This window comes from Dyadobacter jejuensis (assembly GCF_003149085.1).
Classification (GTDB): domain Bacteria; phylum Bacteroidota; class Bacteroidia; order Cytophagales; family Spirosomataceae; genus Dyadobacter; species Dyadobacter jejuensis.
Window position 1 is genome coordinate 441,508 of record NZ_QGDT01000002.1, and the last position, 115,343, is coordinate 556,850.

The following is a 115,343-nucleotide window of genomic DNA, read 5'->3' on the forward strand; positions in this document are numbered from 1 at the left end:
ATAGTCGTCAAAACTTTGCCGCCATATAAGCTTACCGGTAAAAGGATCGAGGCAGTAAATATCAAATGCTCCTGCATAATACAATTTATTGTTTTCGATCAAGATGGGATTGGCAGAACCCATGGTGTATCTATCCAGACTGTCTACACGCCACATAATTTCCTTTTTAGAAATATTAAATGCCACCATATCTGCTCGATTATGTGAATCAATTTGGCTGTATTTCCTGATTTGAAAGGTAGCTATAGTATCATTTTCATGCATATATAGCACAGGAGGGTCAAATAGGCCAATGAAATTATTGTCTTCAAGTTCTGTATACAATAATCTTTCTTTCCCCGTATCTATATCGACCTCAAACAGATATCTTCTATGGACAGAGCCCCCGCTCCTTGAGGAAATATATACCTTATTTCCAAAACCACTTAAAAAAGAATTGACATTACCTTTATTTTCGACGCCTGCAAACTTGTTTTCCCATATTAAGTCACCCTGATAGGTGTAACTATACAAAGTTCTTCCGTCGGAATAAATGAACTTATTCTTCAAAAGAAGAAAGTCACTAAATGACGGAAAGCCGTAAAAAACCCATTTACCATTGGGTACATCAGGCCTTATCTCCCAAAGTTCGTGAATATTGTTCCCGTCAAACTCAAAAAATCCAGCTTTTACCTCCTTGTCATAATCGCTTACATATTTGTAAATGTAATGGCCATTTTCAGAAAAGAAACGTGCTGCCCCATAAGACGAATCCTTGGAGATAATTTTCTGCCATACCACTTTTAATGTAGTGTCGCACAAGGGATTGGTCCATTCATAGGTCGGATATAACGGCAAGTCAAAATCATTTTTGCAGCTGAAAAGTGCAGCTGCAAAAATGATGATGGTGTTCATTTTTATGGAATGAAACATGGCTAATTGGAGTCTAGTTTAAAAAAAGGATCATACAGGCCATCAAACAATTCTCTGGATCTATACTTTAGCTCCGGCAAATTCCTTTCCTTGATTTATTACCTGACCTTAGTTTGCGGATGCAATTCTCAGAAATCTCTAATTTGATTTACTAATCATACCCCGGAAGCTTGAGGCACTGAACAAAAAACTTATCGCAGATATAAAGCAAATTGGTTTCGGGGTTAATAACGAAACTATATAAACCAAAGCCCGCTCTGTTGTCTATACATTGATTAGGAGCCTTGGCCTTCCATTTTAGCAAACCAGTACGGCTGTCGAGGCATTCAAGGGTTCCTTTACCAGAGCTTGACATAATAAGGTCGCCTTTATATAACTCAATCTGCAAGCTACCGGTACCAACTCCTCTGTTTTCCCAAATTATTGCACCTGTTTCCTTATCCAGTAGGGCGATTTCCTCGTGTTCGGACTTTGTTACTAAACCGTTTTCCAATAGCAACATACTTGTATGATTAAATTCATAATGATAATTATCGAAAGCCTGCCTCCAGATCAGCTTTCCTGAGACGGCATCAAGACAGTAAATATCAAAGGCTCCAGCATAATACATTTTATTGTTCTCGATCAGAATCGGGTTGGCAGAACCCCTAGCGTACCTGTCCAGACTATCTTTTCGCCACAGAATTTTGTTTTTAGAAATATTAAATGCCACCAAATCCGATCTATTATGTGCATCTACCTGGCTGTAAGTTCTGATTTGAAAAGTGGCGATGGTATCACTTTCGATTATATACGTAGTCGGTGGATCAAATGTACCAATCATATTATTCTCCATTGGTTCTGTATATAATAATCTTTCAAGCCCCGTTTCGATATCAATCTCAAACAAATATCTTTTATGATTAGAACCATTCCTTTGTGACGCCATATACACTTTATTTCCAAAGCCACTTATAGAGGAGTTACCATTGCCTTTGTTTTCAACTCCACCAAATTTGTTTTTCCAAATCAAATCACCTTGAAACGAGTAACAATATACCGTTGCCACGTCTGTATAAATGAACTTATTTTGCAAAAGAACAAAGTCTCTAAATGATGAGTACAATTTAAAAACCCGTTTGTCATTTGGAATATCTGGCTCTATCTTCCAGAGTTCGCGAATGTTGTTATCATCAAACTCAAAAAAACCACCTTTAATTTTCTTATCATAATCTCCAGTATATTGGTAAATGTACCGGCCATTGTCAGATAAGAAACGCGCCTCACCATAACTTGAGTCTTTTGAAATTATTTTCTGCCATACTACCTTTAAAGTAGTGTCACATACAGGTTTTGACCATTCGTAAGGCGGAAGAGGCTTAATATCATAACCCTTATTGCAGCCAATAAAAGCGGCTGCAATGATAATGAGAAGGTCAATTTTCAATAGCATGCACATGATTAATAAGTAATTTCAAAAAATTGACTAAAAGTACCTCTAAACAACAAATCGGATTGCGTTTTTAACTCCGGCGAATTCCTCTCCTGCATGTGTGAATTATTAGTTAGTTCTACCTGATTGTTTAGACTAACACCAGGGAACGCCTTTTGCGATTCTACCAACACTACGCCATCGGAGGGTTTTATGGGATTATCTGTGGTAGTTACCGTGTAGGTGTTGGTTAAAGTATAACCCGAAATCTCAGGACACGGCTGAGCAGACGAGGTATATGGATATCCTTCGCCAATAGGCGTATAGTAGCAGGTGTTGGTAGTAGTTGTGGTAAAGGTAGCCGATCCGATAACCTCCAGCCATTTGCTATTAATGTTTTGAAGAAAATTTATAGCATCTTCCAATGCAGCAATTCTATCCAGGTAAGGCTGCCTCCCAACACACCCAAAAAAAGGAAATGTATTGTACCAAGAGCAATGACTGGAAAGTGCGTTCATCTCACTTTGGCGTGCCGCCTGATAATCCATCAGGATATTTTGTCCATCTGTAACGCCTTGACTATCATTTGAAGCGCCAAATGTTGATTCCGAATTTGGGTCGTTCCTGAAATAATGCAGCACCCGCCAAAACACATCACTTGGGTCTTTAACGCCGTAAAAAGCAACCTTTTGGATATTTGATGTATTGTTTTGATGAAATGTGTTTAAGGCATTTAATTCAGAAGAACCAACCATATACGAATTGGCAACCTCAGATTTGAAATGCCCTGCAACAATGTCCACTACACTAAAACGATCAGCATCATTAGGTACCACAAAATTACAAAGTGAATTGGAGAAATTCTCGCTGAGTCGTTTTGCGATAGGCCATAGTAATCCTTTTAAAAGTGGTGTTTGTCCTAATACACCCTGAATTTCAACTTTTAAGAGCTTATTGCAAGTACTATTTGCCAAAGGGAAAAGCTTGGAATCCCTGTTGTTAATAATTTGAGCTCCACCGTGAGACGAGCCAATGGTAACAATCCCTCCAAATGTCCTGGTGTTTCCACTATTTTGTATCAATTGATCTACTTTCCTCGAAACGATACCTCCTTGGCTGTGTGCAATAATAAAGCTATTGGCTCCATAGCTAGCTGCGTTTGGCTTTGTGAAAATTTGTTCTTTCACTCGATCGGCACATGCCTGCAAGCTATATTGCTGCCCATCCGAATAGATTATATCGCTGAACACATTGGCTTTTCGGGATGGATAACCCGGTGCACCATAACTAATAGCACCTGCAAAATCAGTAAATGAAAAACTATTACCACCTAAACCATGGACAAAGTACAGGTTTTTGGTATACTGGGCATTCACATTGGTGGAAAATCCAGCAATTGAAAAAAATATGACAAAGTATATTGAATTTTTCATGAGTTTATTTTTTAATAAATTGTTGACTAATAGTACCTGTAGAATGACTTAGAATCACTGAATAGACTCCTGGAGTCAACTTACTTATATCTAGTTTTATGACACCGTTCTCCTGTCCCAAAATCACAGTGGATACATTTAAACCAAAAGAATTTACGATATTAATACCGCCGATTTTTAGGCTACCAGCATATTGTGCAGTAATCTCGGTAACACCTGGGTTCGGGTATAAAGTCAAATCTTTGACTGTTGGCTCCCCATCATTAAGCTTTTCAGGTTCGCTGGCTGTGTTTTCTTCAAAGACTCTTTTGCCATCCAATTCATAATTCTCGTAGCGGATGTACTTGGTTAGATAAATATTGGCGTATGAAGAATGTTCTGTTTTAAGCCTTTCGAACATTTTCAATGCCTTTGGTTCATTTTTGGTTATTTGCCGTAAATATGTATCCTCACTTTTTATCTCATGATTTTTTGAGTCAATTACCCTTATTTTAACGACATTATTGTTTCTGCTAATTTCGGTTTCTTCTGTTGATCCAAAATCCAAATAAGTACCGTCTACATTAGTTTTGATTGGTCTTTTTATGACAACATTTCCATCTGGTAATTTCTTAAAAGAGGCATTTTGGGCTTTTGCTTCCAAACTGATCAGCTCAGGGTCAGGAAGATTAAAAAAATCTAATTGATTTCCGTTGTTCCTGATATTTTTATCTATTTGTTTCTTGATCTCTTCTGGGTGTTGCCTTTCAAATATCAATTCACCCTTAGAATTGTAAATTTTAGTACCATCATTATCTGTAATAATTTTTTTGGAATCTGGGTACCAAGATTCAGTTGAGTTTGCCACAAGGTACTCTTTCGTTTCACGAAAATAATCGCCATCTATTGCTTTTGTAATTTTATACACCTCCCTGGTCGGTCTCATTCCAATAAGATCCTGTGAATTCACGTTTTTTAGAAGGTCTTTATTACTCACTTCGTATTGTGTGTCCTCAATTACTGTATACGTCATCACTTTTTGAGCAACGATGGGTATGGACAGTAACATGGAGATAAAAACAACCGAACCTAAGAGAACAGCTGTTTTCGGGGGTAGCGAAATTATTGTTTTCATAGTGATGTGTTTATTTTTCAACGTAAATACATTACTAAAATAATTAAACAACCAATCAAACCCAAATTATTCCACTACTATTTTACCAAATAATTGTACAATTTTGACACACTAAATTAGTAACTCTAATTCACATTAAAAGGGTTGCACCCATCCAAATTCTAGCCCGACACTCAGAGGTGGTCAATAGGCCCCCGTTTTCCTCAATTGAAGGGAATAGTAACGACATTAACGAAGGCATCTAAATACCCCACTTACCCGATCTTGAGGCCTCAGCTTCGGGCAGAGGATACTCCCAGGCCTACGACTACTTAAAAAAAATATCCCCTCATTTCTGATCCACTGGTGCCTCTCGAGCAGAATATTTCCTGTTCTGCTTTTCACAATGATTCTTTTTCACCAATTTTAAAAAATGGTTAGAATATTCTATAAGGATGGACGGATGGTACGCAAAGAGGATAACCTCCGTGCCCTGGGACAGGTCAAAAATCTGTTATGGGTCGATCTGCAATCCCCCAGTATGGAGGAAGAGGAATGGGTGGAAAGTCAATGTGAAATCAGCTTTCAAACCCCACAAGAAATCGTAGAGATTGAAAGCAGCTCCCGTTTTTTCGAACAAAACGATACCATCAACGCCAATTCCAATTTCCTAAGAATAGACAAAGACAGTTATGAGACCTATCCGGTTTCTTTTCTGCTACATCAAGGCGTGTTGTTTACCTACCGCCGTGGCGACTCTCAAACCTTCGCCGACACCGTAAAGAAAATGAAGGTAAGTCCCCACACCTTTCAGTCGGGGGTCGATTTTATGCTGATGCTCCTAGAAACCCGCATAGAAGCCGATGCCGATTCGCTGGAAGCTATTTCGAAAGATATTTCCACCATTAGTAAATCCCTGGCCCATGAACAAAAGGCCCGCCAGGAGGTGTTGATCCGGATCAGTGGGCTACAGGAAATTACGATGATGCTCCGAGAAACGAGTATCGATAAGCAAAGGGTATTGTCGGGAGTGTTGCGCAGCCTAAATTTCCCCGAAAACAGGAAGGAGCATCTAAGAATTATATTAAAGGACATCAACTCCCTTTTGGAATATACCACCTTCAATTTCGAAAGGCTCGAGTATCTTCAAAACACGTTTATGGGTCTTATTAACCTGGAACAAAGCCAGGTGATCAAAATTTTTACGGTAGTGACCATTATCTTTATGCCACCGACGCTCATCGCCGGTATTTTTGGCATGAACTACCAGCGCCTGCCCACTTCTAATTCGCCCTATGGGTTCTGGATCTCCCTGTTGCTCATGATAGGATCTTCACTTACCGTGCTCTGGTTCTTTAGACGAAAACGATGGATATAGCGGGTCGGTAAAACCTTACACCCTTCCTAAAAAGCGCATCAATCGGGCCTACTCCCTCACTCACTAAGGTGGATATATTCGCACTGGTTGGGCTTACCATGGCCTATTATTCCGACTTTATCTTACAGACTCTTCGTCCCAAAAAACTGATCAGCAACTGAAGGTTGGATTAAAAATTATGCATCAACAATAGATATTCTAATTATTCAATTTTATCTTGCATATCTATTATCTTCTTAAAACACGTTTAATTCCGCTAGCTAAGTAATCAATCGTTGTGAAAGCTACTCCCGATCCTGCCATTGACACTTCTTTAATATAAATAACTAATATATCTATTTTGAAGGCCCCTAGATCGACAGGCTCTGTACGGTTTATCGTACGGTGACAATTAATGTGTCACTTTCAAAAAGCTTATTTACTCCAAGAAATAGTTATTCAGCATGACTAACCACTTCCTCAAAAAAATGATCCATCCTAAATTATCCATCAAAAAGGGCCTGTACCAGTTATGGGCCCGGCTAATCCCCTCACGTCAACTGGCCGCTTGTTGCTGGATAGGCTTGCTGGCTTCACTGCCAGGATACAGCCAACAAGCCCCAGAAAGCCCCCCAAATATCATCTTCATAATTGCCGATGATGTGAATTGGGATGATATAGGAGCCTATGGCAACAAAAAAGTCAAGACCCCCCACCTCGACCAACTGGCGAGTGGGGGAATGATTTTCAATAATATGTTCCTTACTGCCAGTTCGTGTAGCCCTAGCCGCACCAGCATTCTGACGGGTAGATATCCCCATAATACAGGAGCCGCCGAGCTCCATACCCCCCTCCCCGAGCACCTGACCTTTTTCCCCGAGCGCTTAAAAGAAAATGGTTACTTCACCGCTCTGGCAGGAAAATGGCACGAAGGCCCCGCTACGCGTAGGGCATACGATACGCTGTTGGTCAACAAAAAAGCCAACGGAGAAGGTGGTGAAGGCCAATGGCTCAACCTACTCCAGAACCGTCCAAAACAAAAACCCTTTTTCTTCTGGTTCTCCTCCTTCGATGCCCACAGGCCATGGTCCAGCCAGACAGAGGGCTACCAGCACCGGTACGACAAGGACATTGAAGTCCCTGAAAACCTGTTAGACTCGGAGGCAACGCGAAAGGACCTCGCCCTTTATTATAATGAAATAGGCCGTCTGGATCATTATGTAGGCCAGATCGTGCAGGAGCTGGAAAAGCAGGGGATAACAGAAAACACCCTCATCGTTTTTATGTCGGACAATGGCCGGCCGTTCCCGGGAAGCAAAACGCGCTTATACGACACGGGCCTAAAAACCCCCTTTATCGTCAAATGGCCACGGATGGTTAAAACGGGCCAGTCCTGCCAGAGCCTGGTGAGCAGCGTCGACCTAGCCGCTACCTTCCTCGACCTAGCCTCCATAGCCAAGCCCACTACCGTGCAGGGTGTTAGTTTCAAAAAACTGCTCACCAACCCATCGGCCGACTTTAGAGACTATGCCTTTGGCGAGCATAATTGGCACGACTACTCGGCCTACGAACGGTCGGTCAGGACGAAGGAGGGCTACTTGTATCTGATCAATAAAAGGCCAACATTGACCAATGGTGGACCCATAGATGCCAACCAGAGCCCTGCCGCAAACGACCTGAAAAGCGCTAACAACCTCAACGCCTATCAAAAGGATGTTTTTCTGCAACCCAGAGCCACCGAAGAATTCTTCGATGGCTCTAAGGACCCCTTGAACAAGATCAACCTAATCGGCAAAAAAGAGTATCGGACTCAAATCGATCGCTTAAGGTCTGTAATGAAACAATGGCAAATGGAAACAGGCGATACCGTACCCGACCAACTCACCCCAGACTGGTACGATCGGGAGACGGGCAAGCCCCTACCTGCCAAAGGAACTAGGGGCCAAATGCCCGGAGCTGCCCTGAACGCTTCAAAAATAAATCAACCCGGCCCATTTTAAATAAATTTCGACCCATGAAATTATACACTTTAGTAGGTATCTGCACCCTTATTTTAGCTCTCAGTCAATGCAAACCCCAGGAGGAAAAACCCAATATTCTCTGGATAGTCAGTGAGGACAACAGCCCTTTGCTTGGGTGCTACGGCGACTCCTTCGCGACGACCCCAGTCCTCGATCACCTGGCTCAGGAGGGCGTACTGTATTCCAATGCCTTTGCCACCGCACCGGTATGTGCTCCCTCGCGCTCCACGCTGATCACCGGGATGTACCCCCCGTCCTTAGGTACCGAAAATATGCGTAGTACCTATCCCATTCCGGACTATGTGAAATTTTATCCTAAATACCTGAAAGAGGCAGGATATTACACCACCAATAATTCAAAAAAAGATTATAACACCACCGATCAACCAGAGGCATGGGACGAGTCTGGTCCTGAGGCTACCTATCTGAATCGCCCAGCAGACCAGCCTTTCTTTGCGATTTTCAATTTGGGTGTCAGCCACGAAAGCTCGGTACATGAGTCTATTGCCGACGACCAACTAAAGCATGACCCCAAACGCGTCCCCATTCCACCGTACCACCCCCGAACTCCCGAAATGGAACATGATTGGGCCCAGTATTACGACAAAGTCCAAAATATGGATACCCAAGTTGGGGAAATATTGGAGGAACTCACCAAACAAGGTCTGGACGAAAACACCATCGTATTCTATTATAGCGACCATGGAGGCGTACTAGGTAGAAGTAAGAGATTTATGTACGAATCGGGATTAAAAATTCCGTTGATCGTCCGATTCCCCAAAAAATATGCCCATCTGGCTCCAGATAAGCCTGGTAGCAAGACCGATCGAATCGTTACTTTCCTGGATTTCGCCCCTACCCTTCTCAGCCTGGTAGGAGTTCAAATTCCTGATTATATGCAAGGGACGGCGTTTTTAGGGAAGCAAGCCGGTACACCCCGCGAATACGCTCATGCGTTTCGGGGGAGAATGGACGAACGCATCGATTTATCGCGCTCGGTGCGTAATAAGCAATATAGATATATCCGGAATTATATGCCTCATAAAATTTATGGTCAATACCTCGAATATCTATGGAAGGCCCCTTCTTTGGGCTCATGTAAAAGAGAATATGATGCTGGTCGACTGAACGATATTCAAAGCAAATTTTGGCAAACCAAACCCGCTGAAGAGCTCTTTGATATCGAGAAAGATCCGCATAATGTGCATAATCTGGCAGAAGATCCTGAATATGCGGAGGTCCTGAATACGATGCGCCAGGCCAACCACGACTGGGTCATCGAGAGCAACGACATCGGGTTTATGCCAGAAGGTATGCTCTCCAAAATCTCGGAACAATCGGCCCCTATGGACTACAAACAAAAGGGTAATTATGATATAAAACGCGTGCTCGAAACGGCAGAAATGGCTTCGTCTCAGAAAGCGGAGCAAATAGATGAAATCGTAAAACGACTCAGCGATCCGGATCCCGTAGTACGCTATTGGGCCGTAATAGGCACTATTGTCCTCAATAAGCAAGCTTCTAAGGCCAAAGAACCTTTAAAACAATTATTACAGGATCAAGAGATAACCGTGCGGATTGCCGCTGCCGAGTCCTTATACCAGCAGGGAGAGAAGGCGGTAGTTTACCCCGTGCTCAAAGAGGCCCTGACAAGCCCTATTTCGATGGTGCGGGTACAAGCGCTGAATGTATTGGAACTAATGGGCGAAGAGGCTAAGCCCGTTTTAAAGGATATTGAAGCACTTTTAAAAGGCAATCAAAAGGACTCTGATTACGATATGAGAGCCGCCAATAGGATAATAGGCCTGCTGAAATAAAAAATGACCGATTCATGGCCCAAACGCGTGTGTGTGCTTACTCCCAAGGAGTAGGCACCCCATGCCATTGGGTATTATGTCTAAAACCCTCTTTATGGAGGATCACCCCTAGGAACCTATTTATAAGGATTTTAGCTGGACCGATCGACGAACTATTTAGGCTCCACGGTATTGCTCCTATCCATTATTTCAGGATCCTATAATTCCTAAATTCAAAGAGTCGACGTCCTGTTTTCTTTTCAAACCAGTACAGCAAGGCATTTTTGAGTTTAAACTTCTTGCGGCTGATATCCAGCTCCACCTTCCAGTTCTGCCGCTCGATCCTTTCCTTCATGACGCTGGGATGAGTTCCTTCAAACTCCTTTAGAGAATCGAAGGCCCCATAGTCGAAGACATCATCGGACTGCAGCTCCTTTTCCCATGCTTCACCTTCCTTCCAGAACCTGCTGACATTTTTTATTTTGGTCTTCATCTGTACGGGACTCTTCACCCAGCCATAATGGTAGATCGCCGCCCCGCAGTGTTTCACGTTCAGTTTCTCCTTACCGCGCCGAAACCCTTGGGCATCCCTATAGGCCGATATCTTAGAATCCTTAGGCGTTTTCTCATTTCTAATAATGCGTATCTCCCGGCGGTACCACTTGCGGCTATCGCCATAATGACCGTAGGTTCCATAAAAATGCAGGTAGTCGAACAGCAGTCCTTCCACACGCTCATCGGCAACATATTGCGCGCAGGCTTGCCTAATTTGCTCATGGTATTGTTCGTGAACTGCCTCGTCGGCCTGGATATAAAACGCCCAGTCGGCCTCAGGGTCGATCTGCGCCAAGACCTTGTCGGTTTCTACCGCCAGCACTTGCCCCCCTTTGCGCAGGCTCATGTCCCACTCCGACTCTACGATACGAATTTTGTCGGAAGCTATTCCTTGGATCAAACTCATGGTATCATCATCACTTTTACCGACGCTGACCAGCATCTCATCGACAACAGGCAAAATGGACTGTATGGCCTCTACGATGGGGTAGTCGTTTAGGATGGCATTGCGAATGATGGTAAAACCAGAAATCTTCAAAATATAGGCATTTAGTGGACCGAATGGGGCAAAGTTACTGTTTTTTAAACATAACAACAGGGCTCCTTTCAGTTTCCATAGAATTGGCCAATTCTACTTGAAATTACGCGGTAAAGGGCGTAGATTTGTCGCCCTTTCTATAGGAATGGCCTATCGGCTTACTGCCCAAAAACGGGCTATCACTCACCGATAAATTCAACAAAAAGCTATGACTCAAAATATTAATAAAAAACTATTGCCCGAACCATTGCTGCAGGAAGATCCCATGCGGTTTGTATTATTCCCCATCAAGCATAACGACATCTGGGAAATGTACAAGCGCCATGAGGCTTCGTTTTGGACGGCCGAAGAGATCGACCTTTCTCAAGATCAAAAAGATTGGGAGAATCTTAACGATGGAGAGCGTCATTTTATCTCTCATGTGCTGGCTTTTTTCGCAGCATCGGACGGCATCGTCAATGAAAATTTGGCCGTTAATTTCCTTAGCGAAGTGCAATACGCCGAAGCCAAATGTTTCTATGGCTTTCAGATCGCCATGGAAAACATCCACTCTGAGACTTATTCGCTGCTGATCGACACGTACATCAAGGATAACGTCGAGAAAGACCGGTTGCTACGTGCCATGGACACGATTCCTTGCGTTCAAAAGAAAGCAGAATGGGCACTTAAATGGATTAACAGCCCCGTTTTCGCCGAAAGAATTATCGCCTTTGCCGCAGTAGAAGGGATTTTCTTTTCAGGATCTTTCTGCTCTATTTATTGGCTCAAAAAGAGAGGGCTCATGCCAGGACTGTCGTTTTCAAATGAGCTAATCTCCCGCGACGAAGGTCTGCATTGCGAATTTGCCTGCTTGCTTTATACCCGCCATATCGTCAATCAGCTGGACCCTGAGCGTGTTAAGGAGATCATGACCGATGCCGTTAAGATAGAACAAGAGTTCGTTACCGACGCCCTGCCCGTATCGTTGATAGGGATGAACGCCGCATTAATGAACCAATACATCGAATACATTGCCGACTTTTGGCTGGAACGCCTGGGCTGTGAAAAGGTTTATGGCTCATCGAACCCCTTCGACTTTATGGAACTTATTTCCTTACCCGGAAAAACCAACTTCTTCGAAAAAAGGGTAGGTGAATACCAAAAAGCCGGTGTGATGAGTGGGGTGAAAGACAAAGAATCGGGTGGACATAAAATATCTTTTGAAGAGGACTTCTGATCTTACAAGGAGCGTCGTAGGCCAAGCCCTATGACGCTCCAAAGATATCTTCCAAAATTTTCCACACCAGTTCCGACTCATAGCCCTTGCCAATGGCAAAACGGGCCAGTTTTTGTTTGAGCTTGAATCGATCGGTCTCGCGTAGTTCTAATTGTTTCTTTTTCTTGGCCAGCATGCTTCCCAGCTCTTCGGCATAGGCCTGGTCTTCTATTTCGTTCATCCCCTGCCCTATACTGTACTCACTGAGGCCCCTGCGCTGCAGCTCCTGTCGTATTTTACGTCGTCCCCAGCCCTTTACTCGGAATTTCCCTCCGGCATAGGACTTCGCAAATCGCTCCTCATTTAAATAATTCTGTGAGATGAGCTCGGCAATCAGCTCATCCGCTTCCTCACCCCACACATTCCACTGCCGGAGCCGCTGCCTTACCTCCTCATGAGTTCGCTCTTGATAAGCACAATACATGGCCGCTTTCTGCAAAATAAGCCTGTCCATAATAGTCGTCCAACGTTAATAATTCTTAAAATCATTGCAAGAATAAGGAAATAATCTATCCAAAACCTATATTTTTGGTTTGTAATGTATACCGTTCACCCCGCCAGACGAATAGACCATGACTTTTAAACGAAGAACCTTTTTGAAATCCGTACCCGCTTTGACAGGCCTTGGGCTCATGTCCGACGTCTACGCCGAATCGCCTACCACCGCCAAAAATATACTCCGGGTTATCATTGCCTCTGATGGGCATTATGGCCAACCTAATACTGAATTTCAGGAGTTCCATGATGATCTAATTGGCTGGATCAACCGAGAGAAACTACAAAAAGGAGTCGACTTTACCATATTCAATGGGGATTTGGTTCACGATGACCCTACCTTGCTCTACGACCTAAAGACTACCCTAGGCAAGCTTCAAGTCCCCTACTATGTTACCAGAGGCAACCACGACAAGGTAGCCCAGGATGTATGGAAGAGTACTTGGGGGTATAATACCAACCATAGCTTTGTAAAAGGCCGTTACGCCTTTATATTGGGGGATACCTCCAACGAAAAAGGGGAATATCTGTGCACGGATCCCGAATGGCTTAAAAGTGAAGTCGCCAAGCATTCCGATAAAAAAGGGATCTTTGTCTTCTTGCACATTACGCCCGTAAAATGGACCAACCACGGAATTATTTGTCAGGAGATCACCGATCTTCTTGAAAACACACCGAATGTCAAAGCCATTTTTCACGGGCACGATCACGACCAGGACGGCACGAAGATGCTTGGAAAAAAGCCTTATTTCTTCGATGGCCACTTCGGAGGGAGCTGGGGTACCAGCTATAAAGGGTATCGCGTCCTAGAGATTTTCGAAGATGATACCTGGACCTGCTACCAATACAACCCTACAGCGGCTCCCATTTTGAATAGCTTTTCTGGAAAAAGCTAATCGATCACACCCATATTACGAAAAAGTCGATGGCTAGTGAATATACTTACCATCGACTTTTTCTTAGATGCTCCCTATATATTAGGCAATGCGTATCAAATGGTTTTTCTTCCCTTTGGATATCAAAATGAAGCGTCCTTGTAACAGTGATTCGTCTGAAAGGGCTTGGTCGGCTTGTTGCACCTTCTCCTTATTGACGCTCACGGCATTCTGCTGGATCGCCCGGCGCGCCTCTCCTTTTGAACTGTATATCTCCCCAGCGGTAACCGTCGACACCAAGTCGAGCACAGAAGCACAAGCTTCCCAATCGGCCCGGGAGATGGTGGACTGAGGCACCCCGTCGAAAATAGTATCGAACTCGTCTAATTCTATCCGTTGCAGGGTCGCCAAGGTAGCCTTTCCAAAGAGCACTTCGGAGGCCTTGATCACCAACTGATAGGCTTTTTCTGAATGTATGCGGATGGTAAGCTCTTCGGCAAGGGCCTTTTGCATGGCCCGTAGATGTGGCGCCTCGGCATGCTCTGCTTCCAAAGCCTCTATTTCTTCCTTGCTCTTCAGGGAAAATACGCGTAACAATCTAGGACAATCGGTATCACTCTGCCCTATCCAGAACTGGTAAAATTCGTAAGGGGTAGTACGGGAGGCATCCAACCATATATTACCGCCTTCGCTCTTTCCAAACTTGGAGCCATCCGACTTGGTAATAAGCGGTGTGGTGAGGGCATAGGCTTTAAAATACCCTTCCTCATCGCCTTCCTTCCGGCGGATTATTTCAGTACCGGTGGTGATATTCCCCCACTGGTCCGACCCGCCCATCTGTAGGCGTACATTATGATGCTTATATAAATGATAAAAATCGTAACCCTGCAATAACTGGTAGGAGAACTCGGTAAAAGAGATTCCTGTTTCCAGCCTTTTCTTTACGGAGTCCTTAGACATCATATAATTAACACTCAAATACTTACCTGCTTCTCTAAGGAACTGCAGGAAGCCCATCTCTTTAAACCAGTCGTAATTATTGACCATTTGCGCCGAGTTGGCGCCACAGTCGAAGTCCAGGAATTGTTCCAGTTGTTTTTTGATCCCCGCTTGGTTGAGTCGGAGGGTATCTTCATCGAGAAAAGATCTTTCGGAGGCCTTGAAAGAGGGGTCGCCGATCATCCCGGTGGCACCACCCACTAGCGCTACGGGCTTATGGCCTGCTCTTTGCAAATGCACCAGCAACATCACCGTGGCCAGGTTACCAATATGCAACGAATCGGCCGTGGGATCGAAGCCTATATAACCCGTTGTCATTTCCTTTTGAAGTTGTTCATCGGTGCCGGGCATCATGTCGTGCAACATCCCTCTCCAGCGTAGCTCTTCTATAAAATTCGGCTTCATGCGTAACTATATGGTTGTATTTCAAAAATCGAAACGCAAAGGTAAGCCATATTCATAAAGTACGCCCATGCCCATCCCGGAAAAAACATAGAATCGACAACCGAATATCACCGGATACCCTGCCTAGCTCCTGCTGGTTGCCAGCCTGGTCGGTCACCATGAAGAGGGTTTAGGCTTCTTTGGCCCATAACAGAGAGGAATCTCCATAGCTCAAAAATCGATATCCATGCTCTAGCGCCTCGGCATATAAGTCGCGCCACGACTCCCCAATGAGGGCGGCTATCAACAATAACAGGGTGGATCCTGGCTGATGAAAATTCGTCACCAACCCCTTACATAGCTGAAAACGATAGCCAGGAAAAATAAAGATTTCGGTCTCACCTACTATTTCCTCAACTCCTTGCGCCTGCATCCAGCTGAGTATGGCCTCAAGGGCCTGCTCCGCGGAAGGCAACTCTTCCTCAAGAAGGGCGTATGGATACAGCTTTTCGATCATAAAGACCGTGGTCTCCTTTCTGAACAACTTCACACCAAACCAATAGAGGCTTTCTAATGAACGCATCGAAGTGGTACCCACCGGGACGATACACCCGGTATGGTCGAGCAAATCTTGGATGGTTTGTCGAGTAAAAACCACCTGTTCCGAATGCATTCGGTGTTCGGTGACGGTATCTACCTTAATAGGCTGAAAGGTACCCGCTCCCACATGCAAGGTCAGATGGGTTTTGTGAATGGTATTTTGTTCCAAAGCCTTTAGGACTGGCTCCGTAAAATGCAGGCCAGCAGTAGGTGCCGCCACGGCCCCATCCTGCCGTGCATATACGGTTTGATAGGCAAGGGTGTCGCTGGCTTCCGATTTGCGGTGCAGGTAAGGAGGCAGGGGGATTTCACCAAGCGCACGCACAATATCCAGAAATACATGCTCACTATCCCATTGCAAGCGTACCAAGTTGTTCTCATAATCGGCATAATCCGCTACGAGCCGGATGCGTTCTCCATCGATCAGTACTTGGGTTTCTAAGGTATCTTGGGCTTTCCAGCGTTTCTTGTTGCCAATCATACAAGCCCATACACAGCCCCCCTTCACCAGCATGGCCTCATTGATGATGCGGGAAGGAAATTCTGGATGCAACAGCAACAATTCGATGGTAGCGCCCGTAGGCTTCCTAAAATAGGCCCTCGCCGGGATTACCTTGGTATCGTTAAATACCAGCAGCGTTTCTGCGGGTAACTGGCCAGGCAAGCTCGTAAATTGCAGATGCGATATCTGCCGCTGGTTATAGACCAACAACTTAGATTGATCCCTTTCGGCCAATGGATACTTGGCCACCCGTTCGTCGGGCAGGTCATACACATAATCCGACAACCTAATGCGCTCTGCCCTTTCGAGCCATTTCTCCTTCATTCCCATTAAATCGTTTCGTCGGGCACCGTAGCCTTAAGCATCCTTAGTGGAAGCAAGAAAACAAGGAGCATCAAAGCGACACTTAAATAAAACACCCAAGAAAAATCAAATACATCGAGCTTATATTGTTCCGAATTGATGGTGGCTACGGCCATGAGTGAGACCCCCGTGATGGTGTTGATGGCCCCCATTAAGGCATTTAGCCAATTCGCCACCAGCTCGTTCAACACCGGCCGATTCTGCGCCCAGGCCTTACGGTTGGGAATAGGCAAATACGCTGCATCAATAAAAGGGATTTGCTTGGTCAAGCGGGAAATCAATACATTATTGACAAGAAATATCCCCATGACGATATAAAAGATACTTTCCTTGCCGATGTATAACTCGGCTACACCCGTATTAGAAAAATCGACGGCTACCATTTCGGGAAAAACCGAATAGGTCCATAACAAAGAACCTACCAAAAAAACAATGGACATCCATCGCCAAACCTTAAAACCAAATGTTGTTATTTTCATGACTTACGTAGCCTGTTCAGGCATTGCTGTTTCTGCATTCTAAATTTGGCGCAAAATTAGGCCTCAACAGTTCCAAAACCTAATGGTTTACAGATCGATTGTTAAAACAATATTTTTAATGTCTATTTTCCATCCTATGCCAAAGTGCGGCAACCCGATGGTCCAATCACTCCCCGGCAGCCTCCCTGCCCCATAGCGGCTCAAGCACTACCCCATATCCCCTTGCCAGGAGTCTGGCGCCTATTGCCTATATTTGAACCTAAAATAATTGCTTTAGCACCAAAATTAAGCGTATTTATCCCCGTACCACCATTTGAATCTTTTTAGCTTAGTATGAAAATATATACCAAAACCGGAGACCAGGGAACAACTTCCTTAATAGGGGGCACCCGATTGAGCAAGGCCCATATCCGAATAGAAGCCTATGGAACCGTCGACGAACTAAATGCCTATATAGGACTGCTCCGCGACCAACCCGTAAATGAAAAGCGAAAAGAACTGCTGAAAGAAATCCAAGACCGCCTCTTCACGATTGGCTCCCACCTGGCCTCAGAACCCGACCAACAAAAGAAGGTCCTTCCCGACTTGTTGGAGGACGACCTCGTATTACTAGAGAAGGAAATGGACCTGATCGATAGCCAAGTCCCAAAGCTGCGCGCTTTTGTGCTTCCAGGTGGCCATAGCTCGGTATCCTTTGGCCACGTGGCCCGAACGGTTTGCCGGCGGGCAGAGCGGGCAGTAATTTTACTAAAACAGCAAGAAGAGGTTGCCGAAATTGTCATACGCTATCTCAACCGCCTTTCCGACTTCCTATTTATGCTTTGTCGCAGCATGACCCACGAGCTTGGGTCCGAAGAAGTGCAATGGAAACCACGAATAGCATAAAAAAATAATTGCCATACTAAACATCTATTATATATCATTTTAAATTTTTAACTTGCCATACTATTTTATAAGATAGTATCGATGGATGTTTAAGTCTAGAATTATTCCCAGATTTTTCATCATCCTAACAACCTATACCATTAAAACTCAGGCCATATGACAGCCGACACCTTGCAAATAGACATACAGCAGACGACAACATCTCGTTTGCAACAAGTAGATTTTTCCAACCTTGTTTTTGGACGTGACATTTCGGACCATATGTACATCGCCGAATACCGGGACGGTCAATGGCAAAATATGCGCATAGTCCCCTACGGCGACCTTGCCCTAAGTCCAGCCACCGCTGCCTTACATTATGGGCAGGCCATCTTCGAAGGGATGAAAGCCTATAAAAACGATTCAGGAGAAGTACTTCTCTTCCGGGCGATCGACAACTGGAAAAGACTCAACAAATCGGCCGAAAGAATGTGTATGCCTACCATTCCTGAGGAGGTTTTTATGAATGGACTTACCGAACTGATCAAATTAGATGCAGGCTGGGTACCTAATACGCCAGGTTGTTCCCTATACATTAGGCCATATATGTTTGCCACCGACCCCTACATCGGTGTAAAACCATCTGAGAGCTATTATTTTATTATTTTCACCAGCCCAGTAGGTACCTATTATGCCAAGCCGCCAAGGGTGAAGATAGAAACACGCTACATTCGGGCGGCTGAAGGCGGTGTAGGTGGCACCAAATGTGCCGGTAATTATGGGGGTTCTTTATATCCTGCCAAGCTAGCACAACAGGAAGGCTACGACCAACTGATATGGACCGACGCCCGCGAGCATGCCTATATAGAAGAATCAGGAACGATGAATATCATGTTTATGATGGATGGTAAGCTCGTTACTCCGGCCGTATCCGAAACGACCCTCGATGGCATCACCCGCCGGAGCATCATTGCTGTGGCTAAGCACTGGGGCATAGAGGTAGAGGAAAGAAGAGTGACCGTAAAAGAAGTGGTAGAAGCACTCAAAAATGGCACCCTGGAATCGGCTTTTGGAGCCGGTACAGCAGTGGTCATTTCGCCATTTGCCACCATCGCCTACGAAGGAGTGGACTATGCACTTCCCGAAGTTACGGACGAGTCCTTTGTTACCAAAGTTAAAAACTTCGTTACAGACATACGGGTAGGTAATACCCCTGACATATTCGGTTGGACGTTAAAAGTCTAGACCTTTCTGATGGATTGTTAGCCCCTTTCTTTTTTGGAGAGGGGCTTTTTTGGTTCCATACCCCTCCTGCAGTCTATTTATTTAGGCGTTATTTTATTTTTATCTTAATTTTGACCATTCATCGAATCTCAACTTAGCAATTCATGTCTCTAACATTCCCTACCCATACCGCCAAAGAAACTGTATTTGAAGGCGTCCAAAAATTTATCGACGAACAGGGCTTCACCGTAGTAGCCAAAGATCATAGTCGCCCATGGGGAGGCTTTTTCGTGTTGGATGAGGCCCAAGCTCCATCCTTTATCAAGACCTTCTTCCCACACCTTTCCTTAGAAGACTTTGCTGGGTATGAAAAACTAAGTCCCAAAATACTGGTTGTTGCACCCAACAAAAGACTCTCATGGCAATACCACCACCGCCGTGCCGAAATATGGAAGGTCATTGGTGGAAATGCGGGGATCGTCATTAGCGATACCGACGAGGAAACCCCTCTACAACAGCTCCCGATTGGTACCGTTATCGATCTTAAAAAAGGGGAGCGCCACCGTCTGGTTGGCGTAGACGTATGGGGTATCGTAGCCGAAATCTGGCAACATACCGACCCCAGCCACCCATCCGACGAGGACGATATCGTAAGGGTACAAGATGACTTCGGTCGTTGATCATCGCCCCCCCCACTGTTACCAACGAATAGAAGCAGTCCGGTAGATTTGGCTGCCTCTATTCGTTCTTTTTTAGCTAGTATAATCGATTGACAAGCACCCATTGGTACCAAACCTTATGATTACCATCAAGCGGACTCATAGCGAAGACCCCGATTTCCCTTTCCTTACCAACCTGCTCGACCAAGCCCTATGCGACCTGTACAATACCCGCCAGGAAGACTATGCCGACTATAACCGCATTACGGACTTACCCACCGTGGTACTGGCTTACGACGGCACTGAGCCCATAGGCTGTGGTTGTTTTAAAATCCATGATTCCGAAAATATAGAAATAAAAAGGATGTATGTTCTCCCCCAATACAGGGGACGGGGTCTTGCCCGTACTTTATTGAAAGAACTGGAACAATGGGCACTGAGCCTGGGATATAAGCGCTCCATTTTGGAAACCGGAAAAAAACAGACTGAAGCCATAGCGCTGTATACCCACTTGGGCTATGAGCCTATAGCCGGCTACAACGCCTACGATGCCCTCGAGATCAGTACCTGCTTCGCCAAATCGCTAATATAGGCTTTTCCGCACCTACCTGATGCGACTCCCCCCCCCGTCTACGCTATACCATCCAGCTTGTCGGGTAGGCCATCGCAAGCGATGCGTTCATCGAGTACATTCAGATATTGCTAATTGATGCCCGCCGCCAAGCCCGATACATCGGCGCTTGAATAGGTGCCCCACACCTTGTTTCCCGCTTCTAACTACTGTTTGGCAAGCTTTTTGCCAATTCCTGATGAAGCCCCAATGACCAAATAATTTTTCAAGGATCAATATTGTTAATGGTAGAGAATTTTGGAAAGACTACATTTGGCCCATCTATGAGCCAGACTCCTCTTTATCCAACAAAATCATGCCTAGAAAGCGTACTCAGTAAGGCCTTATTTTCAACCATTCACCGTAAATTCTATGGGCGACCTATCAGAAAAAAACGAATATATGATGAGCGTCTACCGCTCTTTGGTAGTCATCGCCATTTTGATTGGCGGTATTTATGTAGGTCAGGATATCATTGTCCCCCTTGCTCTGGCCTTTCTTTTGGCGGTATTACTACGGCCAGTCGAAGCATTTTTTATTAGGCTAGGCCTTCCCAAGGTATTGGCTATCAGCCTCGCGGTGTTTTTGGCCGCCCTCTTATTGGCGGGCCTCATTTTCCTGCTATCCATTCAGATCGCCGATTTCTCTAACCAGTGGCCCAAGCTCAAAAAAAATATAAATGAGGCCTATAACGATGGACGCCGCTGGGTGCGCCGCGAATATCGGCTCAGCTTCTGGCAACAAGACCAGTACATCAAAAAAGCCCAAACCCAGACGATAGAAAACCTTCAGAAATCGGAAGCACTAGGATCTATCACAGGCTCTCTCAGTACCTTGGTTTTATTGCCTATCTATGTTTTCTTAATGCTCTACTACCGAAGCATGTTCATTCGGTTCTCTATTGTGCTATTTACCGACAAACACAAATGTAAGGTGCTGGAGATTTTGGGACAGATCAAGACGATCGTCCAGAGCTATATGGTAGGCCTGCTGCTGGAAACCGCAGCCGTGGCCACCCTCAACTCCATTGGCCTATTGCTGCTCAATGTACAATATGCCATCCTGCTAGGGGTAATGGCCGCCATACTCAACTTGGTACCCTATATAGGAGGACTCGTCGCTACAGCCCTAGCCGTACTCGTTACTTTTATGAATCATCCCGACGGACTAACCGTCCTGGGAGTCGTAGGGGTATTTGTGCTGGTACAGCTCATCGACAACAACTTCTTAGTACCCATGATCGTGGGATCAAAAGTAAGAATCAACGCCTTAGCCTCGATCGTCGGCGTATTGGTTGGGGGTGCTATGGCTGGCTTGTCGGGTATGTTTCTTTCTATACCGGCCATTGCCATACTCAAAGCCATCTGCGACCGCGTCGACCACCTGCACGCATGGGGAATCTTGCTAGGAGACGAGTCGCCAGACGACAACTATAAAAAACTAAAAAAGAGCCTCGAAAGCGATCAGCTTAGTGAGACTCCCTAGCTTTTAGGAAAACTGAAATTGTGAATTTTTATGGAGGTTATAATGCATCATAACCTCCATAAAAATATCCCGGCACCATATCGCTTACTGCTGGGTATGAACCTGCGCCTTCAAATCGTGAAGTAGGCTAAACAATCCAAAAAACGTGCGATTGATATAAATAAAATGCTTGGAGCCCCTGTTCATATTCATCTTCCGCAATTCGGCGTCATTGGCATATTTCTCCCCGATCTCGGCGAGCTTATTGAAAAAACTTTCATCCGAAAAATCAAAAGATTCCCGTTGAAAGGGCTGAGTAAGCAGGGATAATATTTGATAAAAAAGCTCCGAAAAATAGGCCCTTTGGGCAGGCGTATCGCTATCCAAAAGAATTTCTAACTCGGTAAGTTTCTGATGGTATATTTCAGTATTATTTAGTTTCTCAGGATCTACCAACTCAAAGTATGGCTTGTAGAAGTCCTCAGGAATTTGTTTCATACACCCAAAATCTATGGCGATAAGATTGGCCTGCTCATCGACCAAAAAATTTCCCGGATGCGGATCGGCATGTACCTTACGTAAAACATGAACCTGGTGCATATAAAAATCCCATAATGCCTGACCTATCTTATTGGCCACATCCTGAGATGGAATAGAACGGCAGAATTCAGACAAATGCTTTCCATCCATCCAGTCCATAGAAATGACGCGCTCACAAGAAAACTCCGGATAATAAGTCGGAAACTTCAGATGGGGAATATGGGCACAGGACTTAGCCACTTCGGCACTCTGCGCTATTTCTAGATAATAATCGGTTTCTTCTACCAGTTTCGACTCTACTTCGTTAAAATATTTCTCGGAGTCCTTGGCCTGAATATTGAACATTCTCATGGCAATAGGCTTCACCATGGCCAAGTCGGACCCTATGCTTTCGGCTACACCAGGGTACTGAATCTTAACGGCCAGGGCTTTCCCGTCTTTGGTAGCCCGGTGCACCTGCCCTATGCTGGCCGCGTTAATGGCATTGGCATCGAAGGTATCGAAAAGTTCCTTTGGTGACTTTCCGAAGTACCGTCGAAAGGTTTTCTCCACCAGGGGGGCCGACAAGGGAGGAACCGAAAACTGAGAAAGGGAAAATTTCTCTACATAAGCCTGAGGCAGAAAATTCTTCTCCATACTCAGCATCTGTGCCAATTTCAAAGCACTCCCTTTTAAGTTTTTCAGGCCATCATATATATCACCGGCATTGGCGTTATTCAAATTTTCGAGGGCGGTATCGGGGCTGGTGATCTTTTGCCCATAGTATTTCAAATAATTCCCTCCAATTTTAACCCCTGTAGAAAGGATTTTGGAGGCTCTTTGTATTTTGGAAGTCGGTATTCTGTCAATGGTTTCCATACTCACCTGATCTTTTCTTTGAACAAAAATTTACCAAGATCGATCACACTCTCTAGAGGAGTGACATCGAATAGGTCGAAGGTGACCCTGATAGACTTTTCAATGAATAGGTCCGTTTTTTCAAAAGCAGGAGATTGGTCGTCCAACCAGAACTTCAGCGTTACCATCAGCTGCACCCAGGCACCCTCATTGAGTGCGTCCTGTTGTATCTTTTTCACTCTTTCATTCTTGGACTCGAGGTACCCTTCACTAATTAAGGCGATAAAGCCTTTGAATTCTGAACGTAGCTCCTTAAGCTTCATCAACCCATCCAGCCTATTTTTCTCTCCATTCAAGGCAAATACTACATAACTCCGGTTAGCGGTTAAAATCTCGAAGAAGGTATAATAATAGGTAAGGAGCTTCTCCCTGAAGCCCATGGTAGCCAACGCCTCGCCATCGGCCATCAGTCCCATAGCCATTTGGTGAAACCGTAAAAAGACCTGTCTTTCAATAGCCTCCAAAGAGGCATAAAAAGAATAAAACTCCTTTTCTGCAAATCCATTCAGTTTTGCAAATTGATACACAGACTCAGGCTTCTTACCGTTATCGAGACAGTAAGTCATAAATAAATTGGAAATATGCTCAGCCGACAATGGTTGTGCCGTCTTTACTTCTTTTGTCCTTGTTGCCATAAGTATAATTGGTTAATCAACGATTTTAGAACTTCAAATTGAGCTCAACTCCTATTCAGTTGCATAGAGTAGCATGAATTTAGAACAACAATTTCGTTGAAATCATTGGCGATAGCTAAAAAAAATTATTATCGTTCCCTGGGCAAACTTCCCTGTCCGCTACCGGAGGCTATCCTGAAACTTTTGCAACCGAATCCCTCAAGATATCGGTAGCCATGTGCAACTCAGGGAGATTAAAATTCCCGAAACCTAGCCGTATGCCACTTACCTGGCCCGATTGAAATAGCAGGGTTTGGGGCAAATGCAACTTACTTTCGGCACATGCTCGGCTCAACTTTAGTAGGTTAAGATCCCTACGCCATTCCGTCCACACTGCCAGGCCTCCCGGTGGCTTTTGAAAGGTAAGATATTCCTCAAATTCCTGGGCAAGCCTCATACATAAGGCGTCACGCCTTTCCTGGTATATTTTCTGGGCTTTTTTAAGGTGCCGTTGAAATTCTCCTTCCCGGATCATCTCGGCCAGGGCCTGCTCCATGACCATATCACCTTGCCGATCCACAATCCTTCGCAACTTCCCTATCTCCGCTATGAGGTTCTCGGGAGCCACTATATAGCCCGTCCGAAGCCCGGGTGCCAAAGCCTTGCAAAAAGAGCCAATATAAACCACCATCCCGGACCGATCGGCACTGGCCAAGGGCAACACCGGACTGCTATGGTAATGGTAATCATAGTCATAGTCGTCCTCCAAAATAACGAAGCCATACTCCACGGAAAGCTGGATGAGCGCCTGCCGTCTTTCGGCGCTCAGCGTTACCGTGGTGGGGTAGTGATGATGTGGGGTAATATAGAGCATTCGGATTCGGCCACCCCGACAAAGGTCGCGAATAGCCTCTAGGGACACCCCCTGCTCGTCGACCGGCACCACACTAAGCTGGGCACCAGCCTTTTGGAAAATCATATTGGCCACATAATAACTCAAGCTCCCCACCACTACCCGGTCGCCGGGCTCCAGCAGGGTGGTGGAGGCCAGGTATAGGCCCATCTGGATGCCGCGGGTAGTAAGAATATTCTCTACGCCCACATGAAGTCCCCGGGTATCGTTTAGATAATTGGCCAAATGCTGCCGAAAGAAGGTATTGCCCTCCACATGCGAGTAGCCCAAATACCCCCTGCTATTTCCTCGGCGAAGGATTCCCGCATAGTTTTTAGATAACCGATCCATGGGAGCCAGCCGTACGTCGGGGAGGCCATCGGTAAACTCTAATTCATACCGAGATAGGGATACGGGCCGATCTAGCAGCATACTCCGCCTAAAACCAAACCCTGCTTCTTTGGGATAGCGCAACAACTCGGCAGAGTCGAATGCTACGGGCTGGTCGGCAGGGCCAGCATGTACCGAATGGACGAAGGTCCCCCTATTGGCCGAGACCGTCACCCAGCCCTGTGCTTCTAACTCCGCTATGGCGGCGATGGCCGTTTTCCTATGCACCCCCAACCCCAGGGCCAGCTGCCGGCTCCCCGGCAGGCGTACCCCATGGCGCAGCACTCCCCGCTGTATGGCGTTGATCATCTGTTTGGCTATCTGAAGGTACACCGGGCTCGACAGGCTCCGATCTATTTTGATAAGATTATTAAGGGCTACTTCAACCGGACTACTCATGATATAACAACTGGATTACTTGAACGGACCGGAAAGATAATACTTTTGCCGACCATAAGATATTTCCTTGCCGGCAAACCATAGGAATCCACCTTTATTAGCAGTCAATCACTTATTAGAATGAAAACAGTATATACCATTTTATGGACCGCCCTACTCGGGATCGCCCCCATTTTCACGCAGGCCCAGGAAATAGCCCTCGACCCGGTGACCATTACGGCCGGGCTAATTGAGAAACGAGCTTCCGAAACAGGGCGCAACATCGCCGTCATCAAAGGATCCTATTTTAAACATCTGCCTGTCAATAGCATCGATGAGCTACTCCGGTACATCCCCGGACTCGAAATACAATCTCGGGGGCCCATGGGATCGCAAAGCGACATCGTCATGCGGGGAGGAACCTTCCAGCAAGTCTTGGTCATAATGGACGGGATTAGGCTAAACGACCCCAATACGGGTCATTTTAACAGTTATATTCCGATTACCCCTTCGGAAATCGACCGAATAGAGGTATTAAAAGGAGCCTCTTCGGCCATCTATGGCTCAGAGGCCGTAGGGGGGGTGGTTCAGGTGATTAGCAAAACCTTTGCCGCCAGACTAACAGACCGACTCGCCGACGGGCCCGAAAAAAGCCCCCCTACCTTCGCACTCGACGGGAGCGTGGCCCTAGGAGAATACGGCCTTCGCAACGTAAATGCAGGCGGTTTCTTACAAACCGACCGGCTAGCCTTGTCGGCGGGCCTGCTATCCAATAATGCTGCGGGGGTATTGCAACGGGGTGCTAGAGGGTATTTCCATAACCATACCGCATCTGTATCGGGACAATACGCTATTTCGGAGAAATGGAAGCTTGCGGCCCGCTCCGCCTATGACTCCCGAGACTTTGCGGCGCAGAATTTCTATACCGTCTTCGCTTCCGATACCGCCCAAGAGCGGGTGAGCAGTGTATGGAACCAGGTAAGGGTGAGCCACCAAATGGAGCGCTCAAGCCTCACCATCGATGCCGGATACAAGCATGTCAAGGATCATTATCGCTACAACCCCCAGTCGACGGCCAATGAAAGTGTTTCCACGTTATGGCAGGGACTCGTTCTATGGCAAAATGAACTTTCCGAAAACCTGAGCTTGGTAACCGGCCTCAACTATCAGAACAAAGCAATCGCCTCCAACGACAGAGGCCATCATAACCTCCACCAACTAGCTCCACTCGCCACTTTAACGGCCCGACTCACCCAACACCTTACCGTGAGTCCTGCACTTCGGCTCGACTGGCGGCAGTATTTAGGCGCCGAACTAGTACCCCAACTCAATGTTTCCTATAAACGCGCCGCCTGGCAGTTCCGTGCCAGCGCGGGAAAAACCATTCGGGATGCCGATTTTACGGAACGTTATAATAATTATGGCAAATCGCTCGTAACTGGAGGCAATGTTGGAAACCCTAACTTAAGCGCCGAACGCTCCTTTAGCTACGAGGCTGGCGCCGATTGGTTCGTTGGAAACAGTCTGAAACTATCGGGCACCTATTTCCAAAGGGCTCAAAATAACCTCATAGACTACATTGCAACCGCCTATGCCGATATGCCGCGACAAGAAAACCTATCCAGTACGGGGACCTTTGGCTTGGCCAGCAATATTGCCAAAGTTAACATTACAGGATGGGAGCTAGACGCACAATGGAACCAGCCTATTTCCGAAAATCAACAACTCCGGATTACCACTGGACTCAGCTGGCTTCGTAGTCAAAGCAGTAGCAGTATTCCCTCATTTTACGTATCGTCCCACGCTAAGTTTTTAGGAAATTTTTCTGTATTATATAGCCATAAAAATTTGAATCTAGCCATCAATGGTTTATACAAACAACGGGAACCCCGTGAGGCATTAGCTATAGCTTCCACCCTCTCTGAAAGCTATTTCGTATTAAATTCTAAGATCGATTGTAACCTTCCAGTAAAAAATTTGAAAGTTTTTTTTGAGATCAACAACCTTTTAAATCGTACCTATAGCGACCTTTTAGGAGCCTCTATGCCTGGCCGCTGGCTGGCGGCTGGAATAAAATTCAATATGAACCGACCATAGCCCTGCATTTAATTAACCTATACAGTCTATAGGCTAAAAAAAATACAAATTTAACGTATAACAATAAGCGTCATAAGCATTCAGTTACAGAGACTGAGGCTTCTGACGTTTTTTTTGCGTCCCCCTCTTCCCATGAACTTTCTAAAGACCATATTGAAATATTTCGCACTATACGACCAACTAATACTCAAATAAGTATCAACAGTTCTCGGCAATAGAATATTTTCTGATAAGTATACTAAAACTTCGAAATCGTTTACATAGAATTATGTTACAATTCTGCTAACCAAAAATAGTACAAATTGTAAACCACCCCCAAAACCATAAAATTATAGTCGAAAAATTATCTGAAATATAGAAGAAATACTATTATATAACAAAAATAGTTAACATAAAGTTACATTAACTGTGATTTTCGTCTCTTAATTTTATACTTTTATGCTATAACTTTACTATATTTTTAAAAATATTAAAAAATATAGTTTTAGAGAAACGTAGAATAATTCCGTAATCTCTCGTAAAATATTCTTTGAATAGAATATGTATCTATTTACTTTTGATCAAATTACGGTCACTCTTGTAGTTGTAGTTCTGCACATCCATTAAAAAAATACTCGAATAGCCGTAAGAAACAGTAGGTTAAATTAAGTGATAAAAAACCAACCATTCTATTCAAAAGTCTTGATACTTGGTCGCACACCTTGGTATCAAATTTTCAAAAATCAAACCCAATTCACCATGAAACACCTATTCACAACTATTTTACTAGCACGACCCACCGGAAAGCCCTGGCTAGGTGTGCTACTCGCCGCCTTGCTGGCCTTTCCTATGACGGCCGCCCTCGCTCAAAGCGGTAACGCCCCGGCCAATACCTTTGCTCCGCTTACCTCTGCTACCCATAGCAATTTGTCGGTAACAGATTTAAATGTTTCCAATCAAGGTCGACTTATTGATAATAGCACCTCAAATTATGCAACAACAAGTAGTGGATTAGGAGCTTACGGGAGGGTTCGAGTAACAGACAATAGCGCCACAGGAACCAATGTGTATCCTGCCGGAACCTACGCTGGATTTGCAGTTGGTACTGGATTCAGCTTGTTTGGCGAGGCGATCATTAGAACATATTTGAACGGCACTGAACAAGATGAAGTAAATGGCAATAATATACTTGATCTAGGGAATGTCGGTGGCCTCAAAAAAATTGGTATTATTACAACCAAGCCCTTCGATGCAATAGAGTACGCATATAGTGGACTGCTTTCAGGTGCAACTTACATCTATTATGCCGAAGTCAAACGCTTTGTAGCGGGTGAAGACTTGGAATGCAACGAACCCACGGCGCTTGCTCTACCAGCCTACCCCATGGAAGTTGAAACCTATTTATCACCCTTATGTCTTGCTTGTTCGTTTACAGATACAGAGTATGCCATAGACAATGACCCCAATACTGCCGCGGTACTAACGAATACCGTTGCTGTGTTGGCCTCGGCCTCCATGACCATATCCGACCAAGTAAGCACCTATCCGGCCAATACCTTTGCAGGCTTTGACATAGAAACGAACTCACTCCTGTCCATCGACGTACTGAGTGGAATTCAGATATCGCTTCTAAAAGACGGGACCACCGTCCAAACCAGTCCGGCCAATCTCGTATTAGCAGGGGTAGGAAGTACCTTGGTGACCGACCCCGCCAGACAACGCATCGGGATCGTATCCAATGTTGAATTCGACGCTGTAAAAATCAACTTTAACCTTCCCGTCAGCGTCAGTCTTGGCTCTGTTAAGATTTACGGACTCGTAGTCGAAAAGCTTTGTTTAGCCGATCTTGCTTGTAATCAAACCTATGACTGGAGTGGACCTAAGTTCCCTACCATCATCAACAGCCAAGCCACCGGTGTTACGGGTCTGGTATCGGTTGGTGGTACAGTGGCCGATCCCTATCATGTTATCAATGGCAACAACACCGAATATGCCACCCTATCCGCGACTGCAGGAGTAGGTGGAGCAGTTACCTTGGCCGTTCAAGATCCAATAGGAACTTACCCCATCGGAACCACAGCCGGATTTGCCATAGATATTCCTACTGGCATACTGAAGCTGAACCTTCTAGACAACCTGACCTTATCTACCTATTTGGACGGAGCCTTACAAGAAACAATAAACAGTTCGCAAGTACTGGAGCTTACACTGCTGGGCAACCTTATCGGTGGCACTCCTAACGATCCGTATACCATCGGTTTTGTGGCCCAAAAATCCTTCGACGAGGTACGTATCTCGATAAATTCCCTCGTGTCGGTTCTTAATTCGGTACGAGTTTATTCGGCATTTATTGATACCCGCAACATTGTGGGAGCGGGCTTCAATTGCTTAAATCCTGCACCCGACTTCAACGTGACTTATCCTGACGTTGCTACGACGGGCGATGTGAGTACTAACGATAAAAATTCCGATCCGGTAACTTATGGCACGCCTGTTGCCGATGCCGGTAACCCTTCAGGAGCCAGCTTAACCATGAACTCGAACGGCACCTATACCTTCGAAACAACCACTCCAGGGGTTTACAATTATGAAGTGCCTATTTGTTTGGATGGACAGTCTTCGGGATGTGCTACTGAAAGTTTGCAGATAACGGCCCTCGACAAAAACAGCACGGCTAACCTTCCCGTTGCCAATCCAGACTATGCCCATATGAAAGGGGCTGATGCCACTCCTGGCTCGGTAATCGTAGACGTGACCTCCAATGATGGAGTTGGAAACTTTGGCGGCAGCCTAGGCACGGCCACCATCCCTTCGGCTCCTGCCAACGGTACTGCCACCATCGACGGCAACGGTAACCTTGTATTTACGCCTACCCCGGGTTTCTATGGCCGTGCAACCGTAACCTATCAGGTATGCGAGTCTCCCTCTGGACTATGCGCAACATCCGACTTGGTTGTAAACGTACTTATACCTGCCGCTTCCAACACCGTATCGGCTTCCGACGACTATGCTAGTGTCGCCATGGGTAATACCTTAACCAAAACGGCAGCAACCGGGGTAATCTCCAACGATTACGATACCAATGGTGCCACTCCAACCGTGACGCCACAGAACACTAACTTACCGGGAGTAGGAACCTTAGATTTGCTTGCAGACGGAAGCTATACTTTCACTCCGGTAGCTGGATATACTGGCCCAGCCAATTTCCCTTATACCGTATGTGATGCAAATTCTAATTGTACCTCGGCCACCCTATATATCTTAGTAACGGCTGTGCCGAACCTAACGGCCGCACAGTTCTTATCGGGATCGCAGTTAAAAGCGGACAATTCGAATTCAATCGACTATGTTGTCGCGATTAGTAACGTAGGCTCCGCCACCACCAACGGAACCATCACCTTTAAGGTCAGCAAATTCGACGCAGGATCGGGTGTTGAAATAGCTCAGTCTACCGGATCTGGTGTTACCATTTTCGGTACAGCCTATACCCTTAGCAATGCCGATTTCGACGTAACCTCCAACAGCACAGAGTTTATCTTTACATCGAAAAGCGGCATCAATATCCAAGGGCTTGGCATCAAATATATTGGATTTACCATCACACGTACAGGAGGTACGGCAGGGACCATCTTCAACACCGTTACCATCACCAATGGCTCGGGAGGCGGAGAAGTTGAATCTGCCAATAATGTCATCTCCAACCCGGTAACCAAACTTTAATCTTAAACTGAACACATTATGAAAAAGGCACTCATATCCTTTTGTATATTGGCTGGAATAACCCCCAGCTTCGCCCAATCTGTCGACTTGGAGTTAGGTTCCGTTTCGACATCACCCTCCAGTATTTTAGCTGGCACAGATGGCGATATCGTGATGAACTTCCTCCAAAACGGACCCAACGATTTACCCATTGGGGGAGCACATATTACCGTTTCGATAGATACTCAGTTCATGACTTTCAAATTGCCCGCCACGGTATCTGACAATTGCGGAAACATCTGGACGATCCAAGACGGAGGGGCTACTGCCAGCTCGGGCCAGTTGCTCCTCAGCAACAGTTCTGCAGTCACCAATGGTGCCGACTGTGCTATCAGCCTCCCCATCCAGGGAGTAACGGCCGGAAACGGAGTCGTTACCGTAGCGTCTACCATCTTAGCGCCGGGAGTTTCGGACAATAACGGACTAAACCAAGGTACTTCGGAGGCATTGGAAATCACCACGCCCCTACCTGTAACCCTAAGCAAGTTTGAGGTAGAGCAAGAAGGCAACGTAGCTCAACTCCAGTGGGAAACCACCGAAGAGAGCAACAGCGATTTCTTCCAGGTTCAGCGCAGTGCGGACGCAAGAAACTGGAACATCCTTACCAATGTGGACGCTGCCGGCAATAGCAGGGCTACTACCCTCTACCGCCATACCGATTCGAATCCTCTAGCAGGTGACAATTTCTATAGACTCAAGATGGTTGACCGCGACGGCACCTTCTCTTTTAGCCGGATTAGGACGGTGTCCTTCGCAGAAGGCATCGAGCGGATAACCCTAGCGCCTAACCCTGTTTCGGAGTCACTGAATATCAGCATGACCGACTGGAGTAAGGTACAGCAGCTGGAGATATTTGACCTGAACGGCCGCCCCGTGTACCGTTCTTCCAATCCCAATGCCGAACCTATTTCGGTAAAAGGACTCTCTACCGGCATGTATGTGCTACGTATTGCGAAATCGGACGGAAATGCGAGTGTTCACAAATTCGTTGTGAATCACTAAGTAATTCCTAACCATAGAAGCGACTCCCCGTGCATCAACGAGGAGTCGCTTCTTTTTTACCCTAAAAGGCCAAATATTAAATGGCTGCGACCTGCAAAACCACCTTCCCAATATGTGTGCTGGACTCTAGCAAATCGTGCGCTTGCAATGCCTGCTGTAAAGGAAAAGTTTTATAAATAACCGGCCTAAACTCGCCGGATAGAATAATGGGCCAGACCCGTTCATAAATTTCTTTAGCAAGATTCGACTTAAAAGCATGTGAACGCCCTCGTAAGGTACTTCCAGAAATATGCAGTCGTTTGCGCATGACCAACCCAAAATCAACCTCCACTTTACTGCCCTTCATGGTGTTGATCAACACCAGACGCCCTTCCTCATGAAGGATCCGCAGATTTTTGGGAACATAATCCCCACCCACCATATCCAGTATCAGATCGACCCCCTCGGAGGCCAAAATTTTTTCAAAATCCTCTTGCCTATAATCTATACACCGTTCCGCTCCGAGCGACTCGCAAGCCGCACATTTCGATGCACTGCCTGCTGTAGCATACACCCGCGCCCCCAAGGCCTTGGCCAGCTGAATGGCCGTTATGCCTATGCCACTGCTGCCACCATGTACCAACAGCCGCTCACCGGACTTCAATCGCCCCCGTTGAAACACATTATGCCAGACCGTAAAAACGGTTTCGGGCAGGGTGGCAGCTTCTACAAAACTCCATCCTTCAGGAATTGGCAAACAATGGATAGCCTCGGCCAACACATGAGAGGCATAGCCCCCACCCGAAACTAAGGCACACACCTTATCGCCCATTCGATCGGCCGCCACTCCCTCACCGGTACTAGTTATTACCCCGGCTACTTCTAACCCCGGCACATCGGCAGGAGCCCAAGAGGGAGGCGGGTAATGCCCCTTCCGCTGGTATACATCGGGACGGTTGACACCAGCAGCTGCCACCCGGATGAGCACTTGCCCTGGCCCAGGAGTGGGCAGTGGGCGGGAGAGCAGTGTAAAACTACTAGAATTACCTTCCCCCGAAATGGCCATCACCTGCATGGTGAAGCTATCATCGACTCGTTTGCTTGCTTCCATAGTCCTAACGCATATATATTTCCTTGCCAAAGGGTGCAAAGCACAGGCGCATGAGCTTAAAATGTTGCTGAGCGAAAGGCAACCCAATGATGGTAATCGCCAGCAGAATCCCAAAAAACAGGTGCGTAAGGGCTATCCAAAAACCCGCTACGACTATCCAAATGACGTTGAATACCAGAGACAGACAGCCGCTGGCCTGTGGCGCCTCCCTGACTTGTTGCCCAAAAGGCAACAAAGTAAAAAGGCCGATCTTAAAACATTGTAGCCCAAAGGGTATACCCACGATGGTCAGGCACAAGATAAGCCCTCCCACCATATACTCTACGAAGACGGCAAAGCCTCCAAAAATTAACCAAAGAATATTTCCAATCAGATTCATTTTTTTTAGTTTAAAATTAATAATTCAAGGGTGCTCAATTTTTAAACCTTCATAAAACTCCTTGCCCGACAATTCCCTAAGCTCTCCTGGAAGCAGCTCACTTAAGGTAAGGTCCTCGATCCCCACTCTGATAAGCCGGATACAGGGATGCCCTGCGGCCCGGACCATTTTACGTATTTGGCGAAACTTACCTTCTGTATTACCTATCAGCAGCCAAGTGGCCTTTCCATATACTTTTTCATGGACAAACCCAGCGTAGTAAGCCGTAGGATCCGCTACCCTTTCTACTAGGCATGGGACGGTTCGGTATATGGAAGGCCCTTCCACCAGTATCTCTATCCCATTTCTGAGAAGATTGAGGGTTTCCTCCGACACCTCTCCTTTTACCAACACCATGTATTTCCTTTGGTGGCTTATAGGGCCTTGAAACAATAGCCTGGTAATGCGCTGGTCGGTCGTAAGCAACAGCAGGCCTTCGGAGTCGGCATCGAGCCGACCAATGGCATGGGTGCCCTCTGGAAAAGCAAAGTCCAAGTCGCCCAAAAGACCTACTGCATCTGGACTTTTAAACTGTGATACCATGTTACGGGGTTTGTTTATAATAAAATAACGAAACCCGCTTTCCGCCACCATATTGCTAGTACTCATGGCTTGAAATTTAGAATATTTTTTCCCAAATCCCCACTGATTACCTGTGATTACTTTTTTGGATGGTCTTGTTGGTAATGCAATCCGAGCATATCCTCGCCAAAATCGTTATCCAAATCCCTGACCACGGTGTGAATATGATTGGCGTCGTTTTGGGTATTATCGAACTCAATTAAAAAACCGGGGCCATGAATCCGGTAATAATGCCCATGGCCTGGCCCCATGGCTGGGGCGAGGTCGCCCATCCAGGCAAAATAAATATGCTCTAACCCTTGGCTCCTCAGTTGCTCCCATCGGTGGCTGGCCAAGGTGATAGGGTATCTATTTAGATAAACCTGAATAAGCCCTTCAAACTTCTTTCTTTGAGTAGCATCCAATTCCTGATAAGAAATCCCTTCGAAATTTTCCAATAAGGCCTTACGACTATTGCCTGTCAGAATATCATATGGGGCTTTATCGGAAAGTATGGATTTTTTACGCTGCTCTTCCGACAGCATCCCCAGGAGCTCAAAAGCGAACATTTGCTCTTGACGGAGTACATTCCTATTTTTCTGAGGTACATCCGCCAGCACAGTCCCCGGGTTACTTCCCATAAATCCGGGTGTAAACGAGATCTGGCCTTTATAAAATGAAAAATGTAGAGAAAGATGGTGCCCCTCTACCCTCCAACCCCATGGCGCGGCCCCGGGCTCGGCCCCGGGCTCCCCAAAGATGATAAAGGAATAGTTGTCGGGGTCTCTCCGCAGGTCGTTCGGAGGGCGGCTTTCTACTACCCGCAACACGTTTTCGAGGTCCATAATCTGTTGAACCTTTAGCAAGCCCTCCGTACTGAGCATGGTACGCACCAGGGCCATGGCTTTTTCTCTTTGTAGGTCCGTCATTTCTTTTAGAGGGAGCCCTTTCCGATCGCGGGGCACAAAATGCCAATCGAACCGCTGCGCATCATCGAAAGGAAATAATGCCTTGTTCCGACCTTCGTCCCCTAGTGATGTCATAAAATCTTGTGCCTTCTGTTGCATTTGTAGCGTCAATGCCTGCTGGTCTGCGGGGCTCTGTTGTGCTTGAGAGGCTGGAACCGGAAGCAGGAAACACATTATCGCCCACCATGCTATTCTTGGTATATATTTGTTCATGACCTTACGATTTAATTTATAAGTGCTATGAAGAAAAAGCAGAGAAAATCAATAAATACCCATTCTCAGTCAAAAATCGCCCCCAGCTTTGAATGATCCTAAATAAGCATTTGCAGCGCCAACAGCCCATCCATTGGCTATATTTGCGGTTAAAAATACGACCATGTCAAAAGTAAAACTAACAGTCAACAACAACGGATCACTAAAAGTAGATGGTGATTTCGAGATAGTGGATCCTCAGGGAAACACCTACAACCTTCAGGGCCGCACCATAGTATCCATATGCCGCTGTGGACTTTCGGCCAACAAGCCTTTCTGCGATGGCTCCCATAAGGGCCACTTCGAGCATAATGCTGTGGCGTTCGATTTGCCACCAAAAAAGGTATAATTCGAAAAGCACTAAAAGGAACCCAGGGATATGCTAAATATCGCTGGGTTTTCGTTTAACGAAAAGGACCGTTACATTAACATGCTCCACACCTAGGCGTTTTACCTAAGTGTCAGACGTACCCTACCTCGTTTTCATGTATTCCAAAACCTCCCGCATACTCTGGCCCCTATCGGTGTGCTTAGTCCTGCTGCTATCCAGCTGCTCTATCGTTACCACCCGTAGAAACAAAAACATCGTTTATCAGGCAGCTACCACCAAGAGTCCTGAGCTCAAACTCGATGTATATACCGACCCATTTTTCAAAGGCCCCAAACCCGTTTGGTTATTTATTCACGGGGGAAATTGGAATTCTGGCAGGAAAGAGCAATACCGCTTAATGGGACGGAATATAGCGGCCAAAGGAATGGTGGCCGTCATCATCGATTATACCCTAAGCCCCGCTGCCAATTACAAACAGATGGCTCAGGAAGCGGCCCGTTCGGTAGCATGGACCCAGGAGCACATAGCCCAATACGAGGGCAATCCTCAACAGATATATGTTTCGGGGCATTCGGCAGGAGGCCATCTAGCCTCACTCATTTCCATAGACGATCGTTATTTTGACTCCTTGGGCATGGCCAACCCGATCAAAGGCACCTTACTAATCGATGCTGCCGGGCTAGATATGCATGGTTACTTAAAAAACGACCCACCCAAGCCAGGAAGAACCTATGCCAATACCTTTGGCCTTCAGGAGCGTGGCTGGAAGGACGCCTCCCCCCTCTATCACCTCCACCGCGACATGCCTCCGATGATCCTTTTGATGGGGGGCAAAACCTATCCATCGATCATTGCCGGTACGGAATCGTTTCGGGAAGGGCTGGAGGCCTTTGCTCCAGAAACCCCTTTCGTATTGCAAAAAAGCAAGAAGCACATCCCTATGATTCTCCAGTTTTTCAATCCACTCAATAGGCAGTATCGGAAGTTACATCACTTTATTTCGGATACGAACCAACGGCGCTCAGCGGTCAAAAGCGAATAAGGTAGCGTCCTTATTGTCGATTCCACGGATCTGGTCAGAAATGATTTGCGCAGCCAAAATACTAAACAGAATCCCATTGCCTCCAAAACCCAGGGCGAAATACGTATTCGGATGCTCCTGAACGGAACCGATATAGGGCAAGCCATCCTTGGTCTCGGCAAAGGTTCCACACCAGCTATAATCGGTGGTAAAGGGTAAGTCGGGAAAAAATTTCCGAGCGTTCTTTTCAAGTTCACGGCTTTTTCGGGCCATTAATTTATCTCTTTTGACGGCACTGCTGAACGTTTCGTCTTTCCCCCCGATAAGCATCCGCTGGTCGGCAGTGGTTCGCATATAAAGATAGGGCCTGGCGCTCTCCCATACGAGGGCGTTTTCGTACCACAACGGATTTTCAAGAGGCATGGGTTTGCTTACGATGGCGTAGGATGCGTGTAGCCGCACCACACGCTGGGAAAGGTAGTTTTGAGATTCATAACCACAGGCAATCACCAACTTCTGGGTTTTTATTTCTTGGTCGTTGTCCAATACGAGTTTCACTCCTTTCTTATGATGCTCAATCTGCTGTACCTTAACCGTATCATACACTTTGGCCCCTTTGGATACACAGTATTGAAACAAGGCATGGGTGAGCTGATAGACATCCACCTGGGCGGCATCGTCCGATAAAATCGCAGCCGTATGCGGAAGGTGAGGAAAATGGTCTTTCAATTCTTTTTTATCCCACCAGTCAACGCGGATTCCCATTTTTTTTCGGGCATCATATTCCCTTTTTAGATCTGCCTCATCTTTTTTAAAACTTGCATAGTACAAGCTCTTCTTTAATTCGAAGTCCACCTCCCCCCCAAGTTTTTGTACGATCGCCTGTACTTTCCCAATGGCCTCTATGCATAAGGCATAGCTCCGTTCAGCCTTTTCGACCCCCATAATGTCTATTAGGTCCACCAGCATGGTATCGATCTCGTATTGTAGCAAGGCGGTACTTCCAGAGGTACTCCCCATACCGATATGGCGCTTTTCGAGTACGGTCACCGGAATGCCTTGTTCCGTAAGGTAATACGTCATGAGCGCACCGGTAATTCCCCCTCCCATTACCACTACTTCTTGTGGGGCCACTTCCCCTGGCGCGGGATAGGCAAAGGAAAATCCATTCTTATAAAGCCACCAAGGTTGGCCACTGAGCAGGTCCATAGTATTTATTGAGTGCGTAAAGTACAAGATATCCTCAGCCTGGTTAAAAAGCCGTGCCAAAGGCTCCCCCTGAACCAATGTCTATCTATTACTCACTTCGAAAACCCGCTCATGGGTAAGCATAAATATCCTTCTATCTCGTATTTTGGCTATCCGATGTCCTCCGGTAAACACCCCGAAGCTTGGCAATATGGCTTGGTAGGGGTCTACCACGAAACAGGGGGAACTAAAATGTTGACGACCCCGGCCTACTATTAAAAATACTGGATGAATATGCCCACAAAAAACAAATTGGTCCTGATTCCACTCCGTCTTCGGAAAATGGGTAAAAACAAAAGGCCCTACCACATATTCGGCTTCATAAACCTCCAAGTTGGCCTGTTCATAAAAACTACGGTCGAAGGAGTCGTGATTGCCCTTGACCATCACCATCTGAGTGGACCGGAAGGTCTCACGCCATACCAAGAACGCTTCCCATTCGCTGTTATGCTTGCTATGAAAGAGATCTCCCAAAAAAATAATGCGCCTAGCCTTCGTCCTGGTGAGCAGATGGGTAAGTCGTTTAAAATTATCTTCCGCTGCCAATGGAGGCACGGCAATTCCTTCCTTTCTAAAATGAGCGATTTTCCCTAGATGCAAGTCGCCTATCAATAGCGTATGGGTATCCTCCCAGAAAATAGCCTTATCGACCAAAAGGGTGAAATCATTATCGTGTATTCTAATTTTCATGGCTGTATTGTTGGAGCATCTTATCGATACGATCCTCCAGTTTTTCTGAAGTTAACTGCTCCCTCAGTCGATCGACCATAATGGGGAAAGCCAAAGGGGTCGGCTTGGCGATTTTCATAATGCGGATCTGTTGGGCGGCAATTCGGGTAAGTGCTACCCGCATGCGCTGCTCCTCCACTTGGTAGGTAAGCACCTCCTGATAAGCTTGTTGAATGAGAAGATTACGGTCTTCATATTTCGACATCACCGTAAACAATAAGGAGGCAGAGGCTTGTAGATGCCGGGCTTTTTGATACTTGCCAGGATACCCTTGAAACATGAGGCCCGAAATAGCGGCGATTTCTCGAAACTTCCTACGCGCCATCTCCGTAGCATTGACACTTTGGTAGATATCGTCCACCAAATGATCGGTCGAAAAAAGGGCATGCTCTTCTAAAAGAGCCGCTACGTCCACATATTGGTCACTCAATAGCTCGAACCCGTAGTCGTTCATGGCCACCGTAAAGGTAATAGGACTAAGCCTGCTGAGTCGGTAGGCCAACAGGATTGCCATTCCTTCGTGCACCAAACGCCCTTCGAAAGGGTAAATAAAGATATGATATCCTTCCCTAGTCTCACCTTGCTCTATGAGCAAGGTATTGGCATCGGGTATCAGCGAGCGGCGAGCCTGAAGCTCTAGCAAGGGCGCTAGCTTAGTAAATTCTTTTTCCTTGGACGGATTAGCCTGCGCTTCGGCTAGTCGCTGGCGAATAAAGGCCGATAGCTGCGACGACAGCGGCATGCGTCCTCCTGCCCAGCGTACCAGCATCCCTTTTTTTGCTGTGGCCTTTTTTACCATAACCGTCATTTCGTGGAGTCGTAGAAACTCCACCGACATCCCCCCGAAGAAGAACACATCGCCAGGCTTAAGACGGGTTACGAAGGACTCCTCCACCTGGCCCAGATAACGCCCCTGTTGGAGCTTTACCTTTAGCGACGATTCGGAAACGATGGTTCCCATACTCAACCGATGTCGAAGAGCGACTTTCCTGCTTAAAACCTGATATACTCCGTCCACGAGCTCCACTTTTTTGTATTCGTCATAAACCTGTAAGGAGGAGCTCCCCGTGCTGACATAGCCTATTAGCCATTCCCATTCGGTACGACTCATCAACTGATACGCAAAAGTCCGTTTTACCTCTTCATATAAAGTACGCTCCTGGAAGCCATCGCCTACCGCCAGGGTGAGCATCCACTGGGCCAGCACATCGTAGGCCTGCATAACCGGCGGGCGGTCCTCCAGCACATTGCGCTCTACCCCATCGCGTAGGGAGACCGCCTCTATCAGCTCCAGGGCGTTGGTAGGGCAAAAATAAATGGTACTCGTGGCGCCAGGCTGATGGCCACTACGTCCTGCCCGTTGAACAAAACGGGCAATGCTCTTCGGGCTCCCCACCTGAACGACGGCCTCTACGGGACGGAAGTCGACCCCTAAGTCCAGACTCGACGTACAGATCACCAGCTTCAGACGCTCCTGATGCAAGGCGTCCTCCACCCAGTCCCTTATCTCCCGGTCGAGCGAGCCATGATGAAGCGCCATAATCCCCGCAAATTCGGGGTAACGTTCCAGAATAGTCCGGTACCATATTTCTGTTTGGGAACGGGTATTGGTAAATACCAGCGTGGTACGGTGCTGCTGTACGACCTCAACCACCTGATCGACCAGCTTGATCCCCATATATCCACTCCAAGGCAAGGTTTCTATTTTTTGAGGAAGTATGGTTCGTACCTTCAGGCGTTTCTTATGGCTGGCTTTTATCAGGACGGTGTCTTCCAAATTTGCCTGCGGCCCTATCAACACCTGCCGTGCCTGGTCAAGATTGCCAATCGTAGCCGAAATTCCCCAGGTCTGTAGCAGGGGGTTGATCGCCCTGAGGCGGCTTAGGGCAAGCTCCATCTGTGTTCCCCGCTTGGTACCCATCAGTTCATGCCATTCGTCGATCACCACGGTATGCACATTTTTGAAGGTGGTGGACGCGTTCTTTTGAGAAAACAGCTGATGCAAACTTTCCGGAGTAATAATGAGGGTATCGGGCATTCGTTTTTTCTGCCTTAGCCTATCCTGGGAGTGGGTATCGCCCGTTCGGATACCTACTTCCCACTGAAGGTTCATTTCTAGACATGCCAGCTCCATATTGCGATGAAGGTCCTTGGACAAGGCGCGAAGCGGGGTAACCCACAGTACCTGAAGGCCTTTCCTCGTCTTAGGGGCATTGATATGTCGGATCAGAATCGGCAACCACAAGGCATAGGTCTTGCCGCTGCCAGTAGGGGCATTTACCATCCCACTAGCACCAGCCAAATAAGCGGCGGCAGCCTTCTTTTGAAAACTAGCCCATACCCAATTTTTGGACTCCAACCACTGGTCTACCACTCGATGCCCCCGACTCTTCCCCAACGCAAATACAGATTAAATTTTAGTACTATTCATATTGATGTTTGCCTACGCTCCATCCGTCTTTAGCCAATAGGGCTTCACCCGACGCCACAGCCCCGGGCTCCATTTCGGTACCCATAGAATCGTTCCAGCGGTTCAAAAACCCAAACAGGGCGATCACCCCGAGCATCTCCACAATTTCTCCTTCGTCCCAATATTGACGCAGGTTGGTGGCAATGGCGTCGTCGACCCCGTTGGGTACGGAGGCGCTAGCAATGGCAAAGTCGAGGGCGGCCTTTTCGGCCTCCGTAAAGGCCGAGCTGGACTGATAGCTCCACACCTGATCGAGCTGGTCTTGGGAAGCCCCGTAGCGCTCGGCAGCCCGAATGGTATGCGCCTGGCAATACCTACAGCCGGTAACATGGCTGGTAACATAGCCGATAAGCCTTTTTAGCGCACTGGTAACACGCCCCTGATTTTCCATTACGGCCTTGTTCATTTCAATAAAGGCATAGGCGATCCTGGGACGGATATGCATGGTTTTTACACTATTAGGACAAAATCCCAAGGTTTCGTCATAGAAGGCTATTAATTCTTGCAAGTCCTGGTCCTCGGAGTCGGACTTAGGAAACACGAGTGGTCTTTTCATCTGTATTGGTTTCTATATTTTAATTTCAGCCTATCATCTCTAGGCCTCTTTTTCTAGGAGTTCCGTTTCAAACACCACCTTACTCTCCAAGGTTTTATGAACGGGACATTTGGAAGCAATTTCCATTAAACGTTGGCGCTGTTGCTCATCCAAATCTCCGACAAATTTGAGCTTTTTAGTGATATGATCCATAAACCCTTTTCCTTTTTGGTCTGGATCGAGGTCTTGCTCATGTTTTTTGTCGTGGGTAACATATACATACAGCTCCTCCAACGGCCATTCTTTGCGCTGAGCATAGAGCTTCACCGTCATAGCACTACAGGCTGCTAAGCCAGCCACCAGTAGGTCGTAGGGAGAAGGCCCAAAGTCGTCGCCCCCCACCGAAGCGGGCTCATCGGCTACTAGCGTGTGATGGGCCGTTTGAATGGTGGTGGTAAAGTTATTTTCCTTGAGGTTCAAATGTGCTACCAGCTGTTCTCCTACCGGATCGAGCATTTGATTTTTTTGTTGTGGGATATAACGATCCACCCACATGCCGATCATATCTCCCACATAAGTGCTATCTTTTTTATCACTTAAAAGGTGGTCAGCTCCATCCAAAGAAACGAAGCTTTTGGGGTGGTGGGCCAATTGGTATATCTGATGAGCATTCTCAATGCCTACCGTTAAGTCCATAGGAGCGTGAAAAATCAACAAAGGTTTGCGCAAGGAGCCGATCACCTGATCCATATCCGATTGCTCGAGTTCTTTGATAAACCCGCCGTTAATCTTAAACGGGCGGCCGCCAATGCGCACTTCCGCTTCCTGCTCGTCGGAAAGGTCGGTCACCTGATCGATAAATAGGTGCTTTACATGGTCGGCTCGGGCTGGTGCACCAATAGTAGCGACCGCCTGTATATCGGCCAGTTGGCTGGCTGCCACCAACACCGCGGCTCCTCCGAGTGAATGCCCCACCAGCAACTTAGGGGCTCCGTAATGCTCCTTCATGTATTGGTGAACGTCGATTAGGTCACTCACGTTGGCTGAAAAATGACTATCGGCAAAGCTACCCGCACTCTTTCCTAAGCCTGTAAAGTCGAAGCGAAGTACCCCAAATCCATGATTGGCCAGCGACCGGCTGATGTTCCTAACAGCATTTAGGTTGCTATTACAGGTAAAACAGTGGGCAAAAATGGCAAAATGATTGGGCTTTTGGTTGGCAGGAAGTTCTAAATAGGCATTTAAGCTATGCCCATTCCTATTCTTTATTTCGATATTTTCACTTTTCATATTTAGTATGTTTAATCACGTAAACGCATTTGGAGTAACTGTCGTAACAAAAGTCCCATTCCTTACATTTACCAAGATAGCTTAATTGTTAAAGCTACCGAATTTACTACAATTATTGAACCATTCTTTGATAAACCCCTTTACGTATGCCACATAAAAAAGCCCCATTCCAATTACTGAAACAGGGCATGATAAATTCTATATTCTTTTACTCAAACCGATTTTGGGCATGGTGTAATACCCCATGAGAACTTATGGCCACTGCAGCAAATAAGGCGATTACGGCCAACACAAAAACCAAATTGATACCCCAGCGAGACCAATTGAGCCTCCTCGAACTAAAGGTGACACTATACTTGTCGATCCACAGCCCGATCACGATTAGATTCAAGAAATAGAGATATTGCTCTATTCGGTCGGTACTCAGAAAGGCACCGGTAATCAGTAAACTGAGCACTGCATAAAGGCCTAATTGACCTAGTAAAAACCTTTTGATGTCCTGCAGTTCGACTGAAATGACCAACGCCTTATTTCTGATATAAAAATAATACAGCCAAAAGCCCGAAGAGAGCAGTACCAACAACAAAGCCCCCATTTGGACATTTCCTGCCAAGGCCTCTATATTGGAAGAGGGCGCGAGCTCGGTAACCATTTTGGTCACCCGTTCGCTCCCGAACGACTGCTCCCAAACGATAAAGGGAATAGCCAGGGTTAATAGCACCAAAGGGGTGAGCAATTTCTTTTTTGACACGACCGCATCGGATTGAGGCCAATCGGTAGTGAAGGTACCATACGCCATGCCCAGTCCACCGAAGAAGCCTATAGCGTACTCCATCACATTCCAGAAGTTAAATGGAATTCCAGACTCCCGGCTAATTACCTGAATAAAATTGCCAAAGGCGAAGCCAAAGCCAGCGCCGAGTCCAGAGAAAATAGCCACACGGATGGCCCCTGTATGACCATGACGGAACATATACCAGAACAAGGCGACCGTCATGCCGAAGCAGGCCGCCCATGCTTCGGAGCGAGGGGGGGTCATCTTCCAGCCCATTTGTTCTACGATAAAATAATAAAAGATAACGGCCCCGACCGTCATTTCTACGATTACCTGTGGCCAGTCGACCCGCTTATCTGCCCGGTCCGACAACACCAACCCGAACATCCCCCCACCGAGCAGTCCGAATAGGCCGCCGATTACAAACAGCATTCCCAAGCCATAATACGCATTGACGAAGGACGAAGAGTGTCCGTAGCCCACTACCATGCCATAGCTGATAATGCCCCCGACGCCCCATCCAACGGCCGAAGCCAAAGAGAGTTGTAAGGCTTTGGCATACCAGTCGGCACGCCTTGCTAGGAGTACAATGGCCAAAGCGCCGATGCCTCCAGCCCAGGCGGCCCCTTGTTCGTGGCCAAACTGCCCTCTAATGGCCCAGGCAGTAGCTAGGCACATACTGGCTAGGACCAGCGCTACTAATTGTTGTCGATTCATCGAATATCAGGATAAGGGTTTGAGTTAGTTGATACGCTAAATCATGATTACGAAGCACTTCCTAAAATAGGCTATTGATAATACGCTCCCCTAAAGGGTCGAGCCCCTAAAATCCACTAGAAGAAGCCCCCCCAATTCATAGGCGTGGCAATAGCCCAATAGCGACGGGTTTGCGTATTATAACAAAACTTTACTATTACATTCTTTTCTCCATGATGGACACAAAACTGGCCTTTTACGGCGGCACCAAAGAAGTACAAGCACCATTTAACTGGCCGGTATTCGACCAACGGGAAGTAGACGCCGTAGCCGAAGTAGTACGTAGCGGACAATGGGGCAATCCCGACTGTGGCGACTTGGTGGCCCGTTGTGAGGCCGAATTTGCGGCTTATTGCGGTACCCAATATGCCGTTTCTTGTGTCAACGGTTCGGTTTCCTTGCGGTTGGCTCTTATAGCCTGTGGGGTAAAACCCGGCGATGAGGTGATTGTCCCTCCCTATACTTTTATAGCCACGGCCTCCACGGTGATCGAATGCAACTGCGTACCCATATTCGTAGATATCGATCCGGAGACCTACAACCTGGATCCTACACGAATAGAAGCCGCCATTACCGATAGAACGAAAGCCATTATCCCTGTTCATTTTGGAGGACAGGCCTGCGATATGGACGCCATCATGGACATTGCCCAAAGGCATAACCTACGGGTGATAGAGGACGCTGCACATGGGCACGGCGCCGAATACAAGGGACGCAAACTTGGGTCCATTGGCGACGCGGGTAGCTTTAGCTTTCAGTCCTCCAAAAACCTCACCTCGGGCGAAGGAGGTATGGTCGTCACCAACGACAAGGAGTTGTATCTGATGATGCGCTCCCTACGCAATGTGGGCCGGATTGAAGAGGGCCAGTGGTACGAACATTATAACCCAGGCTGCAATTACCGCATTACCCAGATGCAAGCCGCCCTGCTTTCCAAACAACTCGAAAAGCTAGAAGAACAGACGCAAACAAGGAATAACAATGGGCTCCTATTGAACCTCTTACTCGCAGATATCAATGGGATTAGCCCCTTGACCAGAGGCCATGGAGAGACCTTGCATGGCTACCATATCTATATTTTTAAATACGACCCCATCTTTTTTGGCAACACGCCGAAAAATCAATTTGTAGAAATGCTTGCGGCCGAAGGGGTTCCCTGTTTTAAAGGATATCCGGAGCCCCTCTACAAACAACCTTTGTTTCAGAACAAAAACTTTATGTGCTACGCCATACCCGAGGAGGTAGACTATACCCAAGTGGAATGTCCAGAAGCCGAAAAAGCCTGTTACCAGGATGCCGTATGGATCTTGCAGAGTGGGATGCTCGGAACATCCGACGACATAGCCTCCTTTGCCAAGGCCATCGTGAAGATCCAACTTGCGCTCACTGCCTAGGAGCTAGCAAAAGAGCCGGTTCCTTTCCTGCAATTTTTAGGGACTGCTGTGAAATATTCGTACCTTTTCCAATGTCAAAGCTTAGGCATATGAATGCCAAGAGGTTGGCATTGGAGAGGTAGTTTTTACAACGAGAAACCGGTCAAAACAATGAAAACCAAGATTAAGTACTTTTTGGATGCTTTACAATCCAGCTTTTGGTTTCTTCCATTAATCATTATTTTTTCGGCCATAGGCATGGCCTTTCTCTTGTTATATATCGATAGCCAGTGGTCCTACCTTCCTACTTCTGGCTTGGTTTGGTTTATCCTCTCTGGGGGTGCCGAATCGGCCCGAACGGTACTCTCGACCATTGCCAGTGCCATGTTAGGCATGGCCACCACGGTCTTCTCCATCACCCTGGTAGTGCTCACGCTGGCCTCCTCACAATTTGGCCCCCGACTTCTGCGCAATTTTATGTACGACCGGCTCAACCAAGTCGTACTGGGTACCTTCATCGCCACCTTTGTCTTCTGCCTGATCGTCCTGAAATCCGTTCACTCTGAGAATGATTATTTATTTGTGCCCAACTTATCCATTCTATTTGCTGAGCTCCTAACCATTGCGAACGTCATCCTCCTGATCGTGTTTATTCATCATACATCCGTTAGCATCCAGGCCGACAAGGTTATTTCCGATATCAGCGAGCAGTTGTCCCACTCGGTACGTAAAGAACTCCCCAGCACGCAGACCCTTAACAGTACGGAGGAGCGAAAGAGCTTCGAAGCTTCGAAGGAAGGGTATCTCTACCGAAAAGAAGTTCGTAATGAAAAAAATGGGTACTTACAGGCCATGGATTACGAAAGCCTGGTGGAGCTGGCTCAGGATCAGAAACTATTAATCGAATTGCATTATCGACCAGGCGATTTTTTAATCCCTGGCATGTCTCTAGCCTTAATGAGCGGCCAGAAGCTCGTTACCGATGACCATGCAGAGGCCGTGAAAAATGCTCTGATTATGGGAAAGATCCGTAGTCCTGCTCAGGATGTAGAATTTGCCATCCATCAGTTGGTCGAAATTGCCGCCCGGGCCCTTTCACCCGGAGTGAATGATCCGTATACCGCCCTGACCTGCATCGATCGGCTGACCGTTCCCCTCTCGTATTTGGCCCAAATACATTTTCCCAGTGGCTATCTATACGACGATGAAGCACAAATTCGCTTAAGCACCAAAAGGATCTCCTTTGCGGGAGCCATGGACGCAGCCTTTAACCTCATCCGACAATATGGAAGTGGAAGTCCTACCATTTTGATTCGACTTTTGGAACGCTTCCATACCATGTATGTGCTTACAGACCACAAAAGCCATCAACAAACCATCCTGCGTCATGCTAAAATGGTCCATCAGGCAGGAAAAGACTCCATCACAGAGGGTAATGACCTGCAGGATTTGCAGGAAAGATTTGGAAGGTTCCTATAAGGGGGGATAACCCTCGATACCTAATCGACAAATACTATAAGTAACCCTTCAAATTCGGATTCGTATAAAAAAGCCTCCATTACTTAAGCCTATGGAGGCTTTTTTAATAGCATTAAAATCTGAATTCCGGATAGGCCTAGACCCGTTTTTTACCGATCTTTAGGCGCTGTTAATACCTACTTATGAATTATTACGACGATCAATCATTTAACTCCCAGGATTTCACTCAAGTACCCTTGCCCAAAGGCGAGTATGACTCCTGCACCTTTACAGGTTGCAACTTCTCGGAATGTGACCTAACGGGGTTCACCTTTGCCGACTGTACCTTCGATGGCTGCAACCTTACCATGGCCAACCTCTCCAAGACGGCCTTTAAGGATGTACACTTTGACGAATGTAAGCTCCTGGGCCTGCATTTCGACAATTGTAATACCTTTCTGCTGCATATGACCTTCCAGGATTGTCAGCTCAACTTATCCTCCTTTTATAGGTTAAACCTAAAGAAAACGACCTGGACACGCTGCTCCCTACACGAAGTGGACTTTGCGGAAGCGGACCTTACAGGAGCCACCTTCGACGATTCAGATCTCTCAGGGGCGATATTTGACCGGAGCATCCTCGAAAAATGTGATTTTCGATCGGCCCAACACTTTCAGATCAATCCAGAAATCAATCGGATGAAAAAGGCGCGCTTCTCAGCATCGGATCTGGCTGGCCTGTTAACACAATACGACTTAAAGATCGACTAAAATACCTGATGACCTCAAGGGCATCGCCCTAATAATCCACCTTATAATCTTTCTTTACACTTTGCCCTGACCATGCTTTTACAGAGGTCCAAGGCGCTGGAGGATCGGTCCAAAAGCGATGATTAGCCGGCAAACCTAAGGTCAGAAAGCCCAGTGTAGCCATATATAAGCTACCCGTAGAAGTGTAGTAATCCGAGATCTGAGGCTGATGCCCGTTAAAACCTATGACCAGCCAGCCATTTTCATCAAAATTCTGGTCGCCTTCGTACAACTGCTGAAATACCTTGGTCAGCGCACCGCGTACTTGGGCTGGTTCTATATTTTCCGGAAGCTTTTGTAATAGGGCCGTTTGGGCCAACACTTGAAACGCCCCACTCCGATAGGTAACCGATCTCCCAAACACGGGAAAGGTGCCATCTGGAGCAATAATCCTTTCTTGAAATTCGGCATGTCGAGTCATCCTTTTCACAACCAACTGAAAATCCGTATCGGAAACCCTGTTTTTATTGTGAAGAACGGTATACAAGTCTACCAACATGGGTTGAACCACAAAAGAATTATAATAATCCATACTAAATAAGGAGCCGTCCGAATACCACCCGTCGCCGACATACCATTCTTTGAACTTGTTGAGTGCGTATTGTATCCGCACTGGATCGGGCTGCTCACCAATACTTAACAAAAAGCCTTCGGTGATCCCCGAAAATAGCAACCAATTATTATAAGCCCCCGCTTTGGTTCGCAGCGACTTAAAATTATCGATATAGCTTTGCTTGGTCTTCTGGTCCAATGGCTCCCAAAGCGCTTTGGGAGCACGTACAAAGGCATGGGCTAAGAAGGCTGCATCGACCAATGGCTGTGGGCTCTTGGTGTCGAACTGGATATAGTCGGGATTGGCGGGGTCGCCAGCATTTTTGAGGGCCTGTAAAACCTTCATACGCAATTGTTTCCGCAGGGTTCCCTCTGCTGTATGATCATCGGGCAGTGCCAGCCATGGGGCTACACCGGCGAGCGTCCTTCCTAAGGCCTCTAAGTAGGTAACTTCCCTGGCATCACCGTTATACCCGGGCCCCTTTTCGATAGGCATGTTCTTTTTTAGCGTCCCATTGGCCAGGTTGTCAATGACCGGATTAGCTATTTTATATAATGCATTCACCCATATTTCTCTCTGGATCGCCCCTGATTTCGGGCTGTCTTCTGTATTGACTAACTGGGCATAACAGACAGAGCTACCTATGCATAAAATGCCAATTAGGCTGTAAATTTGGATCCATTTAATAGCTAGTAATTTCATAGTCAAATCTGGTTTAGGAAAGACGCGCGCTCTTTTATTCAAATACGGACAAAACGGGCTTTCCCCTCCAAGCTTGGGGATCGGTAAGTCCCAGGATCCAGGAGATCGTGGCGGCAGTATCGTAGGTCATGATCACGTCCTTGATTTCGTGGTTCTTCTTCACTCCTGCCCCAGCGATAATCCAGGGAATGGAGATTTCACCGAGCGATTTACCGCCATGTCCTTTTCCAGCCCCGCCATGATCGGAGGTTACCATAATGATGGTTTCATTTTCAATGCCCGCCTTTTTGACGGCCTCAACGATCCGGCCAATTCGCTGGTCTACATATTTCAGTTCTTCATTATAGGCAGGACTCATAAAGCCATCGTTATGCAGCTTGTTGTCGGGCGCGCTGAGGTGGATAAAGGTGAGCAAAGGTTTTTCGCGCTCGATGATCACCGCCGCGGTATCGGCCGAGAAGTCGTCCGCACCCGTTGCAATAAAATCGATAGCCTCCTTTTCGATCAGATATTGGATTCCACCCCAGGTATATATGACGGCTGTTTTGGCTTTGGGCTTCTGGTCCCTTACTACGCTAAAGATGCTGGGGAACAGGCCATATTTTGTTTTTAGAACAGGTTCGATTTCTGGAACCTTACTCCCCCATTCGGTAAAGCCATGTTCGGTGGGGCCAGCGCTCATGAGCAGCGATGCCCAGTTCACCGCACTAGAGGAAGGCAGTACCGTGCGGGCCGTCAAAGACCAGGATCCCTCCTTCATCAGTCGCTTGAGTACGGGCATCTCCCCGTCGGGTATGGCTTTTGCCCCCAAGCCATCGCACCCTATCAACACAATATGTTTTACTTGTGGTATTTGGGCCTGTGCCGTAGCACAACACATCAACAAAAAGAGTACTGGTACTAACTTTTTCATAGGTTCTTATTAGCTTACTGTTTTCTAACCAAAGGACAGATCATACTGGCTCCTAAAAGGTAGCCAAATAAAAGGGTGACCGAAAATAAACACCTCCTATCCCAGAGCTCCAAACCTTAGGGACAGGAGGCATCCTAATTTACCAATGCAGCCCTTTGGCTTTTAAGGCTTTCAAAAGCACTTCAGGCTCATCGGTTTGTATGATATTGGCTCCATGAATGGTCAATTCATCGATCACTTCTTCAATTTTCCCCGCTCTAATCTTCTCATCAGATTTGCCAAGGGCATTGATCCAAACCCTGGCATTATTCTTCTTAATGAGTTTGGTTACCGAAGGAGTATAAAATTTGGGATCGATATGCACCACCTCAGGGTCGAATAGATGGATGGCAGAGTCGGCCATGGCCTGGTTATAGGCACGGGGCATGATCATAAAGCGCTCGTCGACCTGATCGACCAGCTGCAAAACTTCATAATCGCTATCGAAAAAGAAAACGATGTCGCTAGTGCCTGTTTTACGAATCACGTCAATCACCTCTTCCATCCGGTCGGTTTTAAGGTCGAGGTCGATCATAATATGCCCTTTGGCTAGGGTAAGCACCTCTTCTAAGGTAGGGATTTTTTCGTCGGTAAGCTCTCCTTTATCCACCAGGCGCAGCTTGCGGAGGTCTTCAAAAAGCTGCTCTTCCAAGTCGCCCTTCCCGTTGGTCGTGCGGTCGATCACCCCGTCGTGCATCAACATCGGGATACCATCCTTACTCACCTTGACGTCAATTTCTAAGATATCGATTCCTAAGCGAATCCCTTCCTTGATAGCCGGGATGGAGTTTTCGGGAACATGGTTGTGAACGGCACGATGGGAAGCCACCAGTACCGAGGTGGAATGGGTATTCAAGAATTCCTGCCTAATTTTCGAAACGTAATCCTGGGCAAACCCCGGACCTACTTGTACTAGCAAAAAGAAGGCACATAAACTAGCTCTAAACATAACAAAATTTTTAAATACCCCTCTGTTTGTTCTTGTAAGTCCAAATCAGAGGGGTCTATCTTATTTTTTAATGATCAATTCATCTTTAATTTTCCCTTCAGGATCCAAAGAGCCGTATACCAAGGTATTGCCTTTTACCTGCATATGCTGGTAAAAGGGGCCGTCGGGATAGCGCACTTCGGCATATTCCTCTTCGGGCCACTCTTCCTGATGATCGGGCAGGCCGATAGACATCAAATAGATGGTCCCCTTGGATGGATCCGAAACCTCCTGATTATTATACATGGGCTTGGTTCGCAGGTAATAATGCATATGACCACTCATCACCATATCGACATGGTATTTATCGAACAGAGAACACCATTTTTCACGAATGTCGTCGTAGGGTTCTTCCAGGTTATAGGGAGGAAAATGAAACATCACAAATTTCCAGGTAGCCTTGGTATTCTTTAGCTGCTCCTCTATCCAGGCGGTCTGCTTGTCGTTGGGCTGGGTACCGTCAATCTGAAGGTATAGGGCATTTTGGTATTCGAAGGCATAGGTAACCTCTTTAGGGACATCTATAGGCCCATTTTCGGGGAGGCTAAACATTTCTTCGTACATCCAAGAGCCAAGGCCATCTTGGCTGTCGTGGTTACCAGGAACCGGCATTAGCGGCTTGTATTGAAATACATTCCCAGAGTTATCCCACAACTCGTCCCATTCGCTGCGGTGCAGTCCGGTACTTACCAGGTCGCCGGCTATCGAATAGAAAGCCGCCTCAGGATGCCTTTTGAAGGCCTTTTGAGCCATGACACCCCACTCAGCCGAGTAATGAGTATCGCCGAACCAAATATAAGAGAAACCCTTATCCTCAGCCGGTTCGGTAGAGAAGGTAGCCGTTGTCGACCATTTCCCACCAAGACTACCCGCCTGATACTGGTATAAAGTACCTGGCGTAAGATCCTTCAATTTGGCCGTAAAACGATGGATATACCGATCGTTCTGTAACAACCGGTCTTCCATTTTAAACAATGAAGCCTCTTGTTTCAAGGTATCCTTCTGGCCTTCTATCCAATATTTCACCAAGCCAGTGGGCACCGTAGTATTGGTTCTCCATTGGATATTCATCGTCGTTTTGGGATCCCCACTCCAGGTTTGCAAGAGCTGGTCGGGCTGGTCGGTAGAAGGATGTATGGTGTTCCGAAAGGCTTTTACCAAATGAGCTTCCCTTGCACGCCCACGAACGGTGGTAAAAAGCACCTGGCCCTCAAGTGCCTCAGGAACCTCGTCCAACACCAATTCGTCCCAATCATGGTAAACGAAAGCGCCTTTCTTCATGGTGATTTGTCCGTATTCTTGGGGGACTACGTTGGTAATCTGCAATTCATCCCCTTTCTTCTGCGGCGCCACTGAAATAAAGTAAACGGGACGATGCTTATCGAAGCCGTTAATACCCAAGCCTACGGCCCCTTTATCGAAGTCCTTTTGCCAAACCTCGTAGGTCGACATTTCGTTCTTCACCTCCATATCCGTTTTTTTAAAGCCCTTTTGTTCTATCCAAAAAGGAACCACGGCTTGGCTTTTATCGCGCATTAGCGAAACGGTTACGGGCACATTGGCGTCGAAATTCAAAAATTGGGTTGCCAACACTTCCAAATCCTCAGGGCCTATATAATTCATAATAAAGGCCTCTTGAATGGTGTCTAGCTGAGTGGGACTCATGTCGGCATAGAGCCTGGTCACGGTTTCGTCTATGACGTTTTTCACCGTTCTACCAGATACCTTTTCAGTAGGCTTACAGGCCTGCCACATGACAGAGGTCAGGGCAATTAAAAAGGCCAATTTAACTATTTTCATATCTTGAATGTATTTCTGTGCTTGCAGGCAAATACCTGAGACAAGGCGTTTGGAATAATCAGTATTTAAAATAGACCTTATCACGACCGATTTAATAGCAAAGCTAGGAGTAGCACATTTCGGTAGAAAATCTTGTTCGGAAAACACCCAACGGCCCAAAAGCTGTCGGTTGCCACCATAATCGAGTCGTGATAAAGTATACTAAACGATGGATTAAAGAACTTGTTTGTCCGTCGTCAAAAACACCCGCGTACTTTCGGTATAGGTATCCCCATGAATGTCCTTGTATTTCAGGTCGACATAAAAAGCCTTAAAACCAGAAACGGGCAGGGCTTCGGTCACCACAATTTTTGATTTTTTCTTGATATCCAGACTCTTACTGGTCCAGGTATCGTTTCTCAAATCCTGATCGGGAGAGGTGGCGGACCATACGATCACATCGACCAATTTGTCGGGGGTGGTTTTAATATTAAGTTTTACCCCTTTTTTGGTCAAAGTATGTGACCAGTCGCAAACGTTATAGGGACTGCCCGTAAGGGTAGCACCAAAGAAGGAACCCAGGGCTTCAATCGCCTGCTTACCGCCATTCAGATTATGACCAGCATTGGGCACGTAATGAAGCATGTTGTTACCGGGGATGTCTTTGAGGTAGTTTTTTATATTATCCACCACCCAGTACTCATCGTTAGTACCCATAAATATCATTTTGGGCATGGTAAGTTTCTCCCGGTACGAGTAAGGGTCTATCATGGTAGTAAGGGCCCTTCCATCGGCACTACCTGTGGACTGGGGTATACCCAACTTTACGTAGTCTTCGATCTGAATGCTGTAGTCCCCCCAAGAGGTCATCTGATAGTCGAGGCTAATGGGCATGTTCAATACATCGATTACCATAGGAGCAATAGCGGCTACGCGCTTATCGCTGGCACCCGTTAGCCAGGTGGTCCAGCCTCTTTTGGAAGCTCCCGAAATCACAAAGCGATTTACGGTATGGTTCAGCTCGGTCTTAGCAAACTCCTGAACGGCATCCATGGCCCTTACGGCACTTTTCACCATCGGGAATAACAGGGGCCAGCTGTAGTCATGATCTTTCTTAAAGTTATGAAACGTAAAGGATATCAGTGCATCCTCCGTCAGATCCCCAAAGTTGGGCTGGTTGGGTGTTTGACGCAACATCGCCACAATCGCCTTGTTGGTCTGCGATACTTTGGCCAAGGCCAGGAGGGTTTTATCCTCTTTGTTCTCATTCCATTTGGGCATACCATCCTTATTGGCACCTCCAGTAATGAATACCAAGGCTCCATCGTATTCCGTCTTAGGGGGCACTACCACAGTAAGTTGATGCGTCCAGGTAAACTCCCTCCATTTTTGCGAGGTAAGCAAAAGATTGTATACCGTCAGATCTTCTAGCTTATAGCTGTCTTTTATGGTCCATTTAAAAGACTTATCTCCATTATTCAGATAGCTTTCTAGGGCTGTTTCGGGAGTTATCGACTCTTGAGCCACCGCACCAAATGTGCAGACGAACAACATACCCAAAGCGAGGGTCAAGGATTTTATTTTATTCATAATCAGTAATATATTTATTGGATGTTATTTTTTGGTCTCGTCGGGGGCTGGGGCCTCTTGAATCAACTCCAAGGCCTCTTTGATATAAATTTCACCGGTTTGTTCTCCTAAACTGGTACGGCTTACATATTCATATCTTTTAAAACTATTGAAATCGACTTCGGTAAGGATGTAGCCAAAGGCATCGTTGGTCAAGCCAAACAAGAAAGGCTGCTTCCCTTTCATCTTTCTCTTGAGATAGTACCCAATATTGGGCAAGGCTTCGCCCGGAATAGTGAGGATCTGCGCAGACCCTATATTGACCAGGTTGACCTGCGTCCGGGCCACACCTGGCTTAGGAATCTTATATTTCAGGGGCGATTTGCTAAGGATATAATTCATAACAGGGGAGTCGATGAGGAAATCGACCGAACGGGCGGTTATGTACAGACTAGGGTCGGTTTGCAAGGGAGCACCCGATACGATCCTGAGGGCTTCATCGGCCAGCAAATTACCGATACGCGTGCATTCGGCATAGTCATTGGCTTCTTTTCCACCTTCCAGGCGGTTGTCGGCGGTAACCATTCCACCTTGGGCTCCATTCATAAACAAGGCCATACCACCCGTTTTTGTTTCAATCCGATCGTATAACGGGCCACATAGATCGGGGCTCAAGATGCCCCTTCCAGCACCGATCACTTCGGGGTGAATGGCATAATTGACCAAAGTAGCGATGACTTCCCCCTTTTTGTTTCCCGTTTTACCCAAAGCCTGTATCACACCACAACGGGGGTCGTAAAGCTCTGGTGCATAGTAATTATAGGCAATTTTCCCTTTGGCTTCGCCAACGGCCATGCGTAGGTCCACGGGCTGTTTAGTAGCGAGGGCTTCATTGACGGCGTCCGCTACTTGACGAACACAAAAATCGAGATAGGACTGATCGGCAAAGGTTTCTCCCTTTTCGTTAGGAAAACCATAGGCATCGGGCCCGCTGTGTGTATGTGTGGAACCTATTAATATATTTTCTTTGGGAATATCCGGTATCAATGCCCGGGAGAGATCGCCTAAGGCTGCAGGCCAACCGAGGTTATCAATATTGACAATGGCGACCCGAGTAGCACCTTTTTCTAAAACCATGGCCCTTACCGACAAGGCACCTTCCTGCTTGGTGGCAGGCTGTGGTGTACCAATTCCTCCAGAAACGGGGAGTAGTGGATTGGGGGTAATGTCGCGCTTGGCGGCACCGAGCTGAAGTGATTGAGCCCATAAGCCTCCCGAACAGAGCAATACGAGGCAGAGGGCCAGGAAATTTTTGATCTTTTTCATTAATAGGATGGGTTTCCTTATTAAAAGGACTGAGGCTGCCCAGTAAATCCCAGCAACCTCAGTCCCAAACAACTTATTCAAACCATTATTACCAAGGCAAGTTGGTACCTTTTACCAGCCATTGCTTAGACCAGGCACTATTTTGTTGGTCTGCCTGAGAGAATGAAGTAATCTCCAATTTACTCATAGCAGCGGCCGCATTGGCAGCGTTGATAGACAATTCATCGACCATATAGTAGAAACGTACGGGAAGTGCATCTCTTTTGGCCGCGGGCCCCGCTTTCAAATTAGGAATACCCGTACGGCGGTAGTCGAACCAAGCTTCGGTGGCTGCAGTCCAGCTGGCGATCCACTTTTGTTCAATAATTTGCTCAAGGGTATTGTCAAAGGCAACGCCATCGCCGGCGATATAAGTAGCATAATCGCCGCCTACCGTCCAAGTGGACAGAGAGGCTTTTACTCCCGCTTCGTAGTATGTCTTAGCGGTACCACCTACCGACCATCCTTTAAGAGCGGCCTCGGCAAGGATAAAATTCACCTCAGCAGCCGAGATAAGTCTTGACTTCAATAAATCCCCAGAAGCCTCCATGTATCTTTCATTCAAGAACGACACGTGCGGATTACGAGAAGTTTGACCAGGAGTAGGATTCAGGTTGTAAATAGATGGGAGGGCCGAGTAACTTGGAGGCATCCCCACATATTCAGGGTCGGTATCGATGTCTGTGCTTCCTACCATATCGGTAGACAAATAACGTTTTCCATCGATAATCTCATCGGTACCATCAGGTAAAGTAGGATCATATACCAAAGGTATTTCAACTTTGCTGGCCCAAATTCCCAAACGAGGATCATCCAACATTTGCATTTTTTCAACCAAGGTAGCACACATTTTTATTCTTCTGTAATTGCTACCACTGGCATCGATTACCGCATTTGCTGGCCAAGAATCATCGGAATTATTACCTGGATAAGACATGGTTGCATCGTCGGCCATACTGGTGATGATGGGATATTTGGCAGGGTCGCTCATAATCTTTTCTATTCCAGCCTTCGATAATTCAGGCAATTTGGTAGAAATACGTAGATAGTAACGCAATAGGAGCGAGTTCGCCATTTTACGCCATTTGGTAGGATCTCCAGCGTAATACACATCTACCTCATCCACAATTCCTTGATACTCTGATTTGGATTTGGAAAGTAAAGTAGCAGCCGTCTCCAAGTCAGCAATAACGCCTTTGTAAATCACCTCTTGATCATCATAAGCGGGAAGGATGTCCTCTACCGCTCCTGCCTCGCCTTTAAGGGCATACGTATAGGGAGCATCACCCCAGAGGTCGGTAATAAGGCCAAACATAAAGGACTTCATCACCAATGCTACTCCTTGGTGAAACTCAAAATTGTTTTCTACGGCTCTTTGATAGAACAGGTCATTGTTTCTCAATACGCCGTAATAGTCGTTCCAACTCTGGCTACCGCCCCAATCGTAATCGTTATGGGAGCTAGCCCAGGCATCCTTTTGGGTATGTTGGACCACACCCGCTATATCCTGATAACCAAGATTGGTGTATAACTTGGCCGCTGTGGTTAATACCGTGGGCATGATCAAGTTAGGATTCACCGTCTCCGGTGCTACCCCATTGGGGTTTTCGTTGATCTCCGACAAATCCTTGCACGAAAAGGCAATCATAGCCAGGGCAAGAAGGGAGAAAATTGTACGATTTAAATTTTTCATAATGGTTTATATTAAAATAAACGAGAATTGTATTTTTTAGAAAGTGAGACCTAATCTGAAACCTACAGGAATCACCCATGGTGTTACGTTATAACGCTCGATACCTTGCTTGAACTGCGTTCCTGCCTGAGTACCAGATTCTTGCTGGAAGGCCATTTCAGGATCGATTCCGATTTTGGCTTTGGTCCACAAGATGATATTACGGCTATACACCCCAATATTGGCGCTTTGTACACCTATTTTCTTCACCAATGCCGAAGGAATATCATATCCGATAGAAACCTCTCTTAGCTTAATAAAGGAAGCATCGAAGGTAGCGGCACGCATAAAGTCCCATGGGTAGTTGTCACCATAAGGGATGATTTTGGTACCGGGGCCACCCAAGTTTTCAGTATAACCAGTAATATTACCTTCAGAATCGTATTCGGCAATTACCCCAGGATTGAATACCCCGTAGTCATAGGCATTTCCACCAAACTCAAATGGGAAACCACCATATTCGGCAGTAGGTCCACCTACAATATTAAATTTGTTCCCATTCACCCGTACCAGATCGTTCTCCACCAGGTGGTTACGAAGGGCATCTCCGCTTAATCCGTTTGGATTGATCAGGTTATCGAGGAAACGTTGAGATTTCAAATCCGACTCGCTGTAACGATAGGTCTGCGATACGAAATTACCACCATTTCTCCAGTCGAAGGTCAAGTTCAAGCTAAAGCCCTTATAGGAAACTGAAGTTTGCATTCCCAACATAAAGTCTGGGTTGAAGTTACCAATTTTAGTTCTGGTATTGCTCCAAGAAACATCTTGCCAAGAGCCGTTATCATCCAAAATAGGATATCCATAATACGGAGAGCTTTCATCGGTAACCGTTACCAACTCGGCATCATACAAGTCTCCGATTTGCTCACCAACATAAGTTCTAGCACCCCCTTTGGCATCCGACCATAGGGTATAGAAATCTAGGCCATCCGACAATTCTTTGATCGTCGTACGGTTTCTGGACCAGTTGGCGTTGATATCCCATCTCCAACCGTTGCGGTCGATAGGTGTACCCCCAAGTTGTAATTCAAGTCCTTTGCTTACTAACAAACCAGCATTGATATTCTTAGAGGTAAATCCAGAAGAACCAGGCAGCGTAGTAGGGATAATCTGGTTGCTATTCTCTACCATATAGTAAGTACCCGCAAAGCGCAATTTGTTTCTAAACAAGTTAACATCTATCCCTGCTTCATAAGAAGTGGCGATTTCAGGCTTAAGATCGGGTAGAAGAATGCTTCCCGACTTCGTTAAACGGGTAATTCCATCCCATGAACCGGCATTTCCAAGTGTTGCCAACAAGCTGTAAGGGTTGGTATCGTTACCCACTTGAGCTACACCACCACGAAGTTTCAACAAACTAACTTGGTTCGAAAATGGAATCATTTCGTTCAAGAGTACACTTAAAGAAGCCGAAGGATAGAAATAAGACCTGTTGGCTTTTGGCAAAGTACTCGACCAGTCGTTACGAGCGGTAACGTCCAAGAATATCATATCCTTATAGCCGAAGTTAGCCAATCCATATACACTGAATACTGATTTTTCATAGAAACCACTTCCATACACCAAATTGTTGGTGGCGATATTTGACAGGTTGTATAAGCCAGGAATTACCAAGCCTGTACCATTACCATTTGCAGTACTCGTATTTCCATTTCTTTGATAACGTGAATTCCCCCCGGCCGATACCGAAAGACTAAAGTCGCTAATATCGCGCTGGTAAGTAGCCAAGAAATCGGCGTTTCTTTCGTAGCTGTTTAGGTTGATAATACCATAACCTCCACCTACTTGGTTGGTATAGCTATTTCCTATTTGGATCTGGCGCTCTTCCCGGTAAGTATCCATGGCAAAACGGCCCATCACACTTAAATGAGGCGTAATTTGATAATCGGCTTTCATATTACCGAAAACACGATCCCGGGCAAAGCTGTTATTCACCTCGTAGGCCAAGAAATAGGGGTTGTTATAATCTCCAGGTCCTTGTGATAGCTGCTGTATCCCTTCTTGTCCGTCTACCCAATAGTTTCTTAGGTCACGGATATCGATATGGGGAGAAACGGCATAAGCCCATTGCAGTGGGTTGGTTCCCCTGTTGGACGAAGGCCTGTTATTGGAGTTGTTACGACTGAAGTCGATATTTGAGCTTAAAGTCAATTTCTTGCTCAACTTCATCGAAGTGTTTAAGCTCAACGAGTTTCTATATAGATCAGAATTGGGTACGATCCCCCGATTGGTCATATTGGAGTACGACAAACGGTAGTTCATCAAATCGGTGCTATTCGAAATAGAAACCCCGTTAGTAGTTGTAATTCCAGTTCTAACGAAGTTTTTAACGTTATTAGGATGCGATACCAAAGGAGTGGCTATTGGGTTACCGTCGGCATCTAGCGGGCTATTCCATTGGATGGCATTATAACCTTTGTCTAGCTCCGGTCCTACCCCTCCTGCCGAGTTTTCGTCGATCACCAACACACCCCCTGGGTACGGGTTTTTATCTGGCGTAAATGGCAAAATACCCGTAGCAAACTGTGAGTGTAAATCAAGGAATTTATATGGCTTTTCAAAAACAGTATTAGAGTTAATCGATACCGTCATCTTCTTCACATTAGCTCCACTCTTAGTAGTGATCAACACCACCCCATTACCGGCTCTAGAACCATACAAGGCGGCAGCACTGGGGCCTTTCAAGATAGATACACTCTCAATATCGTCGGGATTCAAACTGGAGATAGCATTTCCAAAATCGACCCGGTTGTCGCTACCCACCTGGGTAATGTTGTTCAGGGTATTGGCAATGGGGACACCATCCACCACAAACAAGGGCTGGTTATCGTTACTCAACGAAGTAGCTCCTCTAATAACCATACTCACCGAAGAACCGGCACCGCCAGTTTGGCTAATGGTAACCCCAGGGACCTTTCCAGATAGGGAGTTCAATACGTTTTCTTGGGCAACACGGCTGATATCCTTGCCATCTACCTTGCCTACAGAATAACCTAAAGAACGTTCCTCCCGCTTAATTCCAAGGGCCGTTACAACCACTTCATTAAGTGTTTCGTTGCTTTCTTCTAGAGTCACATCAATTACCGATTTAGCTCCAACGGCTACTTCAAGGCTTTGATGACCAATAAAAGAAAACACCAATATGGGACTAGCAGACTCACTTACTGAAATACTAAAGCTACCATTGGCGTCGGTAGAAGTACCCAGCTGCGACCCTTTTACGACCACATTGACACCCGGTAATGCGCTACCATCCCGCTTAGATACGACTTTCCCGGTGATGGTTCTATCGGCAACATGCACCCCCCCATTACTGGGAGCGGCCATCAGAGACGTTGTTTGGAAACCAGCCAGCAAAAGCAGGATGGCCCAACGCCTGAGCGAATTCTTAAAAATAAAACTTGTTTTCATATTGAGTGAGATGAATAAGTAAGTAAAAATGGATAGTCGGATTTAAAGTTTAAAAGTTGGTACTAGATTTAAATTGTCTTTTCTTTTTGTACTCATCAGTCCTATGCCCGAAACGCCCCCTTTCCAATACAAATCCATACATCGTATCACAAAGAAGAATATTTACATTTTCGTCAGCGGCTCTTTCAGAGACCTGTATTATCAAATTATTAAGATTAGTTTTTAGTGTATTTTATTAGAAAAAATATTCTATTAGGATAACCACCTGTTTACCAGTTTTATTTACCAATATACTAGGCTTAGCTGAAAAAAGACTATTCGATAAATTGAATTTTTGAATTAAATATTTTCGACTTTAAAACTATAACCGACAATTAAAAAAATGCAAAAACTATATTTATAAATGACTTTTTCTTTCCCATCAGAGAAGAATTTTATGCCCCAAAGCACTCCAGAAAACCACCATACGATCCTCCAGTCGACAAGGCCTCTGGGCAATGTTTCAGTCGTTATTAGCTCCATCAATCCGTTCTCTCTTGCTCACCTGTAACAAGTGGTTGAAATAGTTTTCAAGAATGTCCGAATAATGCTTTTCTTGTTGCACATCCCGAAGCCCTTCTATAAACTCTGCTAATTCATTGGCTGTGAGCTCATTGTTTAGCATTTTTTTGATCAATATTTCTGCCCTTGTCCTTGACATCGCGTTAGTGTCTTTGTATGTCTATCATACTCGGTCCCTCAAATAAAAGACTACTTTGTTTCATTATTATTCTGGTTTTATATTCAAAAAATATAGGATTTAACACCAATCTTAGCAGGCACCGAAACGGAAAAATAACCCTGGATAGGTCATTGGATATAATTAAACAGTACTTTTGAACTATAAATGAACAATCAAGTCTTAAATTATTGCCCGTCAATCATTTGAAATTATTCGGATCGGGAAGGTATACCAATACCCTCCTTTTTTTTCTCGTACTATTGCTTTCCCCCGTAGTTGGCCATGGCCAATCGGAGGTCGACAGCCTATTGTATCCCTTGAAAGTAGGCCAAATCTATTTTGAAGGAAACGAAAGAACCCGCCCCTCTATCATTAGAAGGGAGATGGCCATCGCTACGGGCGATCGCTTCGATAGCCTAGGACTAGCCCATGCGCTGGAGATAGACCAACGAAAAATCATCAATACCAATCTTTTCGTGACGGTAGACATGCTTACCAACCCCGGCCAAGACTCCACCACCATCGACATCACCGTAGTGATGAAAGAGCGCTGGTATTTTATATTTTTACCTATTTTCCAACTCGCCGACCGTAACTTTAACGAATGGTGGTACGACCGCAACCGCGACATCCGTAGAACCATATATGGCAGTTATTTTAGTTATGGAAATTTGACAGGGAGAGCCGACAAGCTCAAACTTTTAGCCGAATTTGGCTTTATACCCAAATTCGACGTCACTTACTCGTTGCCTTATATAGACAAGGCCCAGAAAACGGGTATAACCGTGGGCGCCTCCTATTCGATAAATAAAACCACTGCCTATAGAACCTGGAACGATAAACTCAGTTATTTCAACAGTGAGGACATCAACAAACGCAGATTTTACACCTTTATCAATCTGACTCGGCGCAACAAGTTTTACAGCTATCATTCCCTGGACCTCCGCTGGAGCAACACCAGTATTTCAGACACCATTGCTCGGCTTAACCCCAACTACCTGGATCGGAATAACAACCAGCAACGCTATTTTCAGCTGACCTATAGCTTCGCTTTCGACAAAAGGGATAATGTTCAATACCCGCTCAGAGGGCAAAGCTGGGGCGTGCAGTTCTCCAAAATAGGCCTGCTTCCCTCCGACCAGGTCAACACCGCCTACCTTTACGGATCGTATCGGAAATATATCCCCTTGAGTCCCCGATGGTTTGCAAATACCGGTGTAAAGGCGAGGCTATCCTTCCCCAAGAGCCAGCCTTACCTACAACGAACCGGACTGGGTTACCGCAACGACCTCGTGAGGGGCTATGAACTATATGTGATCGATGGACAAGACTATGGCCTATGGAAGAATGAAATTAAATTCAAGTTATTCTCCTGGCGCAAACAATTTGACTGGATCCCCATCCGTCAGTTCAACACCATTCCAATAGCCGTGTACCTCAATACCTTTGCCGACGCCGGTTATATTCGTAACACAAAGCCCGAGCTTAGCAATACCCAGTTGGGCAACCAACTATTATTGGGAACTGGCACCGGCGTCGATATCGTGACATTCTATAATATTGTAGCAAAATTTACCTATAGTTACAACCGTCAGCGCGAGGGTCGGTTCTTCTTTAACCTGACACGCGATTTCTAATAATAAATTTCCTATCCCGCTTGCTCTTAGTTATTTTTGTGAAAAGATTTTACAATTTTACATCATCTAACAATCTTACCTCTTTCTATTTTAAAGCACTATGAAGCCATTCTTTTTACACACTGGACTTTACGCTCTTTTGTTTTGGTCTTTGCTTTCGGCTTGTCAGCCAGGCTCTAAGGAGGCTACCGATGCCGCTGCGGACAGCCTTGCCCTTAACGACCCCATACAGAACGAGCTCAACAGCAACCAATCCCAGTTATTAGAAGAAATATTTAGCAATAGCACCGAAGGGAGTGTTAGAGGCATTTCCATTGGCGATGAACCCAGCAAAGTAAAAGCGCTGGAGACCTACGAAATGTTTGAAGAGTCGGCCGACCATCTAGGCTACACCCACGAAACCGACCAACACGAAACCATCGATATACAGTACCATCTTTCCGCGGCAGGCGTTGTCAATAAAATCGAAATCGACGTATACCTGAACAGCCCAGAGGCCACCAAACAGCTATGGGAATCTGGCAAAAACTACTTTACCGATAAATATGGGGCGGGTACTGACCAACAAATGGTGTACCAATGGAATGAATCCACGATGACCGTTTTGATGGAGGACGTTACTAAAGGAAAGGACTTTGGACTCAAATTTTTGTTTGCGCCCAGGTCCAAACAAGCCCTCGCTCATAACTAATTACCTTCACCAATTATCGAGATCAATAACCAATGTCATTCAAGAAAAATCTGCTTTTAAGCCTTTTACTGGCTTCTACTTTTACTTGTAGCTTCGCTCAGAAAAAAACAAAAAAAGATCAACTCGTCACGATCGAAACCAGTGAAGGCGTAATGCACCTGGTACTTTTCGATCAAACGCCCTTGCATAAAGCAAATTTTCTAAAACTAGTGGATAAAAAGTTTTATGACGACCTACTTTTTCATAGGGTAATCGACGACTTTATGATTCAGGGCGGTGACCCCGACTCCAAACAAGCACCTGCCGGGACGCTCCTGGGAAAAGGAGATATTGGCTATACCATCCCTGCGGAGTTTTCGGCAGCCTTGTTCCATCAAAAAGGAGCCCTAGCGGCGGCTCGAAACGACAACCCAGAAAAAGCATCCAGCGGCTGTCAGTTTTACCTGGTACAAGGCAGAAAATGGACTGCCACCGAACTTGAGTTTCAGCAAACCCGGGCGGCACGCCCATTTACGGAGCAACAAAAAACTATTTACCAAAACATCGGCGGCACGCCCCATTTGGATGGGTCCTATACGGTCTTTGGACAGGTAATCGATGGGTTGGCGGTAATCGACAGAATAGCCGCTTTACCAACGGGCCAACGTGACCGACCCGAAAAGAACATTGCTATGAAGATATCGTCAAAGAAAATGAGTAAGAGAAAAATCCATCGCAAATATGGATATAACTACTCAAACTGATCCCTGGGCACCCACCCCAGGCACGAACATCCACCTACACTGGGGGGGGCAGTGTGGATCAAACACTTTGGTAATACTGCCCCAATTATTCCCATTTTTTAATTCTTTCAAAAAATACCTAGCGCTCGATCTTTTTTGAAAGTTTGGTTATTACTTCCATCCCCCCGAACTCGACCTTGCCTCACAAAACACTACTAACAAGGCATTTAACGGATATGTTAAGGTAAGAAAAGGCGGCATTTATTCGGCTCCGTTAGGAAAATGGACTAAAAATTTGATATTTTCTGGACAACTAAAGGACCCATGGCAAGGTTTTTTTGTATTAATTTATAAGTAAAACCATCTTTAGTATGGATTGACTCTTAGAGTTACACTTCATCAATAAACTTTAATTTAAGAAAAATGAAAACGATTCTGCTATGCACATTCCTCTTATCAGCCACTACTGCACCTGTCATAATGGCTCAGACGACTACCAAAGCCGATAAAAAAGACAAATCTGCTAAGGTCATAGAAAACACGGTGGTGGTCGATACGGTAAAAAAACAAGAGACTATCCGCGATATCACGGAACGGGTTGTTGAAACAACTTATAAGAATTACCCTCAACAAGCCGGCCAGCCTACGATCATCATCAACAACATTATATTACCGCCCGACTATCAAAAAAATAACCAGCCGAACATAAATAAAACTCAGGCTCCAAAACCAGATATGAGCACGGGCCTTAGTGCTGCCCAAGAAGATGAAGAATATCAGGCTTGGCTGCGGGAACGCAGGTACCGTCAGCAGGAATTCATGATGGATAGCCGCATGAATGAGAACAATCAAGCATCGAATTTTGGAAACAATTTCGGCGACCAACAGTCGGATGAACGCAAGGGCAAAAGTCTTGAAGAACGCCTAGGAGAGCGACCAGCCAGAAACTCAGGCATGTGGATCATACCGATGGTAGGACTTCATGCGCAGGATTTCGACACCTCTTCCGACAATGACGAGATCAACGGGAGAGCAGGTTGGAATGCCGGTCTTGACTTTAGAATTCGCGCCAATCGATTCTTCGTACAGCCTGGTGTACACTATTTTAACTCCTCGCTCGAAATCACTGAGAAGGACAGCGTAGAACAGAAGTCGTTCACTGACGGCCCTAGGATCCATACCTTAAAAGTACCTATGATGGTGGGGGTATATTTAACCAAAGCCAACAGTGGTTTCTTTAAGTTCAATGTAAAAGGAGGTATTGTAGGCAACTACCTACTCTCGGTCGACAATAGCACCCAAACCTCCTTTAGCAAGGATAACCTCAACGAGTTCTATTATGGAGCCAACGCTGGAATAGGCCTAGAGTTCGGGTTTATCACCTTAGACGTTTCCCACGAATGGGGTATTAGCAAATTTGTAAAGAGTAGCGATAAAAACAATAATGTACTTCGAGCGACAATAGGTTTTAAAATTTAATAAATAATATTGAGGTTCAAAATAATGGCCAGCCCTAGTAAAGTGGTTGGCCATTATTTTTGGTACACGGCCTAATTTACCTAAGTTTAGTACTCCGTTTGGAACACAAAAGAAAAAAGCAGCATGCCCCCAAAGAAACGCATATTAGTAACTGGAAGTAATGGCTTATTAGGCCAAAAACTCATCTCTCTCCTAAGTGACCAAAAAGAAGTTTTTACGATTGCCACCGCCATGGGGCCCAACCGCCTCCCCTTCCAGGAAGGCTATGTATACCATGAAATGGACGTAACAGACCCAGAGAGCCTGGAGGAGATCATCCTACTTACCCGTCCCGAAGTCATTATTCATACGGCTGCCATGACCAACGTGGACACTTGTGAATTACAAAAAGATGCGTGCTGGAAATTGAATGTTAAAGCGGTGGAGCACCTGATCAAAATCTGTGAGCGTGAAGATATCTTTTTACAGCACCTGTCCACTGATTTCGTATTTGATGGCAACAAAGGCCCATACATCGAAACGGACCAGCCTAACCCCATCAGCTTTTATGGATGGAGCAAGTACGCCGCCGAAATGGCCATCCAACATGCCTCCTTGCGCTGGGCTATTACCCGTACCGTCCTAGTATATGGCATTGCGCACGATATGAGCAGGAGCAATATCATTTTATGGGTCAAAAAATCCTTAGAAAATGGCCAGTCCATTCAGGTGGTTACCGACCAATACCGAAGCCCAACCTTGGCGGAGGATTTGGCCATGGGCTGCTGGCTCATAGCACAGAAAGAAGCCCAAGGAATTTTTCACATTTCGGGACCCGATCAGCTATCTCCTTATGAGATGGCCCAGCAAGCCGCCAATTACTTTGGACTCGACCAAGGGCTTATCGGCCCCACCGACGCTTCCCAGTTTACACAACCCGCTAGACGCCCTCCCAAAACGGGCTTTATACTCACCAAAGCTAGAAATGAGCTAGGCTATAATCCCAAGAGTTTCTTGGACGGCCTAAAGGTGCTTTCCAGGCAACTTTTAGTTATATAATTTGGTATAGTACTCTTGAGCCATCCGGTCCGAATCGAAGGCAGTCGATACGTCGTCCATGCTGCGAAAGACCATCTTCGTCCAGATATCGGGCCGATCGTAATAGGTGGGTAATACTTCAGCGTTTAGGCAATGGAACAGATTGTTGGCGTCGATTCCATTAATATCTCCTTCCTGGATAGTGGGCAACAGGAATGCATTCTGCTGGTGAACAGCAAATTCGCATATCCATCCGTCGAAGGTCGACAAATTGAGGCTGGCGTTCATGGCAGCGGTCATCCCACTGGTGCCCGAGGCTTCGCGCGTTACCACCGGAGTATTCAGCCATACATCGGCCCCCTGTTTTAGTAGCTTCGACAAGGCAAGTTCATAACCCGTGAGCACTGCCATATTGGGAAAGTAGTGACTCAGATAAAACAATTCATTAAAAGTTTTGATGGCTCCTTCATCCTTTGGATAGGGCTTCCCCGCCCATATGACCTGTATGGGATATGGGCTATCATTCATCAGTTTTTTAAACCTTTCCAAATCCCAAATCAACATATCGGGCCGTTTATAGGTAGCAAAACGTCGGGCCCATACCATGGTGGCCACATGAGGATCGAACAGTTTTCCGGTTTGGTCCGCCACTACCTCCAACAATCGTTTTTTTAATTCGAGCTTTCGAGCCCTCAACGCACTGGTATTACGACTAATACGGGCTACTTCCAATGGTTCATCTACCCAATAGGATTTTTTTTGAGCATTGGTAATATGGATGATTGGGCAGATCTGCCCGTGCCCTTCCCACATTTTACGAGCCACCTCTCCATGTAACTGGGATACTGCATTGGCTTTTTTACTCATGCTCAATGCAGCCAATGTATGATTAAACACATCACCCCTATGGCCACTTATCTCCCGGACTTCCTCTAAGGTAAGATCGCCAAAGAATCCGAGCGATTTTAGATAAGCCATATCATGTTTTTCATTACCGGCCTCCTCGGGAGTGTGGGTCGTAAAGACCACTTGGCTTTTTAGTTTATCTAGATTTCGACCATCTTCATATAGATAGAAGGCGGCAGATAAGGCATGGGCCTCATTGAAATGATAAATATCAGGCTGATGGCCTAAGGCTTTCAACAATTTGACTCCGCCAATGCCCAAAATCATACATTGAGCCACGCGTGTTTCAGGCGTATTATCGTATAGATTATAACTGATCGCCCTGTCTGCTTCGGAGTTCCCGTCGGTATCGGTAGTGAGTAAGAACAAAGGGGCCGTATGGAACACATGGGGCGGCAAATAATAGGCTGCTACCTGTACGCTTCTACCCCCAATGGGTATTTCGAAACGAATCTGAGAATCTACCAAAAAATGATACATCTTTTCATGATACTCCGGAGTCATGCTATTGTCCCGCTTCCGTCCCTGGTCATAATAGCCATACTTCCATAGCATCCCGACCCCCAGCAGATTTTGCCCTAAGGAATAGGCACTCCGCATATGCGACCCCGCAAGAAACCCCAGCCCACCCGAATATATCTTGAGGGACTGATCGATAGCAAATTCCATTGAAAAATAAGCGACGGACCTTGTATAGGGTTCGGCCACTTCAAATGGCATTCTGAAAGGAATATTAAAATCAGCAGTTTTCATCATGTTGTTTTGGCAAGACGATCCAAAGATAGAAATAGTGTTATTCTGAAGATTATATAGGCCCTAACCCACCAAAAAAGCTTGCCAACACAAGGTCGACAAGCCCATTTCTGACGGTTCTATTCTTTATTTTCCGAATAATCTAGCCCAAAACCCTTTAGCCTTCGCTTGTGTTTCTTGCAAGGTTTCTCTTACTTCATCTTTAAGTTCAGACAGTTCCATTTCAGCCTTGGCCTGCATTTCCTTCGCCTTGGCTTGGGTCTCTCTTAAAACCTCCTCCGCTTTATCCTTGGCATCTTCATAGGCCTCTGAAGCATCTTCCTTCAGGTCGTCTAACTTGGCTGCCGCTTCGGCCTTAAACGCTTCTACATCTTCCTTTAAGTCTTGCGACAATTCCTTAGCCTTCGCCTGAGCCTCATCCAGCTTTTCGGAGGCCTCTTCTTTCAAGTGTTCGGCCCGCTCGGACATTTCATCGGCCATTTCCCTTACTTTCTCCTTCCCCGAGGCAATGTTGAGTTCTACTTCATTCTGCAATTGAGAGGCCTTATCCGACAAATCGGCGGTTATGTCTTCCACCTGTCCCTTTATGCCGGCACCGCTTTCGTTTATTGAGTCCTTGATATCGGCATTTATCCCTTCGTCTGATATCTTTTCAGACGCATCTTGGACGACCCCCTCCACCTCTTTTGAGATATCCTCTACCGATTTGGCTGGCTCAGAGGCCATATCTTCAATCGCTTGCTTTTTTTTATTCAACAAATCATCCGATTCATCCGATGCCGGTTTTATGTCAGACATGGCCCTGTAGTTTAAGTGAAACAAATTGGAAACAGACTAAAGCTACAAAGTTGCTGCCAAACCTGCAAAGATTTAGAATATGATTTTTATCAAGCTAACCTTCTTATGATCAATTTTTTAACTACTTCGTAGAATTGTTCCGGCATTAAGGTCCTCCATCCTAAGAATTCGAGGGTTCCACCAAAATTAATGTAATAATCTAGCCTAAATTTATCCCATTCCTGGCAGATATGCAGTCTGAAATTCAATGCGGTAATCCAGCCATCTTCTACTTCTTCAAACCACTCGGCATAGTAATCGTCAGAATCGGTATTTCCATGAAAATCGAGTACATTCTCCCCTAAGAGTATAAACTGGTTGACCCCTTCGGCTAAAATAGGGTCGATCACCTGTCTTTTGAAGAACATAATATCATTATGAATGGCATCGTTCCATTCACCAAAAAGCTCAATGATAGCGAAAGCCTTGGTATAATCTACATAAAGCACTTTTACATAGAGCGTCTCCGTCCCAATAAAATCCCATAAGGGGTGCACATAATAGCCGTAAATATCATTCTCGTAATAATTGAGGTTATACGTACGCTTATAGAAGGGCGATCGCTTATCGCGGCTAGCTACATAGTATTTCTCCCAATTATAGTATGGTTCTATTTCTTGCATGGTTCCATTGGTTTGTAATAAAGGCCATCCAAATTCTATTCCAGGCGCTAATATACCCCTTGCAACAAAAAAGCACAGCAATCCGATTCGATTGTCTGTGCCTTTTTAAAAATAATTATTACCAGCCTATAATTCACGAATCCATATATTCCTGAAACTGGTGGTATTATTATGATCCTGCAACAAGATGGGACCTCGGCCATGTGGCTCAATGGTAGGCTGGCCTACATAAGGAGTAGTTCCCTGAATCATGGTATGGTTCTGTACCAACACGCCATTATGCAAAACCGTAATATAAGGAGGAATGGTCATCATGCCATCCTTATTGAAGTGAGGAGCCGTATAGACTACGTCATAGGTTTGCCACTCTCCAGGACCTTTGCTGGCATTGACCAACGGCATGGTTTGCTTATATATAGAGCCTGCCTGTCCGTTGGAATAGGTCCTATTATTATAACTATCCAATACCTGAAGTTCATAAATCCCCTGCATAAACACGCCACTATTACCCCGGCCTTGACCATTCCCATCGACTACGGCAGGGGTACGCCATTCGATATGCAATTGATAATCGCCGAAGTTTTGCTTGGTCTTAATATTACCCGACTTAGGTACCACGGTCATAATACCGTCACTTACCGTCCAGGGTGCAGGTGAGCTTTTGCCATCTGCCAAAACCCAGTTGTCCAAATTGCGACCATCGAATAATACAATGGCGTCCGAAGGTGCGGTAAACCCTGACACCGACTGATCGGCTTTCCCCGCCGTAACGATTCTGGGCTCAGGAGACCATAATTCACTCGACTCTGGAGTTTGCTTTTTGGGTTGAAGCTGTGCTTGCGCGGCAGCTACCGAAAGTAGGCCGACAATTACTAATGATAATCGTTTCATAAAAAATATTTTTTTGGTAAAAGTAAGAAGCAAATCAGGAGTCAATTTTACTCATAGATACTCCTTGGCCACGCCCCTTGGAATAAGAAACTCCTTGGTACGCACCATCTGCTCTATAATCTCAAAGCTAAAATAATTCAAAATATATTACAATGCTAAATCGTTTTATTGTTAATTTGCCAGTTAATAGGTAAAAATAAGCGGGTAATATCTTTTTGTGGAGACATTGTATGCCCCCTCTATAGACCATGAATCGTCTATATTACAGGCATTTAATTAAGAACAAAACCGATCAGCCCTAGTAAAATGGCTTCCATCATAGCGGAGGCTAGCCAGGGTACGAGTACAAGATTTAATTAGGAAAATAGCGAGAAGTAACGGTATGAAAAAGTTGTCTATACGAGACATCGGCAGGGAACTGGGCGTTTCAATCACCACAGTTTCTTTTATCCTCAATGGCAAAGCCAAGGAGAAAAGGATTTCCGAAGCCCTTACGAAAAAGGTTTTAGATTTCGTAGAGAAGGTTAACTATACCCCCAATGTAATGGCGCAAGCCTTGCGAACGGGAAAGTCAAAATTAATTTGCCTGATGGTAGAAGACATCTCCAATAACTTCTTCTTCTCGCAAGTAGCCCGCCTTATCGAAGAAAAGGCGCATAGCAATGGCTACCGGGTAATTTTTTGTAGTACCGACAATGACAAAACAAAGACCAAGGAGCTCATTAAGTTGTTTCGCGATCGATTGATCGATGGGTATATCATTACCCCTCCCGAGGGGATCGAAAAAGAAATCGTCCGACTCCTCGACGACAATATCCCCGTCATACTTGCCGATAGAAACTTGCCCGGCTTACGGTGTAGCTCGGTGATGGTCGACAATTACGAGAGTTCCTTCAACGCCACCCAGCACCTTATAAACCAAGGGTTTGAAAATATTTCGTATTTTTCTATAGAATCCAACCAGCCGCAAATGGCAGACCGGCTCAGAGGCTATGAGTCGGCGATGGCCAATGCCAACAGACAGCCCTTGGTAAAAAACCTGGACTATTATGCTCCGGCCGAAAAGAATATCGAACAGATAAGCGACTATATTCAGCAGAACCCTCAAATAGATGCCATATTTTTTGCCACCAACTACATCTGCAACTGGGGGCTTGAAGTACTGAGAAAATTGAAATATAAAATACCCGATCGGGTTGGACTGGTTTCTTACGACGATACCAATCTATTTAAATTGTACAATCCATCGATAACGGCAGTAGCTCAGCCTATAGAACAGATTTCGGAAAACATCCTTAGACTGATGCTGGACACCCTGCACGGAAAATACGAAGCCAAGGAAGTCCATGAAGTAGTAGTGCCCGCCCGCCTGTTGGTACGTGAGTCGTCGATTCGGCAGGTAGTACCCGCTTAATCTTTTTTCCAATATAATTGTAAATAACCATTTCTAACCTATAAATATGTACAACTCAAAAAGAAAAGCCCTTTTTGCCGTTCTGATCGGTTTGGCTTCCTGTTTTCCAGCGCACTTCGCCTTGGCACAAACGATAAGCCTGGGTAGTCTGAACGATTTTAAATCACCCCCGTCTAACTGGAAAGTGGTAGGTGATGCCACCGTCCAACTGGACAAAGAAAACGCCATGACCGCCAAAGCGGGTGAAGGCATTCTGATGAACACCCATCAAAAAGGCAAGTATGGGAGTCAATATGAGCTAGTGTCCAAATTACAGCACGGAGACTTGGACCTTGAGATGGACTTTATGATGGCCAAAGGTTCCAACTCCGGTATTTACCTCCAAGGCAACTATGAAGTCCAGCTGCTCGATAGCTGGGGAAAGAAGTCGGTCAATTATGGTGATTGTGGTGGGATATACCATCGCTGGGACGACGCTCGCCCCGAAGGCGAAAAAGGCTATGAGGGCTATGGTCCTCGCTACAACGTAGCCAAAGCGCCAGGGCTATGGCAACATATCAAGATTTCGTATCAGGCCCCCCGATTCGACGCCAATGGTAACAAAATCGCCAATGCCCGATTCTTGAAGGTAGAATTGAATGGAATTACCATTCACGACAACGTGGAGGTGAGTGGCCCTACCCGGGGTGCCATGTCGGCCAAAGATGTGGCCTTCGGCCCCATACGTATCCAAGGCGACCATGGATCCCTCGCCATCCGGAACCTAACCGTCAACAATTTTGACAAAAAACCGGGTGTACTGAAGGACCTCACTTATAAGACCTATTACGGATCTATAGAGGAGAATGCCGACCTTTCTCAACTAACACCGGCTCAAACAGGCAGCAGCCCGGCATTGACCTGGGAAGTATTAAACGAAAACAATAATTTCAGCCTGGTGTATAACGGACAGTATGAGGTGGCTACTGCGGGCACCTATCACTTTAAGTTGCAGGCGGCAGGAAACTCTTACCTAAAGATAGATGGTAAAACGGTACTCCCTACGGCTTGGAAAAACAGCAATGAGAGACGCACCGTAGATGTAGAGCTTACTGCTGGACAGCACACCATAGAAATACTCAATAACAAGCGTGACGGATGGTTAAAACCAAGCCTGGGCCTATGGGTATCGGGACCTGGCTTCCGTGAAGTAGGCTACAACACCAAGGGCGCTTCTGTGGGTGGCGGCGGCACCGACCCCATCCTTATCGAAGCTACTTCGCCTACTGTAACGCGTAGCTTCATGGATTTCAGATTGACGCCCAAGTCTAAAAATCACCGCGTGGTACATGCCGTATCGGTTGGTAACCCTGCCAATATTCATTATACCTACGATATGGATAATGGAGCAGTATTTCAGGTATGGCGTGGGGACTTCCTGGACGCTACCCCCATGTGGCACAGCCGCGGCGACGGTTCTTCCCGTCCCTTGGGAAGTGTAGAACGCCTTGGCGACGAAATGCTCCTAGGAATGGCGCCCAAAAACGCTGCCTGGGTAACGGACACCACCGGTAGCCAGTACCGCCCAAAGGGTTATGAATTAGACGAGAATGGCATCCCGACCTTCCGCTATGAGGCCTTTGGAACGAATATTACCGACCACCTGGCCATCGTAGATGGAAAGTACCTGGAAAGGACCCTTACTCAGTCCCAGGTAGTTGGTGGCCTAACGGCGCGAGTGGCTCAAGGAACCAAAATAGAAAAAGTAGCCAACAACTTGTATGCAGTTAACGACAAAAGCTACTACATTCAGTTGGACGAAAAAGCCGAAATCAGAACGGTAAATGGCCAACAAGAACTTTTAGTACCGTTGAAAAACAAGGAAACCAAATATGCCATCCTATTCTGATAAACGCCTGAAAAATAAATATAAAATGAAAAAAATAGCACAAATAATCATCCTCATCTTGGCTGTTATGCCCATGCTGAGGGCCCAGGAATCTCCTAAGGAAGAAGATTTTTATAAAATCGTCACCCCCCCTATTCCCGAGGGCATTATATTAGAAGTCGGTGGGCTGATCACCTTACCAAACGGTAATTTGGCACTTTCGACGCGCCGTGGTGAAGTATGGATCGTAGAAAACCCCACGAGCAGCCGTCCTTACTTCAAAAAATTCGCTACAGGTATGCACGAAGTATTAGGACTAGCCTATAAAGAAGGCGCCTTATACTGTGCTCAGCGTGGAGAATTGACCAAGCTCATCGACAAAGATGGTGACGGACAAGCCGATGTATACGAAACGGTATATGCATGGCCTCTATCGGGACATTACCATGAGTACTCTTTTGGCCCCAAGCTGGCACCAGATGGAAGCTTTTTTGTGAGTGGTAACGTAGCCTTCGGCGACGAAGAATGGTGGAGAGGCGAAAGCCGTGTACCTGGCCGTGGCTGGATCTTCCACATTACCAACGATGGTAAGTACGAGCCTTGGGCAACGGGGGTAAGATCTCCAGCGGGGATTAGTATGATCAACGGCGAGCTTTGGTATACCGACAACCAAGGCGACTGGCAGGGTACAGGAGGAATTTTCAGGGTTAAAAAAGGCGACTTTATGGGCCACCCTGCAGGACTACGCTGGGCCGAACTTCCAAACTCTCCTGTAAAGCTTACCGAAAAACAATTTTTCGCCGAACGCGACAATAGGCAGCACCGCGACGCCAACAACCGCGCCATTAAACCTGAAAACACGGGTAATGAAGAACCTCAATTCCTGTATCAACTGAAGGAAAAGTATGATATGGTGCGCCTTCCGGCGGTATGGCTCCCTTACGGTGTACACGGCGTGTCTACGTCCGAACTCATACTGGACGATACCAAAGGAGGATTTGGCCCCTTCGAAGGACAGGTCTTCGTAGGAGATCAAGGACAGAGTAATATCATGCGGGTAGTACTGGAAGAGGTAAAAGGAGAGTACCAAGGTGCTTCAATAGGGTTCCGCAGTGGATTCCAGTCGGGTGTATTGCGTATGGCCTTCGATAAAGACGGATCGATGTATGTAGGAGAAACCAACCGTGGTTGGGGCTCTGCCGGCGACGCCAACCAAGGACTTCAGCGCTTAGTATGGAATGGCCAAATGCCTTTCGAAATGTATACTGTAAAAGCCAAACCCGATGGTTTCGAAATCCAGTTCACCATGCCTGTCGATCGTAAATCAGCGGAAGACCTTAGCTCTTATTCTGTAAGTAGCTACTTGTATAAGCACTACCCCGTATATGGTAGCCCGCCGATCAACACCGAAGAACTAAACATCAAAGGTGTGAAGGTATCCGAAGATGGAAAGACCGTTCGGTTGGTGATCGATAACCTACGCCAGTACTATGTACATAAGCTATCCCTCAACGGGGTAAGAGCCGCCAACAACTATTGGTCTCTGGTACATCCCGACGCTTATTATACCTTAAATAATATCCCGGATGGGGCAAAGCTCCCCGCTTCAGAATTGAAGACCACCCGGAGTACGAGCGTGAAAGCGGCTCCTAAAGCCCCTGCTAAAGAACATGTATCTCCAGACGGGAAAGGTCAAAAAACCGCTTCTGCCGCTACTCCTACTTGGGAAGAGGTGAAGCCCCTTTTGCAAAAAAACACTTGCCTGGCTTGCCATACCATCGATAAAAAAGTGGTAGGACCGTCTTACCAAGATGTGGCCAAAAGAAAATATACCAACCAGCAGATCGTAGACCTTATCTACAATCCTAAGCCCGAAAACTGGCCCGACTATGCGACCCCCATGGCTCCTATGGCTCAGGTTCCTAAGGCCGACGCTGCTAAGATCGCAGCATGGATTAACAGCCTCGCTAAATAAGGCTTAGCCCCATTAAAAAAAGAGTGTGGAGCGCTTGGAAGTAATTCCTAAGCCTTCCACACTCTTTTTTTTGAGGAGCCTCCCTCCTAAGGTATTGGGCTATCCGTGAATAGCCCCATTTCGCCTACAGGCGCTACCAGCAACGAAAAACGAATATCCGCCGTTTTTTTGGTAACTTTCCTCATTAAAAGACTCACTATTCGTCAAGCACCATGTCGGCAAACAGGGACAAATCCATACTTTCTTCGGTAAAAGGCAAGGTTTTACTCGGCTTTATGGTCGCTGCCATGGCCTTAGGTGCCTCTTGGATTATCAGTAAAATTGCCTTTGAAAATATGCTGGTAAAACTGGAGCAGCTTACCAAACCGAACGAGAAACTCCATCATATCAATCAGGTTTTTAAGGAAATCGTTTTGTTGGAACACCTACAAAACGAGCCTCCCGGCAATACCAATTCCAATGAACCTGACGAATTCCTAAAACATTCGGAACGATTGCTGGCTAGCCTCGATACCCTCAGCCAGCTTAATATCGATGATCCTAAGCAAATCATCAGAATAGACTCCATGCGTTCTATCCTTCGGGATCGGGAGCAGATATTTGGACAGTACATGGCCGTTCGTAAGAACCTGGTGAGCAACAAGGACTTATCTAGCAAGGTCCGCACCATATCGGGGCTGATTACTACCAACAAAAAGGAAAAGGATAGTACCGTTGTTAAAACAGAAAAAAAGGTCACTACCACCACCGTTTACACCCAGGAGCCTCAAGCTCCCCAATCGGCAGAGGAGGAGGAGGAGGATAAAAAGGGGTTCCTCACCCGTCTGTTTAAATCTAAAAAACAGCAGAAAAAAGCGCCAGAACCTGTAGAACCTAAGACCGTCCGCAAGCAAGAGGTCAACGTGACCATCGATACCGTCAAGATTGCCAAGCAGGACAATACCATAGAAAAGGTAGGAGAAGCCGTGCATGCAATAGAAAAATCGCAGAGGAGAAGAACCAACCAGTTTGTGGATAGGGAAAAGCAGCTGGCCATGACCGGTAGTTCGCTCGTCAGTCAGTTATTGATGGTGATGCAAAACATAGAGCAAGATGCCATCCAACAATCCTTAGCCGACCATGAGCAAACACAAAGGCTGGTCACCGCAAGCATGAAACGTATAGAATGGGTCATGATCGGCTTTTTCCTTCTCACCCTTTTGGTGGCCTATTTCATTTTTGCAGATATTACCCGCAGCAACGATTACCGCCGACAGCTTGAAGAAGCGAAAGAGGAGGCGGAATACCACAGCATGGCCAAACAGCGATTCTTATCGAATATGAGTCATGAAATAAGGACTCCCTTACAGTCGATTATTGGCTATACAGAAGTGCTGAAATCCGCTGATAAACCAAAAAAACAAGACTTCGATACTTTACATGCCGCTTCAGAGCACCTGTTGCACCTTGTAAACGATATCCTGGACTATAGTCGCATTATTTCCAACCAGTTTAGCTTTGAGAAAAGAAACTTCGCCATTGGTCAGGTCCTCGAAGAAGTTACCCATATGCTCAGCCCCACCGCTACGGCCAAGTCCCTAAAATTCAAGGTATACAACCAACTCCCATCCGATATATTCTTAGAAAGTGACCCCTTTCGACTCCGTCAGATCCTCTATAACCTACTCTCTAATGCTATAAAATTCACTACCAAGGGAGAGGTGGCCCTGAAGGTTACCGGCAAACAAAGCGGAGCGGGCTATAGGATTACCTTCGAGGTTACCGATACGGGAATAGGCCTTACCAAGGAACAGATCCAGCGGGTCTTTAACCAATTTGAACAAGCCGATGCTTCCATTTCCCGCCAATATGGAGGCTCAGGCCTTGGATTAAGTATCGTAAAATCATTGGTGGAAGGCATGAATGGAAAAATTACCGTAAGGAGTCAGTTGGGTAAAGGGACCGTTTTTGCCGTGACATTACATATGAAAAAGGGTAGCCCTGTCCTGAAGGGTTCCAAAGATAAGGCACGCAAATATCATATAGATGGCAAGGTATGGTTGATCGACGACGACGCCTTTATTTTGAAGTGGTGTTCCACTGTACTCCACAAAGAAGGGATCGATCATTCCTGTTTTTCATCGGCCGAAGAGGCACTCGAGGCACCCTGGGACGACCAGATTCGCTATGTGCTCACCGATATGCGGATGAGCGGGATGAGTGGAGCCGAACTATGCCAGACTTTAAAACAGAGGACCGCCTCTTCTGTCAAATATTATGTACTTACCGCCCAGGCCCTCCCAGAAGAGCAAGAAAAATTGCTTCAGGAAGGATTTGACGGCCTTTTGATGAAACCCTTTCATACCCACGACTTACTGGCCCTGCTGGATACCCCCAGCCAGAATAAAGAACTGGATAGCCCCTCACCCTCTCCACCCCCCGCCCCAACCATGGACCTTACTGCGCTGCAGACCATGGCCTTCGGTGACGAATCTCTGATAAAAGATATTCTTCAACAGTTTATCGACGACTCAAAGGCAGATCTTAGCGCTTTTCAATCTGGCATAAAAAACAAAGATTACGATAGAGTGATGGAGCTGGCCCATCGCCTAGCCGGACGCACCGGACAGGTAGGAGCACTGCCCCTCTCGGCCCGGTTCAGAAAGCTCGAACTAGGCATTCGGGAACAACAGGTCCACCCTACCGCTGCGGAGTCCTCTTCCCTTGCAAAGGAACTAAAAGCAGTAATCGTAGAGGTCGAAAACAAAATCGGACAGGAAGCTTAAGCCCCTTATTCGATTTGATATTTTTCTATTTTATAGTATAGCGTCTTCCTGTCGATGTTGAGCAACTTGGCGGCTTTACTTTTATTATAACGAACCTCCTGCAACACCCGCTCTATCATCTCCTTCTCATGCGACTCTTGTATCGCCTTCAAGTTAGAGCCGGTAGGTTTTGGGGCCTCCTCCAAAGCGGCAATCATCTCCGAGGGCAATGCACTTAAAGAGGCTTCTTCGTCTTTGGAGAGTAAAATCAATCTTTTGATGACGTTATTGAGCTCTCTGAGGTTTCCGGGCCAATCATAGCGTCCAAAAACCTCCATAACTTCTTTGGAGAGGCGCTGCACATTCCGATCCAGCTCTGCATTGGCCTTGTCGACAAAGTGTTGAACGAAAATTTGAAGGTCCTCTCCACGATTACGAAGTGCCGGCACCTCTATCTTAAACTCATTGAGCCTATGGTAAAGGTCGTCTCTAAAATCACCCTTTGCCGCATTCGCCATCAAATCTTCGTTGGTAGCCGCTATGAGGCGCACATCCACTTTCACGGGTTGCGTGCTACCGACCGGCACAATAATACGTTCCTGAAGGGCTCTTAGGAGTTTTACCTGCACATCGTACCCCAAATTCCCTATTTCGTCCAAAAACAAAGTTCCTCCGTGGGCGGCCTCAAACTGACCCACTTTATCTTGCAAAGCCCCTGTAAAAGCACCTTTCTTGTGACCAAACAATTCACTGGCAGCGAGCTCCTTAGAAAGTGACCCACAGTCGATGGCTACGAAAGGACCATTACTGCGCTTACTTAGCTTGTGAATACTTTTTGCGACATGCTCCTTACCCGTACCGCTCTCTCCTTGTATAATCACCGACATGTCGGTGGGTGCTACCAACCTTACGTATTCGTAAAGCTCTCTAGAGATAGCACTGCGGCCCTCTATATTATCCTGAGTTCCCGGCTTACTCTTTCCTTTGGCTGGAGATACCACAGCCGGAACCTCTCCAGCTTGCGATTTTTTAAGCGCTTCCCCCAATACCATTAAGAGTTCTTCGGGGTTAACGGGCTTGGTGATATAGTCCAAGGCGCCATTGCGCATGGCATTGACGGCCGTGCGTACATCCTGAAAGCTCGTCATAATAAAGGCCGGGATACGCACCCCTTCTTTCCGAATCCCTTTTAAAAAATCGACAGAATTCCCATCTGGCAAGCGATAATCGAGCATCAATACTTCGTAAGGCGACTCATCCCCCTTACTATTGGCCAGTTCTTCTTTGGCCTGCTGTATGGTCGTACATACCTTTACTTGGTGGCCGTGCTTGCCCAAAAATGAGAAAAGAAGTTTCGAAAATGTGCTATCATCTTCTAGTAGCAAGAGCTTTGCCATATATTTTTCTTAATAATTGAATACAATGCTAATCATATAATTTGGTATAAAATTACAAAAACAAATACCAAAAAGCCGGGTTTACCGACCTTTTGGTATGAATACTTCTTATCCAAATGTTTATTTGCGTCTTATTCAATCACTTTTCCTTCCTGGTCCAGCTTGATTTTGGCCGTTTGATTTTCCTTCTTGACCATCACCTCAAAATACTGAGACTGATCTTCCTCGGTAACCAAATTGGCCGTGGTGATTTCCCAACCGGCATATTCATCACTTCCTAGGGTTTTCTTTACCGCCTCCGGAAGATCTTCCGGCTTCACAGGAACCTTATCTTGCATATAACTTACGGTTTCCGTCGCTACTGGGGCGGCCACGGCTGGCAACTGAAACAAGCCTAGGGCCAAAACTGCTACTGCTAACTTTTTCATAATCGTTGTTGTTTAAAGTGTTTGTATAAATGATACAATACGTTTTTCAGTCTAATAGGAAAAAACAACCTTACCTATTCCCCACAAAACAACCTAACTACTTATTTTTAAGCTAGTTACAAATACACCACAGCCTTCTATCCACATACGAAATTGGCCCGTTTACCCACAATCTGCCCAATAATTGCTCCATATAGGTAACCGTTCATTACTTTATATACAATGGGCTCACCAAATCCTTTTGGCAGCCTAAAAACATTTATTTGTATCACTTCGCCATTCGCAAGGGAAACCAACCTGCCCATATAATCGACTAATCTTAAACCACTTAGCCACTACGCATCGAACCATATGGCAGGGGGTATAGCACTATACGCGAATATTTTTTAGAGAAAGAATCGATCTAAAACGAAATAGACGACGTAGGTCTCCACAAACGATGTCTTTCGACGAACGAAAGGAATTAGAAAAATATAAACGCTATGAACAAAAAAATAGAAACAAGCAAAACCGTGGAAAAGGGCGAGGCCCAAATGCTTAGTGTTGTGAATAGAAGACTATTTCTTCGTTCGGCCGGAGTAGCCACAGCGATGGGTGCATTTATACTGGGGGCTTGTAAGGACGACGACCCCGTCATGCAAGGCGACGCCACTGTAGACCTAGGCTCTGGAGATACCGGGGTGCTGAATTATGCCTACGCCCTCGAACAACTCGAAGCGGCCTTTTATACCCAACTTATCGCCTCCCCTTATTCTGGGATGAGTGATATAGAGAAAACCATTCTCACCGATATCAGGGATCATGAAATTATCCACCGCGAATTTTTTAAGACTGCCTTAGGCAATGCCGCCATTCAGGACTTAGAAGTAAACTTTTCCAGCATCGATTTTAGCAATAGAGCGTCGGTTCTGGGCGCAGCCAAGTTATTTGAAGATACTGGCGTACAAGCCTATAACGGAGCGGGCAAACTCATCAAAAATGCCGACTATCTCTTATTGGCAGGGAAAATTGTTTCCGTTGAAGCCCGCCATGCGGCTGTAATTCGGGATTTACTCAATCCTAAAACGACTGATTTTGCGGGCGACGATATCATCGATGCCAACGGGTTCGACAAGGCCGTGGCGCCTGGCGATATACTCGCAGCAGTAAAAGGATACGTCAAAACGACGATCATGGGTAGCAATGTAGGTAAATAATTCTTAAAAAATCAAAAGTAGAACTTATGGATATTTTCAAATTAATAGATGACTTTCAAAAAGTAGATGGCGATGCAGTGGGCCGTCTGGAGTATGCTACTCGACGCCAATTCATGAATCGCCTCGGCGGCAAAATAGCTACGGTAGCCGCACCAATGGCCTTTGCAAGTATAGTCAATAAGGCCTTCGCACAGTCGGCGGCTGCAGTAGATGTACTCAACTATGCCTTAACCTTAGAGTATTTAGAAGATGAGTTTTACAAGGCTGGGCTAGGGTCTTCTGGTCTGATACCCGCTTCCGACCGCGCTATATTCACCCAAATTGGCAAGCACGAATCGGCCCATGTGGCCTTCCTTACCACCGCCCTGGGGAGTGCAGCCATAGCCAAGCCCAATTTCGACTTTCAATATAAAGGTGCCTTTGCCGATGTCTTTACGAATTACAACACCTTCGCCACGGTATCCAGCGCCCTGGAAGACACAGGAGTAAGAGCCTACAAAGGTCAGGCTGGCACCTTGATAGCCGATCCCCAGATTCTGGAATACGCCCTTCAGGTACACTCGGTAGAAGCCCGCCACGCCGCAGTAACCCGTCGCCTGGTAGCAAGCCTCACAGGTAATACGGCTATGAAAGGCTGGATCACCAATAACGAAGGTGCCGTTCCGGCTATATATGCCGGTGAGGACAATAAAATGCAAGGAGGCGTAGACCTAACTGGCCTTTCGGGAAAGTCCAACGCTGCCATTACCGAAGCCTTCGACGAACCACTTACAAAAGAGGCCGTTTTAGCCATAGCCGGACCTTTCCTAGCCTGATTTTCATGCTACGGCACACTATCCTTGGGGATTCACTACACAGTGAATCCCTTTTTCTTTGGATGGCCTGCCAAATTTCACCTCCCCTCCTTAAAAAAAAAATAACCATTTCCAATTTGGAGTATACTATTGTTACTAAAAGTAACAGTTTTTTAATTATTTGACTATTCAAACACCATAATTACGGTTACATCATTAGAGTATTCTGTACTATTAACCTATAGATACTTAATAGAAGTTGTACTAACAACGACAGAATCCGCAATTTTCCTCCTTTGCTCTTTTTGAAGGACCCTCCAAAAGTATAGGAACATGAGCTTCCAAAACAGCATGCCAAGTAAATATTAGTCTACAAAACCACAGATAGGACTTTTCCTATATTACATTTAAGTATAAATATGTTTATTAATACTATATATTAGTTTTTTTATACTTTTTGTGGTGGTAAGATAAAAATTAAGACGTCTTATTAAAGGGGCCTTCTGAAAAAATGACAGAATTAGGTCTTTAAATTACAAAAACAAGGACTTAAGCGACTCCCACATTCACTAACTTAAAATCAATTATATGAGAACAACATTACTTTTTCAAAATCGAAATACCAGCATCCTCTTAGCACTACTGCTATGGCTGGGGGGATCTACGGTGGTATTTGCAAAAAATAGTGACCTATTTTCCCCAAAAAGACAAGTAACAGGCACTGTAGTCGATAATGCTGGGGAGCTACTCCCAGGAGTGAGTGTGGTCCTGAAGGGTAGCTCCCAGGGTACTACCACCAATTCGGAAGGAAAGTTTACACTAGAAGTCCCCGACAATAATACCATTTTGGTATTTAGTTTTGTAGGCTATCAATCAAAAGAAGTTACCGTAGGCAACCAAAGCCAGCTTCAGGTAGAGCTTACCATTGAAGACCAGGTCTTGAATGAGGTAGTTGTGGTGGGCTACGGAACCCAACAAAAGGTCAATCTGACTGGGGCCGTCGGAGTAGCCGATGCCAAGCGCTTAGAAAACCGCCCCATCGCCAATGCCGGGGAAGGGCTACAAGGGGTCATTCCCAATCTGAATGTCGGAGTACGCAACGGGGACCCCTCCCAGGCTACTACTTTCAACATTCGCGGTTATGAATCTATTAATGGAGGTAGTCCTTTGATATTGGTCGACAATGTACCCATGGACATTAACCTAATTAATCCGAATGACATAGAAAGCATCAGTGTATTAAAAGATGCCTCAGCTTCGGCCGTTTATGGGGCAAGAGCGGCGTTCGGAGTGGTATTAGTAACCACCAAGAGTGGAAAATCAGGCAAAGTCAAGGTTAACTTTGGAACGCAATTGTCTATGGCCAAGCCCATTTTCAATATGGACGTGGTAACGGACCCTTATGAGTTCGTTCAGGCCTGGAACACGGCCAATGAAAGGACCTTCGGGAACCCCGCCTACGGACCCGACTTTGTAGCCGCAACCAAAAAGTATTCAGAGAATCCAATCCCCGCCAACGAATGGGGCGTGGTAGATGGTGCCCTGCAATACTATGGATACAATAACTACCAAAAGAGCATCATGACCGACTACGCTCCTACCAACCAGCAAGACCTATCGATATCTGGGGGTGGTGCTAATTCTAAATATTTCTTTTCCTTAGGTCGGTATAGCAAGGACGGGTATTTAAGACAAAACAACGAAAAATTTAAGCGTTATAATGTCTTGATGAAGGCCGATTTTAAGGTAAACGATTGGCTAAGTTTCGATGAAAAGGTGATTTTCAATTCTCAACATAGCGACAAACCTCATTTTTACAACTGGGATGTCAATATCAATTCTTTAGCGCGCGTGAAGCCTATTATGCCCGTGCAGTTTCCCGACCTCCCTTTTTATATAGAACCTGGCGACCGGGACCAGTATGAACAGTATATCGGCAAGTATTTTGGTGGCACCAACTTCTTCCCTTATCTCCTAGATGGTGGGAGAGAAACCTTTACCAAAAATGATATCTGGCTCACCCAAGGCGTTACCCTGACCCCCATTGAAGGGTTGAAAATCACTGGAAATTTCTCTTATAATCTGTTCAATAATATGTATCAGGATGTTCAGAGCAAAGTGGAAATAGTGGATACAGACTTAAATGCCGCCAACCCCATCAGTAATGGATTCAGTGGGGACGATTGGATCGAGAACAGTGATACCTACAACCAATATTATGTACTCAATGCCTTTGCCGAATATCGTTTTCAGAATCTAGGACGTCACAACCTCACGGCTATGGTGGGTTTTAACCAAGAGAGAGGAAAAAACAGAAGCGTATACGCGCAAGCTCGTTCGCTGATCACTCCACAGGTTACCGACCTCAACGCCACCACGGGAGTACAACGCACCGATGGCAGCAAATCGCATGTGGCCTTAAGGGGGGCCTTTTATAGACTTACCTACAATTATGACGATCGGTATCTGGTCGAGTTCAATGGCCGCTACGATGGCACCTCACGGTTCCCACAAGACAGCCGCTTTGGCTTCTTCCCTTCGGTATCGGCCGGGTGGCGTATTAGCAATGAAAAATTCATGGCAGGCACAATCAACTGGCTTGACAACTTGAAAATCAGAGCCTCTTATGGTACCCTAGGCAACCAACTATTAGGAAGTAACTATTACCCTTATGTAGCTTCTTTAGGTACGGGCCAGTCCCCCTATATGTTCTCCAATTCGGTGATTCCCTATGTATCGGCCGCAGGCCTAGTAAGCCCTACGCTCACCTGGGAATCGGTAACGTCGCAGAACATCGGCCTCGATCTTACTCTATTAAAGAGCCGCCTAGACCTATCGTTCGATTTGTATAGCCGCGACACGAAAGACATGCTGATGAATGTTAACTTCCCCGACATACTCGGTACTGACGCCCCAAAGTCCAACGCTGCAGACCTCCGAACCAAAGGCTGGGAGCTTGCCCTAACCTGGAGAGACAAAATCAAGTCGGACTGGAGCTACGATGTAACGTTGGCCCTATCGGATGCCACAGCACAAATCACCAAATTTGAAAACCCATCAGGAGCCCTGCCCAATGCAAGTCAAGGCATTTATTATATAGGCCAGAACTTAGGGGAGATTTGGGGCTACGAAACAGTGGGTATCTTCCAGTCGCAGGATGAAGTAGACCAGGCGCCCGATCAGTCTCGGCTAGGCAACAACTGGCGCCCCGGCGACATACAATATGCCGACCTGAATGGGGACGGACAGATCAGTCCCGGAGGCAATACCTTGGGCGACCCAGGCGACAGAAAAGTGATTGGTAACAGCACCCCACGCTATAGCTTTGGTATTAATACCAGTATCGCCTATAAAAACTTCAGACTAACCGCCTTCTTTCAAGGAATTGGAAAAGCCGATTATTCCCATGGCAACGGCAACTGGAACTGGTTCTTCCCATTCAATGCCGGTCATGTAGAGAACTATTACATAAAAGACTCTTGGTCCGAGGACAACCGCGACGCCTATTTCCCGGCCCCTCATATATCGACCAGCGACAAGAAAAACATCCAGACCCAATCGAGGTTCTTACAAAATGCCAGCTACATCAGGGCCAAGAATATCACCCTGAATTACGATATACCACAGGGTGTATTGGAAAGGATAGGCTTGAGTAGGGCGCAAATTTTTGTTTCGGGAATGAATCTATTCGAATTTTCGAAGATCCGTAAACCTCTGGATCCAGAGACCATCCAAACGCCCACCATTGAATATCCCATGCAACGTATCGGCACACTAGGGATCAACCTTTCATTTTAAGGAAATCCCACTGTCGATCCTGTATTGCTCATCCATTTATAAATCAAGGTTTTATGAAAAATATATTCTATAAATTAGTTACCGCCTGCCTATTGCTGGTGATCAGCAGTGCCTGCAACGACGAATTCCTCGAGCGTTACCCGCTTGACCAGGTCACGAATGGTACCTTCTGGAATTCCGAGAACGATTTGGCCGTTTACAACAACAGCATTTACAACCTAGTCCGTAATGACATCGACGTACCTATCTTGATGGGTCATCACGATGGTTTTAACAGCCACTTTTCCAGTATTTGGTTCCAGGACGAATTTGCCGACAATATGGCGCCCCGTGCCCCCCGACATACCCGTTTCCAACAATTAAGAGCTGGAAAACATAATGTACCCTCCAACCCCGAATGGTTTGGATACCGGGGATGGAACTTCGTGAGAGCTATTAATGTAGGGCTCGACAATTACGACCGCGCCTCTATTCCGCAAGCCGCCAAGGACAAATATATTGCCGAAGCACGGTTGTTTAGAGGGTGGTTTTATGCCGAAAAAGTAACTAAATTCGGTGATGTCCCCTTTGTGGAGCGGGAGCTGAATATCGACTCAGAAGAACTCTTTGCCGCTCGTACCCCCCGCAAGGAGGCTATGGAAAAGGTGCTGGCCGACCTAAACTTTGCTTCCGAAAAGCTGCCCAACAACTGGGGCGACGGGAATGCTCCTGGCCGCCTCAACCGCTGGTGTGCCCTATTGGTAAAGGCTAGGGTATGCCTTTTTGAAGGAACCTTTCAGAAATACCATGGGGGTTCCGATGCCGACATGTGGCTGCAGGAAGCGGAAAAAGCCTCAAAAGAACTCATCGATAACGGCCCTTACCAGCTCTACAGCACCGGCGACCCCGCCAACGACTATAACGCCTATCACCATGTTCTTGACCTTACAGGCAACCCCGAGGTAATGGCCTGGCGAAAATACAAGCTGGGGGTCTTCACCAATCATGTGCAGGCGTATTTCAGTTATTCGGGAGGCGCCTCTAAGAGCATGGTAGAGGATTACCTCTGCTCCGATGGCCTCCCCATCACCACCTCTCCCCTTTATAAGGGGGACGACAATTTCGAAGACCTCTTCGAAAACCGCGATCCACGCCTTCGCCAGACCGTACTGCACCCTGCCGATACCGAAAAGTACAAATATGATCGTGCCGACGGGCGTACCTACCCAAAATTGGAAGGCAATGAAGGAGGTGGAATGAAAACTACCACAGGCTATCATATTATCAAGCATTATAATGCCGACGACCTCATCGGAAAGGCTTATAATACCGCAGAATCGCCCGCTATCATATTACGGTTTGCCGAGGCCCTGCTCATCTATGCCGAAGCAAAAGCCGAATTGGGCACCATTACCCAGGCCGACTTGGACCTGTCGATCAATAAACTGAGAGATCGAGTGGCCATGCCTCACCTAGAAATGGGCAATATCCCCGTCGATCCACGGTATACCAGCGACGGAATATCGCCATTGATAGCCGAAATACGCAGAGAGAGAAGGGTAGAGATGTTTATGGAAGGACTCCGCTATACCGACTTACTGCGGTGGAAGCAAGGCAAAAAGCTCACCCAACCTACTATGGGCATGCGCTGGGATGCCGCTGCGGAAGCACGATTTGGCAAAACAACCATGGGAACTTCTGTAGACCCCCAATCGGGCAAGACCTATATCGACGTATACAAAGGTACCGACTGGGCCGTTCCGGTATTCGATGAGTCTAAGCACTACTTATGGCCCATCCCCTTGAATACCCTGGCGCAGAATCCGGCCATAGAACAGAACCCTGGCTGGGACTAAACGCCCCGTATGCCATCTATAGGCCTTACTAGCAAAGCTATATTTGCTAGTAAGGCCGGTTTTTTTGTAACCATCCTTAGTAAAATAATATACTATTATAAAATATTAACAAAAGAATTATCCTTAGCGCTGGACTAAAAGAAGGGAATACGTAACTTGTCGAAAAAAACCTAGTACTATTTCTTACCGATACATGAAAGACCAAGTCAACCGTAGGGGGTTTATAAAAAAATCAAGTTTAGCCGCTCTGACGGCTGCATTAGGCACTAATATCGTTTTTGCCAAAAATTTGCCTGAAGGCTTTACACCCGTACTATTCGACGAAAAGGATGCCCTCAAGGGCAAGAGTACCGAGCTGATCGTACGAGGAGAACGCCCATGGAATGTAGAGTCGCTCCCTCATTTGTTAGACGAACGAATCACCAGCGTCAAGAACATGTTCATCCGTAATAACGGACTCATACCCGAAACAATAGACGTCAAAAACTGGAAACTAACCATCGACGGAGAGTCGGTTAAAGCCCCAAAAACCTATACTTTAGAGGAGCTTAAAAAGCGTTTTAAAAAACATACCTACCAATTGGTAGTAGAATGTGGCGGCAATGGACGCTCAGGATACCAGCCGTCGACCTCCGGCAACCAATGGGACCAAGGTGCTGTACATTGTGCGCAGTGGTCGGGGGTCAGGCTTAAGGATATCCTCAACGACGTGGGTATTAAGGACGATGCGGTATATATAGGTTATCACAGTGCCGACTTACACCTGAGCCGCGACCCACAGAAAGAGGCCATCTCTAGAGGCGTGCCCATAGCCAAAGCTATGGAGGACGAAACCTTAGTAGCTTGGGAACTTAACGGTGCCGACATCCCCGAGTTCCATGGTATGCCGCTTCGCTTGGTAGTAGGAGGCTGGCCTGCCTCTACCTCTGGAAAATGGCTTGAGCGTATTTCTATTCGCAACAAGGTGCATGACGGCGCCAAGATGACCGGCCATAGCTATAGAGTACCCCGCAACCCCGTAGTACCCGGAACCAGCATTCCCGAAACCGATGAGTATTATAAGATCATCGAATCGATGCCCGTCAAATCGAATATTACATTTCCTAAAACCGGAGCTATAGTAGAAGTAGGAGCTACCACGCCCATTCGCGGACACGCCTGGGCAGGAGACCTGAAGGTTGCTAAAATGGAAATTTCTATTGACTTCGGTGCTACCTGGCAGCCCTGTAAGCTAGAAGAGCCCGCCAATCGACTCGCATGGCAACACTGGAGTACAGAGGTAAAACTCCCTCAAAAGGGCTATTATGAGGTGTGGGCCAGGGCTACCGATGAGCACCAAGTGGCACAACCCATGGTTATTCCCGCCTGGAACCCAGGCGGCTATATCAATAACGCCTGCGAGCGGATAGCCATGAAGGCCGAGTAGGCCCAGGAAAGAAATAGTACTGACGTACCAAACCTATTGACTTGCAAAATATGAAAATACTATTTGGAACCATCACGGCTGGGCTTTTCGCTTGGTCGGTTTGGTTTGGCGGGCAACTCCCCGAGGCGACCGTGGCCATTAAAAATCAGACCATGGCCATGGACACGCTAAAGAAAGATGCGGAAAGTGGCTTGTATATGGACGAAAACTTGCATATCGTCAAGGCGATGTGTAGTAACTGTCATGCGACCACCATTATTAGCCAAAATAAGTTTACCCGAGAAGGATGGCTCGAGAAAATCAGGTGGATGCAAGCCAACCATAACCTATGGGAACTTGGCGAAACAGAGCCTGTCATACTCGATTACCTGGAGAAATATTATGGACCCTCGAAAAGCTATTCTAGAAGGGCCCCATTGACCGATATCGAATGGTATAGGTTAAAGCAATAAAAGTTTATCACAATCGCCCCTGTCCGCTATTCCCGGCAGGGGCGATTATGATTACTTCTACATATTGGGTAGTGCGTTGATCCAATACCTAAGGCGGTCTCAACAGGTTAATGCCCCATTAGGGTCGAGGTTCGTATTCATGCACCACGATCTGATCTACATAAAGATCCATTTCGTTAACTACACGTAACAGGAAACGCCTTTGGGCAGTGGCCGAAGCATTGAACTTTCCTTGAACCTCTACCCACTGCTGAAGGGGCAGCTTATTTTCTATAGGCTTGGCCCCTACTCCCCACCATTCATCCAATATAAAGAGGTCAACTTTTGCTTTACCATCTTCATTATAGTTCATCCCTTCAAACCGCCATGGCGATCCATCTTTGGCTTTGTCGACATAGATCATCATCTTGACGGTGTAGGTTTTGTTAGCCTTCAGTTCCGCTTGGCCATTATAGCTCAGCGCCATGCCTTCCTGGGCTTTATTACGTATAAAAGCACTGTATTTACCCATAAATGGATTGTTTTGAGGGTAGCTCACACTGGAACCGTTAGCCCACCATGCCCCATTCTTCCACTCCTGTCCTCCCGACTCAAAGCCCGCTGCAAGAGCGGGAAGCAAGTTCACCACATCGAATTCTACTTTCTTATCTGTAAATGACGGAGCCTTCACGCCATCGGTAGTCGTGATACCACCCGCCTGATAGCTTACTACAATTTGATCACTATTGTATAGCTTGGCTTCACTCAGTGAAAGTAAAACTAGGTTTTTCTGGGAAGCATGAAGACTCGCCTGTAGTACCGTTGGCTCCCATACCTTTCCATTATTCTCTATGCGTACTTTAAAATTCGCTGCGTCGGCTTTTGGGTCCTGTAAGTCACGACTAAACTTAAGCGCCACTTTATTATCACTGGCATAGAGGCGGTCGATGGTGACGGGATCGGTAGAAGGCACAATTCTTATAAAATTCTCTAGGAGGAGGGTATCTCTACCAGCCGGCCTATTCCTATAGGCGATAAGTCGTGCCGAATAATCGCCCAGTTGGCTATAACGAACGTCAATGGTCGGTACAGCCGGTGCACCTCCTGCCTGGGCCGGATCACCTCCTGCCAGGTTCCAGTCGAAGGTATCAGGCTCGCCCAGCGATGTTTGAGTAAAACGGATGGTCCTACCTGCAAACACCTCATTGACGGCCCCGGGAGCCATATTGAGCGGAGGACCAGGGACCCCATTTTTATCTAAAACCTGGGCGGTAAACTGCGCCTTCACCTTTTCTAGTACCTTCACCTGAAAAGTGGTATCTTGAATCATAGCACGCGTTGTGTTACCTACAAACACCTCTCCATTGAACTCCTGATGCAGCTTTACGGCAATGATTCCGGGTTGGTTGAATACTATCTTAATATTATCCAAAGTGGAAGTCCGGTCATTATCACTCCCTACGATATCCACCCCAGCGTCGGGCAAGGTCCACTCTCTTCTGACCACCCCTCGCGACAGATCCCCGAAAGAAATCTCCCCACCAACTTCGACCGTATTGCCGAAATCCATCTGGGAGTTCACCACGAGCATATGATTATTTTCGGCCATAGGAGGTTCATACGCATTCTTACAAGCGGATAGCCCCCATACAATTCCCCCTGCTAAGGTCAGCCATTTTGATATTGTTTTCATATTGCGTTCAAACGATTATTTTTTTAGATTAGGATTGGATTGTACCTCCCCAGTAGGAATAGGCAGATAGTCGTGAGCAGCCGGATTATAGGCCGTACTCGCCACAGTAAAATCGGGCCGAATTCGTTCCCGGATAAATAAGGGAGCGACTGGATTCTTGAGGTCAATATTCTTTTGTCTCCACTCCTCCTCTACCCGAAGTTCTGTAAAGATCTCCTTAACGATCCCCCAACGTACTAGGTCGTACCAGCGATGCCCCTCAAAGGCGAGTTCCACAGGACGCTCTACCCTTTGTAAATGGGTCAGCAGCACCCCCGCATCGGGAGCCAAATAGGTCCTTGCCCCTTTGATGTACGAACGGTGCAACAAAGGTATTTTGCCCCCATTTTTATCCATATACTGGGCTAAAGTGACTACTCCCGCCCTTTTTCTGACGATGTCGATAGCAGCCATTGCCTCGCTAACTCCCGCATTTCCATCTCTATTGAGAATAGCCTCCGCATACATCAAGTAGATATCAGCCAATCGAATATGTCGGAAATTGATACCAGAGCGCTGATATACCGCATCTTCTTGTGTCCAGTGGTACCAGTTGGTGTATTTCTTTACATAGGCACTCTGCCCAAAGGCCCAGCCTGGTTTTTTGCCAATAGGAAGCTGATAATACAGGCCATCCCCATTGATAGGCACTATAGAAGCATAGGTACGTGCCGATTGCTTACGACCTTCATTAATAGGACTTGAAGCATCAGGCTCGTCATTGACGAATAACTCATGAGCATAGTACGATGGAAGTGTGGTGTTATAGGCTCCAAAGCTTAGTTGACCTAATGCTACGGCCATCCCACTCGCCTCAGCCCCTTTTTCATAAATATTATCGTCTACAATTCCAGAGTTCACCCCAGGCTTAAGCGCATTACTAAATGATACCTCAAAAATAGATTCAGCATTATGTTCCTTTTCATCGGTAAAATTATCCAGATAATTGGGCATCAGGCTATATACCTTGGAATCGACCACTGCTTTAAAGAACGTAGCGGCCTCCGCCCAGTTCTTTTGATACAAATGAACTTTTCCTAGCATCGACATGGCCGCACCCCAGGTAACTCTCCCCAAATCCTTAGCATTTGTCCATCGCTTTGGCAGATTTTCGGAGGCATAAGTCAAATCGGGAAGAATCACCTGCTGATAAACCTCCTCTTGGCTAGAGAATGCCTTCGAAAAATCTGCATCTTCCTTGGCAACATCTAGTTGAATTACGGCTCCATCGTAGGAATTGACCAACCAAAAGTAAAACATGGCACGTAAGAAACGTGCTTGTCCGCCGAGCACTTTCTTGTCCTGTTCGGTCAGGTCTATCCCTTCCTTTTTCAAATTCTCAATCACCTGATTGGCCCGAAACACCCCTACGTAGAGTTGATTCCAGCGTTGGGAGACATACTCGGTATTGTCGTTGAAGGTCAGGTTTCGAAAGGCGATTTCACTGTACCAGGACTCCGTGCCGGCAAGGTCGCCCCTGCACATATCGTTGGACAGACTTTTGCCGCTAACCGCATCAAATTGTAAGGCACTGTAAACGCTCGCCAGCCCAGACTGGAACTGGCTAGGTGTCTGCCAATAGGTATCGGTAGTGATGGTATTTGGGTTTTTTAAGGTCAAAAACTCATCCTGTTGGCATCCCTGCCCTACCATCAGGAGCCCCAGTAGGAGCCCTATTATTTGAATACTTCTCATATCAAATTTTACTTTTATATTAATTGAAGTCTAGTTGAAAGCCTACCAGAAACTTCCTTGAAACGGGATAATTTCCTAAGTCCACCCCTCTCGTAAAAATCCCATCTCCGCCTATTTCGGGGTTGTAGCCTTGGTATTTGGTAAAGGTGAAAGGGTTTTGAGCAGTTATATAAAAACGAGCCCGCTGAGCTATCTTACCTAAAACTGACTTCGGAAGGGTATATCCCAAGGTGAGGCTGCGAATGCGCAAATAGGTCCCATCCTCAAGGAAGTAGTCGGACCGTGCCCTGGTATTATTATGCTCTGAGGACTCCCTAACGGCCGGTATGTCGGAGGTAGGGTTCTGGGTACTCCACTGATAGTACTGGTCCCGGTGACGTCCCATTCCATAGGCAAAAAGCTTGGATCCATTATAAATCTCGGCACCTTGCGAATAGTAGAGCTGTGAGAAGAAATCGAAGGATTTGTAATCCAAATTAATCCCTAAGCCCGTCTCAAAGTCCGACTGTCCGGAGCCATGATATACCCGGTCCAAATCACTAATTTTCCCGTCCTCATTGGTATCTACATACCGTAAATCTCCTAACCGGGCATTTCCATCCAACTTTTTATAGGCATCCAACTCCTCTTGACTTTTCAGTACCCCACTGGTAGGGATCAAGAAAAAAGAACCTGCAGGGTAGCCCTTAGCCAAGTAGGTCGTAAAATCGGTACGTTCTCCCCGAGAAATAACGGGACGCCCGCCTCCAAATGCAAAGCTGGTCAAGGGCCCCAAGTCGGTAATTTTATTGACATTCTTGGTAAAAGTACCCGATAGCTTCCAGTGTAAGCCTCCTTGAGTTCGGTTATTATAAGAGGCTGCCAGCTCCACGCCCTTATTGACCATATTGCCTATATTTACCAAGCGCGACTTGTACATATTACTCCAATCACGAGGTTGCCAGGTCCCTGTCGAGGGTGCCAAATTCAAGGCTAGAAGCATATCCTCTTTAGCATTATGGTATAGATCGGCCGTTACGCTCACCCGACCATCAAACATCAGCAGGTCGACTCCCACATTTTTAGAAATATTGGTTTCCCATTTGATATTCTCGTTAGCGTATCGCTTCTGGATAGCCCCGAGGTCCAAGTACTCACTACCTTCCGTCCCAAACGGATAATCGTGCCCTGGCTCAATGAGCGCTGCATACTGGTAACGAGGTATGTTTTGATTGCCAACCTGCCCATAACTGGCTCTAAACTTTAGATTACTGATAAAGGATAGCCGGTCATTATTTTTAAAGAAATCCTCATCACTCACATTCCATCCTACAGATAGTCCTGGGAAATAACCAAATCGGTTACTAGGGCCAAAGTTTGAAGACCCGTCCCGGCGCAAGCTTGCCGAAAATAGATACTTACCCTTATAATTGTATTGCAATCGACCGATCATCCCCGTCAACCGACCTTCTTCGTTATACCCTGTAATAGAAGTAGGGGTGCTCGCAGCATTAAATACGGGTGTGTCGTTACTTAAAAAATCGTTGGCCGTAGCGCCTATATTTTTGGACTGGAACCGTTCCATGGTGTACCCCGCCAGCAAATTGAAGGTATGATCTCCCCATTTTTTGGAGTAGTTCAGTAAGTTCTCCCAGGTAATACGCTCCGTAAAGGTATAACTTTGCGTCAGAATAGCCTTCGGCCTACTGGCAGCGGCATTTAATCCGTTCTGGTCGCTAAGCAAATATTGGGGTTGAAAAAAAGTGCGATTAAAATCCCAAGTATTTCTTCCGGCATTCATTTTGTAGGTCAAGCCCGGCAATATCTCGTATTGCAAATTCATGGTAATGTTCGAACTTTTCACCTCCCGCTTATCCTGATCCTTTAGGAGCCGAGCCAGATAGCTGTAGCCTTCGGCATTCCCCCCCTGGAATAATACGGCGTTATCGCCAATGGAGGGCAAAGCATAGGGTGACTTCTGCCAAGGCATCTGAAAGATAGCGTATTCATAAAGTCCCCATGGTTCCTGTTTGGTATTCTCTTTGGCCATGGCTACGCTTGCAAAGGCCTTGAACTTCCCTTTTGTAAACTGGCCGTTCATTTGGGTATTGAATCGGTCGAAGCCAGACTTAATCAGTATCCCCTCCTGATTGAAGTAATTGGTATTCACACTAAAAGTAAGATCCTTCTGCCCTCCAGAGACGAGTAAATTATGGCTTTGCATCGGTGCCCGATCATTGGTAAGTGCCCCTACAAAATCGGTGTCATAGTCCAGTGCATCAGGATTAAAGTAAAAGGTGAGTGGCGTGCGACCAATGGCTGCTAGCTTCACATTTTCGACATACAGTTGCTCCTTTGTGTTGTTCAGTGGAGTTCCTGAGGTAATATTTTGAATACCGTAATAACTCGAGAAATTAACCTTCATGGTGCCTGCCTCTCCTCTTTTGGTGGTTATGAGAATAACCCCGTTCGAAGCCCGGGTACCATAGATGGAGGCCGCCGCCCCGTCTTTTAAAATATCCAAGGTGGAGATCTGCTCTGGTGCCAAGTTGGGCACTCCTTCATACGGAATACCATCGACAATATACAAAGGAGTAAGGGCAGATGAAGATAAGGACCCTAAGCCGCGTATCTGGATGTTAGCAATACTGCCCGGCCGACCACTACTGGCTTGAACATTGACACCGGCCACCACCCCCTGTAGGGCGGAGTTTACGTCGGACGTGTTGGTCTTCATAATTTCGTCGGCCTTTACGGAGGCTACCGCTCCGGTGAGCTCCTTTTTGGTGCTCGTTCCATAGCCCACCACCACTACCTGTTCTAGCTCCTTCAAATCCTCTTTCAAGGCAATTACCACCTCTCGTTGCCCACTATACGTATACTCTTGGCTAAGGTATCCCACATACGAGACTACCAGAATCGGATTCTTATTAGCACTTTGAATGCTAAACTGCCCCTTTACGTCGGTGACCGTCCCCCCGCTGATTCCTTTCAGAACCACCGTAGCCCCTATCAAGGGTTCCCCATCGAGTTGGTCCAAAACCTTTCCTTGTAGGAGGGTTTGAGCTTCGAGGCTCCCCCAACTCATACAAAACGTCCCTACTGTCAATAACCATCGGATGGTCCAGTGCATAAAATTATTCATCATACGCCTTTTTAAAGAATGTGAAACAAACTAAATAAAATGATACTTTTACCACCTAAATGAATATTCGGATAGCGACTGCAATTTGGAAAATTGGCTTTAAAGAATAATTTTTTGCAACTGAACAATAACTGAACAAATCGGCCAATAAATAGCTTTCTGGCCTGATTATGATACACTTTTTACTGAACAACCTCATTTTATGGTCAAAACACGATACTATTTCAAGAAATATCTACCTTAAACCAGCAATTGGCATCGCACTAGAAAAGAGGGGTCTTTTGAGGATATGGATCCAGTCCTGTGAAGCCCCGCGTCAGAAGCGCCATCATAGTATAGTCGTGTAAAGGATGGTCTCGGTCAACTGCCGCCCGCCTCCTCAAGGCTAATCCTGAGAAATTAGTTGAGTAGTTAAATTTTAACTACTATTATTGCAATAAAAACACAGATAGAACGAGAACTGAATTAGTGAAACGGCCATCGTCTATTTTTGGGTTACCGTTTTATTAGAACATGCTATTTCGAATCCACAAATATAACCCATGCTGGTTGGTGCTCTTGCTGGCCTATCCACTGCTGACCTTTCCGGTGAGGAGCCAATCCCAAATGGATCTGACCCCATTTATGGGAAAAAACAGCCTATCTCATACCGTTACTATTGATAGCACCATTCAGGTCCTTTCTGCGGGTATCACCAGCTCGTTGAAGGACCAGGACACTACCAAGGCCATTAGTCAGATGGTGATACTGTCGGACATATATGCCAATAACGCCATGTTCGGCAAGTCTTATGATGGGTATTGGTCAGCCCTGTTATTAGCCGACCAGAGCCGCGACCTGCCCTCTAAATCACTGATATACCACGGCTTAGGCTGGCTATACAGCTTATACCTCAGAGAAAACCTCGCCATTGAATACTTTAACCGATCCCTTCAAATCAACAAGCAGTTTGCAGATTCTGGCCAGGCCCCCAAAACCATATTACTCAGGGACTATTATTCCCTGGTGACGCTTCATCGTAAGTTAAATCATATCGATATAGCTCGGCAATATCTGGATAGCTGTAGGATGATCAAGGATGCTCCATCCACCCAGCCCAAACGAAATGCTTTCCATGATGCCGAGGAGGGGTATCTGCTATTCTTGGAGAACAAACCCACCGAATCCTTGGCGCTTCTCAACGAAACGAAGCTATATTTCGAAAAGAATCAAGATTCTTACTTAGCCATACTGTACAGTTTCTTAGGCGATATATACCAGTCACTTGGCCAGTACGAGCTGAGCCGAAGGAACTACCTGGCCTCACTCCAAATTATAGACCGTTACAAGCGCCATGTAGACTGGAAGCCAGGTATCTACGAAAACCTCTCTGAAAATTACCACTTGGCAGGAGACGATCGGCAGGCCTATCGGATGATGAAACTCTCTAAACAGTTTACCGAACAGCAATTTGGTAGTAGGAGTAGTACCAATCGAGAGCTCCTGGAAATAAAAGACCAATTCAGGCTCGAAAAGGAGCGTCAGCAGGATTTGCTACAGCAACAAGAATTAGAAAAACTGGAAGGAGAGAAGAAAATAGAAAACCTAAAGGCCATTATACTTTTCATTAGTCTTATTTTTCTCACCTTTTCTGGGCTGCTGATCTATCGATACCTTCGGTCGAAGCATAAGGCCGAAAAAAAATGGCTGCAACAGCAGCAAGAACTCGAAAGGATAAAAGCCAGAGAAATATTAGAAATAAAAAACAAGGAACTCACCACTTCTACCCTCCGGATCATTGAAAAAGAAGAATTACTGGCGGATCTGAAAGAAAAGCTTACCAACCAAAAGCAACAGCCAAACCCTGGGGAGATTAATAAGCTTCTTAAAACCATCGATACCAGCACTTATAATAACTGGGAAGAGTTTGAAGCCCGTTTTTCGTCGGTTAACGAATCGTTTTATAAGAATTTGGCCGAACAGTTCCCCAACCTAAGCCATTCCGACAAAAAGATTTGCGCCCTTATAAAACTTAACTTTTCAAGCAAAGATATGGCTCGCCTTTTGGGAATAAGTACTGAAAGCGTCCATACGACACGCTACCGCGTAAGGAAAAAACTAAACTTGAGCAGGGAAGTGAATCTATATGAGTTTATTCAAAACCTATAATAGCCGCGAACAGTAGCCAACAAAAAAGGTCCTCATAGCTTTTGAATGCTAGGAGGACCTCAATTTTCTTCAGTATAATTTAATCCTTTTTAGGCCAAACGTATTCGAACTGCCCATTGATGGGAGCGCCAAAGTAGTTGACCCCTAAGATATCCAAGCGCTTCTGATGAATGGCCCAACGTGCCTTAAAGTCATCAAAGCTTTTATTCTTCTTTTCGGTCCAGGCTACTTCCGAAATGGCCGTGGCTCTAGGCCATACCATATATTCCACATAGGCAGGAGTTTTCATGTATTCGGTCCATACGTTGCCCTGAACCCCCAGAATATGCTTGGCCTGGTCGGCGGTTAACACCTCAGGAGTAGGGTCGTAAGAATAAGACTCTGCCAGGTCGGTAAAACCACCTATGGCCACTGGCTGTGTTTTGGAATCGGCCTGATAATGATCTAGGTATACAAAATTGCCCGGGGTCATCACCACATCATGATTCTGTTGAGCGGCTTCTATTCCACCTTTTTCGCCTCTCCAGCTCATCACCGTGGCATTGGGAGAAAGCCCTCCCTCCAAAATCTCATCCCAGCCGATCATCCGACGACCTTTGGAAGTAATAAACTGATCGATCCGCTTTATTACATAACTCTGCAAACCGTGCTCATCTTTAAGGTCTTCCTTTTTGATAAGGTCCTGAGCGAACCTGCTCTGTTTCCACTGAGTTTTAGGACACTCATCGCCTCCTATATGAATATATTTGCCAGGAAATAGGTCTATCACCTCCGTCAATACATTCTCCCAAAACTTAAAGGTCGCTTCACGAGGCATAAACACCTCGTCATAAACGCCCCAACGAGTTCCTACTTGGTAAATTTGATCGGGGTTATTGCCCAACTCCGGATACGACGCCAAAGCGGCTAAGGCATGACCAGGCAGTTCTATTTCGGGTATCACATTCACAAATCGATCGGCAGCATATTGAATTACTTCCTTGATCTCATCCTGGGTATAATATCCACCATATGGCTTCCCGTCATACTCCCCATCGGAATAATGTCCCTTCATGGTCTCCTTCCGATAAGCACCTACTTTGGTGAGATTAGGATATTGCTTAATTTCTATTCTCCACCCTTGGTCGTCGGTAAGGTGCCAATGAAACTGGTTTTGCTTGTGTAAAGCGATAAGATCAATATATTTTTTAACAAAGGCGATGGGCATAAAGTGACGTGCTACGTCCAACATCAGTCCCCTATAGGCAAAACGAGGCACATCTTTGATGGTCACATAGGGAATACTCCAAGTTACATCGCCCGCCATTTTGGGACTAAATATCTCGACGGGAAGTAGCTGCAACAGACTTTGCACCCCATAAAACGCCCCTTGGGGAGTTTGTGCTTGGATTTTCACCCCCTTCGGAGTCACCATTAGCCTATACCCTTCCGATCCCAAAGAAGCATCCGACGAAACAGCGAGACTTATTTGCCCGCCCTTAGTGCTTAAAGTCACGTCCTTGCCAGTTGCCTGGCCGATTTGGTCGGCCAACATCTTCGCTACATGTTGCCAAGCCGCTTCTGAAGGGGCGGAGATTGACACTTTTCGCTTCAAGAGATACTGCCCCTTGGCCTCCAAGACTTGGTTGGGCTTAGGTACGATATGAACCTGCGCAAGCATAGTTAAGGATGTAAGGACGCCCAAAAGCGTAAAAATGATGTATTTCATAAACAATGTTAATATTTAAAATTATTTAATAATTATACAAATAAGCTTCTAATATTTTAAAAAGGCAATTATTCTGTTTATTTTAATTTTCTCCGTAACAAATTCTGCCCATATCCCGTTAAAACAACAATCGTATGTTTGACAATTCATTACCAAATCGATAAATTTGTATTTATTGGCAAAACTCCTTTTACGCCGCCCCCTACAATAATCTCCTAAACTCAATTAAACCCTTTAATATTTTGACTCGTATTACACGCCTTATATACTCCTTATCTCTTTCTTTAATTGGCTTCAAAACCTTAGGCGAAGTCCCCGATTTACTAACGCCGGAGGGCAAAGAAAAATCGATGGATGGCACCAAAATAATAGGTAAAGTAGTCGAAGCGGGCAATTCCAATGCAGTGAGTTTCGCTACAGTAGCCTTATTAATGGCCGCCGACTCGTCGGTTACCGATGGAGCCGTAGCCGATGTGGATGGCGTTTTCACCATTAGTAATGTTACCTCAGGTTCCTATATGTTGCGGGTGACGAATATGGGGTATCAAACCTTGGTAGTCGACAAAGTTTCGGTCGCTCCCGAATCGGGCCTGATAGACGTGGGCACTTTGGTACTTACCACAGAAGCTACCAAGCTCAATGAGGTGGTCGTAAGAGCCGAAAAAACGATGATTATTAACGACATCGACAAAAAAATAGTAAACGTAGGACAAGATATGCTCGCCACGAGTACCAACGTGAGCGAACTATTAGAAAAAGTCCCGGCGGTATCCTTGGACGAGAATGGTAATCCGCAAGTAAGGGGCAAGGGCAATGTTATCGTATTAATCGACGGCAAGCCCTCGAGTATGTATGGTAGTGACCTCCCTACTATACTCAAGTCTTTCCCGGCCGATCTGATCGACAGGATCGATGTAATGACCACCCCTTCGGCCAAATATGAGGGAGACGGAGCATCAGGGGTCATCGATATCATCACTAAAAAAACCAAAATACAGGGGGTAAACGGCGGAGTTCGTTTAACATTAGGCAACCGAGAAAATTATAATACGGGAGGAAATATTAGCTTTAAAAGAGGCAAACTAGGAATCAATGCCTCTGCCAATGCGGCCATACGCAACCGTTACTGGAAGAGGGAAATTGACCGGGAAAACTTCCTATCCGACCAAACCACCCTATATTCTCAATATGGTACGGGTAAAAACTACGACGGTGACCTGTTTGGCAGAATAGGCATCAATTATGATCTTACAGAAAAAGCCACGGTTTCGGCAGGATTCAATTATTCACGTAATCGTTTTATCAATACCTCTTTCAGTGAAAATAGAACCACAAGCCAAGCGGATTCGCTTATGGAGCGTTTTTCGCGGTCATCGGACCAAAAAGGCCTAGGCGACAATACCAATATGTATGTAGACTACCGTCAAAAGTTTCGCAAGGAGGACCATCTATTGACATTTACGGCGAGTTATACCAAGGGTGGTTCCGATAGTGATACGGATTTTGACCAAGAGGGCAATCTCGTAGACCTCATGGTTCGCCAGCAGAACGAGAAGCTTAACAACAGAAATTCGGTGTATCTGAACACCGATTACACCTGGCCTCTCACTCCGAAGGCGACGGTAGAGGTAGGCTTAAGGACCCGTTTCAATACCAACGATAACACCAATAACTTCCTTAAGTACGACTTCGAAACGGAGGGCTTCGAGTTCGACCCCTCCATCAGCAATGTTTTTGCCTACTCCGATGCCTTATATACCGGTTACTCCACCTTTTCTCAAAAAACCGACAACTGGGGTGTGAGAGTCGGAGTACGGGTTACTGACTACAATCAGACCATCAACCAGGTCAATATAGACCAGTCCTTCGATGTACATTTCTTAACCTTGGTACCTTCACTGGCGGTAACACGTAAATTGTCGGATGCAGCACAAATCAAATTGAACTATAGTCGCCGAGTTCAACGCCCCAATGCTACGTGGCTCAACCCATTTACAGATATTTCGGATCCACTGAATATCAGCACAGGGAACCCAAACCTGAAACCCGAATTTACCCACAAAGCCGAATTGGGATACTCCAATTATGAAGAAAACTCAGGCATTGGACCGTCCCTATTTATGGATTACTCCAATAATGCAATAACGCGGATAAAAACCATAGATGACGAAGGGATTTCCACCTCCCGCTACGACAACGTAGGGCGTGAATTAGCCTATGGCTATGAGATGGACTTCTTCCAAAGACTCGGAGAAGCCATTAAAATTAATGCCAGTGGACGGGTATTTCGGAGTGAGGTCGTTTCGGCCTTGGCACAAATCGACAACCGGATTTGGAGCTACTCTGGAAATATAAACGCCTATATCAAACTTCCCCTCGATTTTAGAGCCTCTGCCTATGTAAACTATGAGGGACCTAGGGCCATAGCCCAGGGAAAAAGAGAGGGAATTGTAGTAGCCAATATGGGGATTCGTAAGAGCATGCTAGAGCGGAAAGCCACGATATCCTTTAGTGTTCAGGACATTTTCCTTTCAAGAGCCTATAAGAGCCAGTTGGCGACGGCATCATATGTCCAGAACTCCCTTTACCAACAGACCAACCGGCAAATTAACCTGAGCTTCCAGTATCGCTTTGGTAAGATATCGGCTTCAAGAGACGACGCATAGCCGACACTCGTTGGACTAACACATAAAAAAATCCTCCAAGTTGGAGGATTTTTTTATGTGTTACAGGTTCAAATTATTTAATTCCTTTACCAGTTGCTGCCCAATAGATACCACCATATAAATGGTCTAAGAAACTCTGATCGGAATAGACCAAGCCAATATGGCCTAGCCCAGTATAAAATGCACGTCCCCCATCGAAAGTATGGTACCAGGCCACTGGATGCACGGCGCCCATTCCCTCCTTGGGTTTATAGGATTTTTCGTCGAGCGTTATCAAAAACTTCAAGTCATTGGACTTATAGGGCTTTTGATATTCGTACCATTCGTCGGTCCAAAGCATTCTTTTAGGAAAGCGCTCTAGGCCAGGGAAATTACTATCCACTACATCTAGATAGGCCGTTTGCTGGGCGGGGTGCGTCTTAAACATCATCCCAACCAACTTGGTATACCACTCCCAGTCATACTCGGTATCGGCGGCGGCATGGACGCCTACCCAACCTTTTCCCGACTTAATAAACCTTTCAAATGCGGCCTGTTGCTCGTCATTGAGTATATCACCAGTCGTATTTAAAAACACGACCACGTCATACTTCTCCAAATTTTTGTCGTTAAACACAGACCCAGACTCCTGCCAATCAACTGAAAAGTTATGTCTTTGCCCTAGTTGGCGCACCCCATCAACCCCTTCATGTATAGACTGATGGTGAAAGCCCGCGGTTTTTGTAAATAAAAGGGCCTTAAATTGCTGTGCTTGAGCGACAAATGCACAACCCAAAACTAAAAATAAGGTGATGGTTTTCTTAAACATATTCTATATTAAATTAAATGACTCCCACAATTTCACATTTTTTTATTTTATTGCCTAATCACACCCCATTAATATAACATTAAAAGGTAAAGATGTAACCCTACCACCATTACCCCTTCATTACCGCCAGCGAACCAAACAGGGGTACTATTTTTTTTTGTAATATTGGGGCATATATGGCATATGTATTGATTATTGATTAATTTAAAATCTTAAACCATTTGGCTCCGGCGGTGTCCAATCATTAAAGGAGTCCTCAAACGATGACATTCCTCTGTAAATCAACAATTTTACTGAATATGAAAAAAAACATAACACTTCTAGCAGTATTGCTTTCATTAAGCTTGGCTAGTTATGGACAGAAAATACCTGTAGATACCATTTTTGCCAACTATTATAAGGCTACCGGCGGTGAGAAACTGTGGGATTCTATCAAAACATATACGCTAAAGCAAAGCTTTGCGGCCCCAGGTTCCACACCCTACGACGCTGACATCTCGGTATCGATCCCTGAAAATGCAATGTATAAGTCCAAGACCATTATGAGAAGGAGTTTTATATATGGGGTTAAGGACAAAGAAGGGTGGATCAAAGTCCCTATTGGCAGCAAACTGGACGTTCGTGACCTGAGCCCAGCCGAACAAACTAACATGCGTTATGAAATTTATGACCTACTCGTGCCGTTTAAAGATTATGACGACCGTGGATTTGTTGCAACAACTGTTGGGCAAGAAACCCTCAATAAAGTACTTACCAACCAAGTAGAACTTCAGGGTAAGGAAATAAAATATAATTTGTGGTTTGATGCTAAAACAGGACTGTTAGTTCGCAAAAAAGAAACCATGGCCGGTGTTGAAACGACCACCGATTTGTCCAATTATGTTAAGTCTAAGTATGGAATACTCTACCCAACCAAGTTAGTAGAGATAAATACCGTCGATAAAAAAGCCGTTACCATCACCTCTACACTCGATATTAACAAAAGTATTGCCGAGGAGTTATTTGTACGATAATATCGCCGATTGCCATCGAACCTGGACCGTTGCTTACCCAATGGCCCAGGTTTTTATTATCCAAGTTTTTTAGGATACCAATTCTAACCAAACAGCTATAAGGACCACAGGCCCATGAATAAAGTATTAAAGGTATTGGCGATTGTAATTCTTACCCTACTATTATTATTAGGGATTATCATCTATGGCATCCAAACTCCTTTTGGCCAAAACCTACTCACCACACAAATCAACACCTTCCTTCGCAAAAAGCTACGTTCCGACGTAAACATAGAGAAAATTCGGTTCGACATCCCGGACTGGATCGTTCTTGAGGGGGTTTTCTTTGCCGATATGAAAGGAGATACCCTCCTTTCGGGTCAAAAAATTCGTATCGACCTGGATATGTACCGGCTGATACAGGGCGACATCGGTATCAATACCGTAGAAGTAGCTGGCCTGACAGCTAATATTTACCGAACCCTGCCCGACACCACCTTCAACTTCCAGTTTATAGTGGATGCTTTCGCTGGGGAACCTACCGCCCCCGACACGGCTGCAAGTGAACCCCTGAACATGCGACTGGATAAAATTATCCTTAAAAACATACAATTAAGCTATAGAGATGCCGTCATAGGCACCGATGCCAAAACACATATCGACTCGGCCTATGTAGGCTTCGACGCTTTTAATCCGACCACATCGACCTACCACCCTACCCATTTATTCTTAAGAAATAGTGAGGCTTCACTTCGGCTCTATGAAGCCCTGGCACAGCCAGAGGCCGCTGCTCCTGCAGCCCCCTCCGATCCTGCCGACAGTTTAAATATCAATTTAGGGGATATTGATATTCAAAAATTCAAATGGTCGTTTATCGATGAAACCAGTGGAATAAATAATGGAGTAAACATTGGCCGCCTCAAAGGGCATGTAAACAAAGTATATGTAGCAGGGCAATATGTAGATCTCAAAGAAGTGGCTTTAGAAGACATGACGGCCTTTGTCGAATTAGAAAAACGCCTGGCTAAAGCTCCTGTAAAAGATACCATACCGGCACAAGCGCCCACTCCGGGATGGACGGCCAAGGTGGGCAACCTTACCTTAGCTAACAACGGGCTGCGTTACGACGACTTTAACCAACCCGCGCAAGCCAAGGGTATGGATTATAATCATATCAATATTACCAACCTACATATTCAACTCAACGATTTCATTTTCTCCGACGCTAATATTGCCGGTCAGCTAAAATCCGCAAAATTCAGGGATAAAAGCGGATTCAAAATTGAGTCGTTCCGTACTAACTTCGCATACGGAGTCAAACAAACCTACCTTAAGAACTTGTTGTTGACTACCGGCAACACGACCCTTCGGGATGAAATGATCCTGAAATACAAAAATATAGATGAACTAACCACGGACCCCTCCAAGGTACAAGTTTCGCTGAACCTAAAAGACAGCAAGGTAGGCTTTGGCGACATTCTATATCTGGTTCCCGATCTGGTAGAGAGTCCCCCTTTCGACAAGAACCCCAACGGTTCACTTTCGGCAACGGCACGGGTAGAAGGCACTGTAGATAATTTACAAATTGCCAAGGCCAATTTCAAGCTGAATGACGGTACGATACTGGACCTCAACGGGCGGATACAAGGACTTCCCGACACCGACAAGCTGGGGCTTAATCTTAGCCTGAACCAATTTTCGACGACCAAGGCGGATCTACTTCAACTATTACCCGACAGCACACTACCGGCCTCTATAGAGCTACCCGATTCCCTGGCATTGACTGGGGCGATAGCCGGCGACATGAGCAATATGAACCTGAGCACCAATATCGTCAGCACCTACGGGAATGGGACTTTTACGGGGAACCTCAAAAATATTACCGATAGCATTAGGGCTGAGTACGACGGAGAACTCGCTTTTCAAGATTTCGACCTCGGAAAGCTTTTAAAACAACCTCCACAAGAAATGGGCAAACTCACCCTCAACACGCAAGTGGTAGGGACAGGCTACGCCCTCAGCAGTATGCGTGCCGACCTAACAGGCACCGTACAAAGTGCCAGCATTAAAGGGTACACCTATAATAACCTCACCCTTCAGGGAGGGATAAACCAAGGCAAAGCGCAACTGGATGCTCAAATAAAGGATACAAATATCGATCTGCAGGTGAACGGCCAGGCCGACATCAGCCAAGAGTATCCCACGGCAGCGGCTACGGTGAACGTCGACAACCTCGACCTCACCGCCCTCAATCTCTATGCCGATTCGCTGGCTATAAAAGGGAATATCAAGATTGATTTTCAGTCCACCAACCCAGACAACCCAAAGGGCACCATAGACGTAGCCAACTTGGTGCTAACGCACCGAGGCCGTCCTATTGGGCTGGATAGCATGCATGTGGCCATGCTCGATAGCGCTTCCCTAAAAAAGGTTATCGTACAGTCGCCCATCCTAAAATTGGACCTTCAGGGCAACTATCAATACGAAACCCTTGCCGACGCGGTATTCACCGAGGTAGGCAAGCACCTTAAAGTACCTGAACTGGCCTATACTGAAATACAAGAGCCCACCGATTTTACTTTAAATGCTACTTTGACCAACCACCCAGCCATACAAATATTCGTCCCCGAACTTCAGGAAATGAATACCATCAAGCTGGAAGCCAAACTTAATAACCAGATCGACTCTTCGCTAATAGCCACATTGTCGGCTCCGCTGGTCAGCTACGATAGCCTTAGGACGGAAGGAATGAACCTTAAGTTCTACTCAGAAAGCCAGCAGGCTGGACTACAGACTACCCTCAAACAACTCTCTACTGGAGGCTTTAGGATGCAGAATGCTAGCCTAGAGGCCGATATCGCCGACAATAACCTCGTATATGATTTTACAGTACGCGACTCCGTCCAAAAGGATCGGCATTCTTTGAAGGGTAAAATAGCCATAGCGGGTTCACATTATAGTTTAAGTTTTAGAGATGGATTATTACTCGACTACCAGCCTTGGCAAGCGCCTAGCGAAGGAACCATCGAATATGCTCCCGATAGCCTGTGGGTAAGAAACATCGCTTTTCTTCGAAACCAGCAGGCCTTACGCATCAACAGTACCGATAGCCTTCCGAATAGCCCTTTAGCCATTACCATGGATCAGATAGCCTTGGGGCCTTTGGTAACGGCAGTCACCCAGGACAGCACCCTGATGGGCGGAACACTCAACGGAGATTTAGAACTAAAAAACTACTTGACTACCCCACTCTTCACGGGTACTTTTGACATAGAAAAATTGGCCGTTATGCAAATCCCCCTGGGGAAGCTACAAGTCAAGGCCGATAATGAGCGGGAAAACGATATCGCCATTGCACTATCCCTAAAAGGGGAGGGTAACGACGCCAACTTAGACGGGCATTACAACATCAAAGAGGAACAGGCGCTAAACTTTACCCTAGATCTCAAATCTTTTAGTGGCAAGACTGTCGAGGCCTTTAGCTTCGGTGAATTGCAACGTGCCTCTGGAAGCCTAAGTGGAAAGACCACCATCACGGGGTCCACTGATAATCCACGCCTCAACGGGGCTTTGCATTTCAACGAATTTGCCTTCAATGTTACCCAGTTGGGTTCGCGGTATCGGCTCGCCGACCAGAACATCCAATTTAAGGACCAAAATATTCTCTTCAATAATTTCATCCTTAAGGACTCCCTCGACCAAGCCTTGCGGGTCAATGGCAATGTAAGTATTGCTACACTACCCGATGTAGGCTATGACCTCAAAGTGGATACCAAAAATTTTGTGGCCCTCAACTCCACCCAGAAAGACAACGAGATGTTTTATGGAAAGGCCCTGATCAATGCCGACCTGCGGGTAAAAGGTAAAGGCTCCAACTCTGTGATAGATGGGGATGTAAAAATCAACTCTGGAAGTAATATCACCTTTGTAATGACCGACGACGTCACCGAGGCTGGAGATGCACGGGTCGGGGTGATAGAGTTTGTAGATATGAGCGATTCGACCCAAAAGGCTCAAACCCAAAAAGTTGAAACCAATAAAGCCATCACCACCGACTTCGCCACCGAAATCACCGTAGACCTCGATGTAGACGATAAATCCCAGTTCACCGTGGTGCTCGATGAGCTTAACGGCGACAACATCAAACTTAAGGGAAATGCGCAACTTACTGCCGGAGTAGCTCCCAATGGGCAGGTGTACCTGTTAGGTGCCTATGATGTAACGGAAGGTACCTATGATATCACTTTAGAAATCTTAAAAAGGAAATTTGATATTGTTAAAGGCAGTAACCTAATCTGGTCGGGCGACCCTATGAAGGCCGATCTGAATATCACCGCCGCTTACACCGTGATGGTGGACCCGGGTTCCATTTCTACCAACCTGGTGGGAGGCCGAAAAGTACCGATCGACGTGCAAATCATTATTACCGGAAATCTTACCAATCCCAATATCACCTTCCAGGTGGTTCCATCTAAAGATGTTAGCACCGACTTGGCCAAAGAGATTACCAACCAACCCTTTTGGCTCAATATGTCCAACAGTCCTTCGGAGGTTAACAAACAGGCCTTCGCCTTGTTGATTACCAATCGGTTTATCACCGACCAGTCCAGTAAGGGGGTCAATATTAACTCTAGCGCCGAAGCCATTGCCAGACAAAGCGTGAGTCAGCTTTTGAGCGACCAGCTTAATAACCTGGCAGGCGACTTGGTAAAAGGTGTAGATGTAGACCTAGACCTCAATTCGACGACCGACCAGACGGCCGGTGCCCGAACAGACCTGAATGTGGGAGTAAGTAAAGCCTTCCTCAACGACCGATTGAAGATATCGGTCGGCAAGAACTTCGAACTGGAGAATCAAAACGGAAGCAGTGGATCCTCAGAGGTTTTCGACAATATAGCCCTAGACTACTCCCTATCACGTGACGGAAGGTACCTTTTTAGGGCGTTTAGAAAGAACCAATACCAATCTATTTTGGAAGGTTTTATCATTGAAACCGGGGTCAGCTTTATTGTTACTGCGGACTATGATTTGTTACAAGAGTTTTTCAAAAGACAACAAGATGAAAAATAAGATAGTGGCCATTGTATTGAGTTGTTTGTGGATGAACGGCTGCTCCATAAAAAAGTATGTCCCGCAAGGACAAAGCTTGTATGTAGGCAACACAGTGAAGGTAGAGGCCGATTCCCTGTCGAAACCTAACGTTTCGGGACTCGCTACCAGCCTAGAAGAGATCACCAAGCCCACTCCTAACAAGACCATCTTCGGCTTCCCGTGGAAGGTATGGTGGTTTTACTTTATTGGGGAACCTAAGGATGAAGGTGGGTTGCGGAGCTGGTTTCGTGACAAACTGGGGGAACCACCCGTAATAGCCTCTCAACGAATTGCCGATATCAACGCCTCCAATATGGAGGCCTATCTCGAAAACGAAGGCTACTACAGGTCTAAGGCTACAGGCCAGCTGAACGTTGGCAAAAAACGTACGGCGACCATCGACTATGAAGCCTATATCATGCCCCGCTACTTTATTAACTCCGTAAAGTTTGTGGTGGAGGATAGCAGTAGCTTCAACAAGGATTTGGTCAGGAGTAAGCAAAACAGTTATTTGACCAAGGGGTCCCCTATTCGGCTAGATGTAATTACGGCCGAACGCAACCGAATCGATAACGAACTCAAAGGTAAAGGCTACTATTATTTCAACCCCGACTATTTGGTGGTGAAAGTGGACTCTACTATTGGGCGCGTGGATTCCACCCTTGCCCCTCAACAGGTGAATTTGTTTTTGGAGTTAAAAAAAGAAACGGTACAAACCGCTTTAAAACAATATCATATCAACCAGATATATGTCAATACTGGAACGAAAGAGGATCTACAGGCCGATTCGCTAGCAATAGAGGGTAGAAGGCGGAGAAGTGGACTGGCCATTAATGACCCTGGAAAAAACTATAAGCGCCGTATTTTTTACGACGCCATCGGTTTTCGGCATGGTAGCATGTATACCAATACCATGCAAAATGTTTCCTTGACCCGACTGATCAACTTGCAAAATTTCAAATTTGTAAAGAATCGCTTTGAACTCGTACCCCGTTCCGATTCGGCACTTCTGGATATCCACTACGACCTCTCTCCTATGAAGAAGAAGTCATTGCAGACCATCCTCAGTGCCAGTACGAAATCGAACGGACTGGGTGGCTCGCAAATAGACCTTAACTGGAAAAACAGAAACCTCTTTAAGGGTGCCGAAATGCTGACCATCAATGGGTACTTTGGTTTTGACGTTCAGCTGGGAGGAAACAAAGTTGAGAATCCTAATAAGATAGGAAACGAATACTACCGATATGGGGGCAAGGCCGACCTCTCTTTTCCACGGTTTATGATCCCTTTTATAAAAATCAGGCCCGAGAAAAGTGAGCTACTCCCCAAGACCATCCTATCGCTTAACTATGAGAATAGGGTACAGAAAGGCTTTTTCACCACCACCTCCATCCGTGGTGACTGGTCCTATGTTTGGAGTAAAAACACCCAGCTGGAGCAAACATTAACGCCCATTTCTCTTAACTTTATCGAGCCTCGAAATATCAACACCAACCGTTTGGACGATATCATTTTTAATCCGAATACCAACCCCATCGATGTCGATAGATACCTTAAGATTTTAGAGTCTAAGTACTTCATTGCTGGCTCTGGTTACAAGATCAGCTATAGACCTACCCCAAAGCCATTTAGCAAAAACCAGTTCATTATTAATGGGAGTATCGATTATGGCGGCAATCTGCTGAGTCTTTTGGCACCAAAAAATAGTAATCCTGACGCCCCAAAAGAATTCCTCGGTGTCCCTATATTCCAATATGGGAAGGCGGAGGCCGAGTTGCGTTATTACCGGACCCTTTCCTCCAAAATAAAATGGGCCAACCGCTTATTGGCTGGGGCAGTACTGCCTTACGGCAACTCCAAAGATAGTTTCACGCCCCAGTTTCTCCAATATTTTGCTGGAGGAAGTACCGGCCTCCGTGCTTTCAGGGCCCGATCGCTCGGGCCTGGGTCCTATCGTCCCGACTCCACATCGATAGCCCAGCTTGGCTACCAGTCGCTGGGGGACATACGTATGGAATTCAACTCGGAATTTCGTATTAAACTCAATAGCCTCTTTAACCTAGCCGTATTCGCCGATGCAGGAAATATCTGGTCCTTCCCCGACGCAGCCCGGGCAGGCTATAGTGAATCAGCCATTATCAGTAGCGATTTTCTCAATCAGGTGGCTGTAGGTGGAGGTTTGGGACTACGAATGGACTTCTCATTCTTAATTTTCCGGCTAGACTTAGCCACTCCCTTTAGAAAACCATGGTACCTAAACGAGCCCATCGAAAATGCAGATCCAGACGCCCCTGTTCAATACAAAAATCCCTGGGTGTTTAATGAGATAAAGTTTGGTAGTAAAGACTGGCGAAAAGAGAACTTAGTACTTAATATAGCCGTTGGCTTACCATTTTAAATAAGAGAATCCCTCTCTTGGCAAAGTTCAATCAATACACCCTGGGTATCCTTTGGATGTACAAAGCATACTAGCTTATTGTCGGCACCTATCTTTGGCGCCTCCGAAAGGAGATGAAATCCCTCATTTCGGAGGCGCTCCATTTCCGACACGATGTCCTTCACTTCAAAAGCGATATGGTGAATTCCTGCTCCTCTTTTAGCTATGAATCGGGCTATGACGCCCTCTGGATCGGTGGATTGAAGCAACTCAATTTTGGTATCGTCTACTCTGAAAAAAGCGGTATTCACCTGCTCGCCCGCTACCTCTTCGTGCTTATAGGGCGCTACTTGTAGCAAACGGGTGTAGAGCGCCTCTGCCGCCTCCAAGTCGCTGACTGCAATACCAATATGTTCAACCCGTTTCATCACAGTAATCGATTATTGAGTGGAGCTACTTCCTATTGTCGGCCCCTCCTACCATGCTCAGATAACTCTCATATCTGGAAAGGGCAATGGTGCCTTCCTGTACATGCTCCTTTACGGCACAGCCAGGTTCGTTAATATGGCGACAGTTGTTGAATTTACAGGCGTTGAGTAGGGCACGCATTTCAGGGAATGAATGCGCAATCTCTTCAGCGTTCATATCGGCAAGCCCCAGCTCCTTGATTCCTGGAGTATCGATGATAAAGGTATCCTCCGACAACTCAAACATGGAGGCGAAGGTGGTGGTATGCACCCCTTTATTAGCAAAACTAGAAACTTCCTGAGTACGAAGGTCGAGCGTCGGTGCAATTACATTGACCAATGTAGACTTACCCACTCCTGAATGTCCCGACAATAGGGAGGTTTTTCCCTTTAAAAGCCCTTCAAACTCCTCTAACCCCTCTTTTTCGATGGCGCTGGTAGCCAAACATTGGTAGCCCAACCCCGAATATAAATCCATCAACTCTTGTAGGAACGGATAAAACTCTTCCGAAAGCAAGTCTAGTTTATTGAAAATAATGACCCCAGGTATGCGAAAAGTCTCAATGGCCACCAAGAATCGGTCTATAAATCCTAAGGACGTCTTCGGGAACACCAAAGTGGCTATCAAAATGGCCTGGTCTACATTGGCGGCTATCAAATGTCCATGGCCCGTCTTATGGACAGAACTCCGGATCACGTAATTTTCGCGAGGAAGTATCTCAGAAATAATACCGAAATTTTCGTTGGAGTCCTCTACTTCGAACCGAACTTGGTCACCTACCGCAATAGGATTGGTAACCTTTAAGCCCAAAACTTTGAACTTCCCTTTCAAGCGGCATTGCCAGATATGCCCATCGGCTATCTCTCTGACATCATACCACGAACCAGTTGACCTTGTAACCAAGCCTTTTCTTAACACCTTCTTGTATCGTCTAATTTTCTGCTGTGAGAAACGAAGATACTAGAATCTTTACCCAATCGACAATTTTATCTCGATTTTAAGCCCAGTTTAGTACCATCTCAATCAGAAATATAAGTACAGCAAGTATTATTATATAATTTTATGGGTTTGCATTTTGAAAGAAGTATAAATGTTATGTTGCACACTTTATTGTCATAAACAAAAAACAATTTCAATCTTTCGTCGTCTATAATAAGATTTTTTAAAAAATAAGAGTATCTTGTATTAATTTCGGCAATAGAATATAGATTTATATAAAAAATTTGTATAAATCCAGATATATAATATAACATCCTTTCAGCAATCATGGAACTAGAAGCAGAACCCAGTTCGGTCATAGATATTCGCAAAAACAAAATTAGAAGTAACCTTTTATTGCATCTTTACAAAAACGGGGATACCTCTATCAATAAAATG

Annotated in this window: 83 protein-coding genes (1 of these 83 running past the window's edge); 39 read left to right on the forward strand and 44 right to left on the reverse strand. The window is 46.1% G+C overall.

What is annotated here, in order from left to right; all coding sequences use genetic code 11:
- The 4 genes from CLV98_RS23380 to CLV98_RS05915 all read right to left on the reverse strand — a co-directional run.
- The coding region (locus CLV98_RS23380; RefSeq protein WP_158281200.1) for a PQQ-binding-like beta-propeller repeat protein at positions 1 to 894 on the reverse strand (894 nt) is incomplete at its 3' end.
- Between the two features lie 169 nt (positions 895 to 1,063).
- Positions 1,064 to 2,338, reverse strand: coding sequence for an outer membrane protein assembly factor BamB family protein (locus tag CLV98_RS05905; RefSeq protein ID WP_158281201.1), 1,275 nt, complete (start codon positions 2,336 to 2,338; stop codon positions 1,064 to 1,066).
- A gap of 14 nt (positions 2,339 to 2,352) precedes the next feature.
- Entirely contained in the window at positions 2,353 to 3,756 is a 1,404-nt protein-coding gene (locus tag CLV98_RS05910; protein WP_109673372.1) for an esterase/lipase family protein, read from the reverse strand.
- A gap of 4 nt (positions 3,757 to 3,760) precedes the next feature.
- Positions 3,761 to 4,870 (reverse strand): T9SS type A sorting domain-containing protein, encoded by a 1,110-nt coding sequence (locus CLV98_RS05915; protein WP_109673373.1) that lies wholly within the window; start codon positions 4,868 to 4,870, stop codon positions 3,761 to 3,763.
- Positions 4,871 to 5,282: 412 nt separating this feature from the next.
- Here CLV98_RS05915 and corA point away from each other — a divergent pair, with 412 nt between their 5' ends.
- The 3 genes from corA to CLV98_RS05930 all read left to right on the forward strand — a co-directional run bounded on the left by corA (position 5,283) and on the right by CLV98_RS05930 (position 10,044).
- A complete protein-coding gene (gene corA / locus CLV98_RS05920; protein ID WP_109673374.1) occupies positions 5,283 to 6,227 on the forward strand; it encodes a magnesium/cobalt transporter CorA in 945 nt (314 codons plus the stop codon).
- Positions 6,228 to 6,694: 467 nt separating this feature from the next.
- Positions 6,695 to 8,206 carry a sulfatase family protein gene (locus CLV98_RS05925; RefSeq protein ID WP_109673572.1) on the forward strand — a complete coding sequence of 504 codons (1,512 nt, stop codon included), beginning with the start codon at positions 6,695 to 6,697 and terminating at the stop codon, positions 8,204 to 8,206.
- 14 nt (positions 8,207 to 8,220) lie between these two features.
- A complete protein-coding gene (locus CLV98_RS05930; RefSeq protein ID WP_109673375.1) occupies positions 8,221 to 10,044 on the forward strand; it encodes a sulfatase-like hydrolase/transferase in 1,824 nt (607 codons plus the stop codon).
- 184 nt (positions 10,045 to 10,228) lie between these two features.
- On the opposite strand, the gene CLV98_RS05935 is transcribed toward CLV98_RS05930, so the two are convergent.
- Positions 10,229 to 11,116 carry a glycosyl transferase gene (locus tag CLV98_RS05935; RefSeq protein ID WP_109673573.1) on the reverse strand — a complete coding sequence of 296 codons (888 nt, stop codon included), beginning with the start codon at positions 11,114 to 11,116 and terminating at the stop codon, positions 10,229 to 10,231.
- A 208-nt stretch (positions 11,117 to 11,324) separates the two neighbouring features.
- Here CLV98_RS05935 and CLV98_RS05940 point away from each other — a divergent pair, with 208 nt between their 5' ends.
- Positions 11,325 to 12,332 (forward strand): ribonucleoside-diphosphate reductase small subunit, encoded by a 1,008-nt coding sequence (locus CLV98_RS05940; protein WP_109673376.1) that lies wholly within the window; start codon positions 11,325 to 11,327, stop codon positions 12,330 to 12,332.
- A gap of 28 nt (positions 12,333 to 12,360) precedes the next feature.
- Here CLV98_RS05940 and CLV98_RS05945 read toward each other — a convergent pair whose 3' ends face one another.
- On the reverse strand, positions 12,361 to 12,825 hold the full coding sequence (locus tag CLV98_RS05945; RefSeq protein ID WP_109673377.1) for a regulatory protein RecX: 465 nt from the start codon (positions 12,823 to 12,825) through the stop codon (positions 12,361 to 12,363).
- A gap of 142 nt (positions 12,826 to 12,967) precedes the next feature.
- On the opposite strand from CLV98_RS05945, the gene CLV98_RS05950 reads away from it, so the two are divergent.
- Positions 12,968 to 13,762, forward strand: coding sequence for a metallophosphoesterase family protein (locus tag CLV98_RS05950; protein ID WP_229203238.1), 795 nt, complete (start codon positions 12,968 to 12,970; stop codon positions 13,760 to 13,762).
- A gap of 81 nt (positions 13,763 to 13,843) precedes the next feature.
- Here the strand turns inward: CLV98_RS05950 and tyrS are convergent, their stop codons facing one another.
- The 3 genes from tyrS to CLV98_RS05965 all read right to left on the reverse strand — a co-directional run bounded on the left by tyrS (position 13,844) and on the right by CLV98_RS05965 (position 17,068).
- Positions 13,844 to 15,145 carry a tyrosine--tRNA ligase gene (tyrS, locus tag CLV98_RS05955; protein ID WP_109673379.1) on the reverse strand — a complete coding sequence of 434 codons (1,302 nt, stop codon included), beginning with the start codon at positions 15,143 to 15,145 and terminating at the stop codon, positions 13,844 to 13,846.
- A 169-nt stretch (positions 15,146 to 15,314) separates the two neighbouring features.
- Positions 15,315 to 16,550: an S-adenosylmethionine:tRNA ribosyltransferase-isomerase gene (locus CLV98_RS05960; protein ID WP_109673574.1), complete on the reverse strand. Its 1,236-nt coding sequence runs from the start codon at positions 16,548 to 16,550 to the stop codon at positions 15,315 to 15,317.
- 5 nt (positions 16,551 to 16,555) lie between these two features.
- Complete coding sequence (locus CLV98_RS05965; protein WP_109673380.1) at positions 16,556 to 17,068, reverse strand: hypothetical protein; 513 nt, start codon at positions 17,066 to 17,068, stop codon at positions 16,556 to 16,558.
- A gap of 333 nt (positions 17,069 to 17,401) precedes the next feature.
- Between CLV98_RS05965 and CLV98_RS05970 the strand changes: the two genes are divergently transcribed.
- The 5 genes from CLV98_RS05970 (at position 17,402) to CLV98_RS05990 (ending at position 21,910) form a co-directional block, all read left to right on the forward strand.
- Positions 17,402 to 17,953, forward strand: a complete 552-nt coding sequence (locus tag CLV98_RS05970; RefSeq protein ID WP_109673381.1) for a cob(I)yrinic acid a,c-diamide adenosyltransferase — start codon at positions 17,402 to 17,404, stop codon at positions 17,951 to 17,953.
- A 156-nt stretch (positions 17,954 to 18,109) separates the two neighbouring features.
- Positions 18,110 to 19,177 carry a branched-chain amino acid aminotransferase gene (locus CLV98_RS05975; protein ID WP_109673382.1) on the forward strand — a complete coding sequence of 356 codons (1,068 nt, stop codon included), beginning with the start codon at positions 18,110 to 18,112 and terminating at the stop codon, positions 19,175 to 19,177.
- Between the two features lie 143 nt (positions 19,178 to 19,320).
- Positions 19,321 to 19,836 carry a cupin domain-containing protein gene (locus CLV98_RS05980; protein WP_109673383.1) on the forward strand — a complete coding sequence of 172 codons (516 nt, stop codon included), beginning with the start codon at positions 19,321 to 19,323 and terminating at the stop codon, positions 19,834 to 19,836.
- Between the two features lie 118 nt (positions 19,837 to 19,954).
- On the forward strand, positions 19,955 to 20,407 hold the full coding sequence (locus tag CLV98_RS05985; protein WP_109673384.1) for a GNAT family N-acetyltransferase: 453 nt from the start codon (positions 19,955 to 19,957) through the stop codon (positions 20,405 to 20,407).
- Between the two features lie 420 nt (positions 20,408 to 20,827).
- Positions 20,828 to 21,910, forward strand: coding sequence for an AI-2E family transporter (locus tag CLV98_RS05990; RefSeq protein WP_109673575.1), 1,083 nt, complete (start codon positions 20,828 to 20,830; stop codon positions 21,908 to 21,910).
- Positions 21,911 to 21,994: 84 nt separating this feature from the next.
- On the opposite strand, the gene CLV98_RS05995 is transcribed toward CLV98_RS05990, so the two are convergent.
- The 3 genes from CLV98_RS05995 to CLV98_RS06005 form a co-directional block, all read right to left on the reverse strand.
- Positions 21,995 to 23,287 carry an ABC1 kinase family protein gene (locus tag CLV98_RS05995; RefSeq protein WP_109673385.1) on the reverse strand — a complete coding sequence of 431 codons (1,293 nt, stop codon included), beginning with the start codon at positions 23,285 to 23,287 and terminating at the stop codon, positions 21,995 to 21,997.
- Between the two features lie 2 nt (positions 23,288 to 23,289).
- Positions 23,290 to 23,961, reverse strand: coding sequence for a TetR family transcriptional regulator C-terminal domain-containing protein (locus CLV98_RS06000; protein ID WP_109673386.1), 672 nt, complete (start codon positions 23,959 to 23,961; stop codon positions 23,290 to 23,292).
- Between the two features lie 169 nt (positions 23,962 to 24,130).
- Positions 24,131 to 25,621 (reverse strand): aminotransferase-like domain-containing protein, encoded by a 1,491-nt coding sequence (locus CLV98_RS06005; protein ID WP_109673387.1) that lies wholly within the window; start codon positions 25,619 to 25,621, stop codon positions 24,131 to 24,133.
- Positions 25,622 to 25,741: 120 nt separating this feature from the next.
- Here CLV98_RS06005 and CLV98_RS06010 point away from each other — a divergent pair, with 120 nt between their 5' ends.
- The 3 genes from CLV98_RS06010 (at position 25,742) to CLV98_RS06020 (ending at position 32,437) form a co-directional block, all read left to right on the forward strand.
- Entirely contained in the window at positions 25,742 to 27,697 is a 1,956-nt protein-coding gene (locus CLV98_RS06010) for a TonB-dependent receptor plug domain-containing protein (protein WP_109673388.1), read from the forward strand.
- Between the two features lie 738 nt (positions 27,698 to 28,435).
- Positions 28,436 to 31,396 (forward strand): Ig-like domain-containing protein, encoded by a 2,961-nt coding sequence (locus tag CLV98_RS06015; protein ID WP_146202236.1) that lies wholly within the window; start codon positions 28,436 to 28,438, stop codon positions 31,394 to 31,396.
- An 18-nt stretch (positions 31,397 to 31,414) separates the two neighbouring features.
- Positions 31,415 to 32,437, forward strand: coding sequence for a T9SS type A sorting domain-containing protein (locus CLV98_RS06020; RefSeq protein ID WP_109673390.1), 1,023 nt, complete (start codon positions 31,415 to 31,417; stop codon positions 32,435 to 32,437).
- A gap of 76 nt (positions 32,438 to 32,513) precedes the next feature.
- Here CLV98_RS06020 and CLV98_RS06025 read toward each other — a convergent pair whose 3' ends face one another.
- From CLV98_RS06025 to CLV98_RS06040, 4 genes are read right to left on the reverse strand one after another with little or no spacing between them, the layout of a single operon-like run.
- The gene (locus tag CLV98_RS06025; RefSeq protein WP_229203239.1) at positions 32,514 to 33,527 is read right to left on the reverse strand and encodes an NAD(P)H-quinone oxidoreductase; all 1,014 of its coding nucleotides are present in this window, start codon (positions 33,525 to 33,527) and stop codon (positions 32,514 to 32,516) included.
- Positions 33,528 to 33,531: 4 nt separating this feature from the next.
- Entirely contained in the window at positions 33,532 to 33,906 is a 375-nt protein-coding gene (locus CLV98_RS06030) for a YccF domain-containing protein (protein ID WP_109673391.1), read from the reverse strand.
- A gap of 24 nt (positions 33,907 to 33,930) precedes the next feature.
- Complete coding sequence (locus tag CLV98_RS06035; RefSeq protein WP_229203240.1) at positions 33,931 to 34,554, reverse strand: pseudouridine synthase; 624 nt, start codon at positions 34,552 to 34,554, stop codon at positions 33,931 to 33,933.
- A 50-nt stretch (positions 34,555 to 34,604) separates the two neighbouring features.
- The gene (locus CLV98_RS06040) at positions 34,605 to 35,687 is read right to left on the reverse strand and encodes a DUF3500 domain-containing protein (protein WP_229203241.1); all 1,083 of its coding nucleotides are present in this window, start codon (positions 35,685 to 35,687) and stop codon (positions 34,605 to 34,607) included.
- A 163-nt stretch (positions 35,688 to 35,850) separates the two neighbouring features.
- Between CLV98_RS06040 and CLV98_RS06045 the strand changes: the two genes are divergently transcribed.
- Together CLV98_RS06045 and CLV98_RS06050 are read left to right on the forward strand one after the other, a co-directional pair.
- The gene (locus tag CLV98_RS06045) at positions 35,851 to 36,075 is read left to right on the forward strand and encodes a CDGSH iron-sulfur domain-containing protein (RefSeq protein WP_109673392.1); all 225 of its coding nucleotides are present in this window, start codon (positions 35,851 to 35,853) and stop codon (positions 36,073 to 36,075) included.
- A 136-nt stretch (positions 36,076 to 36,211) separates the two neighbouring features.
- The gene (locus CLV98_RS06050; protein WP_109673393.1) at positions 36,212 to 37,099 is read left to right on the forward strand and encodes an alpha/beta hydrolase; all 888 of its coding nucleotides are present in this window, start codon (positions 36,212 to 36,214) and stop codon (positions 37,097 to 37,099) included.
- Here CLV98_RS06050 and CLV98_RS06055 read toward each other — a convergent pair.
- From CLV98_RS06055 to CLV98_RS06080, 6 genes are all read right to left on the reverse strand, one after another.
- Positions 37,079 to 38,287 carry an NAD(P)/FAD-dependent oxidoreductase gene (locus CLV98_RS06055; protein WP_109673394.1) on the reverse strand — a complete coding sequence of 403 codons (1,209 nt, stop codon included), beginning with the start codon at positions 38,285 to 38,287 and terminating at the stop codon, positions 37,079 to 37,081. The genes CLV98_RS06050 and CLV98_RS06055 overlap by 21 nt on opposite strands.
- 81 nt (positions 38,288 to 38,368) lie before the next feature.
- Positions 38,369 to 39,016 carry a ligase-associated DNA damage response endonuclease PdeM gene (gene pdeM / locus CLV98_RS06060; RefSeq protein WP_109673395.1) on the reverse strand — a complete coding sequence of 216 codons (648 nt, stop codon included), beginning with the start codon at positions 39,014 to 39,016 and terminating at the stop codon, positions 38,369 to 38,371.
- The gene (locus tag CLV98_RS06065; protein WP_109673396.1) at positions 39,006 to 41,453 is read right to left on the reverse strand and encodes a ligase-associated DNA damage response DEXH box helicase; all 2,448 of its coding nucleotides are present in this window, start codon (positions 41,451 to 41,453) and stop codon (positions 39,006 to 39,008) included. Before CLV98_RS06065 ends, pdeM begins: the two co-directional genes overlap by 11 nt.
- 25 nt (positions 41,454 to 41,478) lie before the next feature.
- Entirely contained in the window at positions 41,479 to 42,081 is a 603-nt protein-coding gene (locus CLV98_RS06070) for a carboxymuconolactone decarboxylase family protein (protein ID WP_109673397.1), read from the reverse strand.
- 39 nt (positions 42,082 to 42,120) lie between these two features.
- Positions 42,121 to 43,350, reverse strand: coding sequence for a bifunctional alpha/beta hydrolase/OsmC family protein (locus CLV98_RS06075; protein ID WP_109673398.1), 1,230 nt, complete (start codon positions 43,348 to 43,350; stop codon positions 42,121 to 42,123).
- 208 nt (positions 43,351 to 43,558) lie between these two features.
- Positions 43,559 to 44,842, reverse strand: a complete 1,284-nt coding sequence (locus tag CLV98_RS06080; protein ID WP_109673399.1) for a hypothetical protein — start codon at positions 44,840 to 44,842, stop codon at positions 43,559 to 43,561.
- 212 nt (positions 44,843 to 45,054) lie between these two features.
- Here CLV98_RS06080 and CLV98_RS06085 point away from each other — a divergent pair, with 212 nt between their 5' ends.
- From CLV98_RS06085 to CLV98_RS06095, 3 genes are all read left to right on the forward strand, one after another.
- A complete protein-coding gene (locus tag CLV98_RS06085; protein ID WP_229203242.1) occupies positions 45,055 to 46,275 on the forward strand; it encodes a DegT/DnrJ/EryC1/StrS family aminotransferase in 1,221 nt (406 codons plus the stop codon).
- Between the two features lie 150 nt (positions 46,276 to 46,425).
- Entirely contained in the window at positions 46,426 to 47,733 is a 1,308-nt protein-coding gene (locus CLV98_RS06090) for a DUF2254 domain-containing protein (RefSeq protein ID WP_158281202.1), read from the forward strand.
- Between the two features lie 182 nt (positions 47,734 to 47,915).
- A complete protein-coding gene (locus CLV98_RS06095) occupies positions 47,916 to 48,482 on the forward strand; it encodes a pentapeptide repeat-containing protein (protein ID WP_109673401.1) in 567 nt (188 codons plus the stop codon).
- Between the two features lie 28 nt (positions 48,483 to 48,510).
- Here the strand turns inward: CLV98_RS06095 and CLV98_RS06100 are convergent, their stop codons facing one another.
- The 9 genes from CLV98_RS06100 to CLV98_RS23385 all read right to left on the reverse strand — a co-directional run bounded on the left by CLV98_RS06100 (position 48,511) and on the right by CLV98_RS23385 (position 62,239).
- Positions 48,511 to 49,776 (reverse strand): DUF2264 domain-containing protein, encoded by a 1,266-nt coding sequence (locus CLV98_RS06100; RefSeq protein ID WP_109673402.1) that lies wholly within the window; start codon positions 49,774 to 49,776, stop codon positions 48,511 to 48,513.
- A gap of 34 nt (positions 49,777 to 49,810) precedes the next feature.
- On the reverse strand, positions 49,811 to 50,689 hold the full coding sequence (locus tag CLV98_RS06105) for an alkaline phosphatase family protein (protein ID WP_109673403.1): 879 nt from the start codon (positions 50,687 to 50,689) through the stop codon (positions 49,811 to 49,813).
- A gap of 139 nt (positions 50,690 to 50,828) precedes the next feature.
- On the reverse strand, positions 50,829 to 51,677 hold the full coding sequence (locus tag CLV98_RS06110) for a glycerophosphodiester phosphodiesterase family protein (protein WP_109673404.1): 849 nt from the start codon (positions 51,675 to 51,677) through the stop codon (positions 50,829 to 50,831).
- A 60-nt stretch (positions 51,678 to 51,737) separates the two neighbouring features.
- A complete protein-coding gene (locus tag CLV98_RS06115) occupies positions 51,738 to 53,516 on the reverse strand; it encodes a purple acid phosphatase family protein (protein WP_109673405.1) in 1,779 nt (592 codons plus the stop codon).
- A 213-nt stretch (positions 53,517 to 53,729) separates the two neighbouring features.
- A complete protein-coding gene (locus CLV98_RS06120; RefSeq protein WP_109673406.1) occupies positions 53,730 to 55,085 on the reverse strand; it encodes a PhoPQ-activated pathogenicity-related family protein in 1,356 nt (451 codons plus the stop codon).
- Positions 55,086 to 55,109: 24 nt separating this feature from the next.
- Positions 55,110 to 56,390 carry a hypothetical protein gene (locus CLV98_RS06125; protein ID WP_109673407.1) on the reverse strand — a complete coding sequence of 427 codons (1,281 nt, stop codon included), beginning with the start codon at positions 56,388 to 56,390 and terminating at the stop codon, positions 55,110 to 55,112.
- 88 nt (positions 56,391 to 56,478) lie between these two features.
- Positions 56,479 to 58,122, reverse strand: a complete 1,644-nt coding sequence (locus tag CLV98_RS06130) for a SusD/RagB family nutrient-binding outer membrane lipoprotein (protein WP_109673408.1) — start codon at positions 58,120 to 58,122, stop codon at positions 56,479 to 56,481.
- 36 nt (positions 58,123 to 58,158) lie between these two features.
- Positions 58,159 to 61,575 (reverse strand): SusC/RagA family TonB-linked outer membrane protein, encoded by a 3,417-nt coding sequence (locus tag CLV98_RS06135; RefSeq protein WP_109673409.1) that lies wholly within the window; start codon positions 61,573 to 61,575, stop codon positions 58,159 to 58,161.
- A gap of 502 nt (positions 61,576 to 62,077) precedes the next feature.
- Positions 62,078 to 62,239 carry a hypothetical protein gene (locus tag CLV98_RS23385; RefSeq protein WP_158281203.1) on the reverse strand — a complete coding sequence of 54 codons (162 nt, stop codon included), beginning with the start codon at positions 62,237 to 62,239 and terminating at the stop codon, positions 62,078 to 62,080.
- Positions 62,240 to 62,499: 260 nt separating this feature from the next.
- On the opposite strand from CLV98_RS23385, the gene CLV98_RS06145 reads away from it, so the two are divergent.
- From CLV98_RS06145 to rfbD, 5 genes are all read left to right on the forward strand, one after another.
- The gene (locus tag CLV98_RS06145; RefSeq protein ID WP_229203243.1) at positions 62,500 to 63,933 is read left to right on the forward strand and encodes a BamA/TamA family outer membrane protein; all 1,434 of its coding nucleotides are present in this window, start codon (positions 62,500 to 62,502) and stop codon (positions 63,931 to 63,933) included.
- Positions 63,934 to 64,033: 100 nt separating this feature from the next.
- Positions 64,034 to 64,624, forward strand: coding sequence for a hypothetical protein (locus tag CLV98_RS06150; protein WP_109673411.1), 591 nt, complete (start codon positions 64,034 to 64,036; stop codon positions 64,622 to 64,624).
- A 32-nt stretch (positions 64,625 to 64,656) separates the two neighbouring features.
- The gene (locus CLV98_RS06155; RefSeq protein WP_109673412.1) at positions 64,657 to 65,367 is read left to right on the forward strand and encodes a peptidylprolyl isomerase; all 711 of its coding nucleotides are present in this window, start codon (positions 64,657 to 64,659) and stop codon (positions 65,365 to 65,367) included.
- 402 nt (positions 65,368 to 65,769) lie between these two features.
- The gene (locus CLV98_RS06160; protein WP_109673413.1) at positions 65,770 to 66,825 is read left to right on the forward strand and encodes a porin family protein; all 1,056 of its coding nucleotides are present in this window, start codon (positions 65,770 to 65,772) and stop codon (positions 66,823 to 66,825) included.
- A 123-nt stretch (positions 66,826 to 66,948) separates the two neighbouring features.
- Entirely contained in the window at positions 66,949 to 67,863 is a 915-nt protein-coding gene (gene rfbD / locus CLV98_RS06165) for a dTDP-4-dehydrorhamnose reductase (protein ID WP_109673414.1), read from the forward strand.
- Here rfbD and glgP read toward each other — a convergent pair.
- The 4 genes from glgP to CLV98_RS06185 all read right to left on the reverse strand — a co-directional run bounded on the left by glgP (position 67,852) and on the right by CLV98_RS06185 (position 71,852).
- Positions 67,852 to 69,501: an alpha-glucan family phosphorylase gene (gene glgP / locus CLV98_RS06170; RefSeq protein ID WP_109673580.1), complete on the reverse strand. Its 1,650-nt coding sequence runs from the start codon at positions 69,499 to 69,501 to the stop codon at positions 67,852 to 67,854. The genes rfbD and glgP overlap by 12 nt on opposite strands.
- A gap of 126 nt (positions 69,502 to 69,627) precedes the next feature.
- Entirely contained in the window at positions 69,628 to 70,299 is a 672-nt protein-coding gene (locus CLV98_RS06175) for a hypothetical protein (protein WP_109673415.1), read from the reverse strand.
- A gap of 89 nt (positions 70,300 to 70,388) precedes the next feature.
- Positions 70,389 to 70,961 (reverse strand): hypothetical protein, encoded by a 573-nt coding sequence (locus CLV98_RS06180; protein WP_109673416.1) that lies wholly within the window; start codon positions 70,959 to 70,961, stop codon positions 70,389 to 70,391.
- A gap of 126 nt (positions 70,962 to 71,087) precedes the next feature.
- Positions 71,088 to 71,852, reverse strand: coding sequence for a 3-keto-disaccharide hydrolase (locus tag CLV98_RS06185; RefSeq protein WP_109673417.1), 765 nt, complete (start codon positions 71,850 to 71,852; stop codon positions 71,088 to 71,090).
- Between the two features lie 382 nt (positions 71,853 to 72,234).
- On the opposite strand from CLV98_RS06185, the gene CLV98_RS06190 reads away from it, so the two are divergent.
- The 4 genes from CLV98_RS06190 to CLV98_RS06205 all read left to right on the forward strand — a co-directional run bounded on the left by CLV98_RS06190 (position 72,235) and on the right by CLV98_RS06205 (position 79,873).
- Entirely contained in the window at positions 72,235 to 73,266 is a 1,032-nt protein-coding gene (locus tag CLV98_RS06190) for a LacI family DNA-binding transcriptional regulator (protein WP_109673418.1), read from the forward strand.
- A 46-nt stretch (positions 73,267 to 73,312) separates the two neighbouring features.
- The gene (locus tag CLV98_RS06195) at positions 73,313 to 75,154 is read left to right on the forward strand and encodes a 3-keto-alpha-glucoside-1,2-lyase-like domain-containing protein (RefSeq protein WP_109673419.1); all 1,842 of its coding nucleotides are present in this window, start codon (positions 73,313 to 73,315) and stop codon (positions 75,152 to 75,154) included.
- Between the two features lie 25 nt (positions 75,155 to 75,179).
- Positions 75,180 to 77,108, forward strand: coding sequence for a c-type cytochrome (locus CLV98_RS06200; RefSeq protein ID WP_109673581.1), 1,929 nt, complete (start codon positions 75,180 to 75,182; stop codon positions 77,106 to 77,108).
- 212 nt (positions 77,109 to 77,320) lie between these two features.
- Complete coding sequence (locus CLV98_RS06205) at positions 77,321 to 79,873, forward strand: hybrid sensor histidine kinase/response regulator (protein ID WP_109673420.1); 2,553 nt, start codon at positions 77,321 to 77,323, stop codon at positions 79,871 to 79,873.
- A gap of 5 nt (positions 79,874 to 79,878) precedes the next feature.
- On the opposite strand, the gene CLV98_RS06210 is transcribed toward CLV98_RS06205, so the two are convergent.
- Positions 79,879 to 81,249 carry a sigma-54-dependent transcriptional regulator gene (locus tag CLV98_RS06210; protein ID WP_109673421.1) on the reverse strand — a complete coding sequence of 457 codons (1,371 nt, stop codon included), beginning with the start codon at positions 81,247 to 81,249 and terminating at the stop codon, positions 79,879 to 79,881.
- A 131-nt stretch (positions 81,250 to 81,380) separates the two neighbouring features.
- Positions 81,381 to 81,677, reverse strand: coding sequence for a hypothetical protein (locus tag CLV98_RS06215; RefSeq protein WP_109673422.1), 297 nt, complete (start codon positions 81,675 to 81,677; stop codon positions 81,381 to 81,383).
- A gap of 482 nt (positions 81,678 to 82,159) precedes the next feature.
- Here CLV98_RS06215 and CLV98_RS06220 point away from each other — a divergent pair, with 482 nt between their 5' ends.
- The 6 genes from CLV98_RS06220 to CLV98_RS06245 all read left to right on the forward strand — a co-directional run bounded on the left by CLV98_RS06220 (position 82,160) and on the right by CLV98_RS06245 (position 91,178).
- Entirely contained in the window at positions 82,160 to 82,873 is a 714-nt protein-coding gene (locus CLV98_RS06220) for a ferritin-like domain-containing protein (RefSeq protein WP_109673423.1), read from the forward strand.
- A 26-nt stretch (positions 82,874 to 82,899) separates the two neighbouring features.
- Positions 82,900 to 83,688, forward strand: coding sequence for a ferritin-like domain-containing protein (locus CLV98_RS06225; protein WP_109673424.1), 789 nt, complete (start codon positions 82,900 to 82,902; stop codon positions 83,686 to 83,688).
- 567 nt (positions 83,689 to 84,255) lie between these two features.
- Complete coding sequence (locus tag CLV98_RS06230; RefSeq protein WP_109673425.1) at positions 84,256 to 87,465, forward strand: SusC/RagA family TonB-linked outer membrane protein; 3,210 nt, start codon at positions 84,256 to 84,258, stop codon at positions 87,463 to 87,465.
- Positions 87,466 to 87,518: 53 nt separating this feature from the next.
- On the forward strand, positions 87,519 to 89,300 hold the full coding sequence (locus CLV98_RS06235) for a RagB/SusD family nutrient uptake outer membrane protein (RefSeq protein WP_109673426.1): 1,782 nt from the start codon (positions 87,519 to 87,521) through the stop codon (positions 89,298 to 89,300).
- Positions 89,301 to 89,493: 193 nt separating this feature from the next.
- Positions 89,494 to 90,726, forward strand: coding sequence for a sulfite oxidase (locus CLV98_RS06240; protein WP_109673427.1), 1,233 nt, complete (start codon positions 89,494 to 89,496; stop codon positions 90,724 to 90,726).
- Positions 90,727 to 90,776: 50 nt separating this feature from the next.
- Positions 90,777 to 91,178 (forward strand): hypothetical protein, encoded by a 402-nt coding sequence (locus tag CLV98_RS06245; RefSeq protein ID WP_109673428.1) that lies wholly within the window; start codon positions 90,777 to 90,779, stop codon positions 91,176 to 91,178.
- 118 nt (positions 91,179 to 91,296) lie between these two features.
- Here the strand turns inward: CLV98_RS06245 and CLV98_RS06250 are convergent, their stop codons facing one another.
- The 3 genes from CLV98_RS06250 to CLV98_RS06260 are packed head-to-tail and all read right to left on the reverse strand — an operon-like array spanning position 91,297 to position 97,711.
- The gene (locus CLV98_RS06250; RefSeq protein WP_109673429.1) at positions 91,297 to 92,850 is read right to left on the reverse strand and encodes a carbohydrate binding domain-containing protein; all 1,554 of its coding nucleotides are present in this window, start codon (positions 92,848 to 92,850) and stop codon (positions 91,297 to 91,299) included.
- Between the two features lie 15 nt (positions 92,851 to 92,865).
- Positions 92,866 to 94,584 (reverse strand): RagB/SusD family nutrient uptake outer membrane protein, encoded by a 1,719-nt coding sequence (locus CLV98_RS06255; protein WP_211319980.1) that lies wholly within the window; start codon positions 94,582 to 94,584, stop codon positions 92,866 to 92,868.
- Between the two features lie 19 nt (positions 94,585 to 94,603).
- Positions 94,604 to 97,711, reverse strand: coding sequence for a SusC/RagA family TonB-linked outer membrane protein (locus CLV98_RS06260; RefSeq protein ID WP_109673430.1), 3,108 nt, complete (start codon positions 97,709 to 97,711; stop codon positions 94,604 to 94,606).
- A 510-nt stretch (positions 97,712 to 98,221) separates the two neighbouring features.
- On the opposite strand from CLV98_RS06260, the gene CLV98_RS06265 reads away from it, so the two are divergent.
- Positions 98,222 to 99,856 (forward strand): hypothetical protein, encoded by a 1,635-nt coding sequence (locus tag CLV98_RS06265; protein WP_109673431.1) that lies wholly within the window; start codon positions 98,222 to 98,224, stop codon positions 99,854 to 99,856.
- 79 nt (positions 99,857 to 99,935) lie between these two features.
- Here CLV98_RS06265 and CLV98_RS06270 read toward each other — a convergent pair whose 3' ends face one another.
- Entirely contained in the window at positions 99,936 to 101,564 is a 1,629-nt protein-coding gene (locus CLV98_RS06270; protein ID WP_109673432.1) for a beta-N-acetylhexosaminidase, read from the reverse strand.
- A gap of 242 nt (positions 101,565 to 101,806) precedes the next feature.
- Between CLV98_RS06270 and CLV98_RS06275 the strand changes: the two genes are divergently transcribed.
- Positions 101,807 to 104,230, forward strand: coding sequence for a TonB-dependent receptor (locus tag CLV98_RS06275; protein WP_229203244.1), 2,424 nt, complete (start codon positions 101,807 to 101,809; stop codon positions 104,228 to 104,230).
- A 73-nt stretch (positions 104,231 to 104,303) separates the two neighbouring features.
- Here the strand turns inward: CLV98_RS06275 and CLV98_RS06280 are convergent, their stop codons facing one another.
- Positions 104,304 to 105,038 carry a ThuA domain-containing protein gene (locus CLV98_RS06280; protein WP_109673433.1) on the reverse strand — a complete coding sequence of 245 codons (735 nt, stop codon included), beginning with the start codon at positions 105,036 to 105,038 and terminating at the stop codon, positions 104,304 to 104,306.
- A gap of 299 nt (positions 105,039 to 105,337) precedes the next feature.
- Between CLV98_RS06280 and CLV98_RS06285 the strand changes: the two genes are divergently transcribed.
- The 3 genes from CLV98_RS06285 (at position 105,338) to tamL (ending at position 113,519) form a co-directional block, all read left to right on the forward strand.
- Positions 105,338 to 106,051: a hypothetical protein gene (locus CLV98_RS06285; protein WP_109673434.1), complete on the forward strand. Its 714-nt coding sequence runs from the start codon at positions 105,338 to 105,340 to the stop codon at positions 106,049 to 106,051.
- Positions 106,052 to 106,165: 114 nt separating this feature from the next.
- Positions 106,166 to 111,100 carry a translocation/assembly module TamB domain-containing protein gene (locus tag CLV98_RS06290; protein WP_109673435.1) on the forward strand — a complete coding sequence of 1,645 codons (4,935 nt, stop codon included), beginning with the start codon at positions 106,166 to 106,168 and terminating at the stop codon, positions 111,098 to 111,100.
- Positions 111,090 to 113,519 carry a translocation and assembly module lipoprotein TamL gene (gene tamL, locus CLV98_RS06295; RefSeq protein WP_109673436.1) on the forward strand — a complete coding sequence of 810 codons (2,430 nt, stop codon included), beginning with the start codon at positions 111,090 to 111,092 and terminating at the stop codon, positions 113,517 to 113,519. Before CLV98_RS06290 ends, tamL begins: the two co-directional genes overlap by 11 nt.
- Here the strand turns inward: tamL and mce are convergent.
- Both mce and rsgA read right to left on the reverse strand, forming a co-directional pair.
- Entirely contained in the window at positions 113,516 to 113,929 is a 414-nt protein-coding gene (gene mce, locus CLV98_RS06300) for a methylmalonyl-CoA epimerase (protein ID WP_109673437.1), read from the reverse strand. The genes tamL and mce overlap by 4 nt on opposite strands.
- 22 nt (positions 113,930 to 113,951) lie before the next feature.
- On the reverse strand, positions 113,952 to 114,884 hold the full coding sequence (gene rsgA / locus CLV98_RS06305) for a ribosome small subunit-dependent GTPase A (RefSeq protein WP_109673438.1): 933 nt from the start codon (positions 114,882 to 114,884) through the stop codon (positions 113,952 to 113,954).
- A gap of 348 nt (positions 114,885 to 115,232) precedes the next feature.
- Here rsgA and CLV98_RS06310 point away from each other — a divergent pair, with 348 nt between their 5' ends.
- Positions 115,233 to 115,343, forward strand: the start of a protein-coding gene (locus CLV98_RS06310) for an ROK family protein (RefSeq protein WP_109673439.1). 1,110 nt of this gene lie beyond the right edge of the window; 111 of the gene's 1,221 nt are visible here — the first part of the coding sequence; its start codon is at positions 115,233 to 115,235; its stop codon lies beyond the right edge, outside the window.

What these genes read in the sequence shown, in the direction of transcription:
- CLV98_RS06265 (WP_109673431.1), top strand. Translation starts at nt 98,222, where the DNA reads ATGCTATTTCGAATCCACAAATATAACCCATGCTGGTTGGTGCTCTTG.
- CLV98_RS06190 (WP_109673418.1), top strand. Translation starts at nt 72,235, where the DNA reads ATGAAAAAGTTGTCTATACGAGACATCGGCAGGGAACTGGGCGTTTCA.
- CLV98_RS06125 (WP_109673407.1), bottom strand. Translation starts at nt 56,390, where the DNA reads ATGAAAAAGATCAAAAATTTCCTGGCCCTCTGCCTCGTATTGCTCTGT.
- CLV98_RS06090 (WP_158281202.1), top strand. Translation starts at nt 46,426, where the DNA reads ATGAAAACCAAGATTAAGTACTTTTTGGATGCTTTACAATCCAGCTTT.
- CLV98_RS06015 (WP_146202236.1), top strand. Translation starts at nt 28,436, where the DNA reads ATGAAACACCTATTCACAACTATTTTACTAGCACGACCCACCGGAAAG.
- CLV98_RS06020 (WP_109673390.1), top strand. Translation starts at nt 31,415, where the DNA reads ATGAAAAAGGCACTCATATCCTTTTGTATATTGGCTGGAATAACCCCC.
- CLV98_RS06095 (WP_109673401.1), top strand. Translation starts at nt 47,916, where the DNA reads ATGAATTATTACGACGATCAATCATTTAACTCCCAGGATTTCACTCAA.
- CLV98_RS05995 (WP_109673385.1), bottom strand. Translation starts at nt 23,287, where the DNA reads ATGGAAACCATTGACAGAATACCGACTTCCAAAATACAAAGAGCCTCC.
- CLV98_RS06150 (WP_109673411.1), top strand. Translation starts at nt 64,034, where the DNA reads ATGAAGCCATTCTTTTTACACACTGGACTTTACGCTCTTTTGTTTTGG.
- CLV98_RS06105 (WP_109673403.1), bottom strand. Translation starts at nt 50,689, where the DNA reads ATGAAAAAGTTAGTACCAGTACTCTTTTTGTTGATGTGTTGTGCTACG.
- CLV98_RS06080 (WP_109673399.1), bottom strand. Translation starts at nt 44,842, where the DNA reads ATGAATCGACAACAATTAGTAGCGCTGGTCCTAGCCAGTATGTGCCTA.
- CLV98_RS06230 (WP_109673425.1), top strand. Translation starts at nt 84,256, where the DNA reads ATGAGAACAACATTACTTTTTCAAAATCGAAATACCAGCATCCTCTTA.
- CLV98_RS06210 (WP_109673421.1), bottom strand. Translation starts at nt 81,249, where the DNA reads ATGGCAAAGCTCTTGCTACTAGAAGATGATAGCACATTTTCGAAACTT.
- CLV98_RS05940 (WP_109673376.1), top strand. Translation starts at nt 11,325, where the DNA reads ATGACTCAAAATATTAATAAAAAACTATTGCCCGAACCATTGCTGCAG.
- CLV98_RS06255 (WP_211319980.1), bottom strand. Translation starts at nt 94,584, where the DNA reads ATGAGAAGTATTCAAATAATAGGGCTCCTACTGGGGCTCCTGATGGTA.
- CLV98_RS06260 (WP_109673430.1), bottom strand. Translation starts at nt 97,711, where the DNA reads ATGATGAATAATTTTATGCACTGGACCATCCGATGGTTATTGACAGTA.
- CLV98_RS06200 (WP_109673581.1), top strand. Translation starts at nt 75,180, where the DNA reads ATGAAAAAAATAGCACAAATAATCATCCTCATCTTGGCTGTTATGCCC.
- CLV98_RS06250 (WP_109673429.1), bottom strand. Translation starts at nt 92,850, where the DNA reads ATGAAAACAATATCAAAATGGCTGACCTTAGCAGGGGGAATTGTATGG.
- CLV98_RS06225 (WP_109673424.1), top strand. Translation starts at nt 82,900, where the DNA reads ATGGATATTTTCAAATTAATAGATGACTTTCAAAAAGTAGATGGCGAT.
- CLV98_RS05990 (WP_109673575.1), top strand. Translation starts at nt 20,828, where the DNA reads ATGATGAGCGTCTACCGCTCTTTGGTAGTCATCGCCATTTTGATTGGC.
- CLV98_RS06280 (WP_109673433.1), bottom strand. Translation starts at nt 105,038, where the DNA reads ATGTTTAAGAAAACCATCACCTTATTTTTAGTTTTGGGTTGTGCATTT.
- CLV98_RS06205 (WP_109673420.1), top strand. Translation starts at nt 77,321, where the DNA reads ATGTCGGCAAACAGGGACAAATCCATACTTTCTTCGGTAAAAGGCAAG.
- tyrS (WP_109673379.1), bottom strand. Translation starts at nt 15,145, where the DNA reads ATGAAGCCGAATTTTATAGAAGAGCTACGCTGGAGAGGGATGTTGCAC.
- CLV98_RS05980 (WP_109673383.1), top strand. Translation starts at nt 19,321, where the DNA reads ATGTCTCTAACATTCCCTACCCATACCGCCAAAGAAACTGTATTTGAA.
- CLV98_RS05970 (WP_109673381.1), top strand. Translation starts at nt 17,402, where the DNA reads ATGAAAATATATACCAAAACCGGAGACCAGGGAACAACTTCCTTAATA.
- CLV98_RS06030 (WP_109673391.1), bottom strand. Translation starts at nt 33,906, where the DNA reads ATGAATCTGATTGGAAATATTCTTTGGTTAATTTTTGGAGGCTTTGCC.
- CLV98_RS05945 (WP_109673377.1), bottom strand. Translation starts at nt 12,825, where the DNA reads ATGGACAGGCTTATTTTGCAGAAAGCGGCCATGTATTGTGCTTATCAA.
- corA (WP_109673374.1), top strand. Translation starts at nt 5,283, where the DNA reads ATGGTTAGAATATTCTATAAGGATGGACGGATGGTACGCAAAGAGGAT.
- CLV98_RS06215 (WP_109673422.1), bottom strand. Translation starts at nt 81,677, where the DNA reads ATGAAAAAGTTAGCAGTAGCAGTTTTGGCCCTAGGCTTGTTTCAGTTG.
- CLV98_RS06085 (WP_229203242.1), top strand. Translation starts at nt 45,055, where the DNA reads ATGATGGACACAAAACTGGCCTTTTACGGCGGCACCAAAGAAGTACAA.
- CLV98_RS06195 (WP_109673419.1), top strand. Translation starts at nt 73,313, where the DNA reads ATGTACAACTCAAAAAGAAAAGCCCTTTTTGCCGTTCTGATCGGTTTG.
- CLV98_RS06130 (WP_109673408.1), bottom strand. Translation starts at nt 58,122, where the DNA reads ATGAAAAATTTAAATCGTACAATTTTCTCCCTTCTTGCCCTGGCTATG.
- CLV98_RS06115 (WP_109673405.1), bottom strand. Translation starts at nt 53,516, where the DNA reads ATGAAAATAGTTAAATTGGCCTTTTTAATTGCCCTGACCTCTGTCATG.
- CLV98_RS06070 (WP_109673397.1), bottom strand. Translation starts at nt 42,081, where the DNA reads ATGAAAAGACCACTCGTGTTTCCTAAGTCCGACTCCGAGGACCAGGAC.
- CLV98_RS06120 (WP_109673406.1), bottom strand. Translation starts at nt 55,085, where the DNA reads ATGAATAAAATAAAATCCTTGACCCTCGCTTTGGGTATGTTGTTCGTC.
- pdeM (WP_109673395.1), bottom strand. Translation starts at nt 39,016, where the DNA reads ATGAAAATTAGAATACACGATAATGATTTCACCCTTTTGGTCGATAAG.
- CLV98_RS06160 (WP_109673413.1), top strand. Translation starts at nt 65,770, where the DNA reads ATGAAAACGATTCTGCTATGCACATTCCTCTTATCAGCCACTACTGCA.
- CLV98_RS06100 (WP_109673402.1), bottom strand. Translation starts at nt 49,776, where the DNA reads ATGAAATTACTAGCTATTAAATGGATCCAAATTTACAGCCTAATTGGC.
- tamL (WP_109673436.1), top strand. Translation starts at nt 111,090, where the DNA reads ATGAAAAATAAGATAGTGGCCATTGTATTGAGTTGTTTGTGGATGAAC.
- CLV98_RS05965 (WP_109673380.1), bottom strand. Translation starts at nt 17,068, where the DNA reads ATGAAAATAACAACATTTGGTTTTAAGGTTTGGCGATGGATGTCCATT.
- CLV98_RS06005 (WP_109673387.1), bottom strand. Translation starts at nt 25,621, where the DNA reads ATGAGTAGTCCGGTTGAAGTAGCCCTTAATAATCTTATCAAAATAGAT.
- CLV98_RS06180 (WP_109673416.1), bottom strand. Translation starts at nt 70,961, where the DNA reads ATGCAAGAAATAGAACCATACTATAATTGGGAGAAATACTATGTAGCT.
- CLV98_RS05960 (WP_109673574.1), bottom strand. Translation starts at nt 16,550, where the DNA reads ATGAAGGAGAAATGGCTCGAAAGGGCAGAGCGCATTAGGTTGTCGGAT.
- CLV98_RS06045 (WP_109673392.1), top strand. Translation starts at nt 35,851, where the DNA reads ATGTCAAAAGTAAAACTAACAGTCAACAACAACGGATCACTAAAAGTA.
- CLV98_RS06290 (WP_109673435.1), top strand. Translation starts at nt 106,166, where the DNA reads ATGAATAAAGTATTAAAGGTATTGGCGATTGTAATTCTTACCCTACTA.
- CLV98_RS06285 (WP_109673434.1), top strand. Translation starts at nt 105,338, where the DNA reads ATGAAAAAAAACATAACACTTCTAGCAGTATTGCTTTCATTAAGCTTG.
- CLV98_RS05975 (WP_109673382.1), top strand. Translation starts at nt 18,110, where the DNA reads ATGACAGCCGACACCTTGCAAATAGACATACAGCAGACGACAACATCT.
- CLV98_RS06055 (WP_109673394.1), bottom strand. Translation starts at nt 38,287, where the DNA reads ATGGACCTGCTCAGTGGCCAACCTTGGTGGCTTTATAAGAATGGATTT.
- CLV98_RS23385 (WP_158281203.1), bottom strand. Translation starts at nt 62,239, where the DNA reads ATGCTAAACAATGAGCTCACAGCCAATGAATTAGCAGAGTTTATAGAA.
- glgP (WP_109673580.1), bottom strand. Translation starts at nt 69,501, where the DNA reads ATGAAAACTGCTGATTTTAATATTCCTTTCAGAATGCCATTTGAAGTG.
- CLV98_RS05915 (WP_109673373.1), bottom strand. Translation starts at nt 4,870, where the DNA reads ATGAAAACAATAATTTCGCTACCCCCGAAAACAGCTGTTCTCTTAGGT.
- CLV98_RS06075 (WP_109673398.1), bottom strand. Translation starts at nt 43,350, where the DNA reads ATGAAAAGTGAAAATATCGAAATAAAGAATAGGAATGGGCATAGCTTA.
- CLV98_RS05985 (WP_109673384.1), top strand. Translation starts at nt 19,955, where the DNA reads ATGATTACCATCAAGCGGACTCATAGCGAAGACCCCGATTTCCCTTTC.
- CLV98_RS06050 (WP_109673393.1), top strand. Translation starts at nt 36,212, where the DNA reads ATGTATTCCAAAACCTCCCGCATACTCTGGCCCCTATCGGTGTGCTTA.
- CLV98_RS06040 (WP_229203241.1), bottom strand. Translation starts at nt 35,687, where the DNA reads ATGAACAAATATATACCAAGAATAGCATGGTGGGCGATAATGTGTTTC.
- CLV98_RS06235 (WP_109673426.1), top strand. Translation starts at nt 87,519, where the DNA reads ATGAAAAATATATTCTATAAATTAGTTACCGCCTGCCTATTGCTGGTG.
- CLV98_RS06245 (WP_109673428.1), top strand. Translation starts at nt 90,777, where the DNA reads ATGAAAATACTATTTGGAACCATCACGGCTGGGCTTTTCGCTTGGTCG.
- CLV98_RS05925 (WP_109673572.1), top strand. Translation starts at nt 6,695, where the DNA reads ATGATCCATCCTAAATTATCCATCAAAAAGGGCCTGTACCAGTTATGG.
- CLV98_RS06010 (WP_109673388.1), top strand. Translation starts at nt 25,742, where the DNA reads ATGAAAACAGTATATACCATTTTATGGACCGCCCTACTCGGGATCGCC.
- CLV98_RS06240 (WP_109673427.1), top strand. Translation starts at nt 89,494, where the DNA reads ATGAAAGACCAAGTCAACCGTAGGGGGTTTATAAAAAAATCAAGTTTA.
- CLV98_RS06185 (WP_109673417.1), bottom strand. Translation starts at nt 71,852, where the DNA reads ATGAAACGATTATCATTAGTAATTGTCGGCCTACTTTCGGTAGCTGCC.
- CLV98_RS06220 (WP_109673423.1), top strand. Translation starts at nt 82,160, where the DNA reads ATGAACAAAAAAATAGAAACAAGCAAAACCGTGGAAAAGGGCGAGGCC.
- CLV98_RS06035 (WP_229203240.1), bottom strand. Translation starts at nt 34,554, where the DNA reads ATGAGTACTAGCAATATGGTGGCGGAAAGCGGGTTTCGTTATTTTATT.
- CLV98_RS06270 (WP_109673432.1), bottom strand. Translation starts at nt 101,564, where the DNA reads ATGAAATACATCATTTTTACGCTTTTGGGCGTCCTTACATCCTTAACT.
- CLV98_RS06155 (WP_109673412.1), top strand. Translation starts at nt 64,657, where the DNA reads ATGTCATTCAAGAAAAATCTGCTTTTAAGCCTTTTACTGGCTTCTACT.
- CLV98_RS06175 (WP_109673415.1), bottom strand. Translation starts at nt 70,299, where the DNA reads ATGTCTGACATAAAACCGGCATCGGATGAATCGGATGATTTGTTGAAT.
- rfbD (WP_109673414.1), top strand. Translation starts at nt 66,949, where the DNA reads ATGCCCCCAAAGAAACGCATATTAGTAACTGGAAGTAATGGCTTATTA.
- CLV98_RS06135 (WP_109673409.1), bottom strand. Translation starts at nt 61,575, where the DNA reads ATGAAAACAAGTTTTATTTTTAAGAATTCGCTCAGGCGTTGGGCCATC.
- CLV98_RS06000 (WP_109673386.1), bottom strand. Translation starts at nt 23,961, where the DNA reads ATGGCAACAAGGACAAAAGAAGTAAAGACGGCACAACCATTGTCGGCT.
- CLV98_RS05910 (WP_109673372.1), bottom strand. Translation starts at nt 3,756, where the DNA reads ATGAAAAATTCAATATACTTTGTCATATTTTTTTCAATTGCTGGATTT.
- CLV98_RS05930 (WP_109673375.1), top strand. Translation starts at nt 8,221, where the DNA reads ATGAAATTATACACTTTAGTAGGTATCTGCACCCTTATTTTAGCTCTC.
- CLV98_RS06110 (WP_109673404.1), bottom strand. Translation starts at nt 51,677, where the DNA reads ATGTTTAGAGCTAGTTTATGTGCCTTCTTTTTGCTAGTACAAGTAGGT.
- CLV98_RS06025 (WP_229203239.1), bottom strand. Translation starts at nt 33,527, where the DNA reads ATGGAAGCAAGCAAACGAGTCGATGATAGCTTCACCATGCAGGTGATG.